This is a genomic window from Burkholderia seminalis DSM 23518 (genome assembly GCF_902832885.1).
GTDB lineage: Bacteria > Pseudomonadota > Gammaproteobacteria > Burkholderiales > Burkholderiaceae > Burkholderia > Burkholderia seminalis.
This window is the reverse complement of sequence record NZ_CADFDK010000007.1, coordinates 224,657-337,655: the sequence shown is the minus strand read 5'-3', so window position 1 is coordinate 337,655 and position 112,999 is coordinate 224,657. Positions and strand designations below refer to the sequence as shown.

The window sequence follows — 112,999 nt, the reverse complement described above, 5'->3', positions numbered from 1 at the left end:
CAGGGCGATCGCGTGACGGGCCTCGATCCGTCCCCTTTGTCTCGTGCAGGCCACATTTCGTCCGGATCCGATAGGCATTTGTGCCGAAGCACGCTACTTTGTCGCTTTACTTGCGATTGCGCCCCATGAACGTCGACTATCTTTTCTACCGGAAGCCTGACAAGCCCGGCCCCTATTCGCTCGACGACCTGGGCGACATCGCGCCGCCGATCGGCCCGGGCGACGTGGTGCGCGCGGGTATCGCGCGCGTGTTCGAGCAGATCGACTGGCAGGAATCGCCGGACGTGCCGGGCGCATGGTTCGGCACCGGCGGTGCGGTGTTCCAGTTCACCGCGGAGCCCGACGGCGGCGTGACGAGCTTCATGGGCTCGCGCCTCGAACGCCGCTCGATGCTGCAGCTCACGCGTGAAATGGGGCTCATCGCGCTCGATCTGCAGCGCGACATCGTTTACGGCTGACCCGCCGCCGGCGCCCGGTCCCGCCGGGGCCGGCCGCGCCCGGCTGCCGGCGGCCTCCGGCGCCCCGCCGGGCTTGGCGCGTGTCCGCCATCGAACTTCAAAGATTGCTATACTTTCGCCCAATTCCGGCTTCCGGCCGGTAATTTGTGCCTGTCTGTGTCGATCGTTCGCATATCTCGCACGCATTTGACACCCTGACCATCCCAGCCGGGCATGGCTTCTTCAATCGCCCCGCGTGGGTGTCTCCGTGGAGCTCGTCTTGGCCGTTTCCCATTCCGTCGTGGACGAACAAGAAACCGACGCCGCTGCCGTCACATCGGGCAGTTCCTTCTATCTGGCGATGCGCATCCTGCCGGCCGTGCAGCGCGACGCGATGTTCCAGGTCTACGCGTTCTGCCGCGCGGTCGACGACATCGCCGACAGCGACCTGCCGCGCGCCGAGCGCAACGCGGGCCTCGACCGCTGGCGCGCGGACATCGACGCGTGCTTCGCGGGCCGCCCGCCGCGCCACCTGGTCGCGCTCGACCGCGAGATCCGCGCGTTCAACCTGCAGCGCGCCGATTTCCACGCGATGATCGACGGGATGGCGATGGATGCGGTCGAGGATATCTGCGCGCCCGACGAGCCGACGCTCGACCTCTTCTGCGATCGCGTGGCGAGCGCCGCCGGCCGGCTGTCGGTGAGGATTTTCGGGATGCCGGAAGCCGAAGGGATCAAGCTGTCGCACCACCTCGGCCGCGCGCTGCAACTGACGAACATCCTGCGCGACATCGACGACGACGCGGCGATCAACCGCTGCTACCTGCCGCGCGAACTGCTCGCGCGCGAAGGCATCGCGATCACCGACCCGGCGACGATCGTGCGCGATCCGGCGCTGCCGCGCGTGTGCGCGACGCTCGTCGAGCGCGCGCTCGAGCACTTCCGCCAGGCCGACGCGGTGATGGATACCTGCCCGCGTGCACAGGTGAAGGCGCCGCGCATCATGTCGGGCGCGTATCGCTGCATTCTCGAAGCCGCGATCGCACGCGGCTTTGCCGCGCCGCGCGCGCCGCTGCGCAAGCCGAAGGCGCGCATGCTGATGATCGCCGCGCGCTACGCGCTGTTCTGAGCCGATCGCGTCGATGCCCAGAACCGTCCACGTGATCGGCGCCGGACTCGCGGGCCTGTCGGCCGCGGTCGAGCTGCAACGCCGCGGGCGGCGCATCGTGCTGCACGACGCGCACGCACACGCAGGCGGCCGCTGCCGTTCGTGGTTCGACGGGACGCTGAACGCGACGCTCGACAGCGGATTGCACACGGTCTTCGCGGGACAGCCCGCGACGCAGCGCTACCTGCGCGCGATCGGCGCGGCCGATCAGCTCGCGGGGCCCGCGCTGCCTGAATGTCCAGTCGTCGACGTCGCATCGCGGCAGCGCTGGACGCTGCGCTTCGGCGACGGGCGCTGGCCGTCGTGGCTGTTCGACGCCGCGTCGCGCGCGCCGGGCACGACGCCGCTCGACTACCTCGCGCTCGCGCCGCTCGCGTTCGCGCGCACGGGCCGCTCGCTCGCCCAGACGATGCGATGCGACGGCGTGCTGTGGGATCGTTGGCTGCGGCCGTATTTCCTCGGTGTGCTGAACGTCGAGCCGCGCCACGCAAGCGCCGAGCTGGCGCGCGCCGCACTGTGCGGCACGTTCGGCGCGGGTGGCCCCGGCAGCCGCCCGCTCGTCGCGCGCCACGGGCTCGGCAGCGCATTCGTCGAACCGGCGCTGCGGATGCTGCAGCACGGCGGCGCGCAGATCCGGCTGAATTCGCGGCTCGACGCATTCGAATTCGGCGCGCACGGCAATGCGGTCGATGCGGTTTCGGTCGGCGGCGAGCGCGTCGATCTCGCGCCGGGCGACGCCGTGGTGCTGGCCGTGCCGCCCGAGGTCGCGCGGCCGCTGGTGCCCGAACTCACCGCGCCCGATACGTTCAGCGCGGTCGTGACCGCGTATTTCGCGGTGGAGTCTCCAGCCGGCCATCCGCTGCAGACGGCCGTCGTGAACGGCATCGTCGATGCGGTGCGCACCGGCGGCGGCCAGCTTGCGGCGACGATCCGCGACGCGGGCCGCTGGCTCGACACGCCGCGCGACACGCTCGCGCGGCGCATCTGGGAAGACGTCGCGCGCGTGACCGGCGCGAACCCGGAAACCATCCCCGCGTGGCAGCTCGTCGTCGAGCCGCGCGCGGGTTTTGCGGCGGTGCCGTCGCAGGAAATGAAACGTCCGGCCGTGCGTACGCGCTGGACCAATCTCGTGCTCGCGGGTGACTGGATTGCCACCGGCCTGCCCGCCACGATCGAGGGCGCGATCCGTTCCGGCCAGCTGGCCGCGGACGTGCTCCAGACGCAATAAACAGAGGGACCAATGAACGATCTCACCGAAATGGCTACCCTGTCCGCCGGCGCGGTGCCGGCCGGCGTCGACGCGGCCGTCGCGCGTGCGACCGACGAGCTGCTGGCCGCACAGCAAGCGGACGGACACTGGGTCTACGAACTCGAAGCCGATTCGACGATTCCCGCCGAATACGTGCTGCTCGTCCACTATCTCGGCGAGACGCCGAACCTCGCGCTCGAGCAGAAGATCGGCAACTATCTGCGCCGGATTCAGCAGGCCGACGGCGGCTGGCCGCTGTTCACCGACGGCGCGCCGAACATCAGCGCGAGCGTGAAGGCGTACTTCGCGCTGAAGGTGATCGGCGACGACGAGAACGCCGAGCACATGCAGCGCGCCCGCAAGGCGATCCACGCGATGGGCGGCGCCGAGATGTCGAACGTGTTCACGCGCATCCAGCTCGCGCTGTACGGTGCGATTCCGTGGCGCGCGGTGCCGATGATGCCGGTCGAGATCATGCTGCTGCCGCAGTGGTTCCCGTTCCACCTGTCGAAGGTGTCGTATTGGGCGCGTACCGTGATCGTGCCGCTGCTCGTGCTGAACGCGAAGCGCCCGATCGCGAAGAACCCGCGCGGCGTGCGCATCGACGAGCTGTTCATCGATCCGCCCGTCAACGCCGGGCTGCTGCCGCGCCAGGGCCACCAAAGCGCCGGCTGGTTCGCGTTCTTCCGTGTGGTCGACCATGCGCTGCGCGCGGTCGACGGCCTGTTCCCGAGCTATACGCGCGAACGCGCGATCCGTCAGGCCGTGTCGTTCGTCGACGAGCGCCTGAACGGCGAGGACGGCCTCGGCGCGATCTATCCGGCGATGGCCAACGCGGTGATGATGTACGACGCGCTCGGCTACGCGGAAGATCATCCGAACCGCGCGCTCGCGCGCAAGTCGGTCGAGAAGCTGCTCGTCGTGCACGAGGACGAGGCGTATTGCCAGCCGTGCCTGTCGCCGGTGTGGGACACGTCGCTCGCCGCGCATGCGCTGCTCGAGACGGGCGATGCGCGCGCGGAAGAAGCCGTGCTGCGCGGCCTCGAATGGCTGCGTCCGCTGCAGATCCTCGACGTGCGCGGCGACTGGATCTCGCGCCGCCCGCACGTGCGGCCCGGCGGCTGGGCGTTCCAGTACGCGAACGCGCACTACCCGGACGTCGACGATACGGCCGTGGTCGTGATGGCGATGGATCGCGCGCAGAAGCTCAAGCAGTCGGACACCTATCGCGATTCGATGGCGCGTGCGCGCGAATGGGTCGTCGGCATGCAGAGCAGCGACGGCGGCTGGGGGGCGTTCGAACCGGAAAACACGCAGTACTACCTGAACAACATCCCGTTCTCCGATCACGGCGCGCTGCTCGATCCGCCGACGGCCGACGTGTCGGGCCGCTGCCTGTCGATGCTGTCGCAGCTCGGCGAGACGCCGCTGAACAGCGAGCCGGCCCGCCGCGCGCTCGACTACATGCTGAAGGAACAGGAACCGGACGGCAGCTGGTACGGCCGCTGGGGGATGAACTACGTGTACGGCACGTGGACGGCCCTGTGCTCGCTGAACGCGGCCGGCCTGACGCCGGACGATCCGCGCATGAAGCGCGGCGCGCAGTGGCTGCTGTCGATCCAGAACAAGGACGGCGGCTGGGGCGAGGACGGCGACAGCTACAAGCTGAACTACCGCGGCTTCGAGCAGGCGCCGAGCACGGCGTCGCAGACGGCCTGGGCGTTGCTCGGCCTGATGGCGGCCGGCGAAGTGAACCACCCGGCCGTTGCGCGCGGGGTCGACTACCTGATCGCGCAGCAGAACGAAGAAGGCCTGTGGGACGAGACGCGCTTCACGGCGACGGGTTTCCCGCGCGTGTTCTACCTGCGCTACCACGGCTATCGCAAGTTCTTCCCGCTGTGGGCGCTCGCGCGCTACCGCAACCTGAAGCGCGACAACGCGACGCGCGTCACGGTCGGGATGTAACGCGTGGGCGTGTCACGACACAACGGCGCATTGCCCGTCATCGCGGTGACGGGGATGGCGTTCGAGGCGCGCATCGCGCGCGGCGACGGCGTCGAGGCCGTGTTTGCCGCGCGGGCCGACCGGCTCGAACGCGCGCTGGCCGACGCGACCGCGCGCGGTTGCGCGGGCATCGTCAGCTTCGGTACGGCCGGCGGGCTCTCGCCCGATCTGGCGCCCGGCGCGCTCGTGATCGCGAACGCGATCGACGGGCCGTTCGGCCGTGTGGAGACCGACGCGGGCTGGAGTACGCGGCTCGTCGCCTCGCTGCACGACACGCCGGTGTGGGCGCGTGTCACGCGCGGCACGATCGCGGCCGTCGGCGCGCCGGTCGTCAGCGAACAGGAGAAGACGTCGCTGCACCACGCGAAGGGCGCACTGGCCGTCGACATGGAGTCGCACATCGCGGCGGCCTTCGCGGCGGCGCGCGGCGTGCCGTTCGCGGTGTGCCGCGCGATCGTCGATCCGGCGTGGCGCACGCTGCCGCGCGCGGCGACGGCCGGCCTGCGCGACGACGGCAGCACGGCGATCCTGCCGATCCTGCGTGAACTGCTGAAGCAGCCGTCGCAGCTCGGCCCGCTGCTGCAGGTCGCCAGCGACGCGCGCGCGGCGCGTACGACGCTGATCCAGGCGCGGCACGCGTTCGAGCGGACGGGCGCGATGCGGATCGTCTGAGCGGCCCGCGCCGCGGCTGTCTCCCCTCCTCCCGGATTCTCCGTTTCGTACGGACAAAAAAAGAGCGCTGCGTGATGCAGCGCTCTTTGTCCTTGCGCGGCCGCCGGTGCGGCGTTACTGCGCGGCCGGACTGCTTGCGGGTGCCGTCGGAGCAGCCGGCACGGTCGCCGCCGGTACCACGGCCGACGCCGCGGCAGGCGCGCTCGCGGGCATCGCATTGTCCGCGCCCGGGTCGTCGTACTGCGGCAACCCCGGCGCAGCCGGCGCGGGGTTCGGCGAGGCGCCCGATGCGCCGCCCGCATCGCCCGGATCCTCGTAGTTCGGCAGCCCCGGCACGGCCGGCGTCGCGGCCGGCACGGCGCCGGCTTCACCCGGCTCGTTGTAGGTCGGCAGCGCGGCCGACGACGACTGGCTGCGGTACGTCAGCGACTTGCGCTGCTGCAGGTATGCGTCGCGCACGAACGAATACGGATCGAGCGCGGCCTGCTTCAGCAGGTCGGTCGCGCCGAGCAGGTCCGAACGCGCGCTGATGAACTGCGCGATGTACATCGGGTTGCGCGCGGCCGGCTCGATGTAGTTCAGCAGGTTGAAGCGCACGTCGACCGCGCGGCCGACGCCGTCGCGGACCGTGCTCGGCCCGAACACGGGCAGCACGAGGTACGGGCCGGACGGCATGCCCCAGCGCGCCATCGTCAACCCGAAATCCTGGTGATGCTTCGGCAGCCCGGCCGGCGTCGCGATGTCGATCAGGCCGGCGACGCCGAACAGCGAGTTCATCGCCACGCGCATCAGATCCTGCGTCGCATCGGTGATGCGCAACTGCAGCAGGTTGTTCGCCATGTTGCCGAGATCGCCGAGGTTCGAGAAGAAGTTGCTGATCGCGGTCCGCACCGGCGTCGGCGTGACCTTCTGGTACCCCTTCGCGATCGGCTGGGCGATGTTCGTGTCGACCGTGTCGTTGAACTTGTACATCGCCCGGTTCATCGGCTCGAGCGGGTCGTCGGGATTGCGGTTCGGTCCCGTCGCGCAGCCGGACAGCATCGCGCTGGCGGCGACGGTCGCCGCAATGATTCGCACCTTATTCATTGATTCCTTGCGATTGGTTCTTGGCACGTTTGACGCGCGGTTTGCCCATCAGGACGGGCTGGAACACCACGGCGCCGATCAGCGTGCAGGTCAGGGCCAGCGCGAGCAGCTTGCCCATGCTCGACGTGCCCGGATGGTGTGACAGCCACAGGCTGCCGAATGCGGTCGCCGTCGTCGCGGCGCTGAACAGCACGGCATGCGTGAGGCTCGAGTGCAGCAACCCCGTCTGCCCCGCGCGCCATGCCATCACGAAATACACCTTGAACGCGACGCCGACGCCGAGCATCAGCGGCAGCGCGATGATGTTCGCGAAGTTGAGCGACATGCCGAGCACGACGCACATCTCGAGCGTCACGATGCCCGACACGAGCAGCGGCACCAGCGTGCGCAGCACGTCGCCGAAACGGCGCAGCGTGATCCACAGCAGGATCGTGATCGAGATGATCGACCACAGCGCCGCGTGCAGGAACGCGTTGATGATCGTGTCGGCCGAATGCAGGATCGAGATCGGCCCGCCGGTCGCGCCCGGTTCCGCGGCCTTCACCGCCTTCGCGAAACGGCGCAGCATCGTGTCGTCGTTCGGATCGACGCCCTTCGGCACCTTCGGCGAGATCTGCACGAGCGCGTGGCCGTCCGGCGCGACCCAGTCGCGCACGAGTTGCGGCGGCAGCGATTCGCGCGTGATGTCCTGCGGCTGCAGCAGCGACGCGAGCTGGTTGAGCGCGATGCGCAGCGTGTCGGCGAACGCGCGCTCGGCGCGGTCGCGCGTCGCGCTGTCGGCCGCCGCGAGCTTCGCGAGCGACGCGGACAGGTGCTGCGCGGCGGCCGCGCCGGGGCCCGGGTGATCTTCGGCCGCGTAGCCGAGCAAGTCCGACACGCGCTTGAGCGCGGCCACGCGCTGCGCATCGGTCGCGGGCGGCGCGGCCGGCTGCGTCAGCGCCGGCAGCAGGTCGCTCGCGGCCGCGGCGATCGCCGCGCGCTTGGCCGGCTGGTCGGCGGGGATGAAGGTCGACAGCGTGGTCGTGCGGCCGACTTCGGGCAGCGTGTCGAGGCGCTTCGCGGCCGCGTCGGCTTCGGCGAGCGACGGCGCGAGCAGCGTGACATCGTTGACCGCGGCTTCCGGCGAATCCTTCAGCGCGAGCAGCGTCGCCATCGATTCGCTGTTCGGATCCTTCAGGTGCAGCGGGTTGAAGTCGAAGTGCAGGAACGCGAGCAGCGGCAGCGCGCCGATCACGACCGCGAGCGTGCCGATCAGGATCGGCTTGCGATGACGATCGAGGTAGTCGTCGACCGGCGCGAGCCACGGGAAGCCCGGCGTCTTCGATTCGCCCGGCGGCGCGAACAGGCGCAGCAGCGCGGGCAGCAGCGTGAGCGTGGTCAGCAGCGCGACGAACATCCCGACGCCCGCGATCAGCCCGAGTTCGGACACGCCGCGATAAGCCGTGGGGATGAACGAGAAGAAGCTCGCGGCGACGGCCGCGGTGGCCAGCGCGAGCGGCATGCCCATCGAGTGCGCGGCGCCGATCAGCGCGTGATCGATGCGCGGATCCCGGAAGCGTTCCTCGCGGTACTTCACGCCGTACTGGATCGAGAAGTCGACGCCGAGGCCGACGAACAGCACCATGAACGCGACCGAGATCATGTTCAGCGAACCGACCATCGCGAGGCCGAGCGCGGCGGTCACGACGAGACCGACGAACAGCGTGACGAGCACCGAGCCGATCATCCGCTTCGAGCGCAGCGCCAGCCACAGGATCACGAGCACGGCGAGCAGCGTGAGCACGCCGTTGAGTGCGGCGCCGTCTTCGACCGACGCGAATTCGTCGTCGGCGAGCGGCTGCTCGCCGGTCAGGCGCACGGCCGCGCCGTAGCGCTTCTCGAGGTCGAGCGAACGGGCCGCGTCGCGGATCACCTGGCTCGTTTCCGCGCCGGCCTTCAGCGCGCCGTAGTTGACCACCGGCTGCACGGTGACGAACGCGCGCGCGGGCAGCCGCGCGGCATCGTTGTCGACCAGCGCGCGCCACGAGAACGCGGCCGGCTTGCCGGCCAGCACGTCGTCGACCGTCGCCGCGCTGCGCGCGAGCAGCTTCGCCATCGCGGGCAGTTTCACCTGGCCCGTCAGCAGCGGCTGGCCGAGCGTGGTGGCCAGTGTGGTGGCGAGCCCGGTCAGGCTCGGGTTCTTCGCGAGTTCGTTGACGAGCGGGCGCGCGCTCGCGAGCTGCGACGTCGTATCGGCGACTTCCTGCGGCGACAGGAACAGCAGGCCGTTGTGCTCGAAGAACGGCCCGCCGCCGGGCTCGGCGACCTGGCCGATGCGGCCGGCGGCCGCGTCCTTCCGCAGTGCTTCGGTCAGCGCATGCGCGGCGGCAGTCGCGAATTCGGGCGCGGGTGCCTCGACGACCGCGAGGATCGTGCCGTTGCGTTGCGGGAACGCCTTGTCGACGGCCTGCCCGAGTGCGGCCCATTGCGGCTCGGCATCGACGAGCTTGCTGATGTCGGTGTTGATCTTGAAATGCTGCGCGACGTAGACGCCGCTGACGGCGGCGATGACGAGCGACAGGACGACGACCCAGACGGGGCGGCGCACCGACCATGCGACGAGTCGGACGATGAGAGATGTCACCATGTGGCGGTGGGGAGCGGCTGGCAAGGGCAAAGTAGCCAAGTATACCGGCGCGGCGTGGCGGCGGTCGTGACGTTGCGGGTTTCGGGGCGGGAAGGAGATTTGCTCGTGGCGGCGAAATCGGTACCGATGACCGGTTCGTTTGTATGGGGATATTTACATAATCGGTGCGGGGCCGCGCGGCCTGTGACAAATGCGGCTGAAAGGTAACAGTCGGTCACCGTGAGGCACCGGGGCGTCGGGCCCGGTATACTTTGCTTCACCGGCCGATGCAAGGAGCCGGTCGTTTTTTCCCATCGAGTGCGATATCCGTATGAAACGTCATCTGTTTGCTTTCTTCGCGGCCGCCGCCGTGTCGGTTTCCGCTTTCGCGCAGAGCGCGCCGGTCGACATCGTCCGCAATGCGGTCGAGGGCACCGTCAATGCGATGAAGGCCGACCCGGCCGCGCGCGGCGGTGACATGGCGAAGGTCTCGCAAGTCGTCGAGCAGCGCTTCCTGCCCGCGACCAACTTCGAGCGCACGACCCGCATCGCGGTCGGCGATGCGTGGAAGCAGGCCACGCCGCAACAGCAGCAGGAGCTGTACAAGCAGTTCCGGCTGCTGATGACGCGCACCTACGCCGCGTCGCTCGCGCAGCTCGGCAGCCAGGACGCGAAGTTCTCGTTCAAGGCCGGCGGCGCGTCGGGCGCCGACGCGCTCGTGCAGTCGACGGTCACGACGCCGGGCGACAGCCAGTCGGTCGGCTACCGTCTCGGCAAGGTCGGCAACGACTGGAAGATCTACGACATCGACATGTCGGGTGCGTGGCTGATCCAGGTGTACCAGGGGCAGTTCAAGAGCCAGCTGTCGTCGGGCGGGATCGACGGGCTCATCGCGTATCTGCAGAAGCACAATTCGCGGACGAACTGACGGCTGATTCAAGGCCGCGGTCCGGATGCATGAAGGGCGCCCTCGGGCGCCCTTTTTTCATGGCTGCGCGTTGACTGTGCGTCATGTGCCGATGCCGAGCATCCGCAGGCAGTCGTCGACCACCGCATCGACGAATGCCGCACGATTCGTTTCCGGTGACGACGCTTCATTCTTGGCCGCGTGTCCGAGAATTAACGTGATTTCCTGCGAGTTACGATGCTCGCCGAGACGATCGCAACGATGACAGACAGCCCACCCCATCCTGCGAAGAATGCATTCGCGATTTCCGGGTTCGTATCGAAAAGACTGCCCCTGCCATGCAGGACGAACGTTCCGTATGCGTAGAGCGCGCCCCAGCAGAACAAGGTCGCGCAGGCTGCGCCGACAAGTGCGCCCGCTACAGCGGCAACGAGTTTCATTTGACGGGAAAGAACAGGATGGTTTTTGAGTGACGGAAATCAGACCAGAAGCCCGCTATGACTATATTCCATGAAATCCGAATGCCTGATGCGAAACCGGTGAGCCTGCGTCCGTTCCAGAGGTCGATATGCCCGCCGCTCAAATTATCTGGCGAATCGCCGTCCTGCAACCAGTAGCCATCGAAAAAGACAATTCCGGTTCGGCCTGCTACTTTGCGTGCCCAATCGGGTCCCGTAATGTTCTCGGGAGGCAGCACGCCGGCGACCGGCCGCAGCTTCAACCATTCGGCGAACTCGTATGCACGAGTCGCGGTCGGTTTACCGTCGATGAGAAGGCGGCCTATCGTCGGTTTGCCCGGCATCGGCCGAACCCGCTTCTGCGAAAACGACTTCATTGCGATGCCGACCTTGTGCAGCGTCACGCTCATCCGGATTGCACACTGGTTCTTGTATTGTCCGTTCGGATCGTCGTACGGATTGCCGTGAGCATAGTTGTTCCAGAGCTCGGAAAACGTCACGGACTTCAACTCGACTGCCTTGTGCGATTCCGGCACGGCGGTTGTCTTCACGGTTGTCCTCGGGTTCGGCACTATGCGTCCCCGCTTGATCGGGCGAGCGCTTCGTCGCCCCAATAGACGACGTATTCATCCTCACTGGCAGTGTGAATGCGCGGCAGATGCCCGCTGTCATCGAGGTGGCCCGAGTGGATGCGTCCGTCCGACGTTTCGATAACGTACGGATAGCCTGTCGACGCACCACTTCCGATGGCGTGAACGGATTCGTCGTAAGCGCCCGCGATGATCGACACGACACCGCCTTTCCGATTTTCGCCGGACGTCACAATGCCTGCCGTTTCCGCCATGTCATCGCACCATGATTCGCCGGCGAGGACCGCGACGATGCGCGGCGGTGTCGGGCAGCCGCATAAGACGACGTCACCATCGGCGGCCGTTTCACCCATGAATTCGAGACGTCGCGGCCCGCCGGCCTTGGCGATCGGCCCGGTGCCTTGGCATGCATCGCAGAATGCGAGACCGCCGATCAACGCAACCTGGCGACCGGGGCTGCCGAACGTGAATGTTGGCCCCGCATAGGCAAGGATGCTTCCCCCGGTCTCCAGCGCGTCGCCGACCACCGCGATACGGCGTTTCATGATTTCGCTCCCCGGTTCCGGTCGCCGACCCGTGTCGGCGATACCGTGTGCCGCGTGACGACGTCACGCGCGGGAGGGCGCGGCTCATGACGATGTCGCCTGCTGCGGCAAGCGAAAGGATTCCATCGACCCGGGGAGCGGTCGATTGGACGAGTATGAAATTGAACGGCGAATCGAGAGGGGATGCGCTTGGGGTACCGACCTACCGCCGCCGATGCTCGACCGCGAACTTGATCAGCTCGGCCTGCCCTTCGATCTCCAGCTTGCGCTTCAGGTTGAGCCGGTGCGTTTCGACCGTGCGCACCGACAGCCCCGTCTGCTGCGCGATCTGCTTGCTCGACAACCCTTGCGCCAGCGCATCGAGGATGTCGCGTTCGCGCGGCGTCAGCCGATCCAGCGGCGACGCGGTCGCGCTCGCGTGGATCATCCGCGCGGCCAGTCCTTCGCTGAAGAACGTCTGTCCGGCCAGCACCGCGCCGATCGCGCGGACGATCTCGCTCGCGGGCGAATCCTTCAGCAGGTAGCCGCTCGCGCCGGCCCGCACGGCTTGCGTCACGTATTCGACGTTGTCGTGCATCGACAGCATCAGCACGCGGATGCCGGGAAACCGATCGTGGAACACGCCCGCGAGCGTGATGCCGTTCATCCCGTTCATGCCGACGTCCATCAGCGCGAGATCGGGTTCGAGCGACGCGGCGAGCGCGAGCGCCTCGTCGGCGTTGCCGGCTTCGCCGACCACCGACAGGTCGGCCGCCTCGAGCCGCATCCGCAGGCCGTCGCGCACGAGCGGATGATCGTCGACGAGCAGCAGTCGGGCGGCGGGCCGGGCGGAGTCGGGGGCGCTCATGCGTGAAAGTCTCCTGTCATGGGGCGTGTCGTCACGCCGCGCAGCGGCACGCGCGCGGCGACGATCGTGTGGCCGACCTGCGACGCGATCGTCAGCGTGCCGCCGAGCGCGTCGAGGCGCTCGCGCATGTTGCGCAGGCCGATGCCGCGGCGCGCGTCGGCCTGCGAGCGTTCGGCGTCGAAGCCGCAGCCGTTGTCGGCGATGGTCAGCGTGACGGCGTGCGCGCCGACGTCGAGCGTGACGGCCGCGCGCGACGCCTGCGCATGATGCACGATGTTGCTCAACGCTTCCTGCGCGATCCGGAACAGCGCGGTGTTGACGGCCTCGGGCAGCGGCTGCGCGCCGCTGTGCGCGACCTGCGTATAGCCGATGTCGATGCCGCTTTCGGCGCCGAGTTCGCGCACGAGTTGTTCGAGCGCGGCCGCGAGGCCGAGATCGTCGAGCATCGACGGCCGCAGCGCATGCGAGATGCGCCGCACTTCGCGCAGCGTGTCGCCGAGCCGACCGACACCCGACGCGAGCGCCTGCTCGGCTTCGGGCACGCGCGCCGTGCCGCGCTCGAAGCGCGCGAGCGCGGATTCGAGCATCAGCTTCGCGGACACCATCATCTGGCTGATCCCGTCGTGCAGCTCGCGCGACAGCCGCGCACGCTCCTGCTCCTGCGATTCGACGATGCGCTGCGCGAGCAGCTTGAGCTTCGCGTCGGTGCTGCGCGACTCGCTGACGTTCAGCACCAGCGCGCATACGGCGATCGCCGCCGCGCCGGTCAGCGCGATCGCGGTGAGCCAGCTCATCGTGCGCTTGATGTTCGCGGATGCCCGCGCGTCGATGCGCTGCAGCGCGGTGTCGACGTCGTCGAGATAGATGCCGGTGCCGACCATCCAGCCCCATCGTTCGAGCGCGACGACGTAGCCGAGCTTCGGCGCGACGCGGCCCGTCGACGGTCGCTGCCATGCGTAGCGCACGTAGCCGCCGCCGCTCGACGCCGCGCCGATCAGCTTCTGGATCGTCAGCGCGCCCTGCGGGTCGCGCATCGACCAGTAGTTGTGGCCGACCCGTTCGGGCTCGCGCGGATGCATCAGCGCATTGCCGTGCAGGTCGTACACGAAGAAATAGCCGTCCGGGCCGAAATCCATTTTCTGCAGCATCGCGAGCGCCTGCGTGCGCAGCAGCGCGTCGTCGCGCGCATTGCGGCCGCTCGCGTCGTAGAGCGGCATGATCGCGCTCGTCGCGAGCTCGACATAGTGCTTCAGCTCGACTTCCTTGCTCGACAGGTACGCGGCCTGGATCGTCGCGTGCTGCGTGCGCGCGAGCGACGTCGCCTGCTGGCGCACGCCGAAGCCGATGCCGGCGATCGCGAGCAGGAACGGCACGACGGCCAGAAGGAAGATCTTTGCCTTGAGTCTCATGGTGGTGCGAAGCGGCCGCGAACCGGCGCGGGCCGGCCGGGCGCGTCAGCCGCGCGGCGGCGCGGCGGCGGATCGAGCCGACATTGTCGGCGATTTTGCGCGCGGGCGGCGCCGCCGCCGGGCACCCGGGCGTTCAGGCCCGCCGCGATTCGAAATGGTCCGGCGGCGCGGCCGTCTGCACGACGATGCGATTGCGCCCGGTTTCCTTCGCGCGATACAGCGCGTCGTCGGCGAGCTTCAGCGCGGCCTGTATGTCGTCGTCGCGTTCGGGGTAGCTCGTCGTCACGCCGATGCTCACGGTCAGGCGGCCGGCCGTGCCGGCGTCATGCCGGATGCCGAGATCGAGGATGCCCGTGCGGATCGCCTCGGCGATCGTCACCGCGCCGTCCGTGTCGATGTCGGGCAGGACGACGACGAACTCCTCGCCGCCGTAGCGCGCCGCATAGTCGGCCGGGCGGCGCAGGCAGCCGGCGATGCAGTGGCCGACCGCGGCGAGCGCGTCGTCGCCGGCCTGGTGGCCCTGCGTGTCGTTGTAGCGCTTGAAGTAATCGACGTCGATGAACAGCAGCGACAGCGCGTGCTGCTCGCGCGCGGCGCGGCGCCATTCGCGCGCGAGCGTGACGTCGAGCATCCGGCGGTTGTCGAGGCCCGTGAGGCCGTCGGTGCGCGCGAGCGCCTGCAGTTCGGTTTCCGCGCGGTGGCGCTTGCGCAACTGCACGTCGAGCAGCAGCGACAGGCCGACGAAGCCGATCGCGAGCACGGCCATCGCGGAGCCGATCGGAATCGCGCGGTCGTACCACGCGGCGTAGGTGTCCGCCTCCGAGCGCGCGACCATGATGATGAGCGGCAGGTGCTCGAGGTGCCGGAACACGTACAGGCGCCGCACGCCGTCGATCGTCGCGGTGTCGGCGAAGCTGCCTTCGTTGGCCGTCATGAAGCGCCGGAACGTGCTGGCATGGCTGATGTCGCGGCCGACGATCTTGGGGTCGTACGGCTCGCGCGCGACCATCTTGCCGTCCGTGTTGATCAGCGCGATCGAGCCGCGATCGCCGAGCGACAGGCGCGAGAACAGGTTCTGGAAATATTCGAGCCGGATCGACATCACGGCGACGCCGCCGAACGACCCGTCGGGCTTCGCGATCCGCCGGCTGAGGGCGATGCTCGGGGAGCCGCCGCGCAGCCGGGAGTGATACGGCGGGCTGACGTACAGGCCGACGTCGGGATGGTCGCGGTGCACGGCGAAATACGGCTCGTTGGCGAAATTGGCCTTGCGCGGCACATCGCTCTTGCCGTCGACCGCGATGTCGCCCTTCGCGTCGAGCACGTAGATGCCGCCGAGGTACTTGGCGGTCGTCGCGCGGTCGAACAGCACCTGGCGGCGCAGCGGCATCGGCAGCTTGACGACTTCGGGGTCGGTCGCGCCTTCGACGACGGCCTGCAGCGACAGCGAATAGATCTCGATGTTGCGCTCGATGTCCCACGACGCCATCAGCGCCAGGTTCTGCTGCATCGCAATGGAACGGTCGCGCGCGTCGATGCGGCCTTCGTACAGCACGATGCCGCACAGGAGCAGCAGGAGCAGCGCGATCAGCAGCCCGGTATAGAAAATCAGGTGCGGCAGCAGGAACCTGCGCAGATGAGCGGCGACACGGCGCGTCGGGCCGGATTCGCTGGGCATTGCGTAGTCGGTTTCTGCCATGGTCCGTGTGGATCGATGGGCATCGCCGCCTGGCGGCGGGCCGATGCGATTGTTCGTATGACGTGTCGGCGGCGATCCGGTGCGCGGCCCTTCCGGCGCCTTCCCGCCGTTCGGCGGAGAAAGTTGACACCGATTATCGGCAATCGCGGCCGGATTAACCGGTAAATCATCGATTCACCGGTGGCATCTGCCGCGATTCGACGATCCGGCGAATCGGGTGGCGTGGATTCAACGGAGTATAACGCGCGCGTTCGTGTGCGCGGAAAATGTTGCGACCCGTTGATCCGGATCAAATTATAGTGAATTCACGGACTTGCAAATATCGGGCAGAGCGTTGCGGTACAAGGCTTTGCGGTATGCAAAAGGGTGCCGCGCCGCGTATGGCCGGCGATTCCACTGGTTTAACGGCGGGCGTCCGAGATACTTGAATGCACGTGGTATGTACCGATTATCGGTTTCAGCGGACGATTGCAGTGGCCGTGTCAACGCGAATATGAAAACGGGCGGCCGCGAGGGCCGCCCGTTTGGTCAGGCCGGCATGCGGACCGGCCCGCATGCGCAGGTTTAGGCGCCGTGCTGTTGCGCCTTGAACGCGAGGCGGAACTGGTGCAGCAGCGGCTCGGTGTAACCGCTCGGTTGCGACGTGCCCTGCAGCGCGAGCGCGCACGCGGCCTTGAATGCGGTCGACTGGTCGTAGCCGGGCGCCATCGGGCGATAGTTCGGGTCGCCGGCGTTCTGCTGGTCGACGACGCGCGCCATCCGCTTGAACACGTCGAGCACGAAGGCCTCGGTGATCACGCCGTGGCGCAGCCAGTTGGCGATGTGCTGGCTCGAGATGCGCAGCGTTGCACGGTCTTCCATCAGGCCGACGTCGTGGATGTCGGGCACCTTCGAGCAGCCGACGCCCTGTTCGACCCAGCGCACGACGTAGCCGAGGATGCCCTGCGCGTTGTTCTCGACCTCGCTCAGGATCTCGGCCTCGCTCCACGCGGCGCGCTCGACGACCGGCACGGTCAGCAGCCCTTCGAGCAGCGTGTCGCGTTCGCTCGCGTACGGCGTCTTCTCGAGTTCCTGCTGGACGGCCTGCACGTCGACGAGGTGGTAGTGCAGCGCGTGCAGCGTCGCGGCGGTCGGCGACGGCACCCAGGCGGTGTTCGCGCCGGCGCGCGGATGCGCGATCTTCTGCTCGAGCATCGCGTGCATCAGGTCCGGCATCGCCCACATGCCCTTGCCGATCTGCGCGCGGCCGCGCAGGCCGGCCGACAGGCCCGCGAGCACGTTGTTGCGCTCGTACGACTGGATCCACGCGGACGACTTCATGTCGCCCTTGCGGATCATCGGGCCCGCTTCCATCGCGGTGTGCATCTCGTCGCCGGTGCGGTCGAGGAAGCCGGTGTTGATGAACGCGACACGCGCGGCCGCCGCGGCGATACACGCGGCGAGGTTCACGCTGGTGCGGCGCTCCTCGTCCATGATGCCCATCTTCAGCGTGTTGCGCGGCAGGCCGTACAGATCCTCGATGCGCGCGAACAGCGTATCGGCGAACGCGACTTCGACCGGGCCGTGCATCTTCGGCTTCACGATGTAGATCGAACCCGTGCGCGAATTGCGCTTCGCCTTCAGGTCGTGCAGCGCGCACAGCGTCGTGACGACGCCGTCGAGGATGCCTTCGGGGATCTCGTTGCCGTCGCGGTCGAGCACCGCGCCGTTGGTCATCAGGTGGCCGACGTTGCGCACGAACAGCAGCGAGCGGCCGTGCAGCGACAGCGTGCCGCCGTCGGGCGTGGTGTACTCGCGGTCGGCGTTCAGGCGGCGCGTGAAGTGCTTGCCGCCCTTCGCGACCTCCTCGGCCAGCGTGCCCTGCATCAGGCCGAGCCAGTTGCGGTAGAGCTGGACCTTGTCGTCGGCGTCGACCGCCGCGACCGAATCCTCGCAGTCGATGATCGTGCTGACCGCCGCTTCGAGCACGATGTCCTTCACGTTCGCGAGATCGGCGCGGCCGATCGGCGTCGACGCGTCGATCTGGATCTCGAGGTGCAGGCCGTTGTGCTTCAGCAGGATCGCGGACGGCGCGTCGGCCGTGCCCTGGTAGCCGACGAACTGCGCCGGCTGCGCGAGCGATACGTTGCCTTTCGCGGTTTCGACGGCGAGCTGGCCGTCCTGCACGCGATAGCGCAGCGCGTCGCGGTGCGAGCCGCTCGCGAGCGGCGCCGCGTTGTCGAGCACGTTGCGCGCATAGTCGATCACGCGCTGGCCGCGCGTGGGGTTGTAGGCCGCGGTGCGTTCGGCGCCGCCGTCTTCGGGCAGCGCGTCGGTGCCGTACAGCGCGTCGTACAGGCTGCCCCAGCGGGCGTTCGCGGCGTTCAGCGCGTAGCGCGCGTTCGACAGCGGCACGACGAGCTGCGGGCCGGCCTGCGTGGCGATCTCGCTGTCGACGTTCGCGGTGGCTGCCGCGACGTTCGACGGGACCGGCACGAGGTAGCCGATTTGTTCGAGGAAGGCACGGTACGCGGCGTGGTCGCGTACGGGGCCCGGGTGGGCACGGTGCCACGCGTCGAGTTCCTGCTGCAGGCGGTCGCGTTCCGCGAGCAGTTCGCGGTTGCGCGGCGCGAGGTCGTGCACCAGGGCCGAGAAACCGCTCCAGAACGCGGCCTTGTCGATGCCGGTGCCCGGCAGCGCTTCGTTTTCAATGAACTGGCTCAGCGCTGGCGCGACTTGCAGTCCTGCTTGGTCGATCATCGTTAATCCTCCCGGGGAAAAATGCGCGCGCGGCTTGGCTGGTTATTCCGCGACGCTCTGTGTGCCGGCACGGGCGATCTGCGCGTCCTGCTCCGACTTTACGCCAGACACGCCGATCGCGCCCGCAATCCGGCCGCCGACCGTGACCGGCACGCCGCCTTCGAGCAACCCGCTCAGCGGCGCGCTGAGAAACGCGGTGCGGCCACCGTTGATCATATCCTCATACGCCTTCGTCTCGCGACGGCCGAGCGCCGCCGCGCGCGCCTTGTCCTGCGCGATGTCGCTGCTGGCCGGCGACGCGCCGTCCAGCCGCGCGAACGCGAGCAGGTGGCCGCCGTCGTCGACGACGGCGATCGACACGGCCCAGCCGTGGCGTTCCGCTTCCGCGCGGGCGGCGGCGAGCATGCGGTCGGCATCGGCCAGTTCGAGTTCGGGTTTCGTCTGCATGGTGGCATTCCTCCGGAATCCGGTCAGTTGACGAGCCGGTTGTCGACGAGCTCGATCCAGTGGCGTACGGGCGTGCGACCCGCGCCGTTCAGGTGAGTCTGGCAGCCGACGTTGGCCGTGACAATCAGGTCCGGCCGCGCGGCTTCGAGCGCATCGAGCTTGTTGTCGCGCAGCGTCGTCGCGAGCTCGGGCTGCGTCAGCGAATACGTGCCGGCCGAGCCGCAGCACAGATGGCCGTCGGCGACATTCGTCAGATCGAAGCCGAGCCGCGTCAGGACGCTTTCGACCGCGCCGCCGAGGCGCTGAGCGTGCTGCAGCGTGCACGGGCAGTGGACCGCGATGCGGCGCGGCGTCCCATCGGCCAGCGCGTCGAGCGGCTCGGCCGCGATCACTTCGGCGAGATCGCGCGCGAGCGTGCTGACGCGCCGCGCCTTCTCCGCATAGACGGGGTCGGAGCGCAACAGGTCGCCGTATTCCTTGACGAACGCGCCGCAGCCGCTCGCCGTCAGCACGATCGCTTCCGCGCCGGCTTCGATCGCCGGCCACCACGCATCGATATTGCGGCGTGCGCGGACCAGGCCCGCCTCCTGCGCGTTCAGGTGATATTCGGTCGCGCCGCAGCAGCCGGCCTCGCGCGCCGGCGTGACGCTGATGCCGAGCCGGTCGAGCACGCGCGCGGCGGCCGCGTTGGTGTTCGGCGACAGCGACGGCTGCACGCAGCCTTCGAGCATCAGCACGCGCCGGGCGTGACGCGCGGCGGGGCGCGCGGCCGCCGCGGGGACGGCGGCCGGGATCTTGTCCCGCAGCGTGCCGGGCAGCAGCGGGCGCAGCGCGCGACCGGCCTTCAGCAGCGCGGCGAACGTCGCCGGACGCGGCACGACGTGACGCAGCCCCGCGCGCAGCCATCGTTCGCGCGCGGGCCGCGGCGCGCGCTTCTCGGCTTCCGCGCGGCCGATGTCGAGCAGCGTGTGGTAGCGCACGCCGGACGGGCAGGTGGTCTCGCAGTTGCGGCACGTCAGGCAGCGGTCGAGATGCCGTTGCGTGCGCTCGCCGCACGGCTCGCCTTCGAGCAGCTGCTTGATCAGGTAGATGCGGCCGCGCGGCCCGTCGAGCTCGTTGCCGAGCACCTGGTAGGTCGGGCAGGTCGCATTGCAGAAGCCGCAGTGCACGCAGGCGCGCAGGATCGCTTCCGCTTCGTCGGCCCGGGCGAGGGCCTTGCTTGCTTCGCTGAGATTGGTTTGCATCGGCGGGTCGGGGTCGGGTTCGCGTCAGAAGTCGGCGTAGAGCCGGCCGGGGTTGAAAATCGCGTACGGGTCGAGCTGCGCCTTGAGCTGCCGGTGGACGCGCAGCAGCGCGGGCGGCAGCGGCTGGAACGGCGCGTGTGCGGCGCCCGCCGTGAAGCAGGTCGCGTGGCCGCCCCATTGCGCGGCGAGCCGCTGCACGTCGGCCGGCGCGGCGTCGCTCTTCAGCCAGCGCTGCGCGCCGCCCCAGTCGACGAGCTGCGCGCCCGGTAACGCGTCGAGCGGCGCGGCAGCCGGCACCGACACGCGCCACAGCGGGCGCGGATCGTCGAAGAACGGCAGCGCAAGGTCGCGCAACCGTGCCCAGAACGCGTCCCCGGCGTCGTCCATCGGATCGCCGCCGATCGTGTCGCGCGCGGCCTTGACCGAGCCGTCGCCACCCTCGATGCGCACGCGCAGCACGCCGTCCGCGTGGCACGCGCCCGCGAGCGGCAGCCCCGCGCGCCGCCATGCGGCGACGCGCTGAACGGCTTCGCCGGCCGCGAGCGTCAACGCGAGATCGCCGGTCGCGCGCGGTTTCGGCAGCACCTTCAGCGACACCTCGGTCACGACGCCGAGACAGCCGAAGCTGCCCGCGAGCAGCCGCGACACGTCGTAGCCCGCGACGTTCTTCATCACTTCGCCGCCGAACCGCAGGTGCTTCGCGTGGCCGGTGATCACGCGGCAGCCGAGCACGAAGTCGCGTACCGCGCCGGCCCACGGGCGGCGCGGTCCCGACAGCGCCGCCGCGAACATCCCGCCGACCGTCGCCGCGCCGCCGAACGACGGCGGCTCGCACGGCAGCATCTGGCCGGCCGTGTCGAGCATTGCTTCGAGATCGGCGAGCGGCGTGCCCGCGCGCGCGGTGACGACGAGCTCGGTCGGGTCGTACGAGACGACGCCGCGATGCATGCGCACGTCGAGCGTGCGGCCTTCGACGGGGCGGCCGAGGCACGCCTTCGTGCCGGCGCCGCGGATGTGCAGCGGCTGGCGATCGTGGATCGCCGCGTCGACCTGCGCGACGAGCGCCGCGCTGTCGTCGATCGATTCGATGTCGCGTCGCATCAGAAGCGCTCCAGTTCGGGAAACGGCAGCTGGCCGTGATGGACGTGCATCGCGCCGAATTCGGCACAGCGGTGCAGCGTCGGGATGTTCTTGCCGGGATTGAGCAGCCCCTGCGGGTCGAACGCGGCCTTCACCGCGTGGAAGAACGTGATTTCGTCGGCGTTGAACTGCACGCACATCTGGTTGATCTTCTCGCGCCCGACGCCGTGCTCGCCGGTGATGCTGCCGCCCGCCGCGACGCACAGCTCGAGGATCCTGCCGCCGAGCGCTTCCGCGCGATCGAGCTCGCCGGGCCGGTTCGCATCGAACAGGATCAGCGGGTGCATGTTGCCGTCACCCGCGTGGAACACGTTCGCGACCGGCAGCCCGTATTCGGCCGACAGCGCGGCGATCCCTTCGAGCACGCGCGGCAGCTCGCGACGCGGGATCGTGCCGTCCATGCAGTAGTAGTCGGGCGACATGCGGCCGACCGCGGGAAACGCGTTCTTGCGGCCGGCCCAGAAGCGCTGGCGCTCGGCCTCGTCGCGCGCGACGCGGATCTCGGTGGCGCCCGCGTCGCGCAGCAGCGCGGCGACGCGCTCGGCATCCTCGTCGACGTCGCTCGCCGCGCCGTCGAGTTCGCACAGCAGGATCGCCTGCGCATCGACCGGGTAGCCCGCATGGATGAAATCCTCGGCCGCGCGGATCGCGAGGTTGTCCATCATCTCGAGGCCGCCGGGAATCACGCCCGCGCCGATGATTCGCGCGACCGCGACGCCGGCCTCGGCGACGTCGTCGAAGCTCGCCATCAGCACCTTCACGCTCGGCGGCTTCGGCAGCAGCTTCACGGTCACTTCGGTGACGATGCCGAGCATGCCTTCGGAGCCGGTGAACAGCGCGAGCAGGTCGAAGCCGGGCGCGTCGAGTGCATCGGCGCCGAGCGTGAGCGTGTCGCCGTCGATCGTCAGGATCTCGACCTTCAGGATGTTGTGCACCGTGAGCCCGTATTTCAGGCAGTGCACGCCGCCCGCGTTTTCGGCGACGTTGCCGCCGATCGAGCATGCGATTTGCGACGACGGATCGGGCGCGTAGTAAAGGCCATGCGGCGCGGCCGCCTGCGAGATCGCGAGATTGTGCACGCCGGGCTGCACGCGTGCAATGCCGGCATCGGGGTCGATGTCGAGAATCCGGTTGAACTTCGCCATCACCAGCAGGAGGCCTTTTTCGAGCGGCATCGCGCCGCCCGACAGCCCCGTGCCCGCGCCGCGCGCGACGACCGGCACGCCGTGCGCGGCCGCGACGCGCAGCACCGCGCGCACCTGGTCGACCGTGTCGGGCAGCACGACCGCGAGCGGTACCGTGCGGTACGCGGCGAGGCCGTCGCATTCGAACGGCTTGAGCGCCTCGCGTTCGTGCAGCACGTCGAGGCCGGGCGCCGCCGCATGCAGCGCGGCGACGAGCGTGTCACGGTCGACGGTCGCCAGCGCGCCGTCGATCCGTTCGTCGTAGATGAAACTCATCGGTCTGTCTCCACCATGCAGGCGGCCGCGCGATGCGCGGCACGCCGGAAGGAAGGGATTCTTGGCGGGCCGCGCGGGTGTGTCCAGATGTCTTCAAGGTGGTCGTACCAGTTTTTCGATCGAGCCTTTTGAGATAGTCGTGGCGGGCCAGGAAAAACCAGTAGGAACAAGGCTTTGTGAGAAAATCGGCGATATCCGTCCAAAGTGGTCATACCAGTATGGGAATGCAGGATCGAGAAGGGCCGGCGCGGCGCGTGGCCGATGTCGTCGCCGAGCGGATCGAACAGCTGATCGTCGACGGCGTGCTGAAGGCCGGGCAGGCGTTGCCGTCCGAACGGCGGCTGACCGAGAAGCTCGGCGTGTCGCGTACGGCCGTGCGCGAAGGGATGAAGCTGCTGCACGCGCGCGGGATCATCGACACGGCGCACGGCAAGGGCTCGTTCGTTGCGAGCCTGACCCCGCAGCGCGAGGTCACGCCGATGATGCATCTGCTCGGCTCGCAGCCGCGCACGCTGTACGACCTGTTCGAGGTGCGCGGGATGCTCGAGGCCGAGGCCGCGCGGCTTGCGGCGCTGCGCGGCACGCCGGCCGATTTCATCCTGATCCGGCGCCGCTACGAGGAAATGACGGCGGCCGACGCGCAGGATCTCGACCCCGCCGCGCGCGCGAAGCTCGATCACGCGTTCCATCTCGCGATCTGCGAGGCGTCGCACAACCCCGTGCTCGTCAATACGCTGCAGTCGCTGACCGACCTGCTGCTCAGTTCGGTGTTCGCGTCGGTGAACAACCTCTATCACCGCGAGCCGTTGAAGAAGCAGATCGACCGCCAGCATGCGCGGCTCTACAACGCGGTTACCGGGCGGTTGCCCGACCAGGCACGCAAGGCCGCGAGCGAACATATCCGCCAGTGCGTCGAGTATCTGCGCGAGATCGAGCAGGAGGAACAGCGGCTCGTACGTTCGACGTTGCGGCTCGAAGGGTGGACTTGAGCAAGCGCTGGTGCGTTCGGGCGATGACGTCGATCAAGTGACGTGCGTTGACGACGCGGGTTGACACGCCAATGCATCATGATGTGACGTATCCGGCGAACAGCGCGCGCTGATTGGCACATTCGTGCAATACGCGCCGTGTACCGTCGAGCGTGTTACGCCATCGATCCCGACAGGAGGATGCTGCATGTCGATGCCGACGCATGGCGGCGGCCCTGATACCCACGCCGGCCCGAATCCGCAAGATGACCGCACGGCGTTGCTGGCGACGCTCGACGAACTGCTGGAGGCCGAGCGCGCGAGCGCACGTGTGGCTTCCGAAACGGCAGCCGAGGTAACCGGCGATCCGGAGCTGCATCGGCTGATCGCGCGCATTCGCCAGGACGACGCGCACGGGTGCAGCGTGCTCGTCGACGCGATCCGGTCGCTCGATGCCGTACCGACGCGCGCGACGGGCGCGTTCCACGAGCAGGCGATGGCGATCGACGATCTGGCGCAGCGGCTGGCGTTCCTGAACCGCGGCCAGCGCTGGGTCGTGCGCAAGCTGCAGACGTTGCTGCCGACGCTTGCCGATCGGGACATGCATCACGCGCTGTCGTTGATGCTGGTCGCGCACGAGAAGAATATCGGGGCGGTGGCGGTGTGGCTGCGCGGTGCGGCGCACGGGGCGCAACCCGCGCCGTAACCGCTAGAATTGCGGTTTTAGCCCGGAATACGTCCATGTCTTTTGCCTCGCTTGGCCTGATCGAGCCGCTGCTGCGTAACCTGCAGGGCCTCAATTACCAGACACCTACGCCGGTGCAGGCCAAGGCGATTCCTGCGGTGCTGAACGGAAAGGACGTCATGGCCGCGGCACAAACCGGCACCGGCAAGACGGCAGGGTTTGCGCTGCCGCTGTTGCAACGGCTCGTGCAACACGGCCCGGCGGTATCCAGCAACCGCGCGCGCGTGCTGGTGCTGGTGCCTACGCGCGAACTGGCCGAACAGGTGCTGCAAAGCTTCGTCGAGTACGGCAAGGGCCTCGATCTGCGTTTCCTGGCCGCCTACGGCGGCGTGAGCATCAACCCGCAGATGATGAAGTTGCGCAAGGGCGTGGACGTGCTCGTTGCCACGCCGGGCCGCCTGCTCGACCTCAATCGCCAGAACGCGGTGCAGTTCGATCAGGTGCAGACGCTGGTGCTGGATGAAGCCGATCGCATGCTGGATCTCGGCTTTGCGCGCGAGCTCAATGCCGTCTTCGCCGCGTTGCCGACGCGGCGCCAGACACTGCTGTTCTCCGCCACGTTTACCGACGATATCCGCGCGATGGCGGCGGGCATCCTGCGCAATCCGGTCGATATCAGCGTCAGCCCGCCCAACGTCACGGCCAGCAAGATCAAGCAGTGGGTGGTGACGGTCGACAAGCGGAACAAGCCCGATCTGTTCATGCACCTGGTGGCCGAGAACAACTGGGAGCACGCGCTGGTATTCGTCAAGACCCGCAATGGCGTCGACTATCTGGCGGCCATGCTGGATGAAGCCGGCTATGCGGTCGACACCATCCACGGCGACAAGCCGCAACCCGCGCGCCTGCGGGCGCTGGAGCGCTTCAAGGCACGCGAAGTGCAGATGCTGGTCGCCACCGATGTGGCGGCGCGCGGGCTGGATATCGACGATCTGCCGCTGGTGATCAACGTCGATCTGCCGATCGTCGCGCAGGACTACGTGCACCGCATCGGCCGGACCGGCCGCGCGGGTGCCAGCGGGGTGGCCGTGTCGCTCGTGTGTGCCGATGAAGCGCCGCAACTGGCCGCGATCGAAGCGTTGATCCGGCAAACGCTGCGGCGCGAGGAAGAGCCGGGTTTCGAAGCCGAACACCGCGTGCCGGAGACGAGCGCGACGGGGCAGATCATCAAGAAACCTAAAAAACCGAAGAAGCCCAAGGTGCAGCACGCCGCGCCGGTTGCCAAGCCGGCGCCCGGCAAGAAGCCGCGATCGCCGGGCGGCGAAGGGCAGCGCAAGCCTGCGGCGCAGCATGCGAAGCCGGCCGACGGCGGGCCGGACTACACCATCGGCAGTCCGTTCAGCGTGAAAAAGCCGCGCGGCAAACCTGGCGGCAAGCCAGCGGGCAAGCCTGCCGGCGGCCGGGGCAAACCGTCCAGGTAATCCGGATCGGTCCTTTCAAAGTCGGTCAGCCGATCCGGCTGCATCCGGCAACTGCGGCCTGTTCGGCGTGCGTCGACGTTTGCTGAAACAGGTCGTGCGTACGTCGCGCGCGGACGGGCGTAGCCATGGCCGACGGCCACGATCAACCGTCAGGCGGTGGACGTGCTTGAAACCCGTCGTTGCATGCGTGCCATGACGCGCGTTGCTCGACCCGTTGTCCAGGCCGTCACTTCGGCCATCGCCAGGTCGGATCGCTCAGATGTTCGGCGAAGTAATCGGACAGCGCCGCGACCTTCGCCGGTCGCGCGCGCGCCGACGGCGTCACGAAGTAAAGACCGCCCTTCGTCAGCGACCAGTCGGTGAGGATCGCTTCGAGACGCCCGTCGGCCAGATATTCGCCGGCGATGAACTCGGGCAGTTCGGCAATCGCCAGGCCCTCGAGCAGCGTGGGCAGCAGCGCATCGGCGTTCGTCACGCGCAGCGGGCCCGCCGGCATCACCGGTTCCTCCTCGCCCGCGTCGTTCGTGAAGCGCCACACGGCGCTGCGTGCACGGTACGCGTACGAGAGACACGGACGGTTCGCCAGTTCGCGCGGATGCGCGGGCCGCCCTTCGCGCCGCAGATACTCCGGCGACGCCACCACGTATTGCGTGACCGCGCACAGCCGCCGGGCGACCAGCGACGAATCCGGCAGCGCGGCGATACGCAGGGCGGCGTCGAACCCGTCGCCGACCAGATCGACCGACGCGTCCGACAGATGCAGGTCGATCGACACCTCCGGGTATGCGCGAAAGAAGCCGGGCAGCAACGGCGCGACCCAGCGCAGCCCGTACGACATCGGCACGGCCAGCCGCACCAGCCCGCGCGGCTGTACCGACATTTCGCGCGCCGAGCTTTCCGCCTCCTCGGCCTGGCGATAGATCTCGCCGGCTTTCTCGCTGATCGTCCGGCCGAACTCGGTGAGCGAGAGCTGACGCGACGTGCGATTGAACAGCCGCGCGCCCAGCCGGTCCTCCAGGCGGGCCACGCCGCGCGAGACCGTGGCGACCGACACGCCGGTCGCGCGCGCCGCGGCTGCGAACGATCCGTGCTCGGCCACCTTCGCGAACATCGCGAGCCCTTCGAAATCGGGAAGTTGAGCCATGTCCTTGTCTTTTCATTTATGCAACGTTTGATTGCAATCAATTCTATTTCGAAAAGATAAGGCCGTCGATATTCTCCTCACATCGCAGCAAGCCGCTGCGACGCAAACATCACCGACTCATCGAAAGGAGCACTACCATGGCACGCAAACTCGACAACAAGATCGCACTCGTCACCGGCGCAACCAGCGGCATCGGCCTCGCCACCGCGCAACGCTTCGCGGCGGAAGGCGCGCACGTCTATCTCACGGGCCGCCGACAGGCGGAACTCGATGCCGCCGTGAAAGGCATTCGCGAAGCCGGCGGCAACGCGACCGGCGTCCGTTCGGATTCCACCCGGCTCGATGAACTCGACGCGCTGTATGCGCAAATCAAGGAAGAACAGGGCCGCCTCGACGTGCTGTTCGTGAACGCCGGCGGCGGCTCGATGCTGCCGCTTGGCAACATCACCGAAGCGCACTACGACGACACCTTCGACCGCAACGTGAAGGGCGTGCTGTTCACGGTGCAAAAAGCGCTGCCGCTGCTTGCCGAGGGCGGATCGGTGATTCTCACCGGCTCGACGGCCGGTAGCGCGGGCACTGCCGCGTTCAGCGTGTACTCGGCTTCGAAGGCGGCGGTGCGGGCGTTTGCGCGCAGCTGGATTCTCGACCTCAAGGACCGCCGTGTGCGCGTGAACACGATCAGCCCGGGCGCGACCCGTACGCCGGGCCTGCTGGATCTTGCCGGCGACGACGCCGCGCAGCGCCAGGGGCTGGCCGATTATCTGGCTGCGCAGATCCCGATGGGGCGGCTCGGCGAGCCCGGCGAGATCGCGAGCGCGGCGCTGTTCCTGGCCTCGGACGACGCGAGCTTCGTGAACGGCATCGAACTGTTCGTCGATGGCGGTCAGCAGCAGATCTGAGCGTTGCCGGGGCGCCCGGGGTGTGGGGGGCGCGGTCTTCGACGATCGCGATCCGCACCCGGCGTACCCGAATCGAGCTTCATCATGATCGAACATCGGCCTTTTCTTGCGCTGGGCGTGCTGCGGCGCGGCGGTGTCGACGCCCGCCGGCATTTCCGCGAGGGCGTCGACCCTGCGCTGCCCGGCCCGCTCTACGGATGGGACGACGTCGAATTCGCGCCGCACTCGGGCCTCGGCATGCAGGTTCACCGCGACGTCGAGATCGTCACATGGGTGCGTTCGGGCGCCATCACGCACGAGGACGACGCGGGCAATCGCGTGCGTCTGGTCGCCGATTCCGTCCATGTGACGAGTGCCGGCGCGGCGTTTCATCACGCCGAGCGCAACGAGGAAAACGTACCCGCGCGGCAGTTCCGAATCTGGCTGCGTCCGCGCACACCGGCCGGCACCGCGCGCTGCGCGACGCGCGTCTGTTCGCCCGGATGTCGCGACGGCCGATTCGTGACGGTGGCGAGCGGCGATCCAGACGATGTTCGCGCCGGCGCGCTGCCCCTTCACGCCGACGCACGTGTGCGTATCGCGATGCTGCGCGAAGGCACGACGATGCAGCACGGGTTGCCGCTACCGGGCGCCGCCTATCTGGTTGCGGATCACGGGCGGCTGGACGTCGGGCCGATCAGGCTGGCGCAACGCGACGGCATCGCCGTTCGCGATGAAACGTGGCTCGCGTTGCGGGCGCGAGACGACACGGAGGTCGTGATCGTCGAGCGCCTGCGCCAGGGCAGGCGCGCCGACAGGTGACATCGAGCGGCATCGCCTTCCAATCCGCACGGCATGAAAAAAGCCCGCCGAAGCGGGCAACCTCACGATGCGGAGGGGGAGATGCGAAAAACGCTTGCGGCGCGCGTTCAGCCTTTCGTCGCGCCGAACGTGAGCCCCGCGACGAAATGCTTCTGCATCGCGAAGAACATCGCGACCGACGGCAGCGCGGCGAGAATCGACCCGGCCGACACGAGATTCCACGACGTCGTCCATTGCCCCTTCAGCGCCGCGACGCCGGCGGTGATCGGCGCGGCCTCGTCGCCCTGCGTGAGACACAGCGCCCAGAAGTAGTCGTTCCACACGAACGTAAACACGAGAATCGCCAGCGCGGCCAGCGCCGGCCGGATCAGCGGCAGCACGATGCGCCAGAACACCGTCCATTCGCCCGCGCCTTCGATGCGCGCCGCCTCGATCAGCTCGAACGGCAACTGCTTGATGAAGTTGCGCAGGAACAGCGTGCAGAACCCGGTCTGGAACGCGACGTGAAACAGGATCAGCGCTTCGACCGTATTGAACACGCCGAGCCTCAGCGACAGGTCGCGCACCGGAATCATCAGCACCTGCACCGGCACGAAGTTGCCGGCGACGAACGTGCCGAACAGCGCGGTATTGCCGCGGAACCGGTAGGTCGCGAGCGCGAAGCCGGCCATCGCCGCGAGCGCGATCGAGCCGATCACGGACGGCACCGTGATCTGCACGCTGTTCCAGAAGTAATGCAGCATCGGCGACGTCGTCAGCGCGTCGCGGTAGTTCTCGACCATCGCGAAGTGGCGCGGCCAGCCCCAGTAGTGGCCTTCGACGAGTTCTTCGGTCGAGCGCACCGACGTGACGAACACGGCGATCATCGGCATCAGCCAGATCAGCAGCGCGACGGGCAGCGACAGCTTGTACAGCCGGCGCGAGACGGGCTTCCATTGGGCAACGGGCGTCGGAAACATGATGAAGCCTCTCCGGTGGGTCACTGCTCGTTGCGCAGCATGCGGCGCAACTGGAACACGATGTAGACGAGCATGATCGCGAACAGCACGGCGGCGATCGACGCGGAATAGCCCAGCCGGTAATACTTGATCGCCTGGTCGTACATGTAATACGCGAGCACGGTCGAACTCTCGAACGGGCCGCCGCTCGTCATCACCGAGATCAGGTCGAAGCTGCGCAGCGCGCCGATCACCGTGACGACGATCGCCATGAAAGTGGTCGGCCGCAACTGCGGCAGCACGACGTGCCACAGCAGCGCGAAGCCGCGCGCGCCTTCCATCCGCGCGGCCTCGATCTGTTCCGGGTTGACCGACGTGAGGCCGGTCAGGTACAGGATCATGCAGTACGCCGTCTGCGGCCACAGCGCGGCGAACACGACGCCGAGCGTCGCGTAGCGTGCGTCGCCGAGTACCGGGATGCCGTGCCCGACGATCAACGCGAGCAGCCCGAAGGTCGGATCGTAGAACCACGAGAAGATCAGGCCGACGACCACGCCGGACAGCACGAACGGCGCGAAGAACAGCGATTTCACGAGGCGGATGCCGCCGACCGCCTGGTTCAGGTACAGCGCGAGCGCGAGGCCGAGCGGCGGCGCGAGCATGAAGAGCGCGAGCCAGATCACGTTGTTGCGCAGCGCCGTGTAGAAGGTCGGCGCCTGCAGCAGTTCGGCATAGTTCGCGAGACCGACGAACGTGCGCTCGGTCATCCCGTCCCAGTTGTACAGGCTCAGCCACAGCGTCGACAGGATCGGCCAGATCACATAGACGGCCACCATCGCGCAGGCCGGCGCGAGAAACAGCCACGCGGCGCGCCGTTGCCGCCGCACGGCGGGCGACGGGCGGCGCGCGGGCAACGCGGCGGCGGATGTCCCGCGCGGCGGCGGCGCGGTGCCGGCGCGCGGGGGGGGGGGGGGGGGGGGGGGGGACGTGATCGGACTGGACACGGCAAGCCTCCTGAACGGACAGGGCGGCGCGCGGCCGCCGGTTGGGTCACGCGGTCACTTCTTGTAGATCCGCTTGCGGGTCTGTTCGAGTTGCGCGAGCACCGTATCGAGCTGCGCGGGATTCGCGAGGAACTGCTGCATGCCTTTCATCCCTTCGTCGGCCATTTCCTTCGTCATGTCGCGATCGTAGAACTGCGCGACGCCGCCCTTCGTGTCGGCGAGAATCCGGAACCCGATGCGCGAGACCGGATCGGCCGGCTCGGGCGACTTGCTGTTGGCCGACAGCGAGCCGAGCCCTTCCGCGAGCTTCGCGCCCATCTCGGGCGTTTCGACGAATGCGAGGAACGTGCGCGCATCGGCCTTGTTCTTCGCCTTGGTCGGGATGTGCAGCGATTCGACCGGGCCGTCCTCGGCGGTCGGCACCTTCGGGTCGATGATCGGGAAGCGGTAGTAGCCCATTTCCGGTTTCACGTTCGGCGGAAAGCCCGCCGCGATGAAGGTGCCCATCAGCATCATCGCGGCCTTGCCCTGGAACAGGAACGGCTGCGCGCCGTCGAGATCGTAGGACAGCGCGTTGTCGATGAAGTAGCCGGCGTCGATCAGCGACTTCCACGTCGTGTAGACCTTCTTCACGCGCGGGTCGGTGTACGGCACGTCGCCGGCCATCAGTTGCTGGTGGAACGCGTTGCCGTTCAGGCGCAGGTCGAGATAGTCGAACCAGCCGGCAAGCGTCCACGCGTCGCGGCCGCCGATCGCGACCGGCGTGATGCCGGCCGCCTTCAGCTTCTTGCACGCGTCGAGAAACTGGTCCCACGTCTTCGGCTCGTCGGCGATGCCGACCTTGCGGAACAGGTCCTTGCGGTAGAACAGCCCCCACGAGTAGTAGACGGTGGGCGCCGCATACTGCTTGCCGTTGTACGACGAGGCATCGCGCGTCGACGCGTACATCGCGCCCCAGCCGTTCTTGGTCCAGTCGCCGCTCAGGTCCTCGAACAGCCCGCGCTTCGCGTAGTACGCCATCCGCTCGCCCGCGTGCCAGTTCACGACGTCCGGCGCGACGGTCGTCAGCCACGCGGGGAGTTGCACCTTGTACGCTTCCTCGTCGACGAAGGTCGCCTTCACGTCGATGTCGGGATGCGCCTTGTGGAACGCGTCGAGCGTCGATTGCCAGACCGCGCGCTGGCTCGCGCCCTTGAACGCGATATTGATGGTCAGCGTGCCGGCATCGGCGGGCGCCGTCGTGCCGAGCGATGCGAACGCGACGGTGGCGGCCGCGGCGAGCCGGGCGGCGGCGCGAAGGGGGCGATGTGTCATGCGTGTCTCCATTCCAGTGTGTCGTCTTGTGCGTGACCGGCGCGTCGCGGCGCCGGTGGCGGGGGGCTACGAACGGCTTCGATACACGGCCACGTCTTGCGGCTCGACTTGCGCGGCGCCGAGCACGAACGCCGACGGCGGCACCGCATCGATCGTGTGCGGCGCGTTGCCGTAGTTGAAAACGTAGGTCAGGCCGCCGCGCCGGCTCACCCGCACGCCGTCGCCGAGCGGCGTCGGCGCGAGGCCCGCGTCGGTCGCGACGTCGGCGAACAGCTTCGCGGTGGTCGCGGCGTCGAACAGCGCGGCCCAGTAGTGCAGCGCGCCATGCGACACGCAGGCCGGATGACCGTCGGCGAAACGCGCATGCACGACGCTGCGCGTTTCGTCGTGGAGCTCGACGAAGTCGCGCCAGTGGCGCGCGTCGCCCGCGAGCGGCGAGCCGTCGCGCAACGTGCCGTCGATCCGCTCGGTCACGTTCGGCCGCAGCGATTCGACGCGCCACACGCGCACCGGCAGGATCGACGCGAGCGGGCCGGGCGGCAGCGTCGGCGGAATCTGCAGGTCGACGGTCTTCGAACCCGTACGCGGCCCGAATACCGCATGCGCGCCCGAGGCGGCGAGCCGTGCCGCGAAATCGTCCGGCACGACGGGCAGCGGCGGCACGACGACGAGGCGATAGCCGTCGAGCGGCGCGTGCGGCGACACAATGTCGACGTCGAGGCCGAGCGAGCGCAGCGCCGAGTAGTAGTCGAACGCGACGCGCGGGTAGTGGAAATCGGCGCCTTGCGGCTGCACTTCGAACAGCCACTTCGCTTCATAGTCGAACATGAGCGCGACCGGGGCGCGCACCGTGCCGTTCGCGTCGGCATCGGCGCCGGCATCGAGCACGGTGGCGATTTCGCGTGCGACGCGCTGCGCCTCGCGGCCGCCTTCGTCGAGCCGGTTGTCCGGCGTATTGAGGCCCGCATGCATCTGCTCCTGCGCGAACGGCGCCTGCCGCCAGCGGAAGTAGGACACGCAGCCGGCGCCATGCGCGAACGCTTCCCAGCTCCACAGGCGCACCATGCCCGGCAGCGGCGCGGGGTTCCACTGGGCCCAGTTCACGGGCCCCGGCTGCTGTTCCATCACCCAGAACGGCAGCTTCGACATCCCGCGATACAGATCGTGATTGAACGACGCGAAATCCGGATGGCCGGTGCGCAGCCAGCGCGCCTTCACGTCGGGCGCGAACCAGAGCTCCTCCAGCGCGCCGAGCGGGTAGCTGTCCCACGTCGCGATGTCGAGGTCGCGCGCCACCTCGTAGTGATCGAACTCGGTGAACAGCTGCATGAAGTTGTGCGCGACCGGCCGGCCCGGCGAATGCGCGCGGATCACGTCGACCTGCATCCGGTGATAGCGCGCGACTTCGTCGGATGCGAAGCGCCGGTAATCGAGACGATGCGACGGATGGGCTTCGGTCACGGTGCCGACGGGCGCGTCGATTTCGTCGAAATGGCGATACTCCATGCTCCAGAACACGGTGCCCCATGCGCGGTTCAGCGCGTCGATCGTGCCGTAGCGCGCCTTCAGCCACGCACGGAAGCGCACGAGCGCGGCCGGCGAGTAGCTGACGACGGTCTGGTGGCAGCCGAGTTCGTTGTCGGTTTGCCAGTGGCGCACGGCGGGATGGCGGCCGTAGCGTTCGGCGACGGCCGTGCAGATCTGCCGCGACGCTTCCAGATAGGTCGGCGACGAGAAGTCGTAGTGGCGGCGCGAGCCGAACGCGCGCGGCCGGCCGTCGGCACCGATCGCTAGGATGTCGGGATGGCGGTCGACCAGCCATTTCGGCGGCGTCGCGGTCGGCGTGCACATCACGATCTCGAGGCCGGCCGCGCCGAGCACGTCGACCGCGCGGTCGAGCCAGCCCCAGTCGTATTCGCCCGGCGACGGCTCGATGCGGCTCCACGCGAATTCGGCGATCCGCACCTGCTCGATGCCGAGCGCTTTCATCCGGCGGGCGTCATCGGCCCACATCGATTCCGGCCAGTGTTCCGGGTAGTAGCAGGCTCCGAGGCGCATGCCGATCCTTATGCGTAGTGGTGGACGTGGACGTCGGCGCACGCGGGCACCGCGCGGCCGTCTTCGGTGAAGAGATGGCAGGCCGCGGCCGGCGCATGCAGGTGCACGCGCTCGCCGGCGCGCACTTGCGCGTCGCCGGGCACCTTCGCGATCAGCGGTGCGCCGCCGGGCCCGTCGAGGTGCACGTAGGTCTGTTCGCCGAGGCGTTCGACGAGCGCGACGTCGCGCGCGAGCGTCGTGGCGTCGAGCGCGGCGCCGAGCGTCAGGTGTTCGGGGCGAATGCCGAGCGTCACGGCGGCGCCGGCGCCAAGTGCCGAGCCGTCGCGCGGCAGCGCGAAGGTCTCGCCGGACGGCACGAGCGTGACGGTCGTGCGATGCGCGTCGCACGCGGTCACGACGGCCGGCAGGAAGTTCATGCGCGGCGACCCGATGAAACCCGCGACGAAGCGGCTGGCCGGATGGTGGTAGAGGTCGAGCGGCGCGCCGACCTGCGCGATGCTGCCGTGCTGCGCGGTATCCGCGCCGGCGTGCAGCAGCACGATCTTGTCGGCGAGCGTCATCGCTTCGGTCTGGTCGTGCGTCACGTAGACGACGCTCGCGCGTTCGAACTGCCGGTGCAGCCGCGCGATCTCGATGCGGGTCTGGCCGCGCAGCGCCGCGTCGAGATTCGACAGCGGTTCGTCGAACAGGAACACGCCGGGCTCGCGCACGATCGCGCGGCCGATCGCGACGCGCTGCCGCTGACCGCCGGACAGCGCCTTCGGCTTGCGGTCGAGCAGCGTGTCGAGCTGCAGGATGCGCGCGGCGTCGCGCACCTTGCGGTCGATCTCGACTTTCGGCACCCGTGCGAGCTTCAGCCCGAACGCCATGTTCTCGTACACCGTCATGTGCGGAAACAGCGCGTAGCTCTGGAACACCATCGCTACGCCGCGCTCGGCGGCCGGCACGTCGTCGACGCGGCGGCCGTCGATCGACAGTTCGCCCGCGCTCAGGTCCTCGAGCCCGGCGATCATGCGGAGCAGCGTCGACTTGCCGCAACCGGACGGCCCGAGGAACACGCAGAACTCGTGCGCACCGATCTCCAGATCGACGTCGCGTATCACCGGCGCGTGATCGCCGTAGGCTTTCTGCACGCGCCGCATCGAGATGCTCGCCATTGTCTCCGCTCCATGTTTTAATGCGCCGTACTGCATGATTAAGCGCTTAATCATCGCGATCAAAAAAAGAGGCGATGCGATCGCGTCCGAGTCGCGCCCGTCGGGCGGCGGCAAGGTGTGCGGCGATAGTGCGCCGCTTCGGTGAGCGAAGCAAATATTGGATCGACGTCTCATATAGTGAGCAAACGATGGCAACCCTGGATGAAGTGGCGCGTCGCGCCGGCGTGACGGCCGCGACGGTGTCGAACGTGCTGCGCGGCCGCGGCCGGGTGGGCGAGGCGACGCGGGCGCGCGTGCTGGAAGCCGTCGAGGCGCTCGGGTACCGGCCGCATCTCGCCGCGCGGGCGCTGGCGGAAGGGCGCGCGCCGACGGTCGCGCTGATGGTGTCGAGCATCGCGAACCCGTTCTACCCGGAATTCGCGCTGGCGGTCGAACGGGCGGTGCGCCGCAACGGGCAGTTCCTGATCGTCTGCAATACGAATGAGGATCCGTTGCAGGGGCGCGCGTATCTCGACCAGATCGCCGGCACGATCTCGGAAGGGATTCTCGTGACCAACGCGAACCTGCACCTGCCGGATCTGCTCGACGTCGCGCGGCGCGGCGTGCCGGTCGTGCTGTGCCTGTGGGAGCGGCCCGAGGCGCCGCCCGACGGCCTGCCGTGCGTGGCGATCGATTTCCGCGAGGCGGGACGGATCGCGACACGGCATCTGCTCGAACTCGGCCACCGGCGGATTGGCGTGATCGTCGGCGGGTCGGCAAGCGGCGTGCAGGCGGCGCGCTACGACGGGTTCGTCGACGTGATGCGCGAGGCCGGGCTCGACGCGTCGGTCGTCGCGGCCGAGCCCGATTCGATCGAAGGCGGCGTGCGCGCGGCGGGGCGGCTGCTCGATGCGCATCCGAGCCTGACCGCGCTGGTGGCCACCAACGACCTGCCGGCGATCGGCGCGATGCATGCGGCGGCCGACCGTGGCAGGCGCGTGCCCGACGATCTGTCGATCGTCGGGATGACCGACATTCATCTGGCCAGCGACACGCGCCCGACGCTGACGACCGTCGCGATCCCGACTGCCGAGGCGGCCGGCCTCGCGGTCGAACTGCTCAATACATTGCGCGAGGCGGGCGGATGGAGCGGCGAGGCGCCGCGCATGCGTGTCGCGTCGTTGCCGAAACTGAGGGTGCGCGGCACGACCGGGCAGGCGCCGCGCGCGGCATAGCGCGCGGCGAACCGGCGCGCACCGGTCTCAAGCGCCTTCGACGAGCCGCATCACGATGCGTCTCGCCGACTCGAGATGCGCGACCGTCGTCGAGCGTGCCGCCCGCGCATCGCGTGCGCGGCACGCCTGCAGAATCGCTTCGTGCTCGACCTGGAACGACGGCGTATCGGCGAGCAGCGTCGTCTGCAGGCGCTCGTAACGTTCGACCTGGCTGCGCAGTTCGGCAATCGACTTCAGCTGCCGCGCATTGCCGCAACCCGCATACAGCAACGCGTGGAATTCGCGATTCAGTTCGCCCTGCCGGCGCGGCACGCTCGCGTCGCCGAGCAGGCGATGCACGAGTTCGGCGCGCGCGAGTGTCTCGTCGTCCAGACGTTTCACGCTCCGGTAGATCGCGTCGCCTTCGAGCAGCACGCGAAGGTCGTAGATGTCCTGCACGTCGGACACACTCAGCATCCGCACGACGGCGCCGCGATTCCTGAAGATATCCAGCAATCCTTCGCGTTCCAGCCGCTGGATCGCCTCGCGCATCGGAATCCGGCTGATGCCGAACCGTTCGGCGAGATCGCGCTCGACCAGCCGTTCGCCGGCCGAAAGCTCGCCGTTGATGATCATGTCGCGCAGCGACGCTGCGACCGCGTCCGCCGTGGAGTCGAGTTTGGCTTCCATGCCTGCGTGTTTCGTCAATTTGGAATAATGGTATACCAAATGGCCATCCAGTGCCACAATGGCGGCCAGGCAGGCGGATGCTGTAAAACGGCATCCGACACGATCGAGGCAACCGACATCAATGGAGAGCGAGATGGCAGCAGGCGAGCACAAATATCGCGTCGCGGTGGAGTGGACGGGCAATCGCGGCACCGGCACGTCGGGGTATCGCGAGTACGGGCGCGATCACGTGATCCGGGCGGGCTCGAAGCCGGATATTCCCGGTTCGTCGGATCCGGCGTTCCGCGGCGACGCGTCGCGCTGGAACCCCGAAGACCTGCTGCTCGCGTCGGCATCGGCGTGCCACAAGCTCTGGTATCTGCATCTGTGTTCCGAGGCCGGCATTCGCGTGCTGGCCTATGCCGACAACGCCGAAGGCACGATGCTCGACGGCGCCGGGGAAGGCCGTTTCACCGAAATCGTGCTGCGCCCGCACGTGACCATCCGGGCCGGCGACGATCGTGAACTGGCCGGGCATCTGCATCACGATGCGCATGCGAAGTGCTATATCGCTAACTCGGTCAATTTCCCGATCCGCTGCGAACCGGCGATCGAGTTCGCCGCGGCGTAGGGGACCCCCGCCGCATCGTCACGGCGCGACGCCGTACACGTCCCGCGCAGCCGCGCGAATCGCGTCGGCCATCACCGCGACGGCCGGCGAATGGAGCCGGTCGGTGCGCGTGATGATCCCGAAATCGTCCATCCGGCAATCCATTTCCAGCGGCAGCACCGTGACGATCCCGTGCCGCGCGTAGTAGTGCGCGACGTCCTCGGCCAGCACCGCGATCATGTCGCTCTGTTCGAGCAACTGCGTGATGAACAGCAGCGCCGCCGTCTCGACGAGGTTCGCGGGCGGCGCAAGGCTCGCGCGCTGGAACACGAGCTCGAAGCGGTGGCGCAGCACGCTGCCGGCCGGCGGCACGACCCACGCGGCGCGCTGCACGTCGGCGAGCGACAGCGGCGCGTGCGCGAGCAGCGGGTGGCCGGGCCGCACGACGGCGGCCACCGACTCGCCGGTCAGCGGCTCGTAGCGCAGGCGCAGCTTGTCGTGTTCGGCGGAGAGCCGGCCGAGCACGATGTCGATCTTTTCCTGCGCGAGATGTTCGAGCAGCACGTTGCTGGTGTCGATCTCGACCGACACGTGCAGGCCCGCATGCGTGCCCTTCACCGCGGCGACGGCCGGCGGCACGAGCCGCAGCCCGGGCGACGTGATCGCGCCGACCGCCACGTGGCCGAGATGGCCGGCCTTCAGCGCGGCCAGCTCCTCGTGCGCCTGGTCGAGGCTGCCGAGCGCCGCGCGCGCATGGCGGATCAGCGCGTCGCCGTAGAGCGTCGGCCGCATCCCGCGCGGCAGCCGCTCGAACAGCACCGCGCCGATCGATTCCTCGAGTTCGCGCAGCAGCTTCGACGCGGCCGGCTGCGTCATGTTCAGCGCGGCCGCCGCGCGATGAATGCTGCCTTCGTCGGCGAGCGCGACGACCAGCAGGAGCTGGCGCGTCTTCAGGCGGCCGCGGTTTCCCCACGGACTGGCTTCGGGCATCGTACGGGTTTATATCGATATTGGAATCGATATCGTAATCGCCAAAAACGTCATTAGCCAGTTATCAAAATTCTGCCTAGACTGCGCCGGTATCCCGTCACCACAGGACTGACGATGTCGGCAACAAAACCCAGGCTGCGCTCCGCGCAATGGTTCGGCACGAACGACAAGAACGGCTTCATGTACCGGAGCTGGATGAAGAACCAGGGCATTCCCGATCACGAGTTCGACGGCCGGCCGATCATCGGCATCTGCAACACGTGGTCCGAACTGACGCCGTGCAACGCGCACTTCCGCAAGCTCGCCGAGCACGTGAAGCGCGGGATCTCCGAGGCGGGCGGCTTCCCGGTCGAGTTCCCGGTGTTCTCGAACGGCGAATCGAACCTGCGGCCGTCGGCGATGCTCACGCGCAACCTCGCGTCGATGGACGTCGAGGAGGCGATCCGCGGCAACCCGATCGACGCGGTCGTGCTGCTCGCCGGCTGCGACAAGACGACGCCCGCGCTGCTGATGGGCGCGGCGAGCTGCGACGTGCCGGCGATCGTCGTGTCGGGTGGCCCGATGCTGAACGGCAAGCTGGAAGGCAAGAACATCGGGTCGGGCACGGCCGTATGGCAGCTGCACGAAGCGCTGAAGGCCGGCGAGATCGACCTCCATCACTTCCTGTCGGCCGAAGCCGGCATGTCGCGCTCGGCCGGCACCTGCAACACGATGGGCACCGCGTCGACGATGGCGTGCATGGCCGAGGCGCTCGGCGTCGCGCTGCCGCACAACGCGGCGATTCCGGCCGTCGATTCGCGTCGCTACGTGCTCGCGCACATGTCGGGCATCCGCATTGTCGAGATGGCGCTCGAAGGGCTCGTGCTGTCGAAGGTGCTGACGCGCGCGGCGTTCGAGAACGCGATTCGCGCGAACGCGGCGATCGGCGGCTCGACCAATGCGGTGATCCACCTGAAGGCGATCGCGGGCCGCATCGGCGTGCCGCTCGAACTGGAAGACTGGATGCGCATCGGCCGCGACACGCCGACGATCGTCGACCTGATGCCGTCGGGGCGCTTCCTGATGGAGGAGTTCTATTACGCGGGCGGCCTGCCGGCCGTGCTGCGCCGCCTCGGCGAAGGCGGGCTGCTGCCGCATCCGGACGCGCTGACGGTGAACGGCAAGTCGCTGTGGGACAACGTGCGCGAAGCGCCGAACTATGACGACGAAGTGATCCGCCCGCTCGACCGGCCGCTGATCGAGGACGGCGGCATCCGCATCCTGCGCGGCAACCTCGCGCCGCGCGGCGCGGTGCTGAAACCGTCGGCGGCGAGCCCCGAACTGCTCAAGCATCGCGGCCGCGCGGTGGTGTTCGAGAACCTCGACCACTACAAGGCGACGATCAACGACGAAGCGCTCGACATCGATGCGAGCTCGGTGATGGTGCTGAAGAACTGCGGGCCGCGCGGTTATCCGGGCATGGCCGAGGTCGGCAACATGGGACTGCCGCCGAAGCTGCTGCGCCAGGGTGTGAAGGACATGGTGCGGATTTCCGATGCGCGGATGAGCGGCACCGCATACGGTACGGTCGTGCTGCACGTCGCGCCGGAAGCGGCCGCCGGCGGACCGCTCGCGGCGGTGCGCAACGGCGACTGGATCGAGCTCGACTGCGAGGCCGGCACGCTGCATCTCGACATTCCGGACGACGAACTGCAGCGCCGCCTGTCGGATGTCGATCCGACCGCCGCGCCGGGCGTGGCCGGCCAGCTCGGCAAGGGCGGTTATGCGCGACTGTATATCGATCACGTGCTGCAGGCCGACGAGGGGTGCGACCTCGACTTCCTGGTCGGCACGCGCGGTGCGGACGTGCCGAGCCATTCGCATTGAGCGGCAGGCGGCGCGACGTGCGCCGCCGGTTGCGGACCTTCCCGGTCCGCGCTTCGTGAAACCGTGAACGCAAGACGGCCGGTCGCTACCAGGGCCGGCGCAGGACGCGAAACATGACATCGAGCAGCACGCCGCGTTACCGCGGCATCTTCCCCGTCGTCCCGACGACGTTTACCGATACCGGCGAGCTCGACCTCGCGAGCCAGAAGCGTGCGGTCGACTTCATGATCGATGCCGGCTCCGACGGGCTGTGCATCCTCGCGAACTTCTCCGAGCAGTTCGCGATCACCGACGACGAACGCGACGTGCTCACGCGCACGATCCTCGAACACGTCGCGGGCCGCGTGCCGGTGATCGTCACGACGTCGCACTACAGCACGCAGGTGTGCGCGGCACGCAGCCTGCGCGCGCGGCAGCTCGGCGCGGCGATGGTGATGACGATGCCGCCGTATCACGGCGCGACGTTCCGCGTGCCGGAAGCGCAGATCTTCGACTTCTATGCGCGCGTGTCCGACGCGATCTCGATCCCGATCATGATCCAGGACGCGCCCGCGAGCGGCACCGCGCTGTCCGCGCCGTTCCTCGCGCGGATGGCGCGCGAGATCGAGCAGGTCGCGTACTTCAAGATCGAGACGCCGGGCGCGGCGAACAAGCTGCGCGAGCTGATCCGGCTCGGCGGCGACGCGGTCGAAGGGCCGTGGGACGGCGAGGAGGCGATCACGCTGCTGGCCGATCTTCACGCGGGCGCGACCGGCGCGATGACGGGCGGCGGCTTTCCGGACGGCATCCGGCCGATCCTCGAAGCCTTCCGCGAAGGGCGGCACGACGACGCGTTCGCGCATTACCAGACATGGCTGCCGCTGATCAATCACGAGAACCGCCAGTCCGGGATCCTCACCGCGAAGGCGCTGATGCGCGAAGGCGGCGTGATCGCGTGCGAGCGGCCGCGGCATCCGATGCCGGAACTGCACCCGGACACGCGCGCGGAACTGCTCGCGATCGCGCGGCGGCTCGATCCGCTCGTGCTGCGCTGGGCGCACTGAGCGATTCGCGAAGGAGACACGCACGATGAGTGATCGGATTTCGCTGGGCGTCGTCGGGATCGGCAAGATCGCGCGCGACCAGCATCTGCCGGCGATTGCCGCCGAACCGGGCTTTGCGTTGACCGCATGCGCGAGCCGCCACGCGGAAGTCGCGGGCGTCCGCAACTATCAGGACCTGCGCGCGCTGCTGGCCGCCGAGCGCGAGCTCGACGCCGTGTCGCTGTGCGCGCCGCCCCAGGTGCGCTACGCACAGGCCCGCGCCGCGCTCGAAGCCGGCAAGCACGTGATGCTCGAGAAACCGCCGGGCGCGACGCTCGGCGAAGTGGCCGCGCTGGACGCGCTCGCGCGCGAACGCGGCCTCACGCTGTTCGCGACCTGGCATTCGCGCTGCGCGAGCGCGGTCGAGCCCGCGCGCGCATGGCTCGCGACGCGCACGATCCGCGCGGTGCAGGTGCGCTGGAAGGAGGACGTGCGGCGCTGGCATCCGGGGCAGCAGTGGATCTGGGAGCCGGGCGGCCTCGGCGTGTTCGATCCCGGCATCAACGCGCTGTCGATCGTCACGCGGATCCTGCCGCGCGAGCTCGTGCTGCGCGAGGCGACGCTGTTCGTGCCGAGCGACGTGCAGACGCCGATCGCGGCCGACCTCGACTGCGCGGATACCGACGGCGTGCCGGTACGCGCGGAATTCGACTGGCGGCACGGCCCCGTCGAGCAATGGGAGATCGCGGTCGACACGGCCGACGGCGTGCTCGCGATCAGCCGCGGCGGCGCGCAATTGTCGATCGCGGGCGAGCCGGTCGAGATCGGGCCGGAACGCGAGTATCCGGCGCTGTATGCGCACTTCCATGCATTGATCGCGCGCGGCGAAAGCGACGTCGACGTGCGGCCGCTGCGGCTCGTCGCCGACGCCTTCCTGTTCGGCCGGCGCGTGCAGACCGACGCGTTCGGCCGCTGAACCCGCGCGCGTCGGCACGACGCGCGTCCGACGAATCTTTACGGCACACATCACGGCACCCGCCGATACCAAGGAGACATCCCATGAACCGCACGACTCACACGATTCGCCGACATACCCTGCGCGCGCTCCTCGCCGCGCTCTGCATCGCGCCGCTCGGCATGCAGGGCGCCGCGCGCGCCGACGCGCCGCTGAAGATCGGTTTCCTCGTGAAGATGCCCGAGCAGGCGTGGTTCATCAACGAGCAGAACGCGGCGTCCGCGCTCGGCCAGAAGGAGAACTTCTCGGTCGTGAAGATCGGCACGCCGGACGGCGAGAAGGTGCTGGCCGCGATCGACAACCTCGGCTCGCAAGGCGCGCAGGGCTTCGTGATCTGCGCGCCGGACGTGCGTCTCGGGCCGGCGATCGCGTCCCGCGCGAAGCGCTACAACATGAAGTTCGTGACGGTCGACGACCAGCTCGTCGATTCGAGCGGCAAGCCGCTGCCGAACGTGCCGCACCTCGGGATGTCGGCGACCAAGATCGGCAACCAGGTCGGCCAGGCGATCGCCGACGAGATGAAGCGGCGCGGCTGGAAGCCCGAGGAAGTCGGCGCGCTGCGGATCACCAACTACGAGCTGCCGACCGCGAAGCTGCGCACCGACGGCGCGACGCAGGCGCTGCTCGCGAACGGCTTCCGCAAGGAGAACATCTTCGACGCGCCGCAGAAGACGACCGACGACGAAGGCGGCTTCAGCGCGGCGGCGCCGGTGCTCGCACGCCATCCGAACGTGAAGAAATGGGTCGTCTACGCGCTGAACGAGGAAACCGTGCTCGGCGCGGTGCGCGCGACCGAGCAGCTGCACATCCCGGCGGCCGACGTGATCGGCGTCGGCATCAACGGCGCGGGCGAGGCGTTCGCCGAATTCCAGAAGAAGGAGCCGACCGGTTTCTACGGGACGATCGCGGTCAGCTCGACCAACCACGGCAAGGACAGCACGCAGAACCTCGTCGACTGGATCCGCAACGGCAAGACGCCGCCGGCCGACACGCAGACGAGCGGCAAGCTGATGACGCGTGCGAACTGGCAGGCCGTGCGCGCCGAACTCGGTATCTGAGCGGGCGAGGCGAGAACGCGATGACGACGCAGACGATGACGGCCGTGCCCGGCCACGACGCCGAAGCGGGCACGCCGCCGGACGGCCCGCTGCTCGCGCTCGACGGCATCACCGTGACGTTCCCGGGCGTACGCGCGCTCGATGCGGTGTCGCTGTCGGTGCGCGCGGGCGAAGTGCACGGGCTGATGGGCGAGAACGGCGCGGGCAAGTCGACGCTGCTGAAGGTGCTGTCCGGCGTGAACCAGCCGCAGGCCGGCACGCTGACGCTGAACGGCACCGTCCAGCGCTTCGCGTCGACGCGCGCGGCGCTCGAGGCCGGCATCGCGATCATCTACCAGGAGCTGCATCTGGTGCCCGAGCTGACGGTCGCGGAGAACCTGATGCTCGGCCAATTGCCGAGCCGGCTCGGCGTGGTCGACGAGCGCACGCTCGCCGCGCGCGCTCGATGCGCTGGAGCGGCTCGGCGAGCGCATCGACCCGGGCATTCCGGTGAAGTATCTGTCGATCGGTCAGCGGCAGATGATCGAGATCGGCAAGGCGCTGATGCGCGATGCGCGCGTGATCGCGTTCGACGAGCCGACGAGTTCGCTGTCCGCGCGCGAAACCACGCAACTGTTCCGGATCATCCGCGCGCTGCGCGCGGAAGGGCGCGCGATCATCTACGTCACGCACCGGATGGAAGAGGTATACGAGCTGTGCGACCGCGTGACCGTGTTTCGCGACGGCCGCCGCATCGACACGTTCGATTCCGTCGCCGATCTCGACCGCGACCGGCTGATCGGCTGCATGGTCGGCCGCGCGATCGAGGACGTCTACGGCTATCGCCCGCGCACGGCCGGCGACGTGCTGATCGAGGCGAAAGGGCTGGCGGGGCCTGGCCTGGCGGAACCCGTGTCGTTTACCGCGCGGCGCGGCGAGATCGTCGGCTTCTTCGGGCTCGTCGGCGCGGGCCGCTCGGAGCTGATGAAGCTGCTGTACGGCGCGGTGCGCCCGAGCGCGGGGCACGTCGAGCTGAACGGGAAACGCGTCGCATTCGGGAGCCCGCGCGACGCGGTGCGCGCCGGCATCGCGCTGTGCCCGGAAGACCGCAAGCAGGAAGGCATCGTCGCGATCGCGTCGGTGGCCGACAACCTGAACATCAGCGCGCGCCGCCATTTCAGCCCGGCACGCGTGCTGCTCGACGGGCGGCGCGAGCGCGAGCTTGCACAAAGCTACATCGAGCGGCTCGCGATCAAGACCCGCGACGGCGACACGCCGATCGGCGCGCTGTCGGGCGGCAACCAGCAGAAGGTCGTGCTCGCGCGCTGGCTGGCCGAGCGCATCGACGTGTTCCTGATGGACGAGCCGACGCGCGGCATCGACGTCGGCGCGCGCGCGGAAATCTACAACCTGTTCTACGAACTCGCGGAAGCGGGCCGCACGGTGATCCTCGTGTCGAGCGATCTGGCCGAGGTGATCGGCGTGTCGGACCGCATCGTCGTGATGAAGGAAGGACGGATCGCGGGCGAGGTCGCGAAGGCGCATGCGACGCCCGACACGCTGATCAAGCTCGCGCTGCCGCGCTAGCGGCGAGCAGTCAACCGGAAAGCAACCGATATGAGCCAGGCAATGCAACCCCAACGCACTTCCCCGTCCCCCGATGCCGCCGCCGTGCCCGCACGCGCGCGCGGCGGCGTGTGGCAACTGATCAACCGCTCCGGCATCGTGATGGTGTTTCTCGTGCTGTTCGCGGTGCTGTCGTTGACCGTGCCGGACTTTCTCACGCCGCGCAACATCCAGGGCCTCCTGCTGTCGGTCACGCTGATCGGTTCGATCGCGGTGACGATGATGTTCGTGCTCGCGCTCGGCGAGGTCGACCTGTCGGTCGCGTCGATCGTCGCGTTTTCCGGCGTCGTCGCGTCGACGCTGATCACCGCGACGCACAGCGTCGTGCTCGGTATCGCGGCCGGCGTGCTCGCGGGCGGCGCGGTCGGGCTCGTGAACGGCGTGCTGATCGCGCGCTACAGGATCAATTCGCTGATCGTCACGCTCGCGATGATGGAAGTCGTGCGCGGGCTCGCGTTCATCACGTCGAACGGCGACGCGGTGATGATCTCCGAGGAGCGCTTCTTCGATCTCGGCGGCGGGTCGTTCCTCGGCATCTCGTATCCGATCTGGAGCAACATCGTCGGTTTCGTCGTGTTCGGCTTCCTGCTGCGCAAGACGGTGTTCGGCAAGAACGTGCTGGCCGTCGGCGGCAACGGCGAGGCCGCGCTGCTCGCGGGGCTGCCGGTGATGCGCATCAAGATCACGGTGTTCGTGCTGCAGGGGCTCGTGACCGGCTTCGCCGGCGTGATGCTCGCGTCGCGCATGAGCCTCGGCGACCCGAAGACGTCGGTCGGCCTCGAACTCGGCGTGATTTCCGCGTGCGTGCTCGGCGGCGTGTCGCTGACGGGCGGCGTCGCGACGATCTCCGGCGTGCTGGTCGGCGTGCTGATCATGGGCGCGGTGCAGGATGCGATGAGCCTGCTGAACGTGCCGACCTTTTACCAATATCTGATACGCGGCGGAATTCTGTTGCTCGCGGTGCTGTTCGACCAGTATCGTCGCAACCAGCGGCGCGCGATGAAGATCTGACCGGCAGCGCGGCCGCCCGCGAACGCGACGGTCATTCGCGACAGATATCGGGAGACGGCATGCAACAGACTCATCCGGCCGCGCACGCGACGCTGCTGGCAGACACCCGCAACACGCTCGGCGAAGGCGCGACGTGGTGCGACAAGGCCCGCGCGCTGTACTGGGTGGACATCGAGGGCGCGCAACTGTGGCGCTGCCGCGCGGACGGCACCGACCTCACGCCGTGGGCGATGCCCGAGCGGCTCGCGTGCTTCGCGCTGACCGACGATCCGGACGTGCTGCTCGTCGGGCTCGCCACGCATCTCGCGTTCTTCGACCTGCGCAGCGGCGCGTTCACGCGGATCGTCGACGTCGAGCCCGATCTGCCGACGCGCCTGAACGACGGGCGCTGCGATCCGTCCGGCGCGTTCGTGTTCGGGATGAAGGACGAAGGCGCCGAGCCGCCGCGCGCGGTCGGCGGGTTCTACCGGCTCAATGCGGACCTCACGCTCGAACGGCTCGCGTTGCCGCCGGCCGCGATCGCGAACAGCATCGCGTTTTCGCCGGACGGCTCGACGATGTACTTCTGCGATTCGCTGGTGCGCGAGATTTTCGCGTGCGATTACCGTGCGGGCGGCGACGTTGCGAACGTGCGGCCGTTCGCGCGGCTGACCGATGCGGACGGCGACCCGGACGGCTCGACGACCGATCGCGACGGCGGGCTGTGGAACGCGCAGTGGGGCGGCCGGCGGGTGGTGCGCTACGGGCCGGACGGGATCGAGACCGATCGCGTCGACGTGCCGACCGCGCAGCCGAGCTGCGTCGCCATCGACGGTGAAGGCCGGTTGTACGTGACGAGCGCACGCGTCGGGCTCGGCGACGATGCGCTGGCGAACGATGCCGCCGCCGGCGGCGTGTTCGTCGCCCGGACCGGCTACGCGGGGCTGCCGACCGCGCGGTTCTTGGGCAAGCCCGCGAACTGAGCGCGCCGGTGCGGCGGGTGCGGGCGGCGGCGCGGTCGGTCGGGCCGCCACGCGCTGCCGGCCGCCGTCACGGCCGGACGGGTCACGACTGCCGCGCGGCCTGCAGCCCCAGCAACGCGACCGCGTTGTCTTTCAAAATCAGCGAATGCACGTCGGGCCGGAAGCCGGCGCCCTGAAAATCCTCGAGCCAGCGGTCCGGCCGGATCAGCGGAAAGTCGGACGCGAACAGCACCTTGTGCCTGAGCAGCGTGTTCGCGTATTTCACCAGCTCGGGCGAGAAGTACTTCGGCGACCATCCCGACAGGTCGATGTAGACGTTCGGCTTGTGCAGCGCGATCGACAGCGCCTGCTCCTGCCATGGCCATGAAGGGTGCGCGATCACGATCTTCATGTCCGGGAAGTCGACCGCGACGTCGTCGAGGTGAATCGGTTCGGAATACTTCAGACGCAGCCCGCCGCCGCCGTGCATCCCCGATCCCATCCCCGAATGCCCGCTGTGGAATACGGCCGGCAATCCGTATTCCGCGATCACCTCGTAGATCGGGTAGGCGAGCCTGTCGTTCGGGAAGCATCCCTGCATCGTCGGGTGGAACTTGAAGCCCTTCACGCCGTGCTCGTCGATCAGGCGGCGCGCCTCGCGCGCGCCGAAGCGGCCCTTGTGCGGGTCGATGCTCGCGAACGCGATCATCACGTCGGCGTTGTCCCGCGCGAATTGCGCGATTTCCTCGTTCGGAATGCGCCGCCGGCCGATGTTCGTCTCGCAGTCGACGGTGAACATCACGAAGCCGATCCGGCGCTCGCGGTAATACGCGATCGTCTCCGGAATGGTCGGCCGACGGCCCTGCTTCAGCACGGTGCCGAAGTACTTGTCGGCCGCGTCGTCGAATGCCTTCGCGAACAGGTCCGGCGGCTGGCAGCACGACACCTCGGCATGCACGTGCGTGTCGATGGCGATCAGGTTGTCGATGTCCAAGCGTGTCTCCTCATGTCGTGATTCGTCGGCCGGCACGGCGCGAAATCGGCTGTCCGGGCCCGTTTAGGGGTTTGTCCGGAGCCGCTTCCATTCTACTTTACATATCAGGTTACCTGATAGTAAATTGGTCGCGAGTCGCACAGGGCGGCATCGTCATTGGAGAACGAAAATGGGTTACGAAGGGCGCTGGAAAACGGTGAAGGTCGAGGTCGAGGGCGGGATCGCATGGGTGACGCTGAACCGTCCGGACAAGCGCAACGCGATGAGCCCGACGCTGAACGCGGAGATGATCGACGTGCTGGAGGCGATCGAACTCGATGCCGAGGCGCAGGTGCTCGTGCTGACCGGCGAGGGCGACGCCTGGACGGCCGGGATGGACCTGAAGGAATATTTCCGCGAAGTCGACGCGGGCCCGGAAATCCTGCAGGAAAAGATTCGCCGCGACGCGAGCCGCTGGCAGTGGCAATTGCTGCGCATGTATGCGAAGCCGACGATCGCGATGGTCAACGGCTGGTGCTTCGGCGGCGGCTTCTCGCCGCTCGTCGCGTGCGACCTCGCGATCGCGGCCGACGAAGCGGTGTTCGGCCTGTCGGAAATCAACTGGGGCATCCCGCCGGGCAACCTCGTCAGCAAGGCGATGGCCGACACCGTGGGCCATCGCCAGGCGCTCTACTACATCATGACCGGCGACACCTTCACCGGCCCGCAGGCCGCGCAGATGGGGCTCGTCAACAAAAGCGTGCCGCGCGCGCAGCTGCGCGACGAGGTGCGCGCGCTGGCCGCGAAGCTGCTCGACAAGAATCCGGTCGTGATCCGTAACGCGAAGCACGGCTTCAAGCGTTGCCGCGAGCTGACCTGGGAGCAGAACGAAGACTACCTGTACGCGAAGCTCGACCAGGCGAACTACCGCGATCCGGAAGGCGGGCGCGAGCAGGGCCTCAAGCAGTTCCTCGACGACAAGAGCATCAAGCCGGGCCTGCAGGCGTACAAGCGCTGACGCGCGCCGCCGCACGCAACCGGATCCGAGTGGAGACACGGAAATGCACGAAGTGAGTTTGTTGATCGACGGCGTGTCGCGCGGCGCGTCGGACGGCGGGACCTTCGACCGGATCGATCCGGCGACGGGACAGGTGGCGTCGCGCGCCGCCGCGGCGACGCTTGCCGACGCGGACGCCGCGGTCGCGGCAGCGGCGCGCGCATTCCCCGCATGGGCCGCGCTCGCGCCGACCGAGCGCCGTCGGCGGCTGCTCGCGGCGGCCGACCGGATGGACGCGCGCGCGGGCGAATTCATCGAAACCGGCCGCGCGGAAACCGGTGCGATGGCGAACTGGTACGGCTTCAACGTGATGCTCGCGGCGAACATGCTGCGCGAGGCGGCCGCGATGACCACGCAGATCGACGGCGCGGTGATCCCGTCGGACGTGCCCGGCAGCCTCGCGATGGCCGTGCGCCAGCCGTGCGGTGTCGTGCTCGGGATCGCGCCGTGGAATGCGCCGGTGATTCTCGCGACCCGTGCGCTCGCGATGCCGCTCGCCTGCGGCAACACGGTGGTGCTGAAGGCGTCGGAGGGGTGTCCGGGCGTGCACCGACTGATCGGCAGCGTGCTGCACGACGCAGGGCTCGGCGACGGCGTGGTCAACGTGATCACGCATGCGCCGCGGGACGCGCCGGCGATCGTCGAGCGGCTGATCGCGAACCCGGCGGTGCGCCGCGTGAACTTCACCGGTTCGACACGCGTCGGCCGCATCGTCGCGACGCTCGCCGCGCAGCACCTGAAGCCGGCGCTGCTTGAACTCGGCGGCAAGGCGCCGGTGCTCGTGCTCGACGACGCCGATCTCGACGCGGCGGTCGAGGCGGTCGCCTTCGGCGCGTTCTTCAACCAGGGGCAGATCTGCATGTCGACCGAGCGCGTGATCGTCGATCGCAAGGTTGCCGATGCGTTCGTCGAACGGCTCGTCGCGAAGGCACGCACGCTGAAGGCCGGCAACCCGGCCGCGCCGGGCGTCGTGCTGGGCACGCTCGAAAGCGCGGCCGCCGCGCGGCGGATCGCGGCGATGGTGGACGACGCGCGCGCGCACGGCGCCGCGCTGCCGCTCGGCTGTGAAGTCGACGGCGCGGTGATGCAGCCGACGATCGTCGACGGTGTCACGCGCGACATGCAGCTGTATGCGGACGAATCGTTCGGGCCGGTGGTGATCGTGCAGCGCGTCGACGGCGACGCCGCCGCGCTCGCGGCCGCGAACGACAGCGAGTACGGGCTGTCGGCGGCGGTGTTCAGCCGCGATATCGCGCGCGCGATGCAGGTCGCGAAGCAGATCGAATCGGGCATCTGCCACATCAACGGGCCGACGGTGCACGACGAGGCGCAGATGCCGTTCGGCGGCGTGAAGGCAAGCGGCTACGGCCGGTTCGGCAGCAAGGCGTCGATCGCCGAGTTTACCGACCTGCGCTGGATCACGGTCCAGACCACGCCGCGTCACTACCCGATCTGAGCAGTTCCGGGCGCCGCGGCGCCCCCGTTAAGACAACGACACAATGAAGTCTCCGCCCGGCGCGCGTACGCGCGCGGGGCGGAACCGACCGGAGACAGAACTTGGATGCGGATCCGACCCAACTGCGCGACGCGGCTGCCGCACAGCGCGTTCCCGCCGGCTATCGCCCCGTGGCGATCGGCACGGCACCGCCGGAGATCGTGCAACGCGACGGCTGCTGGACCTTGCGCGCGACGACCCCGCTCGGCGCGTACCCGCACCGGCTGACCGACCGGCTCGCGAGCGGCGCGCGCGCGCATCCGGACCGCTGGCTGGTCGCGCGGCGCGGGCCCGACGGTACGTGGATCGGCATCACGTATGCGCAGATGCTCGAGCGCGCCCGCGCGATCGGCCAGGCGCTGCTCGATCGCGGGCTGTCGGCCGAGCGGCCCGTCGCGATCCTGTCGGGCAACGACCTCGAACATCTGCAACTCGCGTTCGGCGCGATGTGGGCCGGCATTCCGCATGCGCCGCTGTCGCCCGCGTATTCGCTCGTGTCGAGCGATTACGGCAAGCTGCGCCACGCGCTCGCCGTGCTCACGCCGGGGCTGGTCTTCGCGTCGGACGGCGCGGCGTTTCGTGCCGCGCTCGACGCAGCGGTGCCGCCTGATGTCGAGCGCGTGGTCGTGTCGGCACCCGACGGGATGGACGGCGTCACGCGTTTCTCGTCGCTGCTCGACACGACACCGGGCAGCGTCGATGCCGCGCACGGTGCGATCACCGGCGACACGATCGCGAAATTCCTGTTCACGTCGGGGTCGACACGGCTGCCCAAGGCGGTGCCGACCACGCACCGGATGCTGTGCAGCAACCAGCAGATGCTGCTCGAGACGTTTCCGCAGTTCGGTCTGGAGCCGCCGGTACTGGTCGACTGGCTGCCGTGGAATCACACGTTCGGCGGCAGCCATAACGTCGGCATCGCGCTGTACAACGGCGGCACGCTGTACATCGACGACGGCAAGCCGGTCGCCGGCAAGTTCGGCGAGACGCTGCGCAACCTGCGCGACATCGCGCCCACCGTGTATTTCAACGTGCCGAAGGGCTGGGAAGAGCTGACCGCGGCGCTCGAGACGGATGCCGCGCTGCGCGAAACCTTCTTTTCGCGCGTGAAGATGTATTTCTTCGCGGGCGCCGGACTGTCGCAGGCCGCGTGGGACCGGCTCGAGCGCGTGACGCTCGCGCACTGCGGCGAGCGCATCCGGATCATGGCGGGCCTCGGGATGACCGAGGCCGCGCCATCGTGCATGTTCACCACCGGGCCGATGTCGGGAGCCGGCTACATCGGCCTGCCCGCGCCCGGCTGCGACGCGAAGCTGGTGCCGGTCGACGGCAAGCTCGAGGCGCGCTTTCGCGGGCCGAACGTGATGGCCGGTTATTGGCGCGCGAGCGGCGACGACGCGCGCGAGGTATTCGACGAGGAGGGCTACTACCGCAGCGGCGATGCCGTGCGTTTCGTCGATCCCGCGCGACCGGAGATCGGCCTGATGTTCGACGGGCGCATCGCGGAGGATTTCAAACTGTCGTCCGGCACCTTCGTGAGCGTCGGGCCCATGCGCGCGCGGATCGTATCGAACGGCGCGCCGTACGTGCAGGACGCGGTCGTCACGGGGATGAACCGCGACGACGTCGGCGTGATGATCTTCCCGCGCATCGACGATTGCCGTCGCCTGGCCGGCGCGGCACCGGATGCCGATGTGCGCACCGTCCTGCAGGCGCCCGCGGTGCGAGCGTTCTTCGCGGACCTGCTCGAGCGCCTGAACCGCGACGCGACCGGCAGCGCGACGTTCGTCACGCGGCTGTGCGTGCTCGATACGCCGCCTTCGCTCGATCTCGGCGAAGTCACCGACAAGGGCTCGATCAACCAGCGTGCGGTGCTCATGCACCGTGCGGCGGTGGTCGACGGGATGTACGAGCCGGGCGCGGCCGACGCGGGCGTGATCGTCGCCGGCACGGCGTACCGGGCATGAGGTGCGCGCGATGAGCAACGCGTATTGCGCGCCGTTGCGCGACATGCTGTTCGTGATCGGCGAATGGCTCGATGCGCCGGCGCTGTGGCGCCGCGTGCCCGACTGGGCGGAGCTCGACCTGTCGACCGCCGGGCAGGTGCTCGACGAAGCCGCCCGCTTCGTGGTCGAACGCATCGCGCCGCTCGATTCGACCGGCGATCTCGAGGGCTGCCGGTTCGACGGTACCGGAGTGACGATGCCGGCGGGCTTTCGCGATGCGTACCGCGACTACGTCGACGCCGGCTGGCCGACGCTGGCGCTCGACGCCGATTGCGGCGGCCAGGGGCTGCCGCATCTGCTCGACGTCGCGCTGCAGGAGATGCTCGCGGGGGCGAACCATGCGTGGCTGATGTCGCCGGGGCTCACGCACGGCGCGGTGGCGTGCCTGCGCGCGCACGGCGGCGAGCGCCTGAAGCGCGACGTGCTGCCGAGGATCGCGAGCGGCGAGTGGCTGACGACGATGTGCATCACCGAGCCGCAGGCGGGCAGCGATCTCGGCCTGCTGCGCACGCAGGCAGTGCCGGACCCGGCCGCCGACGGCTACCGGATCAGCGGCAGCAAGCTGTTCATCACCGGCGGCGAGCACGATCTGACCGACAACATCGTGCACCTCGTGCTCGCGCGGCTGCCCGATGCGCCGGCGGGAACGAAGGGGCTGTCGCTGTTTGTCGTGCCGAAGTGGCTCGACGCGCCGGGCGGCCGCGTGCGCAACGGCGTCTGGTGCGACGGCGTCGAGAAGAAGATGGGGCTGAAGGCCAGCCCGACCTGCACGATGCGTTTCGACGCGGCCGCGGGCTGGCTCGTCGGCGAGCCGCATCGCGGGCTCGCATCGATGTTCGTGATGATGAACGCGGCGCGCCTGCAGGTCGCCATGCAGGGTGTCGGGCATGCGCAGAGCGCATGGCAGGCCGCGTCGGCCTATGCGCGCGAGCGCGTGCAGGGCAGGGCGGCGCCGATCGCGCAACACGCCGCGATCCGCCGCATCCTGCTCGATGCGCAGGCGATCGTCGAAGGCGAGCGCGCGATCGGCTACTGGATCGCGCACTGGCTCGACGTCGCCGCGCACGATCCGCAGCCGCCGGCGCGGCTCGCGGCGTCGCGGCTGGCATCGTTGCTCACGCCGGTTGCCAAGGCGTTCTTCACCGCGAACGGCTTCGCGGCCGCGTCGAACGCGCTGCAGGTATTCGGCGGCTACGGTTACGTTCACGAATACGGGATCGAACAGACGGTGCGCGATTGCCGCGTGTCGATGCTGTACGAAGGGACCAACGAGATCCAGGCGATCGATCTGCTGGTGCGCAAGGTGCTGGGGGATCGCGGCGAGGCGCTGCACGCGCTGCTCGAGTTGATTCGCACGGAAGCCGCGCAGGGCGTCCAGGCGGCAGCGGACGAGCGGGCGAGGGGCGCCGCGGCGCGCGTCGCCACGCTGTGCGCGGAGCTCGAGCGCGTGACGGCCGGCGTGATCCGCGCGAGCGAGCACGATCCGGATCTGCCCTACCGGGTCGCGGACGACTATCTCGCGCTGGTCGGCTGGCTGCTGCTCGCGTTCGCGTGGGCGCGCACGCTGCGCATCGTCGGCGATTCGCCGGGAGACGATTCGTTCCGTGCCGGCAAGCGCGCGGTCGGCACCTACTTCTTCGACTATCCGCTCGCGGCGTTCGCACACCGGCTCGCGCTGGTGGACGCGGGCTGCCGCGCGGCGTTGCCGGTTGCCGCGGCATAAGGTTTGTCCGAGCCGGGCGTGGATGGCCCGGGGCGGCTCGCCGGCCGGCACGAGCCGCCGTGCGGGCCGATATACGGGCCGATAGACGGACCGCGTGAGGTAAGATGGCCCGCGATCCTCCTTCCGACACGTTCATGAGTTCGACACCCGTCAAACCGGCCGGCACGAAACGCACGGCCCGCGCCAGCGAAGCCAGGCCGCGCATGCGTTCGCAGCAGCGGCTTACCTACCTGATCGGCAATCTCGACCGGCTGCTGCGCCGCCAGATGAGCGATGCGCTCGCGCCGCTCGGTGTGACGCTCGCGCAGTACACGGCGCTGTCGGTGCTCGAGGCGCGCGGCGCGCTGTCCAATGCGCAACTCGCGGTGCGCTCGTTCATCACGCCGCAATCCGCGAACGAAGTGATGGTTGCGATGGCCGCCCGCGGCTTCGTGACGCGCGAGGCCGATCCCAGCCATGGCCGCGTGATCCTGCTGCGTCTGACCGACGAGGGCTCGGCAATCCTGCGCGACTGCGAGCGGGTGCTGCGGCCGCTCGAGCGCCGGATGCTCGGGGACGACGTGAACGCCGACGACGTCGAGCAGGTTCACCGCACGCTCGAGCTGTTCGTGCGCAACCTGCGCGACTGAGCACGCCGCCGCGTCTTTCGTTCCGGTTTCTCCGGCCGCGCCGGGCCACGCCGCGGCGTGGCCCGGGTTGCGAACGGGTTGCGGGTTAACACCGCGCTCGCGACACTTGAAATATCAGGTTACCTGTTATTAAATCATCCCGTCCCTCGACGGGATTTTCTTTCGGGTTATTAATCAGGCTACCTGATAAAGTAACGAGACCCGATCACGATAAAGCAAGGACACCGCGCATGCGTTCCGCGTATGCCGCGCGAGTCACGGTTAGGAGACGACATGGATACTTCCGTTGCCGCAAGGCCGGCCGTCGCGACGACGCTCGGCCTGTGTTTCGCGATCGCATTGCTCGAGGGGCTCGACCTGCAGTCGGTCGGCGTCGCGGCACCGCGCATGGCCCACGAATTCGGGCTCTCGGTTTCACAGATGGGACTCGCGTTCAGCGCGGGCACGTTTGGCCTGCTGCCGGGCGCGATGCTCGGCGGCTGGCTGGCCGACCGGATCGGCCGCAAGCACGTGCTGATCGCGTCGGTCTGCCTGTTCGGGCTGCTGTCGATCGCGACCGCGCAGGTGTCGAGCTTCGCGATGCTGGTCGCCGTTCGCGCGCTGACCGGCCTCGGCCTCGGCGGCGCGATGCCGAACCTCATTGCATTGTCGTCGGAAGCGGTCGACGCACGCTCGCGCAGCAGCGCGGTGGCCGTGATGTATTGCGGGATTCCGTTCGGCGGCGTGATCGCGTCGCTGATCGGCGTGCTGCTCGCAGGCGACACCGAATGGCGGCACATTTTCTATGTCGGAGGCGTCGGCCCGCTGCTGCTCGCGCCGCTGCTGCTCGCCCTGCTGCCCGAATCGCGTGCGTTCCTCGACGTCAGCGCATCGGGCGCGGCGCGCCCCAGCGTCGGACAGACGCTGTTCGGCGGCTCGCGCACCGGCACGACGCTGGCGTTGTGGCTCAGCTACTTCTGCACGCTGATCGTGCTGTATTTCCTGCTGAACTGGTTGCCGTCGCTGATGGCCGCGAAGGGGCTCGCGCGCAGCCAGGCCGGGATCGTGCAGATCTTCTTCAACATCGGCAGCGGCCTCGGCGTGCTCGGCATCGGCATGTCGATGGACCGCTTGCGTCCGTCGCGCGTGGTCGGCGGCATGTACGCGGGGATCGTGCTGTCGCTTGCCGCGCTGGCGATCGCGCCCGGACTCCTGTGGCTGTCCGCCGCCGCGTTCGCGGCCGGGATGTTCGTCGTCGGCGGCCAGTCGGTGCTGTATGCGCTGGCCGCGATCTATTACCCCACCGCGATGCGTGGCACCGGCGTCGGCTCCGCCGTTGCCGTTGGCCGCCTCGGCTCGGTGGTCGGGCCGCTCGCCGCCGCCGAGCTGCTCGCAATGGGCCGCAGCGCGCCCGTCGTGATCGGCGCGAGCATCCCTGTCACGCTCGTCGCGGCCGTCGCCGCGCTGCTGCTGATCCGCCGCCCGCAGGCGGACGACTGAGGTTTCGCTTTTTTCGATACGCGCCGTCAGAGCGCGCCATTCAACATGGTCTGGAGACGCAACGATATGAAGACGAAGACAAGGAACGGCCTGCTGGCCGCCGGCGCATGCTGCGCGCTCGCCGCAACCGGCGCACACGCGCAGTCGAGCGTGACGCTGTACGGGATCATCGACACGGGCGTGGAGTTCGTGTCGCACGCGAACGCGGCCGGCGATCACGTGGTGCGCATGCCGGGCGTGACGGGCGAGCTGCCGTCGCGCTGGGGGCTGCGCGGCACGGAGGATCTCGGCGGCGGTTATCAGGCGGTGTTCACGCTCGAAAGCGGCTTCAACGTGCGCGGCGGCGATCTCGGCCAGGGCGGCCGGCTGTTCGGCCGGCAGGCGTTCGTCGGGCTGAAGGGCGGCTTCGGCACGCTCGCGTTCGGCCGCCAGTACACGATGACCTACCTCGCGCTGCAGGGCGCGGACATCATCGGCCCCGACATCTACGGGCTCGGCTCGTTCGACGCCTACGTGCCGAACGGCCGCGCCGACAACGCGGTGACCTACCTCGGCACCTATCGAGGCGTGACGCTCGGCGCCGCGTATTCGTTCGGCCGCGACGGCGCGGGCACCGGCAACTCGCCGGGGCAGGGGACGTGCGCCGGGCAGGTGCCGGGCGATGCCACCCAGTGCCGCAACTGGTCGGTGATGCTCAAGTACGACAGCGCGTATTTCGGCGCGGCAGCGTCGTACGAGGAACAGCGCGGCGGCACCGGCGCGGCCGCCAACTTCTTCGACGGCATCGCCCCCGTCGCCTTCACCAGCAGCGGCGGCAAGGATGCCCGCACGCACGTGAGCGCGTACGCGCAGGCCGCCGGCGCGCGGATCGGCGCGGGCTGGATCGGGCGGCGCGTGTCGACCGGTTCGCCGGCCGCGCCCGGCGCGCATTCGGACCTGTTCTTCGTCGGCGCGTCGTATGCGGTGAAGCCCGATTTCGTCGTCGACGGCGAAGGCTACCGGATCGTCAACACCGCGCACGACACGCGCGCGACGATGGCGACGCTGCGCGCGACCTATCTGCTGACCAAGCGCACGGCCGTCTATGCGCAATCGTCGTATCTGTGGAACAGCGCGCACGCACGCTACGCGGTCAGCGGCGGCGGGCCCGGCACGACGCCGGGCGAAGGGATGGGGCAGCTCGGCGCGATGGTCGGCGTGCGGCACATGTTCTGATCCGGCAGCCAGACAAACGGGAGATATCTTGAACAGGAAATCTGCATTCCTCTGCATCGCGCCGCTCTCCGCGGCGGCCATGCTCGCCGGTTGCGGTGGCGACGACTCGGTCAGTTCCACGCCGACCCACCTGAGCGCCGCGACGCCGGCCGCGATGGCGCAGACCTGCGACGCGCTTGCCGCGAAGCTCGCGTATGCGAACACGTCGTTCACGTCGGTGACGACCGCGGCCGCCGGCGCGCTGACGGTGGCCGGCAAGCCGATCGCCGAGCACTGCGTGATCGAAGGGAAGATGAACGAGCGCGTGAGCGCGGTGGACGGCAAGACCTATGCGATCGGCTTCGAGATGCGCTTGCCGAAAGCGTGGAACGGCCGCTTCTTCTACCAGGCGAACGGCGGGCTCGACGGCAACGTCGTGACAGCGACCGGCGAGATCGGCGGCGGCGGGCCCCTGACCGACGCGCTGAACCAGGGTTTCGCGGTGATCAGCTCGGATTCCGGGCACAGCGCCGCGCAGAACCCGCTGTTCGGCCTCGATCCGCAGGCGCGGATCGACTACGGCTACGGCGCGGTCGATGCGCTCACGCCGATGGCGAAGCAGGTGATCCGGCTCGCGTACGGCAAGGCGCCCGATCGCAGCTATTTCGGCGGCTGCTCGAACGGCGGCCGTCACGCGATGGTCACCGCCGTGCGCAACCCGGCCGACTACGACGGCATCATCGCGGGCGATCCGGGTTTCCATCTGCCGAAGGCGGCGATCGGCGAGATGTACGGCGCGCAGCAGTTCGCGAAGATCGCGTCGGCGACCGGCGCGAACGGGCTGCCGGATATCCGCAGCGGCTTCAACGATGCGGAGCGGCAGTTCGTTGGCGCGAAGATCCTCGAGAAATGCGATGCGCTCGACGGCGCGGCCGACGGGATGGTGCAGGACGTCGCCGCGTGCCAGGCGCATTTCAGCGTCGAGGCCGATATCCCGACCTGCGCGAACGGCACCCGCACGGGCGCCTGCCTCACGCCCGCGCAGAAGACCGCGCTGGAGAACGTGTTCACGGGGGCGCGCAACAGCGCGGGCACGGCGCTCTACGCGAGCTTTCCGTACGATCCGGGCGTGGCCGGCGGCGGCTGGGCCGCGTGGAAGCAGTCGAATTCGGTCTCGCTCGATCCGGCCGCGATGGCGTTCACGTTCATGACGCCGCCGAAAACCGCCGCGGCGCTCGCGAACCTGCCTGGTTTCGCGCTCGGCTTCGACATGGACAACGATGCACCGGCGATCTTCGCGACGAACGGCGTGTACACGCAATCTTCATGGTCGTTCATGACGCCGCCCGACGAGACGAACCTGTCCGCGCTGAAGGCGCGCCGCGCGAAGCTGCTCGTCTATCACGGCACGGGCGACCCGGTGTTCTCGTTCAACGATACGCGCGACTGGTATGCGAAGGTCGCGCAGGCGAACGGCGGCGATGCGTCGGATTTCGCGCGGTTCTATCCGGTGCCGGGGATGAACCACTGTTCGGGCGGGCCGGCGGCCGACCAGTTCGACATGCTGACGCCGCTCGTCGCGTGGGTCGAGCAGGGCCAGGCGCCTGCCGCGATCGTGGCCGCCGCGCGCGACACGACCAACGCGGTGCCGAATGCGGACGTGCCTGCCTCGTGGGGCGCGGGACGCACGCGGCCGTTGTGCCCGTATCCGCAGGTCGCGCGCTACAACGGCTCGGGCGACGTGAATTCGGCGGCGAGCTTCAGTTGTCGTTGACGTAGCCGTCGACGGGAAGCGGCCGGCGCGGGCAGTCTCGCGCCGGCCGTTTCATTTTTGCCGGCAGGCGCGTACTTACTCGCCGAGATCGAGCGGCACGTCGAGCCCGACCTTCACGCGGCTCATGCTCACCAGCGTCTTGAACCGCTTCACGTTGTTGTTCGCGAAGAACAGCTCGCGCGTGAGCGCGTTGTACTGATCCATGTTGCGCACCGCGAGGATCAGCACGAAATCCCATTCCCCCGTCACGTAGTAGCACTGCTGGATCTGCGGGCAGCGCTCGAACGCGCGCTTCATCGCATCGAGCTGATCGATCTGCTCGCTCTCGACCTCGACGTTCACGACGATCGTCAGCGGATGGTCGACCTTGTCCGGCGCGATCACGGCCGTATAGCGCTCGATCACGCCGTCTTCCGCGAGGCGCTTCAGCCGCCGGTTCACGGCGGCGGTCGACAGGTTGACGCGCGCGCCGAGCTCGGCCTGCGGCGTGTGCGCGTCGCGCTGCAGCTCCGCCAGCAGCTTGCGGTCGAACGCATCGAGTGGGGTCGTCATGATCGCGCGTGAGCCCTCGAAAGAATGAGAAATTTTTGCGTTGAAGCCGTCGATTTGGCGATTTTATTGACCGGTCCGCGCAATATTATTTTTCGAACCGACGGCGAGCGCAACTGGCGCTCGCCCGATCCGACCCACCCGACGGACCGCCCGCGCGGTCCTGCCCCCGGAGCCTTTCGCCATGCTGATCGCCAACCCGCGCGCGTCGCGCACCGCCTATCCGAACGCGCTGCGTCGCGTGATGAACATCGCATCGGCCGACGAAAGCGGCGCATGGCTGTCGCACTGGCCGCTCGTCGGCAACGCGCGCACGCCGCTGCGCGCGCTGCCCGATCTTGCCGCGCGGCTCGGCGTCGCGAGCGTCCGCGTGAAGGACGAGTCGTGCCGCTCGCCGCTCGGCAGCTTCAAGGCGCTCGGCGCGCCGATCGCGCTGGTGCGGCTCGTGAAGCGGCTGCGGCGCACGCGGGATCTCGAGCCACGCGGGCTCGTCACCGGCGCGTACGCGGCGGAGCTGGCCGACCTGACGGTGATCAGCGCGACCGACGGCAACCACGGCCGGGCGCTGGCCGCCGCCGCGCGCGCGATCGGCTGCGGCTGCGTGATCGTGCTGCACGCGAACGTCGACGCCGAGCGCGAACGCGCGATCGCGGCGTACGGCGCGCGGATCGTGCGCATCGCGGGGAACTACGACGAATCGGTCGTCTGCGCGGCGCAGCTCGCGCAGGCGAACGGCTGGCATGTCGTGTCGGACACGTCGTACGACGGCTACGAAGCGATTCCGCGCGACGTGATGCAGGGTTACGGCGTGATCGCCGCCGAAGCGGCCGCGCAGGCGGCGCAGGACGACGGGCGACCGTTCACGCACGTGTTCCTGCAGGGCGGCGTGGGCGGCCTCGCCGCGGGCGTCGCGAGTTATCTCTGGGAACGCGACGGCGTGCGGCGGCCGCGCTTCGTCGTCGTCGAGCCGCGCCAGGCCGATTGCCTGTACCAGAGCGCGTTGGCCGGCCGTGCGACGAAGGCGACCGGCAGCGTCGATTCGGTGATGGCCGGGCTCGCGTGCGGCGAGGCGTCGCCGCTTGCATGGGATTTCCTCGAGAGGTGCATCGACCACTTCATGCTGATCGACGACGACGACGCGGTGCAGGCGATGCGCGGCCTTGCGGCCGGCAGCGCCCGCGACGTGCCGGTCGTCGCCGGCGAATCGGGCGCGGCCGGCGTGGCTGGCCTGACGGCACTGATGCGCGACCCGGCGCTCGCGCGGCAGGCCGGGCTCGACGCGAACGCGCATGTGCTGGCGATCAATACGGAAGGCGCGACGGCGCCGTCCGTTTACCGGCACTGCGTCGGCGAGACGGCCGACGCGGTGCGCGCGCGGCAGCGCGACTGGCTGGACCGCGTGGCGGTGGCGGCCTGAACGACATGACGACCGACGAGGCGAACGCAATGGAAACAATCGAGGAAAGCACGCTGCAGGCGCGACTGAAGACCTGGCGCCGCCATCTGCACCAGTATCCTGAAACGGGTTTCGAGGAAGTGAACACGTCGGACTACGTCGCGCGCATCCTGACGACGCTCGGGCTCGACGTGCATCGCGGGATCGGCGGCACCGGGCTCGTCGCGAACCTGACGGCCGGCACCGGCAAGCGCGCGATCGGCATCCGCGCGGACATGGACGCGCTGAACATCGCCGAGCACGCGCCGGGCCGCGAACATGCATCGCGCACGCCGGGCAAGATGCATGCGTGCGGGCACGACGGCCACATGTCGATGGTGCTCGGCGCCGCGCAACTGCTGGCCGAGCGCAAGGATTTCGACGGCACCGTGCGTTTCGTTTTCCAGCCGGCGGAAGAGCACGGCCGCGGCGCGAAGGCGATGATGGCCGACGGATTGTTCGAGCGTTTTCCGGTCGACGCGATCTTCGGCGCGCACAACATGCCCGGCATGCGCGCGGGCACGTTCTCGACGCGCGCGGGCGGCATCATGGCGAGCGAGGACAATTTCGTGATCCGGATCGACGGGCGCGGCACGCATGCGGCGCGGCCGCACATGGGCATCGATCCGATCGTGATCGGCGCGCAGGTCGTGCTCGCGCTGCAGACGATCGTGTCGCGCAATCTCGACCCGGGCCAGCAGGCGGTGATTTCGTGCACGGAGTTCATCACCGACGGGCTGCGCAACGTGCTGCCGTCAACCGTGACGATCAAGGGCGACACGCGCAGCTATTCGCGGGACGTGCAGGCGCTGCTCGAAACGCGGATGCGCGAGATCAGCGAAGGAATCTGCCGCACGCATGGCGCGACCTGCACGTTCGAGTACACGCACGAGTTCGCGCCGACGGTGAATTCGCCGGAGTGGGTCGACACGGCCGTGCAGGCCGCCGCGCAGGTCGCGGGCGCTGCCGCGGTGAATGCGGACGTGCAGCCGATGATGATCTCGGAGGATTTCGGCGCGTTCCTGCAGGCGGTGCCCGGCAATTTCGTGTTCATCGGCAACGGTGAAGCGGGTGGCCTCGGCGGCGTGCCGCTGCACAACGCGACGTACGACTTCAACGACGCGATCCTGCCGGTGGGCGCGCGGTATTTCGCGGAAGTGGCGCGGCGGGCGTTGCGGGCCGCGTAGCGCGTGCTGCGGGACGGTACGCGCTCGCGCGAGCACCGTCCCGCGCGTCGTCACGTCACACCAGTTCGCCGAGGCACGCGTCGAACTGCGCGACGAGCCGGTCGACATCGTCGGCCGTCGTCTGCGGACACACGAGCATCATGTTGTGGAACGGCGTGATCAGCACGCCGCGATTCAGCAGGTACAGGTGCACGATGTGCTCGAGTTCGCTGTCGAGTTGCGCGCCGGCCAGCGTGCCGTTGCGCGGCGGCGCGGACGCGAACTGGAATTCGGTGCGCGCGCCGATGCGCGTCACGCACCACGGCAGCCGGTGTTTCGCGATCGCCTGCTCGAGCCCCGTCGCCAGCCGCGCGGCGAGTTCGAACATGTGTGCATACGCGGCGTCGGTCGCGACGTCGGCCAGCGTCGCGCGCATCGCATGCATCGCGAGCATGTTCGCGGTAAGCGTCGTGCCGATGCCCGAATGGCCGGGCGGCGCGTTCAGCTTGGCCTGCTTCGCGCGTTCCGCGAATTCGGCGCTGAAGCCGTATACCGCGCACGGCACGCCGCCCGCGATGGGCTTGCCGACCACCAGCATGTCCGGTTCGAGAGCATGCGCGACCGCATAGCCGCCGGGGCCGCTGCTGATCGTGTGCGTCTCGTCGATCACGAGCAGCGTGCCGTAGCGGCGCGTCAGTTCGCGCGCGGCCGCCCAGAAGCCCGGGTCGGGCAGCACCATCCCGATGTTCGTCATCGCGGGCTCGGCCAGCACGCACGCGACGTCGCCATCCTTCAATGCGGCTTCGAGCGCGGCCAGGTCGTTGAATTCGACGACGCGCGTGTTGGCGAGCAGGTCGTAGGATTGCCCGAGCAGGCTGTCGCGCTGAACCGGGCGGCCGTCGACGAGATCGACGAATACGTCGTCGACCGTGCCGTGATAGCAGCCGTTGAACACGACGATCGTGTTGCGGCCGGTGGCCGCGCGTGCCCAGCGCAGCACGAAGCGGTTCGCGTCGCTCGCGCTCAGCGCGAATTGCCAGACCGGCAGCTTGAAGCGGCGCGCGAGTTCGCGCGACACCCATGCGGCGTCTTCGCTCGGCAGCATCGTCGTATAACCGCGCGTGGCCTGTTCGACGAGCGCGCGGGCGACCGGTTCGGGCGCGTGGCCGAACATCGCGCCCGTATCGCCGAGGCAGAAATCGACATAGCGATGGCCGTCGACGTCGGTGAACGTCGCACCGCGCGCCTCCTTCACATACAGCGAGAACGGTGTCGACCAGTCTTGCATCCAGTGCAACGGCACGCCGAACAGCAGGTGCTCGGACGCTTCCGCGGACAGCGCGCGGGAGACCGGCATGGCTTCGGTGAACGCTTGGCGCTCGCGATCGAACAAGGCGCGGGCGCGGATGAGGTCGACTCCGTGGCGGGAAGGCAAAGGCAGCTCCTGGGCTGTGAACAAGGAGAAACGATAGCGCGGGCGGCAGGGGGCTGAACAGGGGCGGAATTCCCGAGGCGTGATGGCGGGGGAACGCCCGGGCGCGTCCTGTTCGATTTCAAGATGGCGCGAGTGAATCGAAGCTATGCCGGATACTGACCGGCGCGCGAATTGGCGCGGGAGGCGATCGAATCCGACGAGGATTTTTAGCTGAAGTTTTTGCGCATAAAGGTACGACAACGTATCTTTAGAGGCGGTCTGTCAGAAGTGAGTGTGCGCACACATTCATAGCATCGACCCAATGAGAGTGCAGTCGAAGACAAGAATCTGCCTTGATATGATCCTGCCTGGACGGTGTGATGCGGTACGACGACGTATGAATTGACGCCGAACGGCGGGACCCACCACGCTTCCAGGCGATCGTCGCGCAGGGGCCGGGTCGCGTCCGACTGCAACGGCACGCCGCCCACGCCTGCCGTGCGGCCGATCCCCGGCGCGACGACGGGCAACTGCGACTTCGGCACGCCCGTCGCAACGCGCACGCCGACAGTCACATCGCCGGGGCCGGTCCAAACGTTCAACGTGAGCGCGATGACGCCGACGAACGTGACGATCACCGACAAGCGGCGATGCCATGAGGCGAGGGAGGAAGGGCATTCGCGTGCGGCGTGGTCGGCCGATGCACGCGAACGCAACGGCAAATACGGAAGCGGACGAACGTGAACGCGTTACGCGAGCGTCTTGATCATGTAGTGCTCGTCGTAGAACCGGCCGTCGACGAACATCGAGCGCGGCTCCGTGCCGAACCGCACGAACCCTTGCGACGCATACAGCCGCTCCGCGTTGCCGTTGACCTCGTTTACGCACAGCATCAGCTGCTTGCACTGCCACGCCTGCGCGGCATGCTCGGTCGCGCTTTCGAGCAGCGCCTGCGCGATGCCGCGGCCGCGATACGCGGGCTCGACGAACACGCCCCAGATCGTCGCCTTGTGCGCGATCTTCGCGCGTGCATCGCGGCGCACGCCGGTGATGCCGACGAGCGTCTCGCCGTCGAACGCGCCGAACACCGCGCGCTCGTGGTTCGGCGTGAGGCGCGTCGCGAATTCGTCGACTGGCACCTGCGATTCCTCGTCGAGCGTGGGCAGGAAGGACGTGGGCGCGGTATCGACCGCACGCAGGCGAACGGTCTGGAAACGGGCGGCGTCGGCCGCATCGAGCAGGCGGGTCGTGATCGTCATCGGCGGGATTCCGGTTGAGGGGCGTGCATGCCGGCGCGGGCTGCCGTAGCCGCGGGATGCATCGTCCTCATCCTAATGGGAATTCGGATGTCGCGTGGCGCCGTTCGGCGCATTGCGCATTTCGGCGGCGCCGGAGCGTTGCGGGCCGTGCGCGCATGGCGGGTCACGCGGCCGTGCCGGCGTGACGGAAGGGACGACGTGCGCGCGATCAGATCACGCGCACGCAACGGGCATCAATCAATACCGCGACAGCTGATTGCCGTTGATCTGCACGCGGTCGCCCGGACGCAGGTTGCCGGGCGACTGCACGTCGAACGAGCGCATCGAGCCGTCGCTGACCTGCACGTCGATCCGGTAGCTGCTCGGGCCCTGCGCGGCACCCATCTGCTGACCGATCTGGTTGCCCGCCACCGCGCCGCCGAGCGCGCCGATGACGGTCGCTGCATCGCGGCCGTGACCGCGGCCGACCTGGTTGCCGAGCACGCCGCCAATGAGCGCGCCGACGACGGTACCGGCCACGCCCGACGGGCCGACCGAGCCGTTGACCGGCTGGATGTTCGCGACGGTGCCGTATTGCGCGCCGTACGGGTTCGCGTATTGCTGTTGCGGGTTGCCGTACTGGTCATACGGCTGCGAGCCGTATTGCGACGGGTTGCCGTATTGATCGTACGGCTGCGGCGCCGGGTTCGGATACGCCGGTTGCTGCTGCACGTAGCCCGGCTGCGAATACGCGGGCTGCGCGTAGCCGGGCGTCGCGTATTGCTGCTGCTGCGGATAGCCCGGCTGCGCGCCGTAGTAGCCGGGTGCGACGCAGGCGGTCAGGGGAAGCGCCGCCACGGCGACGAGCGAGGCGAACAGAACGGTCTTCGTGGAGGGCATGCGCATCATGATGTTTCCTGCATCGGCAACGTGTCCGCCGATGGATTCCCGTCATGGGTGGCGAACTCGGCGTGAGTATAAGGAATGGCCGGATGCGCGTCCGGTGCGGCCGGGTAACAACGTGTAAAGTCTGTTGCCGCGTAAATCGCTGCGCCGGCGCGGCGTTCGAGCCAGGCCCGACAACGGCGCGAAGCGGCTTCCAGTCATCCGCGTGCCAGTGATGCGGCCCGCTTGTTTCATGCGGCGTGTCGGCCCTCCGTTGCGATCGAACCCCTGCGTCACGCGAGACCCGGCGGGCGTGTGCGGCACACATCGCGAAATCGAATGCGCGGCATCGCGACATTTAATTGGCCGCGGGCGGCAGCGTCCGATATCGTGGCCGGATTCCCTGCCAGTGGTCGCGCCGCGCCGGCTGCGGTTCCTTCCCCTATCCGCGCCGGCGGCGCGCCGCGACCGCCCCACCTTCCAGGCCATGACCGAACGATTCTTCATCAACGCCGTCGATGCCGGCGGCCAGCCCGTCAACCTCGTCGTCCGCGACGGCCGCTTCACGGCGATCGGCGCCGATTGCGCAGCCGCGCCCGGCGCGGAGACCATCGACCTCGACGGCCGCGTCGTGCTGCCCGGCTTCGTCGACGGCCACATCCACCTCGACAAGAGCTTCGTCGGCGCTCGCTGGGTGCCGCACGAATCGGTCGGTTCGCTGCGCGAGCGGCTCGCGGTCGAGAAGCGCCAGCTTGCCGCCGCACCGCCGATCGTCGAGCGCGCGAACGCGCTGATCGCGCAGGCCGCCGCATTCGGCACGATCGCGATGCGCAGCCACGTCGACGTCGATGCGACGACGGGCCTGTCGAACCTGCAGGCCGTGATGGCCGCGCGCGAGCAATGGCGCGGGATCGTCGACATCGAACTGGTCGCGTTTCCGCAGGCCGGCGTCGTGACGTGCCCGGGCACGGCCGCGATGCTCGACGCGGCCGTGCGCGAAGGCGCGGACGTCGTGGGCGGGATCGATCCGACGACGCTCGACGGCGACGCGGACGGCCAGCTCGACATCGTGTTCGGCATCGCGGAGAAACGCGGCGCGAAGATCGACATCCACCTGCACGAGCCGGGCGAGATCGGCATCGCGCAACTGCTGCGGATCGCGGCGCGCACGCGTGCGGCCGGGCTCGGCGGGCGCGTGAACGTGAGCCATGCGTACGCGCTCGGCCAGGTGAGCGATGACGATGTCCGGCGCACCGCGGCGGCGCTGGCCGAAGCGGGCGTATCGATCCTGACGAATGCGCCGGGCGATTGCGCGTTTCCGCCGGTGCGGTTGTTGCGCGACGCGGGCGTGCACGTGTTCGCGGGCAACGACAACATTCGCGACGCGTGGTGGCCGTACGGCAACGGCGACATGCTGCAGCGCGCGATGATGGTCGGCTACCGGTCGGGTTTCTACACCGACGAAGCGCTCGGCATCGCGCTCGACATGGCGACGTACGCCGGCGCGCGCGTGATCGGCAACGCGCACTACGGCATCGCGGTGGGCTGCGATGCGAGTTTCGTCGCGGTGCGCGCGCCGAACGCGGCGGCGGCCGTCGCCGGCGTGCCGGCCGAACGCTGGGTGTTCCGCCGCGGCGAAAGTGATACGGGGGCGCCGTTCGCGCCGTCGCTGCGCTTCACGCGCTGACCCACCGGCCGGCGGCACGGCATGCGCCGTGCCGGCCTTGCACTGACCGACTTCACCGGAATCGACATGACGAACCTGCTGATCCGCAACGTCCGCACGAGCGCCGACACCGCACTCGACATCCTGATCGAAGGCGACCGCATCGCGCGTGTCGGCCCGTCGCTCGACGCGCCCGCCGGCTGCGCGATCGAGGACGGCGCGGGCGCGCTCGCGCTGCCCGGCCTCGTCGAAGGCCACGCGCACCTCGACAAGACGCACTGGGGGATGCCGTGGTATCGCAACCAGGTCGGGCCGCGTCTCGTCGACCGCATCGAGAACGAACGCCACTATCGCGCGACGAGCGGCCACGACGCGGGCGCCGCGTCGCTCGCGCTGGCACGAGCCTTCCTCGCGGCCGGCACGACGCGCATCCGCACGCACGTCGACGTCGATACCGAAGCGGGCCTGCGCCACCTGCACGGCGTGCTCGCGACGCGCGAGACGCTGCGCGGGCAAGTCGACATCCAGATCGTCGCGTTTCCGCAGTCGGGCGTACTCAAGCGGCCGGGCACCGATGCGCTGCTGTCCGATGCGCTCGGCGCCGGCGCGGACCTGCTCGGCGGACTCGATCCGTGCGCGATCGAAGGCGATCCGGTCGAGGCGGTGGACGTGCTGTTCGCGATCGCGGAGCGTCACGGCCGCGGGCTCGATATCCATCTGCACGAGCGCGGGTCGATGGGCGCGTATTCGCTCGACCTGATCCTGCAGCGCACGGCCGCGCTCGGCATGCAGGGGAAGGTCACGATCAGTCATGGTTTCTGCCTGGGCGATCTCGCCGAGCGCGAGCGCGATGCATTGCTCGCGCGAATGGCCGCGCTCGGGGTGGCGATCGTCACGACCGCGCCGGCGGCGGTGCCGGTGCCGCCGGTCGCCGCGTGCCGGGCGGCGGGCGTGATCGTGATCGGCGGCAACGACGGCATACGCGACACGTGGACGCCGTACGGTTCGCCCGACATGCTCGAACGCGCGATGCTGATCGGCATGCGCAACGATTTCCGCCGCGACGATGCGCTCGAAGTCGCGCTCGACTGCGTGACGCACGGTGCGGCGCACGGCTGCGGTTTCGCGGATTACGGGCTGCAGCCGGGCAGCCGTGCGGACGTCGTGCTCGTCGACGCGCTGACGTTCGCCGAGGCCGTCGTCGCGCGGCCGGTGCGGCGTCTCGTCGTATCGTCGGGGGCGATCGTCGCGCGCAACGGCGCACTCGTCTGAGCACGGCGTCGCGCCGGTATGATCGGGTTTTCAGCCGGATTTCCGGGGAGACGACGATGCGACGCACGACAGCGGCACGGGCCGCACGATGGACGGCGGCGGCCTTGTTCGCCGTGACGGCCGCGCACGCGGTGGCGGCCGATCCGGCCGATGCGCGGCAGGAAGCCAACCGGCGGACGGTGCTCGCGTTCTACGAGAAAGGCCTCAACGAAAAGGATGCGGACGCCGCGCTCGCGTATGTCGGCGATCGCTACGTGCAGCACAACCCGAACGCGGCCGACGGCCGCGACGGTTTCCGCAAGTTCGTCGCCTTTCTGCGCGACACCTATCCGCAGTCGCACAGCGAGATCAAGCGTTCGTTCGTCGACGGCGACTACGTGATCCTGCACGTGCACGCGGTGCGCGAACCCGGCACGCGCGGCAGCGCGATCATGGACATCTTCCGGCTCGAGCACGGCAAGATCGTCGAGCACTGGGACGTGAACCAGCCGGTGCCCGAGCAGGCCGCGAACGGCAACACGATGTTCTGACATGCACGGGGCAGTGCGCCCCGTGCGTGGCGCCCGGATGAAATCCGCGCGGCTTATCGCCCCTCGAGTTCCAGCATCGCCGCGAGCGCTTTCGTCAGCTCGCTGACCATCGGGTCGGCCGTCGGCCGGTGCAGGATCGCGATATCCATGTTCTCGATCGGCGCGAAGCCCTGCTTCGCGGTCAGCACGACGTGCTCGTCGGTCACCACGCGCGCGGGCAGCACGCTGATGCCGAGCCCGTCCGCGACGGCCGCCTGGATGCCGCTCAGGCTCGACGTCGTGAAGCTGATGCGCCAGCGGCGCCCGCGCTCCTCGATCGCCTTGATCATGTCGTCGCGATAGAGCCCGCGCGGCGGAAACACGACGATCGGCACCGGGTCGAGATCGATCGACGGATGCTTCGCGCTGTCGATCCAGCGCAGCTTCTCGGGCCAGCGCACGACGGCCTCGCGGCTGTCGCGCCGCTGCTTGATCAGCACGAGATCGAGTTCGCCGCGATCGTACGCGGCGCAGATGTCGCGGCTCAGCCCGCACGTCACTTCGAGCTTGACCTGCGGATGCTCGCGCTTGAATGCCGCGAGCGCGTGCGTCGTGCGGCCCGCCGCGAAATCGTCGGGCACGCCGAGCCGGATCGTCAGCGCGACCGTGGCGCCCGACAACGCTTCCAGCATTTCGTCGTTCAACGCAAGCATGCGCCGCGCATAGCTGAGCACCGTCACGCCCGCATCGGTCGGCCGGACATCGCGCGTGCCGCGATCGAGCAGGCGGTGGCCGGCGATTTCCTCGAGCCGGCGCACCTTCTGGCTGACCGTCGACTGCGTCGAATGCAGGCGCGCGGAAGCCGTCGTGAAGCTGCCGCAGTCGGCGACCATCACGAGCGCGCGCAGCAGGTCGAGGTCGAACAGGGGTCTATTCATTTTTGCACTTTTGCGGATTCGAGCATTGCATTTCCACATGCATGCGACGACTTTTAACATGCGCGGACGGCGCGGGCAATCGCGGTTTGGCCGGACTTGGGGCGGCGCGTTTCGCGGGCTTTTGAGGCGCCTGACGACATCCTGCGGATGACGCTCGCGCCCGGCGCCGACCTGCGCGGCACGCACCGGTATCGCGACACCGCATTGAATCCGGCGGCCGAACGCGGTCATGTCGAGACGGTGCGCAGGCTGATCGATGCGGGCGCGGCCGGGGTTAGCGGCGGCGCGATTTGGGCTCGGGCGTGCCGCCGGGGAGTTTTCGCAGGAAGGCGTCGGCGAGTTCAACACAAGAGTCGAACGACGGCGTGTAGCCGAATGTCCGGATGTCGTCGAACCGCGGTCGTACGAACGTGCGAGGCTCGTTGAGCAAACGCAGAAACGTGTCGCGATGCCGAACGGGAAACGCAGCGGTTTCGATCAAGCTTGCCGGCTCCCGCTCGATGACCAGGCACAAGTCGAACAAGTCCCGCGCGGTCGGACGATCGCCGCGGAAGTCCACTGCGGTATGGGGCGCGTGACCGGCAGGTTCGATGAAACATCGGGCAACCTATCGCCACGGCTACCGGTATAGACCGCTATCTCTTGCGTTTCGTCGCGGACGGGTGTCGCGCACGGGAGCACCTGAATTCCGCATAGAAATGCGTTGAATCGAAGGCTCCCCTGCCTCCCTGGTCCTCATCTCCAGTCGGTCCATCGCGCTCCCTTGTTTCCCCTGCTTGCACTCGAAATTTAGGCGGTCTAGACTGCATCCCAGTCTCATCGAAGCCCCGCCTTTCGCGCACCGCGCCGGCTCTCCGGCGCGGCGCCTCCACCGGACGCCGGCGTCGCCCGCCGCGTCGAGACCTGCAAGGACCCGCCATGAACTGCACTGCAACGCTCCTCGTTACCGCGCTGGCATTCGCGCCGCTCGTGTCGTTCGCCCAGGACACGTCGACGATCCGCTGGGGCATCGACCCCACGTATCCGCCGTTCGAGGCGAAGCAGCCCGACGGCTCGCTCGCCGGTTTCGACATCGACCTGCGCAATGCGATCTGCGAGCAGCTGCATGCGAAGTGCGTGTGGGTCGAGCAGGGCTTCGACGGGATGATTCCGGCGCTGCGCGCGCGCAAGTTCGACGTGATCATGTCGGCGATGACGGCCACCGACGAGCGGCTCAAGCAGATCGACTTCTCGAACAAGCTGTATGCGTCGCCGGGTGCGCTCGTCGCGCCGGTCGGCTCGAAGCTGCTGCCGACCGCCGCGTCGCTCGCGGGCAAGCGCATCGGGATCGACCAGGGCACGACCCAGGAGGCGTACGCGAAGGCCGAATGGGCGACCCGGGGCGTGACGATCGTCTCTTACCAGAATCAGGACCAGGTGTACCAGGATCTCGTCAACGGCCGCCTCGACGCGACCTTCCAGGACAAGACGCAAGCCGGCTACTCGTTCCTGAAGACGCCGCGCGGCAAGGGCTACGCGTTCGCCGGCCCCGACGTGACCGACGCACGGATCACCGGCTACGGCGTCGCGATGGGCGTGCGCAAGGGCGACGCGGACATGAAGAAGCGGCTGAACGACGCGATCGTCGCGATCCGCGCGAACGGCACATACCGGAAGATCGCCGCGAAATATTTCGACTTCGACATCTACGGCGCGAAGCAGCAGCTGACTTCGGCGCCGTGACCCGGTGATTCATTCAATGGACAGGCACACCATGACGAGTATCCAGGATCGAGTCGCGCAAGCCGTGACGCCCGAACTGATTGCCGCGTTCCGCGAGGAAGGCGCGGTCTGCATCAAGGGCATCTTTTCGCCCGACGAAGTGGCCGCGCTGCGGGCCGGCATCGACGTGAATCTTGCCCGGCCGAGCGCGCGCGCGAAAGTCGCGAGCCGGCCCGACGATCCCGGCTGGTTCTTCGAGGATTTCTGCAACTGGCAGCACAACGACGCGTATCGCGACTTCATCGTGCGCTCGCCGGCGCCGTCGGTCGCCGCCGCGCTGATGGGAACCGGGCGCGTGCGACTGCATCACGACCACCTGCTCGTGAAGGAGCCCGGCACGCGGCAGCGCACGCCGTGGCACCAGGACCAGCCGTACTACAACATCGAAGGCGACGACAACGTCAGCATGTGGATTCCGGTCGATCCGGTGCCGCTCGAATCGACGCTGGAATTCGTCGCGGGCTCGCATCGCGGGCCGTGGCTGATGCCGCGCACGTTCATGGACAAGGAAGCGAAGTGGTTCCCGGAAGGCACCCTGGCCGACCTGCCCGATATCGAAGCCGACCGCGCGGCGTTCCCGATCCGCCGCTGGGCGCTCGAGCCCGGCGACATGGTGTGCTTCCGGATGCTCACGCTGCATGCGTCGGGCGGCACGCGGAACCGCCGGCGCGCGTTCTCGATCCGCTTCGTCGGCGACGATATCCGTCACGCGCCGCGCCGCTGGAAAACGTCGCCCGACTTCCCCGGGCTCGCGGAGCAGCTGGCCGACGGCGCACCGCTCGACCATCCGCTGTTTCCGGTCGTGTGGTCGCGCGGCGCGGGGCAGGTCGGCGCGATCTGACCGGCGCGGCGAACGAACGCGGCGGCCGTTTCGTCATGAAACGGCCGCCGTGTCCATTGGCGCGTACGGGGAAAGATCAGGTCGGGTGGCGCCCGGCGCCCGGCTTGAAGCGCGAGCCGAGCCGGTAGCGGTTGCCCGGATGCAGGAAATGCACGAACGTGACGGGCAGCCCGTCGGTCCACGTGCGGCGCGTGAGCGTGAGGCACGGCTCGTCGGCGCGCATGTCGAGCAGCCGCGCCTGCTCGACGGTCGGCAGCGACGCGTCGACGACGTGCTCGATTTCCAGTTCGTAGTGCGACACGTTGTTGTACAGGTATTCGGACGGCGGCTCGGTCTGGAAATCCTGGTCGATGAAGCCGGGCGCCGCGGCCGGGTTCACGTAGCGGTCCTCGAGCTGGATCGGGCGGCCGTTTTCCTCGTGCACGCACACCACATGAAAGACCGGCGTATTGACCGGCAGCCCGAACGCGGCCGCCACGTCGAACGACGCCGGCTCGCTCGCCCGGCTCAGCACGCGACAGCGATATTCGTGGCCGCGCGCGCGGATTTCGTCGCGGATGTGCGCGATCATCAGCAGGTTCGACTGCGGCTTCACCTCGGCGACGAAGGTGCCGACGCCCGCGATGCGCTTCAGCACGCCTTCCTCGGTCAGCTCGCGCAGCGCGCGGTTGACCGTCATGCGCGCGACGCCGAACTGCGCGGCGAGATCGAGCTCGGACGGGATGCGGTCGCCCGGGCGCCAGTCGCCGGACTCGACGTTCTGGCGAACGAGCGTCTTGATCTGCTGGAACGGTGCGGCGGCCTTCGTGACCATCAAGGAGGTTTCCGTGGGTGAAATACCAGCGGGATTCTATCGTCTTTGCCCGGTGGCGCTCCGGACGCGGCCTCGCGGGCGGCCGCTGATCCGACGACTCCTTTCCGTCCGTCGACAGGGGGGCGATGTCGATTACAGGTTCCGCACGTCGGCCGTCGGCTCGGCGCCGAACGCATCGCTCAGCGCATAGCCGATCAGCTGGCGTGCGGCGGCCTCGGGCGTCGCGAGCGCGCCGCTCGATTTCAATTCGTCGAACTTCTCGCGCATCGGGAAGTTGTCTTCGCTGGTCGAGCGGATCGTCGCCTGCATGCCCGTGTCGACGACGCCCGGCGCTACGCTGCAGATCCGCAGCGCGCCGTTCGTGTCGAGCGCGACCGCGCGTGCATGGTGATCGAGCGCGGCCTTGGTCGCGCAGTAAACGCTCCAGCCCGCGTATGCGTTGCGGGCCGCGCCGCTCGACAGGTGCAGGATCCGGCATTCGGTCGCGGCCGAAGCCGCTTGCGCGAGCGCGGCCGACAGCATCAGCGGCGCCGCGACGTTCAGGCCGACCGCACGCGCGACGATCGCCGGATCCTGCGTGGCGAGCGGGCCGATCGGATCGACGATGCCTGCGTTGTTGAACAGCAGCACGAGCGACGCGCCGTCGACGAAGCGGCGCAGCGTGTCGCCGGCGAGCCAGGCTGCGACGGCCGTGGTGTCGGACAGGTCGATCTCGACTTCGGAGAAGCGGTCGCCGGCTTGCGACGCGAGCGACGGATGGCGGCTGCGCGACACACCGAGCACGGCGACGCCTTCCAGCAGCAGTTGTTCGGCGAGCGACGCGCCGAGGCCGCGCGTGTGTCCGGTGACGATGGCGCGCACGTGCGGCGCGGAAGAGGATGCAGTCATGGCAGTGAACCGGTGAAGGCGTGAACGGTGTTGACGGGCGGCGTGCATGCGCGGCGGCAGCACGATAAGGACGGGCGACGCGTGGCATCGGCGGGCGAAGACGATCGTGTGCGGCGCCACGGATACCGGGGTGAACGCATATCGTAGCGCCGGCATGTGTATCGCGCAAATGCCGGTGCGTGCGCGCAAGCGTTGCCGCGCGGTATCGGGCGCGCCGACAGGCTGGACGACAGCCCGCTGCGGCAAGTGCGCGCGCCGGCGCAGCGCGCGCCGCCGGGCCGTGCGTCGCGAGCTATCATATGGCTCGCCCGTGCGCGATGCCGGACGGGCCGCGATCGTTTCCCTTCACCTGCTGCACGCTGCGACGCCACTCATGAACACCACGCCGGATACGCCCACGCCACGCGCCCTTCGCGAACTCACGCCCCTCGAGGCCCGCATTCTCGGCGTGCTCGTCGAGAAACAGCACACGGTGCCGGATACGTACCCGCTGTCGCTGAACGCGCTGACCGCGGGCTGCAACCAGAAAACCGCGCGCGCGCCGGTGATGAACGTCAGCGAGGACGAGGTCACGACCGCGCTCGACGGGCTGAAGCACCTGAGCCTCGTGATGGAGGGCAGCAGCAGCCGCGTGCCGCGTTTCGAACACAACATGAACCGCGTGCTGGGCATCCCGAGCCAGGCGATCGCGCTGCTGACGATCCTGCTGCTCCGCGGCCCGCAGACGGCCGCCGAGCTGCGCCTGAACAGCGCGCGCCTGCACGGCTTCGCGGATATCTCGTCGGTCGAGGCGTTCCTCGACGAACTCGCGGCGCGCGCGCCGGCGCTCGTCGTCCGGCTGCCGCGCGCACCGGGCGCGCGCGAGAACCGCTGGATGCACCTGATGTGCGGCGAGGTGAACGTGGCCGATTTCGCCAGCGCGGAGGCCGGCGGCGCGGATTCGGTGCCGCCTTCCGAGTTCGAGGCGCTGAAGGCCGAGCAGAAGCGACTCGCGGATGAAGTGGCGCGACTGAATGCGCTGGTTCAGCGGATGGCGAGCGAACTCGGCATCGACGTCGACGCGCCGGGCGACGCCGGCTGACCGACAGCCTGCAACGCGCTCCTCGCTACCAGCGGCGCCCCGATTTCGCCGAAGCGTCGATATCCGGCGCCCACGCGAAATCGGTTTTCCTGCCCGTGCGCGCGTTTGTGTAGGGGATCGAATAGACCATCGCACCCTGGCTCATCATTTCGTATTCGCCGTCGATCGTGCCGTCGACCATTCCCCACCACGTCGTCGTGTATTGATACGACCGGTCGGCTGCCAGCATTTCCGCGTCCCGGTGCTTGAACGGCAACGGAATGGCCGTGTTCGATTTCGCATGACGGACGATGCCACCTGACCATTTCGCGACGTCGTCGTGGTACATGCGCGGTTCGACGCGCACGGGTTGGCCGCCGGCTGTCCGGAAGCACGGCACTTTCGTGCTCACTTCGGCCGAGGCGGGCAATGCGATGCAAAGCATCAGCAGCGCGAGCGCTTTCTTCATGAGCGTATGTGAACGACGATGCGCCATTTCAACCCACGCTGATCCGCGTCGCACCTGCATCGACGAGCCGGAACAGCAGATCCTCGACGGCCGTCTCGGGCGCCGAGCCGAGATCCGCATTGACGCGCCACCCGTGTTCCGCGCGAACCGGTTCCGACAGGTAATGCACGATGCCGTGCAGCCCGTCTTCGGCCGGATCGTTCTCGTCGTCGACATCGAACCACGCGAGGAACCACGTCTTGAACGCATCGGCCGCCGCGCTTTCGTCGAGACCGTCGGCCTCGATCACGACCCAGTCCCATACGAACGGGCGGACTGACACGGCTGCCGTTTCGAGGTCGAACTCGAACGGGTCGAAATCGAGTTGCGTGGTCGAATCGATCATCACGGGCCGGCCGGCCGCTTCGCCTTCGGCCGCGATGGTGTCGGCGCGGCACGGCAGCGCGAGCGGCCCTTCAGTGGCGAGCGTGCCGTCGGCCTTCCGGTAGGCCGGCTCGACGATCACCGACGGTCGCGTGGCCGCTTTCGCGAGCAGGTCGGCGTAGGGTTGGCGGATGGCACTGAGCAGTTCGGATACGGTCATCGTGGCGAGTCCGTGGGGCGGGGAGCGAACGGTTGCAGAGCAGGCGGTGGACGGCGCGGACCGCCTCCTGCGACGGGCCGCTTCGTTACCGGACAGCGCCGATCGTACGGTACCCCGGCAAAACGCGAACAGTCGGCCGAACGGCCGGTGCGCATGCGTCGGCCGGCGAGGGTTTTAGACGTTTACCTTCAAACAATCGAAAACGCGCGTCGAACGCGTTCGCGTTGTGCTTCAATGAATCCGGTTTGTACTCCTACTAAAACGACAGGTTCAGAACAGGCCGGATCATTCACTCACAGGAGACAGTCGATGGCACGGAAACGGTTTTGATGCGGCAGGCACGATGGTCTGCAATACCGCCGAACTTCCTTCGATGAAAGCAGGTTATCCCAGAGGCCCCCACCCATGTCCTCCAGACGACTCATGACCGTCGCGGCCACCGTGTGCGCCGCGCTGGCCATCGCCGCACCGTCGGCCGGCGCCGCCGCGCCGACCGTGTCCGATCCGTTCTACACGTACACCGGCACCACGCCGCTGGCGTCGATTCCGCCGGGCACGGTGCTCAAGACGCGCAGCGTCACCTATCACGTGGCCGGCATTCCGACCGCCGTGACCGCGCAGCAGTTGCTGTACCGCACCAACAACGCGCGGAACCAGCCCGTCGTCAACGTGACGTCGGTGATTCGCAGCCAGGTCAGCAACGGCCACGCCATTTCGTACCAGTCGGCCTACGATTCGCTGAACCCGTACGACGAGCCGTCGCAGGTGATCGCCGGCGACCGCGACGTGACCAAGGTCATCAACGTCGGCACGCTGCTCTACAGCGCGGAATCGATCCCGCTGTCGACGCTGCTGCTGCTCGGCTACAACATCATCGTGCCCGATACGGAAGGCCAGACGGCAGACTTCGCGGCCGGCCCCGAATACGGGATGACGACGCTCGATTCGATCCGTGCGGCGCTCAATACGCCGTCGACCGGCCTGAATCCGTCGAGCAAGGTCGCGATGATCGGTTATTCCGGCGGCGCGATCGCGACGAACTGGGCCGCGCAGCTCGCGCCGAGCTATGCGCCCGACGTCAACAAGCAGCTCGTCGGCGCGGCGGAAGGCGGCGTGCTGGTCGATCCCGCGCACAACCTGCGTTACGTCGACGGCAGCATCGTGTGGGGCGGCGTCGCGGCGGCGGCGCTCGCCGGGCTGGTGCGCGGCTACGACTTCGACCTGACGCCGTATCTCAGCGATACCGGCGTGGCCGTGTTCAAGGACATCCAGAACCAGTCGCTCGCGTACATCCTGCCGAAGTACACGGGGCTGCGCTGGGGCACGCTGTTCAAGCCGCAATACGCGAACGACATCAACAGCATCCCGGCGTACGTGACGTATGCGAACAAGGTGAATGCGGGGCTGGCCGCGTCGCCGACGATCCCGATGTTCATCGGCCAGGGCACGGCCGGGGCGCTCGACGGCACCTTCAGCAGCCAGGTGGGCGACGGCGTGATGCTCGCGTACGACGTGCGCGCGCTGGCGCAGAAGTTCTGCGCCAGCGGCACGCGGGTCACGTACACCGAGTATCCGCTCGAGCATGCGGGCGCGATCGTGCCGTGGGTGGCCGGGATGCTGCCCTGGCTCTACGACCGCTTCAACGGGAAAGCCGCGCCGAGCAATTGCTGGCTGACGTCGCTGCTGCCGAGCAACTCGCTGGCGCCCGAGACGTTGCATTAGGCGCGACGGCGTACGACTGGATGCATGGCCGGGCGATCTTTTTCGGGTCGCCCTTTTTTACGATGTTTCGACGTCGGTCGCGTGACCGGTGTGACGACTGTCCGCCTTCCCCTGCCGTCCCCCGCTGCCGCCTTCTCCGGGTGCCATAATCGAGCCTGCCCATCATTCCAGACGTCCCCCGGAGAATCACCATGCAGAACCTCGACAATCCTTCCCACGATCGCGAGGTAGGCAGCGCCGACGCGACGCAGGACACCACGCGCATCGACGACGTCCGCATCGGCGCCGTGCGCCCGCTGATTTCGCCGGCGCTGCTGCTGGACGAGCTGCCGGTGCCGGCCGGCACGCAGACGCTCGTCGAGGACACGCGCCGCGCGATCGGCGACATCCTGCACGGCCGCGACGACCGGCTGCTGCTCGTCGTCGGCCCGTGCTCGATCCACGATCACGACCAGGCGCTCGACTACGCGCGCCGCCTGAAAGCCGCCGCCGACGCGCTGAAGGACGACCTGCTGATCACGATGCGCGTCTACTTCGAGAAACCGCGCACGACGGTCGGCTGGAAGGGCTACATCAACGACCCGCGCCTGGACGGCAGCTTCCGCATCAACGAAGGGCTGCGCGCCGCGCGGCAGCTGCTGCTCGACATCAATGCGCTCGGCCTGCCGGCGTCGACCGAATTCCTCGACCTGCTGAGCCCGCAATACATCGCCGACCTGATCGCGTGGGGGGCGATCGGCGCGCGCACGACCGAGAGCCAGAGCCATCGGCAGCTCGCGTCGGGCCTGAGCTGCCCGATCGGCTTCAAGAACGGCACCGACGGCGGCGTGCAGGTCGCGTCGGATGCGATCGTCGCGGCCGCCGCGAGCCATGCGTTCATGGGGATGACGAAGATGGGGATGGCCGCGATCTTCGAGACGCGCGGCAACGACGACGCGCACGTGATCCTGCGCGGCGGCAAGACCGGCCCGAACTACGACGCCGAGCATGTCGAGGCATGCTGCGCGGTGCTGCGCAAGGCCGGGCTGCGCGAGCAGGTGATGGTCGACTGCTCGCACGCGAACTCGAACAAGTCGCACGACCGGCAGGTCGACGTCGCGCAGGATCTCGCGCGGCAACTGTCGCAGGGCGAACATCGGATCGTCGGCGTGATGGTCGAGAGCCACCTCGAAGCCGGGCGCCAGGACCTGAAGCCGGGCGTGCCGCTGAAGTACGGCGTGTCGATCACCGATGCCTGCCTGAGCTGGGCGCAGACGGAGCCGGTGCTCGACGTGCTGGCCGATGCCGTGCGGCACCGGCGCACCTATTCGCGGAATGCGTGACGCCGCGTGGCGCCGCGGCGCCGGCCGCGCCGTTCGAGGCGCCGCGAAGATCGGGGGACCATCCGTGAGGTTGTCCTGATCGACGGGCATCGATGCCATTTTTCCGCGCCGCCCGCCCGGTCTGTCCGCACGATCATTGATCCTGATCCGGCTCGTCCGGCGTGTCACGTTGCACCCTGGGCGCACGATCCGCCGAATGCCGCTACCATGAAGCCGTGTCGCACGCTGCGGCCCGGCTGCGCCGGTCCGTCACGTACACATGGCGTGGCGGTGCGGCCGGCCGCCACGCGACCGACGAAGCGCGGGGCGCTCACCGATCAGCCGTTGCGCCCGCGCCGCTTCGTCCCCGGAATCAACAACAACCGAACCGGAGTGCAACGCATATGAAGTTTTACAAGACCCTCATCGCAGCAACCGTCCTCGCGTCGAGCGTCGGCGCGCACGCGCAGATCGCGGGCGCGCAGCCGATCAGCGTCACCGTCGAGCAGTCGCAGGCGCTGCTCGAAGGCTGGAGCGTGAAGAAGAGCGTGCTCGGCAAGACCGTGTACAACGACGAGAACCAGAAAGTCGGCAAGGTGCGCGACCTGATCGTCGCGCCGGACGGCTCGGTGTCGGCCGCGATCGTGTCGGCCGGCGGCTTCCTCGGCGTGGCCGCGCACGACGTCGCGGTGCCGATCGCGTCGCTCGACGTGCGCAACGGCAACATCTACCTGCCGGGCGCGACGAAGGAAGCGCTGAAGGCCACGCCGGCGTTCCAGTACGCGAAGGTGCCGTCGCCGCCGAAGCCGAAGAAGCTCGACGAAAAGCACTGACCTGCGTTACCGGCGCGGGGCCCGCTGCGCGATGCGGCGGGCCCCGCGTTTTCATTTTCGCTCAGCGCTGCGATGTCTCGTCCGGCGGCGCAAGCGCCACGACATGACTGATCCCTTCGTGCGCCATCTTCGTATACGGGCTGAAGCGCTCCGTATTGCGCACGAGCTCCGCCGCCACTGCGCGTTCGACACCCGGCAGCCGCACGCGAATGTTCGCGTTCAGCATGAACAGCCCGTCCACCGGATCGCGACAGAAGTCGATCGATGCGGACACCGATGCCCCGGCGATCGACACGCCGGCCCGTGCAGCCAGCAGGCTCAGCGCGCCGTGAAAGCACGCCGCATAGCTCGCGGCGAACAGTTGCTCCGGGTTCGGGCCGTCGCCGGGCCCGCCGAGCGCGGGCGGCAGGCGCAGCTCGACATCCAGGCGCCCGTCGTCGGAACGCGCGACGCCGGAGGCGCGGCCGTGCTCCGCCGTCCCGCCCGTGACGGTCACCGTCGTCGAGTACAGCGTTTGCGGTTCCCGACCGCGATACCGGTCGAGCAGCGAGAGGGGCGGCGGGCGCAGCGGCGTCATGGTGTGCGATCCGGCGGCGGCGTTCAGCGCGCGAGCGCGTTCTGCCGGAACCACGTGTCGAAGGTCGTCGCGCCGAGGCGCGCACCGGGCGCCGGCACGAGCGTGTCGTCCTGCAGCACCGCGCCGAAGTAGTCGGCGTCCGCATCCCGCGTCACCGTGCGCGCGTCGTGCGTGGCCGACAGAAAACGCTCGACCAGATCGGCGATCCGCACGCGCTCGGGGCCGCCGATTTCGGCGATGCCGTTGCGCGGCGCGTCGAGCGCGAAGTCGGTCACGGCGGCCGCGACGTCGTCGGAGGCGATCGGCTGGAAGTGCGCGGTGGTCAACCGGACCGTGTCGCCTTGCGCGCCGGCCTGAGCGATCGCCCCGACGAATTCGAAGAACTGCGTCGAACGCACGATCGTGTACGGCACGCCTGCCGCGCGGATCAGGTCTTCCTGGATGATCTTGCCGCGGAAATACGCGCTCTGCTGCAGTCGGTCGGTGCCGACCACCGACAACGCGACGTGATGACGCACGCCGGCCGCGCGCTCCGCGGCGAACAGGTTGCGCCCCGACGCCTCGAAGAACGCCTTCACGGCCGCTTCCTCGAATGACGGCGAATTCGCGAGATCGACGACGACCTCCGCGCCGGCGAGCGCGGCGTCCAGTCCCGCACCCGTGATCGTATCGACGCCCGTCGACGGCGCTGCCGCCACCGCGTCGTGGCCGCGTGCGATCAGGTTCCTGACGACCTTGCTGCCGATGAGGCCGGTACCACCAATCACGACGATTTGCACGATTGCTCTCCTTGAACGGGCGCGCGACATGCACGCCGCTTGAATGTGCCGAAACCGGCGCCCAGCGCGTTCGCGCGACGGGGCCTGGACCTTGCCGAGCGGTGCACCGCCGTATCGGCATGCCGGTCGAACAGCCCGCATCGTAGGCATGCGCCGCGCGATCCGCCAGCGTCCCGCAAGCCCTCATCATGTTGCCGCGAATGCATCAATCGATCGTCTCCAGCGGCGCGATCGTCGTCATCGTCGTCGGGCACTGCAGGTCGCGCGCACGCGTCTGCTCGATCATGTAGTCGATGAACGCGCGGATGCGCGTGGGCAGGTGCTTGCGGCTCAGGTAACAGAGATAGTGGCCGCCGTCGTCCGGCGCATGCTGACCGAGACAGCTCACCAGCCGGCCGTCGGCGAGCAGGTCGCACACCTGGTACGCGGGCAGTTGCGCGATGCCGAGCCCGTCGAGCGCCGCGCGCACGACGAGATCGATGTCGTTGAACGTGTGATGCGCGGCGAGCTGGCGCTGCTGCGTCACCCCGTCGATCCTGAATTCCCATTCCGTCACGCGGCCCGACGCGGTGCACAGGTTGATGCAGCGATGCCGCGCGAGTTCGTCGACGTGGCGCGGCAAGCCGTGCCGGTGCGCATACGACGGCGACGCGCAGACGATCATCTGCATCGGAATCAGCCGGCGCGCGACGATCGCGCTGTCCTCCATGCGACCGTCGCGAAACGCGACGTCGATGCGGTCGGCGGAGAAATCGGCCGGCCGGTCGTTCAACAGCAGGTCGAGCGTGATGTCCGGATAGCGTGCATGGAAATCGCGCAGCAGCGGGGCGATGACCTTGCGGCCGAAGCCTGGCGTCGAGCCGATGCGCAGGTGCCCGCTCGGCGGTCCGCTGCGCAGCTCGCGCATGTCCTCGAGCGCCTGCGCCAGATGCTCGATGCCGGGCCGGCAGTTTTCGTAGAAGAGCTCGCCTTCGCGCGTCAGCGACATGCTGCGCGTGGTGCGCTGGAACAGGCGTGCGTCGAGCCGGTCCTCGAGCCGTTGCACGTGACGGCTGACCGACGAGCGGCCGACGCCGAGGCGATCGGCGGCGCGCGCGAAGCTGCCCTCGGTGACGACGGCCAGGAACGTGACCACGCCGGCATAGCAGGTCGAGAAGCTGCGCGCGAATGGATCGTCGGCGTCGGGGCGGCGGATGGAGGTATCGGGCATGGAGGCGCTGGAATCGTGGTGTCCGTATGCGACTAGACGTTTCAGCGCTGCCGCCTGTGACACCGCCCGCCGCATTTTTTTCAAAAAGGTCGCGGCGGCGTGCGGGCCGGCTATTTTTCCGGCACGAGCACGGGCGCGCCCTTGTCCTTCAACAGCAGCACGATGAACTTCGCGGGTCGGGTCCGGCTCGCGTTGCGTCCGACCGTGTGCAGGTCGTCCGGACCCTCGTAGAAGATCTGGCCCGGTTTCAGCGTGACGGGCTCGCCGCCCTTCACCTGCATCACGATCGACCCCTCGACGACATAGACGAACGCGTCGGCGTGGTGGCGGTGAACGGGGTCGACCGCGCCGGGCGGGTACTCGACCGAGATCATCTGCGCTTCCTTGCCCGGGTAAGCGTCGAGCGGCTTCGTCATCAGCGGCGTGACGATGGCCGAGGGCGCCGCGCGAACGGCGCCGGTCGCGTGGGCCGCGACGACGAGCGCGGACGCGATCACGTGTTTCATGCGAATCATGGTGGTGGCTTCCGGTGGGCCGCCGGCTGACGGCCGGCAGCGAGAGAGGGGGGCGGCCGTCAGGCGAGGTTGGCCTTGTCGAGCCCGAACGCCTTGTCGGACGAGCCCGGCACGGTCCGGAACGCGACGTTCGCGCGATTCCAGCCGTTGATCGCCATCACTTCGAACGTCAGGTCCGACAATTCCTTCTCGGAGAGCTGGCCGCGCACGCGGTCGTAGACATCGTCCGGCACGCCGTGCGCGGGCAGCGTCGTCAGCACTTCGGTCCATGCGAGCGCGGCCCGCTCGCGCGGCGAGAACAGCGTCGATTCGCGCCAGGTCGCCAGATGATGCAGGCGCAGTTCGCGCTCGCCGTGGATGCGCGCTTCCTTCACGTGCATGTCGAGGCAAAAGGCGCAGCCGTTGATCTGGGACGCCCGGACGGACACGAGATCCCGGATCGATTCCTCGATCGCGCTGCTGCGCAGCAGGTTGCTGAGTTCGAGGAGTTTCCGGAACAACTCGGGGGACTGTTGAATGTAGTCGAGACGCTGCGTCATGATTTCTCCTGGCGACGAAGAGGCTGGCCCGCATGGCGCGGGTGTCGTGGGCGGCAGGGCGCCGCGCGAAATCATCTTAGGGGTGTGCATCCGTGCGCGGTAGCCACGCACGGGGACGCATCGTGTTGCGCGCGCTGCACCAATCCGCGCTCGACGGCGGGCGCGGTCGGCGCGGGGGCGCGATGCGCGCGTCAGCCGGCGGCGCAGGCGGCCGCGATGCGGGCGAGCTTCTCGGGATTGCGCTGCACGAGAAGCCGGACGATGCGCGTGCCGTCGGTCTCGAACGACATCGCCGCTTCGAGCTGCCCGTCGATGAAACGCAGCATTGCCCACTGGCCGTTCAGCACGACCGGCCGCATCTCGACACCGCTGCCGGAGCGCAACCACGTCGCATAGAACAGTTGAGCGATCCGCCGGCCGCCGACCATCGGTTTCGGGAAGCTCTGGACGTGGCCGCCGCCGTCGCCGATCAGCATCGCGTCCTCGGCGAGCAGCGCCTGGATCGACGGGAAATCGCCGTGCGCGAGCGCATGCGTGAACGTCTGCAGCAATCGGCGATGCGTTTCGTGCGGCACCGTGCGCCGCGGCTGGAGATCGTCGCGCAGCCGCGCCCGGGCCCGGCTGACGAGCTGCCGGCACGCGGCTTCGGACTTGCCGATCGCGTCGGCGACCCGGTCGTAGTCGAACTCGAAGATTTCGTGCAGCAGGAACGCCGCGCGCGCTTCCGGCGTCAGCCGTTCGAGCAGCAGGAGGTACGCGACCGACACGTCGTTCGCGCGCTCCGTCATTTCCTCGGGCGTTGCAGGCGATTCGCCGAGCTCCGGTTCCGGCAGCCAGATGCCCGCATAGTGCTCGCGCCGGAGCTTCGCCGCGCGCAGGCGGTCGATCGACGTGCGCGTCGTGACCGCGACGAGCCAGGCCTCGGGGTTCTCGATGCTGCCGCGCGCCGCGTCGTGCCAGCGCAGCCACACGTCCTGCACGATGTCCTCGGCATCCGCGACGGAGCCGAGCATCCGGTACGCGATCTTCTGCAGGCGCGGGCGCAGCGCGTGGAAGGCTTGTGCGTCGTCGGTCATCACAGCCACACCCCGCTGAACCCGAACGTGACGGGCCCGCTCAGGAACACGCTGCCGGCGCCGTCCCATTGAACGGCGACGTCGCCGCCGTCGCACGTCACCCGCACGGTATCGTCGAGCAGCCCGCGCCGGATGCCGTTGACCGCCGCGCCGCACGAACACGAGCCGGACCCGAGCGGCACGCCGCCGCCGCGCTCCCAGATGCGAAGACGAATGTGCGTGCGATCGATGACCTGTACGGCGTGCACGTTGGTTTTCCGCGGAAACAGCGGATGCGTTTCGATGGCCGGACCGAGCGCTTCGAGGTCGACCGCATCGACGTCGTCGACGAAGAACGTGCAGTGCGGATTGCCCATGCTGCACGCGGCCGGCGCGCCGGGCAACGGCAGCGCGAGCGTATCGACGGCTTCGGCGACGGGCACGTCCCGCCAGCCGACGCGCGGCACGCCCATCTCGACCTTGATCGACCCGTGCGCGTCGTACGCACACTGCAGGGGCCCGCGATTCGTGCGCAGCACGATCGACGCCGCGCCGGTTTCCCGCATCAGCTGCCACGCGACGCCGCGTGTCGCGCTGCCGCAGGTATCGAGCGTCGAGCCGTCGGGATTCCAGAACGCGACCTGTGCGGCCGCGTCGTCGCAGTCCGTCACCACCGCGAGCTGGTTGAAGCCGATGCCGCTGTGCCGGTCGCCCATGCGCCGCACGAGGTCGCGATCGAGGCGGGGCACGCGATCCCGATCCTGACCGCGCAGGTCGACGATGACGAAGTCATCGCCGTTTGCGTTCATCTTCTGAAATCGGATCGGCATGGCGGTTCCGGAATGGAGACAGGCGAACACTGTACGTGGCTCGCCGTCCACGATCAATCGCATGCCAGCCGATCGCCACGCAACCGGCATCTACGTAATTCTACGTAGTCGCGCGTACGTAGTTATCCGCTTGTAAGCCGCCCCCGTCGCGCGGAATACTACGGCCCATCGTCGCGGCCTTTGCGAGGCCGCGGCACGACGCATCGACGTCACGTGTGCGCGGCCCCTGCGCCGCACGCCATCTAAAACCACATTGGAGACCAGGAGACGCCATGAATCGGGCTTCCAGTACCCTGCTCTGGATCGCGGTCGCGCTGCTCGGCGCGTTCTCGTTCGGCACCATCGCACTCGCACACGGCGAGCGCGTGAGTGCCCTCTGGATCGTGATCGCCGCTGTCTGCGTGTATCTGATCGCGTATCGCTTCTACAGTCGTTTCATCGCCAGCAAGGTCATGCAGCTCGACGGGCTGCGGATGACGCCGGCGGTCAAGTACAACGACGGCCTCGACTACGTGCCGACCAACAAGTACGTGCTGTTCGGCCATCACTTCGCCGCGATCGCCGGCGCCGGGCCGCTGGTCGGCCCCGTGCTCGCCGCGCAGATGGGCTACACGCCCGGCATGCTGTGGATCCTGGCCGGCGTCGTGTTCGCCGGCGCGGTGCAGGACTTCATCGTGCTGTTCATCTCGACGCGCCGCGACGGCCGTTCGCTCGGCGATCTCGTCAAGATGGAACTCGGCACGGTGCCCGGCGTGATCGCGCTGTTCGGCGCGTTCCTGATCATGGTGATCATCCTCGCGGTGCTCGCGCTGATCGTCGTGAAGGCGCTGACCAACTCGCCGTGGGGTACGTTCACCGTCGCCGCGACGATTCCGATCGCGCTGTTCATGGGCATCTATACGCGCTACATTCGCCCGGGCCGCATCGGCGAAGTGTCGGTCATCGGCTTCATCGGGCTGATGGCGGCGATCGCGTTCGGCCAGAACGTGGCCGCGTCGCCGACCTTCGCCGCATGGTTCACGTTCACCGGCACGCAGCTCACGTGGATCCTGATCGGCTACGGCTTCGTCGCGTCGGTGCTGCCGGTGTGGCTGCTGCTCGCGCCGCGCGACTACCTGTCGACGTTCCTGAAGATCGGCACGATCCTCGGCCTCGCGATCGGCATCCTGGTCGTCGCACCGGAACTGAAGATGCCCGCGCTGACGAAGTTCGTCGACGGCACGGGCCCGGTGTGGTCGGGCAACCTGTTCCCGTTCCTGTTCATCACGATCGCGTGCGGCGCGGTGTCGGGTTTCCACGCGCTGATCTCGTCGGGCACGACGCCGAAGCTGATCGACAACGAAACCAACGCGCGCTTCATCGGTTACGGCGCGATGCTGATGGAATCGTTCGTCGCGATCATGGCGCTGGTCGCGGCCTGCGTGATCGAGCCGGGCATCTACTTCGCGATGAACGCACCGGCCGCCGTGCTCGGCTCGACGCCGGAAGCGGTGGCGAACACCGTCACGCAATGGGGCTTCGTGCTGACGCCCGACATGCTGACGCAGACCGCGAAGGCCGTCGGCGAAACGACGATCATCGCGCGCGCGGGCGGCGCGCCGACGCTGGCCGTCGGCATGGCGCACATCCTGCACCAGGTGATCGGCGGCGAAGCGATGATGGCGTTCTGGTATCACTTCGCGATCCTGTTCGAAGCGCTGTTCATCCTGACGGCCGTCGACGCCGGCACGCGGGCGGGCCGCTTCATGCTGCAGGACCTGCTCGGCACGTTCCACCCGGCGCTCAAGCGCACCGAGTCGCTGCCCGCGAACCTCGTCGCCACCGCGCTGTGCGTGGCCGCGTGGGGCTACTTCCTGTACCAGGGCGTGGTCGATCCGCTCGGCGGCATCAACACGCTGTGGCCGCTGTTCGGCATCTCGAACCAGATGCTCGCCGCGATCGCGCTGGTGCTCGGCACCGTCGTGCTGTTCAAGATGAAGCGCGAACGTTATGCGTGGGTGACGGTCGTGCCGACCGCGTGGCTGCTGATCTGCACGCTGACGGCCGGCTGGCAGAAGATTTTCGACGCGAACCCGAAGGTCAGCTTCCTCGCGCACGCCGCGAAGCTGCAGGCCGCGGTGGATGAAGGCAAGGTGCTCGCACCGGCCAAGTCGATCGCGCAGATGAAGCGGATCATCTTCAACGACTACATCGATGCGGCGCTGGCCGGGCTGTTCATCTTCGTCGTCGTGAGCATCGCGGTGTACGGCGTGATCGCCGTGCTGCGCGCGCGCCGCGAGTCGAAGCCGACCGTGCGCGAGACGCCGTACGAAGCGATGCCGGCCGCGCAGGCGCTCGGCAGCGGACGTTAAGGGGAGGCCGCGATGTTCAGCGATCTTGGCAGCGACCTGCGCAGCGCGGGGCGTTACCTCGGGCAGGCGTTGCGGCTGATGGTCGGCCTGCCCGACTACGACACCTACGTCGCGCACATGCGCGACACCCATCCGGACCGCGAGCCGATGACGTACGAGGAATTTTTCCGCGAACGCCAGAACGCGCGGTACGGGTCGGGCGCCGGGAAGTGTTGCTGAGCCGGACTGTCCAGGCGGTTCGACGATCGAAACGGAAGCGCCGCGATGGCAGTCGCGGCGCTTTTTTCTTGGGCGGCCGGCGACGCACGTCGCGTGACGGCCGCTTCGCCGTTTGCCCGTGCGCAGCACGGCAAAATCCGGCCGCCGGTATCATAGGGGTCCCTCTTTTCCCCGATGGACCGCAGGAGAACACGTCGTGCATGTCGGTGAGCGTTTCAACAGCATTTCCCATCTCGTCGGCGCGGTGCTGTCGGTGGCCGGTCTCGTGGCGCTCGTGACGATGGGCGCGCTCGAAGGCGATCCGTACAAGGTGGTGAGCTTCAGCGTGTACGGCGCGATGTTGTTCCTGCTCTACGCGATCTCGACGCTGTATCACAGCGTGCGCAATCCGCGCCTGAAGGCGATCCTGCAGAAATGCGACCATTCGGCGATTTACCTGCTGATCGCCGGCAGCTACACGCCGTTCACGCTGGTGACGCTGCGCGGCCCGTGGGGCTGGTCGCTGTTCGGCGTGAGCTGGGGGCTCGCCGTGTTCGGCATCGTGCAGGAGCTGACGCTCGGGCGCCGCACGCGCATGCTGTCGATGATCCTGTACGTGCTGATGGGCTGGCTTGCGCTCGTCGCGGTGCGTCCGCTGATTCATGCGCTGCCGCCGGTCGGCACCGCCTGGCTCGTGGCCGGCGGCGTGATCTACAGCGCGGGGATCTACTTCTTCATCAACGACGAACGCATCCGCCACGGGCACGGTATCTGGCACCTTTTCGTGCTGGCCGGCAGCCTGTGCCAGTTCGTCAGTGTCGCGATGTATGTCGCGTGAGCGCGTTGTCTGCCGCGGAATGCGCTAGCGTCGCGTGGCGGCCGCCTGCAGGTGCGCGGCCGCTTCGCCGGTTGCCGGTGTCGGCCGCGTCGCGAACCGCCACGATACCGCGGCAAGCGCCGACAGCGCGATCGCCATGACCAGCGCCACCCGCATCGCGACCGAAAACGGCTGCAGCGTCTCGATGCATGCACCGAAGATCGCCACGCCGAGCGCCGATCCGCTCTGCCGCGCCGCGTTCAGTGCCGCCGCCGCGACGCCGGCGCGGTGCCGGTCGATCGTCCCGAGCGCCGGTGACGTCGCGGCCGGCGAGATGAATCCCGAGGCGAAGCCGATCGCGAGCATCGGCGCGACCGCGAGCCACGCCGGTGTCGTCGCGCCGATGCCCGTCATGCCGAGCGCGCCTGCCGCATACAGCCCGAACGCCGAGCACATCGGCCCGCGCGTCCCGAAGCGCGCGACGATCCGCCCGGAACACAACCCGCCGAGCGCGACCATCGCGGTCATCGGCAGGAACGCGAGCCCCGTGTCGAGCGGGCTCGCGCCGCGAACCTGCCGATAGAACAGGCTGAGCACGAACAGCAGGCCGTAGAACACGAACGCCGACGTCATCGACACGAACGTCGATCCCGCGAACAGCCGGTTGCGGAAGAACGCCAGCGGCAGCATCGGTTCGCGGCGCCGCGCTTCGATCGCGACAAAGGCGATCCATGCGGCGACGCTCGTCGCGGCACCGCCGACGATCGGTGCCGAGCGCCAGCCGAGCGACGGGCCTTCGATCAGCGTGCCGATCAGCGCGGCGATCGCGACGGCGGCGGCGGCCTGGCCGGCCCAGTCGAACTGTCGCGACGCGTCGGCGGCGGCGCGCACGACCGTGCGGCCGAGCCAGATGCCGGCGAGCCCGAACGGCAGGTTCACGAAGAACAGGCTGCGCCATCCGAACAGGTCGACCAGCAGCCCGCCGATCAGCGGGCCCGACGCCATCGCGATGCCGCCGCAGCCCATCCACAGGCTGATCGCCGACGCGCGCGCGGCCGGTGCGGGGAAGGCGCGGTTGATCAGCGCGAGCGAACAGGGCACCAGCATCGCGCTGCCGACGCCTTGCAGCGCACGCGCGACGGCAAGTGCCGGAAGGGTCGGCGCGATGCCGCACAGCGCCGACGCGGCGACGAACACCGCGAGCCCCCCGACATGGACGGTGCGATCGCCGAGCCGGTCGCCGAGCGTGCCGCCCGTCAGCAGCAGGCTCGCGAACGCGAGCGTGTAAGCGTTCACTATCCATTGCAGGCCGGCCACGCGGCCGCCGAAGGTGTGCGCGATGTCGGTGAGCGCGACGTTGACGATCGACGCGTCGAGCAGCACGAGCGTGTAGCTCACGCAGGTCGCGGCGAGCACGCGGCGGGCCGCGGCCCGGTCCGGCACGGCGGCCGTCATGCGCGCTCGGGCGCCGGCGTGGCGGCCCGCAGCGCACTGAATCCGACCCATCCCCAGTACACGCGATGATGCGCGATCCGGCCGTCGCGCAGATCCATGACTTCGACGAGATCGACCTGATCGCCGTCCGGCGTGGCGCGCGGATACTCCCAGACGAGCTGGCGGCCGTTCGAGAAGAACAACCCGGTCCGGTACCAGCGTCCGAGCGGGCTGCCCGGATTTTGCAGGCCGGCCGCGAAGAATGCCCCGATCGCGGCCTTGCCGTGCAGCACGCCCGAGCCGTGCGCGGGCAGCGTGACGACGACGAGCGGCGTTTCGAGCACCGCGTCGTCGGCATACAGCGCCATCAGCGCGTCGAGGTCGCGCGCGACGACGGCCGCGTGCCAGTCTTCATGGATGCGCCGGGCATCGGCGTCGGTGTCTGCGGGTGTCATGGCGGGTGTCCGGAAGCGTCGTGAGCGGAAACCCACTGTATGGGCGCACCGCCGCGGGACGTTTCACGTCGACCCGAAACGTGGATGCAGCCTCGGGAAGGCTGCGCCGCGGGCCGCCGTTACCCGGTGAGCGCGTCCAGATTCAGCCCATACGACTTGCCGAGCCACACCGCGCAATCGCGATGGTCGCGCAGGTCGTCGCCGGTATTCGGGTGCAGGAAGATGTCGAGCGCGCCGTGGTTCAGCACGAGCCACGGCACGATCTCGTCGAAGCGCGCGGCATCGAACGCGATCTGGTACGACCAGGCCGGATGCGGACCGACGAGGCGCTCGTGAAAGCGGCCGAGCTCGATGACCGCGCCGAACCGTTCGTCGACGACCTGGCGAAACGCCCAGGCCGCGTCGCGGCTGGCCGCATCGAAATAGACGTGCGCGTGCCAACTGTCGATGGCGGTGGTGTCGAGGGCAGCCATGGAAGGGCTCGATGAAAATGGGAAGGTATGAGAGACCGTGCGAAACGAAGCGAATGGCCGATGCGTGATTATCGCGCGTCCTTGCCGGGCACGTCGTGTGGCGATCCGGCGATTCGGCGCCGATGGCTTGTCCTGTGTCAGAAGAACCGTTGGTCCGATGCAATCGTTTCCGCGCTATCCGCATGCGCGATATCACGCCGGGACCCTTGCCGGCAGGTGCGCACGCCGCGAGCGCGCCGGCAACACGTCATTTCGGAAACTGAAAAAGCGGCGGGCGTGCCGCCTGCGATCGGGCGCAAAAGCGCGATCAGGTCGTTGAATGAAATAGAGAAATTCCCGTGCGAAGCGATTCGCGAATGGCGCGCGCGCACACCGGATTCCGAAGCCGAAAATATCCATTGCGGAATCGGCTATTCAAGCGGCATGCGGCACGACATACGATGGTTTCAACGCATCGACGATCACGATCGATGCGGGGACAACCATCTGGAGGCCACTATGCGATCCCTCGTTCCCGTTGCGGTTCTTTCCTGCGCACTCGTTGCGCTGCCCGCCGTCAGCTTTGCGCAGTCGGCCGGCCCCGACTGGTCGTCGTATGCCGCGCAGTCGACCTGGTCGGCGGCGCGTGCCGAAACCGACGCGCAACTGATGCAGATGACGCGCGCCGGCTATCGTGCGACGTCGGTCGGCAACCAGAACTATCCGCTTGCGATGCAGCGTGCGCTCGCACGCGTTCACAATCCGGTGCCTGACCGGTCGCGCGAGGAGCGGGCCGCGATGGAAGCGCGCGCCGCGCGCGACGCCCAGAGCGGTCATCCGGTGAAGGCGTTCTTCGTGAAGACCGCGTTCTACCTGAAGGGCGAGAACACCTTCTGATGCGGGAGACGATCATGGGATGCCCGATCCGCTCGACCGGCGTCGCGCGTGCGGCGTTGCCGCGCGTTGAAGTGCCCGCAAGCGGGCACGAAGCATGAAGGCCGCACGCAAAAACCGTCGTCGCGTGCCGTTGACGCGCGAGTGGCTGCTGCCGCTGCCTCCCGCGCATGTACGCGACATCTCGCTGAAATGCCACATGGCGCTCGTCGCGTTGCGTGGCGGGCACGGCAACGAGGCGCTGCTGACGCGGTTGCGCACGAGCGTCTACCTGGTGTTCCTCGCGCTCGACGATACGCGGTACGCGGAAGCGGACATCGACCTGTGCGTCGACGCGGAGCGGGCGCTCGAAGCGAGTGTGGCGCGCGCGGCGCAAAGCGGCGCATGGACGCTGCACGATGACGAATGCGCGGTGCTCGAGCGCGTGCTCGCCGCGCACGACACCTGCGTCGCGACGCTCGCGCGGCATCGGCTGGCCGAACTGTGGCGTGATGTCTGCACGTTCGCGTCGTGCGGCCAGCCGGCGCTCGTTGCGAGCGCGGCGGAGAAGATGCGCGCCCACGTGCCCGACTCGCTGGCCGCGTAGCATCGTGCAGCGGTTTCGCAGGGAGGATGGAGGAGACAGGGCCGGCCGAGCCGGCACGGCGACGGCGTAACGCGGCCCAAAACAAAAGCGCCACGGAGCGAATCCGTGGCGCTATATGTTTATCACCTGCGCGGAGGCACCGCCTCCGCGTGGCGCAACGCGTTTAGGCGGCCGTTGCCGGCTTCGCCGGCTTCTGCAGCTTGCCCTTGCCGGCGCGCTGGATTTCCTCGAGCTTGATCTCGACGTGGCGCGAGAACACGTACTCGGCCGGACGCTGCTTCGCGATCGAGATGTCCGGAGCGAACGGGCCGTCGGTCCGGATGCCCTTGCGGCTCACCTTCAGCGCCTTCAGCGGGTTCGAGATCGTGTCCATCACGGCCGTTGCCTCGAAGCCGCAGTGGACCATGCAGTCCGCGCACTTCTCGTAGTTGCCGACGCCGTAGTTGTCCCACTCCGTGGTTTCCATCAGTTCCTTGAAGGTCTTCACGTAACCTTCGCCGACCAGGTAGCACGGCTTCTGCCAGCCGAACACCGTACGCGCCGGGTTGCCCCACGGCGTGCACTTGTACGTCTGGTTGCCGGCCAGGAAGTCGAGGAACAGCGACGACTGGCTGAACGACCAGCGCTTGCCGCCTTCGCCGCGCTTCAGGATTTCGCGGAACAGGTTCTTCGTCTTGTCGCGGTTCAGGAAGTGCTGCTGATCCGGCGCGCGCTCGTACGCGTAACCCGGCGACACCGTGATGCCGTCGACGCCGATCGGGCCCAGCGTGTCGAAGAACTTCGCGACGCGCTCCGGCACCGCATCGTTGAACAGCGTGCAGTTGATGTTCACGCGGAAGCCGCGGCGCTTCGCTTCCTTGATTGCCGCGACGGCCTTGTCGTACACGCCTTCCTGCGACACCGAGTGATCGTGCGCTTCCTTGTCGCCGTCGAGGTGGACCGACCAGACGAAGTACGGGCTCGGCGCGTAGTCGTCCATCTTCTTTTCCATCAGCAGCGCGTTCGTGCACAGGTACACGAATTTCTTGCGCTTCATGATGCCCTTGACGATTTCCGGCATCTCCTTGTGGAGCAGCGGTTCGCCGCCGGCGATCGACACGACGGGCGCGCCGCACTCGTCGACGGCCTGCAGGCATTCCTCGACGGACAGGCGCTGGTTCAGGATCGGATCCGGATAATCGATCTTGCCGCAGCCGTTGCACGCGAGGTTGCAGCGGAACAGCGGCTCGAGCATCAGCGCGAGCGGATAGCGTTTGTTGCCGGACAGGTGCTGGCGCACGATGTACGCGCCGACACGGACTTGCTGGAGCAGCGGAATAGACAAGGGATGTCCTCCTTAAACTTCGCGGGCGACGGCTTGCGTGAGCTTCGCCGGCAGCTTGAATTCGACTTTTTCCTCACGGCCCGCCATCGTCGCGACATCGACGGGCCCCAGCGCGCGCAGCGCGCCGATTACATCCTCGACCATCTCTTCGGGCGCCGACGCGCCGGCCGTCAGGCCGACCGTCTGCACACCCGCGAACCATTCGGCCTTCACTTCCGAGCCGTCGGCGACGAGATAGCTCGGCACACCGCTTTCGGTGCCGATCTCGCGCAGGCGGTTCGAGTTCGAGCTGTTCGTCGCACCGACGACGAGCAGCACGTCAACCTGTTCGCTCAGCTCCCGCACGGCGGCCTGGCGATTTTGCGTGGCGTAGCAGATGTCGCGCGTGTCCGGGCCGACGATGTCGGTGAACCGGCGCTGCAGCGCCTCGATGATGCCGCGCGTATCGTCGACCGACAGCGTGGTCTGCGTGATGTACGCAACCGGCGTGTCGACGGGCAGCGTCAGCGTATCGACTTCGGCTTCGCTCTGCACGAGGATCACCTCGGCCGGAATCTGGCCGATCGTGCCCTCGACCTCCGGATGGCCCGCGTGGCCGATCAGGATCAGCCGGCGGCCCGCCGCGACGTACTGGCGGCCCTGCACGTGCACCTTCGTGACGAGCGGGCAGGTCGCGTCGAGCACGTCGAGCCCGCGCGTTTCCGCGTCGCGCTCGACCGTCTGGGCGACACCGTGCGCGCTGAAGATCGCGACAGCGCCGTGCGGCACCTCGTCGAGTTCCTCAACGAATCGTGCCCCTTTATTACGCAGATTTTCTACGACGTGCCGGTTATGCACGATTTCATGACGCACATAAACCGGCGCACCGTGCTGTTGCAGCGCGCGATCGACGATTTCGATCGCGCGGACAACCCCCGCACAAAAGCCGCGGGGCTGGGCAAGGATGACTCGCATAGGTGAGCGAACTCCGACGACAGACGCCGGGGTTCGAGGAGCTGGCACTCGCTCGCTCGCCCCGGCTTGATGTTATGAAGGCAGGAACGAACCGGCCGGCCAGGCCCCGGAACCCCGAATTAATCGCGCATTTTAACCCTATCGCGCCGTCCGTGCTTTGGTGCTGTATCGGCGCTGTTGCAATTGCGGGAGAGCCGCGTCGGCGCTGGCGCGCGCGGAACCCGGTAAACTGCGCGGTTTCGCGGGCGGCCGCTCCGGCTGCCCGGCGTCGCGCTCATTTCAAGGCCATTCGATGACCGTCGATTCTCACGCATATTGCCCGTCCGCCCATGCGGTGTCGGGTGTTTTGATCCTGACCCCCATTGATATCGGGCATGCCGGCGCCCGGCAGGAGGCGTGCCGATGATGCTGGCGATCGCTTTCCTGGTGTCCGGCCTGTCGCTCGTGATCTGGATCGTGCTGCTCGTCGCGCGCGGCGGCTTCTGGCGCGCGGTGCCCGCGCGGCCGCTGCCGCCCGAGGCGCGGGGCGCCGCGGCCGAGGCCGGCTGGCCGGCCGTCGTCGCGGTCGTGCCGGCGCGCAACGAAGCCGACGTGATCGCTCGCGCGGCGACTTCGCTGCTCGAGCAGGACTATCCGGGCGACTTTCATCTGATCATTGTCGACGACCACAGCGACGACGGCACCGCCGACGCGGCGCGCGCGGCGGCGCTCGCGATCAACCGCGCCGACCGGCTGACGGTGCTGGCCGCGAAGCCGCTGCCGGCCGGCTGGTCGGGCAAGGTGTGGGCACAGTCGCAGGGGATCGCCGCGGTGCAGACGCTCGGCCTGCCGGCCGACTACCTGCTGCTGACGGATGCCGACATCGGCCATCCGCCCGACGCCGTCGCGCAACTGGTCACGCGCGCACAGGCCGAGCAGCGCGATCTCGTGTCGCTGATGGTGCGGCTGCGCTGCGATTCGTTCTGGGAAAAGGCGCTGATTCCGGCGTTCGTGTTCTTCTTCGCGAAGCTGTACCCGTTCTCGTGGATCAACAACCCGCGCAACCGGACGGCCGGCGCCGCCGGCGGCTGCATGCTCGTGAAGCGCACGGCGCTGGAGGAAGCGGGCGGCATCGAGTCGATCCGCGGCGCGCTGATCGACGATTGCAGCCTCGCCGCGCAGATCAAGCACCGCGGCAGCGGCCGCCATCCGATCCGTCTCGACCTGGCCGATCGCAGCGTGTCGCTGCGCCCGTACGACAGCTGGCGCGACATCTGGAACATGATCGCGCGCACCGCGTTCACGCAGCTGCACTATTCGCCGCTGCTGCTGGCCGGCACGCTGCTCGGGATGACGATCATCTATCTCGTGCCGCCCGCCGCGGCGCTCGCGTACGGCGCGCGGGCGTGGCCGGCCTGGCTCGCGTGGGCGTCGATGTGCGCCGCGTATGCGCCGATGCTGCGCTACTACCGGCGCTCGCCGCTGTGGGCGCCCGCGCTGCCGCTCGTCGCGCTGTTCTACGTGGGCGCGACGTTCGCGTCCGCGTGGCGCTACTGGCGCGGCAAGGGCGGCCAGTGGAAGGCGCGCGTGCAGGCGCCGGTGGAGCGCTGAGGATCGGCCGGGAGGCGCGCCTCCCGGCAGCCGGAAAACGAACAGCCCGATCGGTGAACCGGTCGGGCTGTTGCGTTTTGGGGCGGGCGGCGGCTTACCGCTGCGTCAGCATCATGTACATCTGGACCACGACGTCCGGCGAGAACGTGAACGGCACCCAGCCGTAGCCCGTGTGACGGGCGACCAGCAGGCGGTCGCCATTCGACTGCTTCTGCACCGCCATCATCGGGTTCTTCGTCGTCACGAAACGCCAGCCGGCCGGGATCCCGGCCGGCGGCTCGGGCTGCATCGACGCGCGCGCATGCGCGAGTTCCTCGATCAGCTGGCCCAGTTGCTCCGGATGCAGCGTGATCGACTGGCCGTTGATGGTCAGCGTCAGTTCGTTCTGGGACGGGCGCGCGACGTGCAGCGTCGCCTTGTCGGCCGGTGCGGCGGCCGTGTCGGTTTCAGCGGCGGATGCGGCTTGGGCCGCCGGGACGATCGCGGTGTCGGCCGCCGTCGCGCCGGCAACGTCGGCCGTTTCGGCCTCGACCGGTGCCGCTGCGCTCACGATCGGTTCCGCCGGCGTCGGTTCGACGACCTCGGCCGCCACGGCCGGGGCGGCCACCGCGTTCGTCGCGGCTTCCTTGACGACGGCCTCGACCAGCGCCTCCGCGTCGGCGATGGCCTTCGCGTGGTGCTGCGCGGCCGCTTCGGCTTGCGCGATCGCTTCGGTATGGCGCTGCGTGACGGCCTCGGCCGCGGCGGTCGCGTCGGCATGACGCTGCGCGGCCGCTTCGGCTTGCGCGATCGCTTCGGTGTGGCGCTGCGTGACGGCTTCGGCCTCGGCGGCCGCATCGGCATGACGCTGCGCGGTGGCTTCGGCTTCGGCGATCGCCTGCGTGTGACGTTGCGCGAGCGCTTCGGCTTCGGCGATCGCGGCCGTGTGGCGCCGTGCAGCCGCTTCGGCTTCGGCAGTCGCTTGCGCGTGACGTTTCGCGGCGGCTTCGGCTTCGGCGGTCGCGGCCGCATGACGCTGCGCGGCCGCCTCGGCTTCGGTTGCCGCGGCGTGATGGCGTTGCGCGGCGGCCTCGGCTTCGGCGATCGCGGCCGCGTGGCGCTGCGATGCGGCTTCGGCGTCCGCGTGACGCTGCGCGAGCGCTTCGGTCAGCGCGGTGGCTTCCGCATGGCGCTGCACGGCCGCTTCGGCCTGCGCGGCGGCATCGGTATGACGTTGGGCGGCGGCTTCGGCGGCAGCGGTTGCGTTGGCGTGGCGCTGCTGCGCGGCTTCGGCGTCGGCGGCAGCGGCCGTGTGGCGCTGCGCGGCGGCCTGCGCTTCGGTTTCCGCGGCGGCGTGACGCTCGGCCGCGGCCCGGGCTTCCGCCGCGGCGGCGCGCGCGAAGGCTTCCGCGCTGCGGGCCGCCTGCTGCGCGGCGTGGTGATCGTGGAGGAGCTGATCGACGCCCGTGGCGAGCGAAGCGATCTGATCGTTCAGGTTCATGCGTGTCTTCTCTGCGTAAGACCCGCGATTTTAACCGCTGCGCGGATGTCGGTCCGCGCGGGTCGTGTAACAAAGTGCGCAAGGCGGCGCGCCGCGCGCCGCTTTGTGTTACTTCAGGTAGCCCGCCGAGCCGAACCAGTCGAGCGCGTCGCGCAGCCCTTCGCGGTACGGACGCGCACGGTAGCCGAGCTCGCGCTCGGCCTTCGCGGACGTGAAATACATCTTGTTCTTCGACATCCGCAGCCCGTCCACGGTGACGAACGGCTCCTTCTTCGTGAACTTCGCGACCGCTTCGGCGCCGACCGCGAGCGGGTACAGCGGCCAGCGCGGCAGCGCGATCGTCGGCGCCTTGCGGCCCGTCATCTGCGCGATGTCGGCGAGCATCTGCTGCAGCGGCAGGTTCTCGCCGCCGAGGATGTAGCGCTCGCCGATCCGGCCGCGCTCGAGCGCGAGGAAGTGGCCGTGCGCGACGTCGTCGACGTGCACCAGGTTCAGCCCCGTATCGACGAACGCGGGAATCTTGCCGAGCGCGGCCTCGACGATGATGCGGCCGGTCGGCGTCGGCTTCACGTCGCGCGGGCCGATCGGTGTCGACGGGTTGACGATCACGGCCGGCAGCCCTTCGTCGGCGATCATCCGCTCGACCGCGCGCTCCGCGCGCACCTTGCTGCGCTTGTACACGCCGATCGCCTGCTCGGCCGTGAGCGGCCGGTTCTCGTCGGACGGATCGCCGGCGCTCGTCACCTTCAGCGTCGCGACGCTGCTCGTGTAGACGATCCGCTCGACGCCCTCCGCGCGGGCCGCGCGCATCGTCGCGACCGCCCCCTCGAGGTTCGCGCGTTCGATTTCGTCGGGATCGGGCGCCCACAGCCGGTAGTCGGCCGCGACGTGCAGCAGGTAGCGCACGCCGCGCAGCGCGGCGCGCATCGACGCCTCGTCGCGCATGTCGCCGGTGACGATCTCGGCATCGAGATCCGCGACGTTCGTGCGCGGGCTGGTCGGGCGCACGAGCACGCGCACCGCATAGCCTTTCTGCTGCGCGATGCGCGCGACGGCCGAGCCGACGAAGCCGGACGCGCCGGTGACGAGAACGAGATCGCGGGAGGTATCAGTCATGCGTTTCCTTCAGGGCCGCGCGCGGGCGGCGCGGCGGTTGAGCATCGGCGAGATTGTACGTGGTCGGCGCACGCGGCGACGCCTGGCCGGCGCGTGTGCGAAGCGGCCGGCGCGACTACAATGCCGGGCTTGAATGCAACGGGAGGGCGACGCGATGAGCCGCAATGAACTGGACGAACGGATCGAAACCTACTACGTGCGGGTGCGCGGCGTCGTGCAGGGCGTCGGCTTCCGTCATGCGACGGTGCGCGAGGCGCATGCGCTGAAACTGCGCGGCTGGGTCGCGAATCTCGAGGACGGCAGCGTCGAGGCGATGATCCAGGGCCCCGGCGCGCAGATCGACCGGATGCTCGCGTGGCTGCGTCATGGGCCGCCGGCCGCGCGCGTCACCGAAGTGACGTTCGAGGAGCGCCGGACCGAGCGGCGCTTCGAGCGTTTCCAGCAGCAGTAAGCGGCGCTGAACGACCATGACGGGGTATCCGGAAGCCGGTCGCGGCCTCATGTTGTCGGTGACGGCGTCGACGCTGTTCGCGCTGATGTCGGTTTACGCAAAACTGCTCGCGCCGCTCACGGGGCTCGACATCTTCGCGTGGCGCGTCCTGTGGACCGCGCCGGGCGCGCTCGCGCTGATCGCGCTGCGCGGCCGCTGGCCGGCGCTCGTCGGTCTCGTGCGCCGCACCGCGCGCGACTGGCGCCTGCTGCTCGCGCTGCCGGCGAGCGCGGCGCTGCTCGGCGTGCAGCTGTGGCTGTTCCTGTGGGCGCCGCTGCACGGCCGCATGCTCGAGGTGTCGCTCGGTTATTTCCTGCTGCCGCTGACGATGGTGATCGTCGGCCGTTTCTACTATCACGAGCGGCTCGACCCGCTGCAATGGGCGGCGGTCGCGTGCGCCGCGCTCGGCGTCGCGCACGAAGTGTGGGCGACACGCGCGTTCGCGTGGCCGACGCTTGTCGTCGCGCTCGGTTATCCGCCGTATTTCGTGCTGCGCCGGCGGATCAACGCCGATTCGCTGGCCGCGTTCGCGGTCGAGATCGTGCTGCTGTGCCCGATCGCGTTCGTGATGGTCGCGACGAGCGCGACGCGGGTCGACGGCCATCCGGTGCTGTGGGCCGCGCTGCTGCCGGGGCTCGGCGTGCTCAGCACGCTCGCGCTCGCCAGCTACCTGAAGGCGAGCCGGATGCTGCCGATGGCGCTGTTCGGGATCCTCGGCTACGTCGAACCCGTGCTGCTCGTCGCGGTGTCGCTGCTGCTGCTCGGCGAGACGCTGAGCGTCGCGAAGCTCGCCACCTACGGGCCGATCTGGGCCGCCGTCGCGCTCACCGCATGGCACAGCGCGATGCTGATGCGGCGCCTGCCCGCACGCGGATGAGCGCCGGTCGCGATGGCGCGGCCGCGCGGAACGTGCATCGCACCGCGCTTCCCGCCGCGATCGAACGGCGGCGATCCGGTGGCCGAACGAGGCGATGCTGACCGCAAGCTGGCGTCGCGCTGACGTGAATCTGGCGACGCCGACCGCCGCGCTCCGTCAGGCTCGCGCGTGTAATCGAACAGAAGATTCGGTTGCACTTTGTTACTTAGGGTCTTCCCCGAACGGCCATTAGACTGACCTGACCGACTACCCTTCGTATGCAGCTTTTCGATGAACGGTCATCTCCGTGCCTGGCCAGCCGGGTTGGTGCGATGCGGGCATACGCGTATCGCCGCTGACCGCGCTCGCCAGCTTCTTCCCGATCCCTTCCCCGGTGCCCGTCGCACCGCCGTCGTGCCGGTGCGCTCATGTCGTTGAGCCCGTCGCCGTCCGCCACGGTCCTGCCGCCGCGCGGCGGCCGCCTGATCGAAATCGACTTCTTCCGCGGGCTCGTGCTGTTGATGATCGTCGTCGATCACATCGGCGCGAGCGTGCTGTCGCGCGTGACGCTGCATGCGTTCGCGCTGTGCGATGCAGCCGAGGTGTTCGTGTTTCTCGGCGGTTTCGCGACCGCGAGCGCGTACGGCGCGATCGCCGAGCGGCACGGCGCACGCGCCGCGCAGCAGCGGTTCGTGCGGCGTGCGATGCAGATCTACCGCGCGTTTCTCGCGACGTCGACGCTGATGCTGGTCGTGTCGGCCGTGCTCGACCATTACGGAATCGATGCGCCGAACCTCGCGCTCGACGACGTCAGCGTGATGCTCGCGTCGCCGCTCACGGGCGCCGCCGAGTTGCTGACGTTCCAGCGCCAGCCATATCTGGCGTCGGTGCTGCCGATGTACGTGCTGTTCGCGCTCGCGTCGCCGGTGATCGTGCCGTTCGCGCGTCGCCATCCGTGGCTGCTCGTTGCGTTCAGCGTCGTGTCATGGGGCGCGGCGGGCTGGCTCGGCCCCGAGCTGCTGGATACCGACGGCTTCCGCTGGAGCTTCAACCCGTTCGCGTGGCAGCTGATGTTCGTCGCCGGCGTGCTGGCGCGCTGCCAGCCGTTCTACCGGCGCATCGCGCTGGGGCGCTGGGGCGCGGCGGCGACCGGGCTCGCATGCGCGGTCGTGCTCGGTTGCGCGAGCTACAAGCTGTTCTCGGGCTTGCCGTTGCCGGAAGGCGTGTTCAAGCGCGACCTGGCGCTGCCGCGCGTCGTGAGCTTCGCGGCCGTCGCATGGCTGATGGCCGATTGCGTGCGCTTCGGCTGGATCGCGCGGATCGCGCAGGGCGTGCGACCTGTCGTGGCGGTCGGCCAGCGCGGGCTGATCTGCTTCGTGGCGGGCGCGGCGATCTCGCTCGTCCTCGATTCGCTGCTGCATCCGGTCGTGGGCGGCGCCGACCTGCGGCATGTCGGCGTGGGCCTCGTGGCCGACGCGTGCGCGCTCGGGCTGATGATGGCCGTGGCCGGTTCGGGGACGTGGATCGCGCGGTGGCGCGGCGCGGCTGCGTGAGCGGCGCGGAAGGCGGCGCGTGCCGCCCGCGGCGTCAGTGAGGTGAGCCGATACGGGAGCGGGGCACGGCGGTTGCGTCGTCGGATTCGGCGTCGTCGCGTTCGTCCGGTGCCGGATCGTCGCGCTCGGCGAGCATCGCGTCGGCTTCGGCTGCGGCCCGGGCGGCGCGTATCGCGGTGCAGCGCTGCGCGTGCCGGATGTCCGACAGTATCCTCAAGAGCCGAGTCGTCTTGTTTTTCATGATCTTCTCCCGCCAGTGCGCATCGCGACGGAGCGGATGCGCCGTTGCAACCAGTGTAGGACGTGCTGGCCGCGCTGGCGGGAGAATATGGCGTGCGGGCCGCACGCCGAGGGATAGTACTTACCGGGCCGGGGCGACGCCCTGCGCCTGCAGCGCTTCCTCGCGGCGCTCTTCCGCACAGCGCTGGTGCTGGCGCGACAGGCGGTTCATCAGCGGCAGCAGCAGCAGCGCGAGCACCATGCCGATCGCGGCGAGCCAGCCGAGCTTCTCGAACAGCGACAGGTAGAGCGGCAGCGATTCGGTGGCCGGCAGTTCGTGCGACGGCATCTGCGCGAAGTTCGCGACGACGCTGCCCAGATACTGCGACACGCCCGTCGCGACGAAATACGCACCCATCATGAAGCCGCTCATGCGCGCCGGCACGTAGCGGGCGATCATCGCGAGGCCGAGGCCGCTCACCAGCAGTTCGCCGAGCGAGTACAGGCCGTAACCCCACACCATGAACCACGACGACACGCGGCCGTCCACGGCATAGCGGCCGCTGATCGTGAACACCAGGTAGCCCGCGGCCACCGCGCCGAAGCCGAGCGCGTACTTCGCGGCGACCGGCAGGTCGCGGCCGCCCTTCGCGACGGCGTTGTAGACCCACACGAGCAGCGGGCTCAGCAGCATGATCCAGATCGGGTTCAGCGCCTGGAACTGCGCGGCGCTCCACGTGAACAGCGTCGTGCCGAACACGATGAAGCGCGGATCGACGTTGCGCAGCGCGAACAGCGTCAGCGACGTCGACATCTGCACGTAGAAGATGAAGAACAGGATCACCTGGCCGATCAGCACGAGCGCCGCGATCAGGCCCGCGCGCTCCGAGCGCTCCGACTTCGCGATCATGTACGCGAAGATCGCGAGGATCGCGAACGCGGCCGTCCATACGCTGGCCACGGCGAGCTGCTTGTGCTGCAGCACGTACAGCGTGACCAGCGCGAGCGCGACGCCGCCGGCCGCGACCGCGCCGAGGCGCTTCCAGCGGATCGGTTCGTCGTCCGGCTGCGAGCCGACGTGCGCGAGCGTGCGATGCATCAGCATGAAGTTGAGGATCGCGAGCAGCATGCCGCCGCAGCAGACCGCGAACGCGGTGTGCCAGCCCCAGTGATCCTTGATCCACGGTGTCGCGAGCATCGACACCGTCGAGCCGATGTTGACCGCCATGTAGTAGATCGTGAACGCGCTGTCGATGCGCGCGTCGTCGCCTTCGTAGATGCGGCGCACGAGGTTCGCCGCGTTGGCCTTGAACAGGCCGTTGCCGACGACGATCACGCCGAGCGACGCGTACATGTACGTCAACTGGTCGTTCGGCACCGAAAGCATCAGGTAGCCGGCACACAGCACGGACGCGCCGACGATCATCGTGCGGCGGGCGCCGAGCACCTTGTCGCCGATCCAGCCGCCGATCGACGGCGCGGCATAGACGAGTGCGGTGAACGCACCCCAGGTCAGGTTCGCATGGCTGTCGGTGAAACCGAGCCGGTCGACCATGAAGAGGACCAGGAGCGCGGCCATGCCGTAGTAGCCGAAGCGCTCCCACATTTCGATGAGGAAGACCGTCGTGAACGATCGGGTTTGTGAAACAGGTGAATGCATCATCAATCTCGGTTGAAACGGACGGCACGGATCACGCGTCGTCTTGGGGTCGAACTGGCGCCGGAGCACTGAGGCCGGGTAGGCTTGCGTCGGCGATGGAGCAGTCGGGCGGTTAGCCCGGGCCGGGGTCGGACTCCGCCCGACAAGGCGGTGCGCGGCCCCGACCGGCGCGCGAATGGTAACGTTTGCCGGTCCGGTGCGTCGGGTCCGTGCCACTTAGGGAAACTCCCGATATGGCAACAGCTTTCAGGAACATTCGTCTCATCATGTATTTGTAAGCTTGACGCCCGTTCTCCGCAAATTCCCGGAGAGCCGCTTGCAGCTTGCCTGTGAAGCCCGCGAGTCTGGCAAGATAGCGCGTCGTTTCGTTCGCTTCGGGCCCTGTTTAGTGCACCGGGCTCAACGCCGAAGGCGTGTACGAACCCGAAGATTAAGCTATCTCCAATTAACTTAGTTACTTTCCATCAAACATTTTTTGACGACCACTTTTCGGCCTGCTATGGTTCCCCCCACTGAAAACTCGCGATCGGCAGACGCTGTCGCACTGGGCAGCAAGATTCGCGCGTTGCGCCAACGTCTGAAGCGCACGCTCGACGACACCGCTTCCGCCGCGGGGATTTCGAAGCCGTTTCTGTCTCAAGTCGAGCGCGGGCTCGCGTCGCCGTCACTGACGTCGCTGGCCGGTATTGCCCACGCGCTCGGTGTGACGGTGCAGTACTTCGTGGATACGCCGAGCGAGGAACGCTCGGTCTGCCGAGGCGATCAGTTGCGCTTCTTCGGGTTTGCCGATTCGGCGAACCTGTTCGCGCGGCTGACGAACGTGTCCGAAGGGCGCCAGCTGGAGGCGATCCTCGTGAGGATGCCGCCGGGGCAGAAGCGGTCGGAGGTGACGACACATGCAGGAGAGGAGTTCCTGTATGTGATTGAAGGGGAAGTGTCGCTGACGCTGGAAGGCAAGACGTTCGTCCTGCAGGCCGGCGACAGCTCGCACTATCAGTCGACGGTGCCGCATAGCTGGGTCAACACCGCGAAAATCGAGTCGGTGGTGGTCTGGGTCGGTACACCGAGGCTGTTCTAACGCACAGGTATTCCTTCGTTTCCAAGACGGAATGCCTGTCGAAAGAAACGTAAGGAATACTAAAATGCTACACGAGAATCACGGGCCTCCTCAATCGCTGCGCCCGTCAGCGTCTCACGCGTAATCCGCGGCATCCGTCGCGCGACGCGCACCGAACCAACCTTCTCAAGACTGCCACGATGAAATCCTTGCATGCCATGTCGGCCGTGCTGGCCGCGCTCGCCCTGACGACGCCTGTTGCCCACGCCGTTACCGTCCCGTCGAACGTCGCGCTCGCTCCTCAACAGGACCTGACGCGGCAGGTGCCCGCCGAAGTCGAGTCGCTCGATCCCGCGCACATCGAGTCGTGGACCGGCAACACGATCGGCCTCGACCTGTTCGAGGGGCTGGCCCGCATCGATGCAGCCGGCCAGGTCGTGCCGGGTGTCGCGCTGTCGTGGGAACGCAAGACGCCGACGACGTGGATCTTCAAGCTTCGCCATGACGCGAAGTGGAGCAACGGCCAGCCGGTGACGGCCGCCGATTTCGTCTATTCGTGGCAGCGCCTCGTCGATCCGAAGACGGGCTCGAAGTACACGATCCTCGTCGAGTTCGTGAAGAACTCGAAGGACATCATCGCGGGCAAGGCCGCGCCGTCGACACTCGGCGTGCGCGCCGTCGATCCGTATACGCTGGAAGTGACGACCGACGTGCCCGTCGCGTTCTTCCCCGAACTGACCGCGATGGTGCCGCTCGCGCCGGTGAACAAGGACACGGTGACGAAGCTCGGCGACGCATGGACGCGCCCGGGCAATATCGTCAGCAACGGCGCATACCAGCTCGTCGACTGGCAGCCGAACAACCGCATCGTGATCTCGAAGGACGCGAAGTACTGGAACGCGCCGAAGGTCGTGATCAACAAGGTCACGTACCTGCCGATCGAGAGCGACGAGACGGCGATGCGCATGTACCAGGCCGGCCAGATCGACTACAGCTACTCGATCCCGTCGGGGATCTTCCAGCAGGTCAGCAAGCAGTTCGGCGGCGAACTGCGCCAGGGCCTGCAGCTCGCGACCTACTACTACTATCTGAACAACAGCGATCCGGTGCTGAAGGACAAGCGCGTGCGCCAGGCGCTGTCGATGGTGCTCGATCGCGACGTGCTGACGCAGAGGCTCACGCAGGCCGGCGAGAAGCCGATGTACGGCCTGATGCCGAACGGCACGAAGGGCGTGCAGCCGTTCACGCCGGACTGGGCGTCGTGGCCGATGGCCAAGCGCGTCGAGACCGCGAAGAACCTGCTGAAGCAGGCCGGCTATTCGGACGCAAAGCCGCTGTCGTTCACGCTGACGTACAACACCAACGACCTGCACAAGAAGGTCGCGCTGTTCGCCGCGTCCGAATGGCGCACCAAGCTCGGCATCAACACGAAGCTCGAGAACGTCGAGTTCAAGGTGCTGATGAAGGAGCGTCACGACGGCAAGGTGCAGATCGCGCGTGACGGCTGGTTCGCCGACTACAACGACGCGATGACGTTCTTCGACCTGCTGCGCTGCGGCAGCGCGCAGAACACCGTCGGCTACTGCAACAAGCAGGCCGACGCGCTCGTCGACGAAGGCAACCAGAAGCTCGACGACAAGGCGCGCGCCGCGCTGCTCACGCAGGCGCACGACCTCGCGCTGAACGACACGCCGATGGTGCCGCTGTTCCAGTACTCGGCCGATCGTCTCGTGAAGCCCTACGTGGGCGGCTATTCGCTGAAGAACGTGATCGACATGCGTGCTTCGCAGGACATGTACCTGATCAAGCACTGAGCGGAGCGATCATGCTGGCCTACGCATTGAGGCGCACGTTGTGGGCGGTGCCGACGATCCTCGCGGTCGTCACCGTCTGCTACCTGCTGCTGCACTTCACGCCCGGCGGTCCGTTCGATACGGAAAAGCAGTTGTCCGCCGCGACGCTCGCGAACCTGAACGCGAAGTATCACCTCGACCAGCCGCTGTGGAAGCAGTACCTGATGTACCTCGATTCGCTGCTGCACGGCGATCTCGGTCCGTCGTTCCGCTACGTCGACTGGTCGGTGAACGACCTCGTGAGGAAGGCGCTGCCCGTGAGCCTCGGCGTGGGCGGCGTGTCGATCCCGATCTCGATCGGGCTGGGCGTGCTGCTCGGCACCGTCGCGGCGGTGCGCCGCGACAGCTTCATCGACCGCATCGTGATGCTGATCGGCAACGTCGGCAACGTCGTGCCGCCGTTCGTGCTCGGCCCCGTGCTCGTGTGGATCTTCGCGATCCTGCTGAAGACGTCGGCCGGCAACGGCTGGCTGCCGGCCGGCGGCTGGGGCGACGGCGGCTGGCAGTACCGGCTGCTGCCGATCGTGCTGCTGACCTTCATCAACATGTCGCTGCTCGCGCGCGTGATGCGCGGCTCGATGATCGAGACGCTGTCGAGCAACTACATCCGTACCGCGCGTGCCAAGGGCCTGCCGGGCTCGACGATCGTGCTGCGCCATGCGCTCAAGCCCGCGCTGATGCCGGTCGTGTCGCTGTTCGGCACGGTCTGCATCTCGTCGATCACGGCGGCCGTCGTCACGGAATCGGTGTTCGCGCTGCCGGGCCTCGGCCAGCTCGTCGTGAACGGCGCCATCAACCGCGACTACACGCTGGTGCTCGGCCTCGTCGTCCTGACCACCGTCTGCGCGGTGCTGTTCAACCTGCTGGTCGACCTCGCGTATGCGTGGCTCGATCCGCGCATCCGTTATTGAGCGAGGCACCGCGATGACTCCGACTACTCCCGTCGTCGGTCTGCCCGTGCAGACCGATTCGCCGCCGCGTTCGCGCTCGCCGCTCGCGCTCGCGATGGCGCGTTTCCTTCACAACCGCGCAGCCGTGTTCAGCCTCGTGCTGCTCGCGCTGATCACGCTCGCCTGCTTCGTCGGCCCGTGGCTGCTCGCGGCCGATCCCGCCGCGAGCGACTGGGGCGCGATCAGCCTGCCGCCGACCTGGGCGAACCAGCACTGGTTCGGCACCGACGAGCTCGGCCGCGACCTGCTGGTGCGCACGCTGATCGGCGGCCGCGTGTCGATCGAGGTCGGCGTGCTCGGCACGCTCGTGTCGGGCCTGTTCGGCGTCGCGTGGGGCGCGACCGCGGGCTTCGCGGGCGGCCGCGTCGACTCCGTCATGATGCGCGTCGTCGACATGATGTACGCGATCCCGTACCTGCTGATCGCGATCCTGATGATGACCCTGTTCGGCCGCTCGTTCATGCTGGTCGTGCTGACCATCAGCGCGTTCTCGTGGATCGACATGGCGCGCGTCGTGCGCGGCCAGACGCTGTCGCTGCGCAACCGCGAGTTCGTCGACGCGGCGCGCGCGATCGGCGTGACGCCGGCCACGATCGTGCGGCGCCACGTCGTGCCGAACCTGCTCGGCGTGGTCGTCGTGTACGCGACGGTCTCGGTGCCGGGCATCGTGCTGACCGAGTCGGTGCTGTCGTTCCTCGGCCTCGGCGTGCAGGAACCGATGACGAGCTGGGGCGTGCTGATCCAGGACGGCGCGCAGAAACTGGAATCGATGCCGTGGCTGCTGCTCGCCCCGGCCGTCATGCTGTGCGTGACGCTTTATTGCGTGAATTTCGTCGGCGATGGCCTGCGGGATGCGCTTGACCCGAAGGATCGTTGAGATGGCCGCATTGCTCGAAGTAGACAATCTCGGCGTGCGCTTCACGCGCAAGGATGCCCCGCCGATCGACGCCGTCAGCGGCGTGTCGTTCTCGCTCGAAGCCGGCAAGACGCTCGGCATCGTCGGCGAGTCGGGCTCGGGCAAGAGCCAGACCGTGATGGCGCTGCTCGGCCTGCTGGCCGGCAACGGCACGACGACCGGCGTCGCGCGCTACCGCGGCGACAACCTGCTCGACATGGACACGCGCGCGCTGAACGCGGTGCGCGGCGACCGGATCGCGATGATCTTCCAGGATCCGATGACGTCGCTCAATCCGTTCCTGACGATCGAGCGGCAGATGACCGAGACGCTGCAGCTGCACCGCAAGCTGTCGCGCAAGGAAGCCACGAAGCGCGCGATCGAGGCGCTCGAATCGGTGCGCATTCCCGACGCGGCGCGACGCATCCGCATGTATCCGCACGAGTTCTCGGGCGGCATGCGGCAGCGCGTGATGATCGCGATGGCGCTGCTGTCCGAGCCGGAAATCCTGATCGCCGACGAGCCGACCACCGCGCTCGACGTGACCGTGCAGGCACAGATCATCGACCTGCTGCGCGAGCTGAACCGCGAACGCGGCACCGCGATCGTGCTGATCACGCACGACATGGGCGTGGTCGCCGGCCTCGCCGACGACGTGATGGTCATGTACTCGGGCCGCACCGTCGAATACGCGCCGGCCGAATCGATCTTCGCGGCGCCGTCGCATCCGTACACGATCGGCCTGCTCAATGCGCTGCCGCGCCTGACCGACGCGGACGATGCGCCGCTCGTCGCGATTCCCGGCAATCCGCCGATGCCCGGCACCGCGCCGGCCGGCTGCGCGTTCGCGAAGCGCTGCACGTATGCGGAAGAGCGCTGCGGCGCGGCGCGCCCCGCGCTCGAAACCTATGGCGCCGCGGGTGCGGTGCGCGCATGCCACCGCCCGGTGGCCGATCTGACGGGAGGTCTGCGATGAGCGTCAATGAACGCCGCGATGCCGGCGCGACGGACGACACGCTGCTGTCCGTCGACAATCTGAAGGTGCATTTCCGCGTGCCGCTCGGCGGCTATCCGTGGTCGCCGAAGGGCACGCTGCGCGCGGTCGACGGCGTGTCGTTCGACGTGAAGCGCGGCGAGACGGTCGGGCTCGTCGGCGAATCGGGCTGCGGGAAGTCGACGCTTGCGCGTGCGCTGATCGGCCTCGTGCCGATGACGGCCGGTACGGTGAAGTGGCGCGGCGAAGCCGTCACGCCCGATCACCTGCGCGGCTCCACGATGCGGCGCGAAGTGCAGATGATCTTCCAGGATCCGCTCGCGTCGCTCGATCCGCGCATGACGATCGAACAGGTCGTCGCCGAGCCGCTCGTCACGCACCAGGCCGGCCTCGGCCGTGCCGAGGTGCGCCGCCGCGTGGTCACGATGCTCGAACGCGTCGGCCTGAACGCGCATCACCTGCTGCGTTATCCGCATGAATTCTCCGGCGGGCAATGCCAGCGCGTCGGCATCGCGCGCGCGCTGATCGGCGCGCCGAAGCTCGTGATCTGCGACGAGCCCGTGTCGGCGCTCGACGTGTCGATCCAGGCGCAGATCGTGAACCTGCTTCGCGACCTGCAACGCGAACTGTCGTTGTCCTATCTGTTCGTTGCACACGATCTCGCCGTGGTGAAGGCGATCAGCCAGCGTGTGCTCGTGATGTATCTCGGCCGCGTGATGGAGTTCGGCACGCGGCATGACGTGTACGGCGTGCCGCAGCACCCGTACACGAAGGCGCTGCTCGATGCGGCGCCGACGCCGGAGCCGGCGCGCGAGCGTGCTCGCCGTCCGATGCTGCTGGCGGGCGAGATGCCCTCGCCGCTCAACCCGCCGTCCGGCTGCGCGTTCCGCACGCGCTGCCCGGTCGCGATCGACGCATGCGCGCGGGACGTGCCGCTGCCGGAAGTTCGGCAGGGGTCGGCGGCGCGTGTCGCGTGCATCCGCGCGGGCGTGGCGTGAAGTGAAGTAACTCGGCAAATAAAACCAGGCAGGTCAACAGGGGCAGTGGCGGCGCGAATGATCTTCGCGTCGCGGGTACAGGCGCGTCCTTAACCGGGCGTGCCGGGGGGCCGGGAGCGGATCGCGACCGGCGTGGACGGATATCAACACAAGACGAGAATGACGATGAAAAAACAGAAGACGATCGGGACGGCATCGAAGATGCTGCTCGCATGGGGACTGCCGGCACTCGCAGGCGTCTCGCTGACGGGCGTTGCGCACGCCGACGACGCGGCGCCCGCGCCGCTGACGGTCGCGCAGGCCGCGCCGGCCGCCGGTACGGCCGCGACCGTTGCGCAGGCATCGACCCCGAACGCCATCATCAACGCCGAAGCGAACCAGGCCGTCACGCCGCCGGACGAGCCGTCGGCGCAGTCGAAGTCGAATGGCTTCATTGCCGACAGCCATCTCGACTTCCTGTTCCGCAACTATTCGGACGTGCTCGACAGCAAGGGCGGACCGCATCGCCACGCGTGGGTCCAGGGCGCGATGGCGAACTTCGAGTCGGGCTACACGACGGGCCTGATCGGCATCGGCTTCGACGCATCGCTGTATGCGGCGCTGAAGCTCGACGGCGGCCAGGGCGCCGGCAGCATGGTGCACATCGCGAAGGGCGGCGGCGGCGGCAACCAGCTGGCGTGGGCGTACCCCGGCATCTACGACATCAAGGCGCGGATCTCGAACACGGTGGTCAAGTACGGTCTGCAGGCCGTCGACAACCCGTTCATGGAGCAGCACGACAACCGTGCGCTGCCGCCGACGTTCCTCGGTGCGACGATCGTCAGCAATGAATTCAAGAACGTGATGCTCGAGGCCGGCAGCTTCACGAAGACCAACGCGCGCGGCCACACGACGCTCACGAACCTGACGACGCAGTACGGTGGCACGCGTATCAATCGCCTGTCGTATGTCGGCGGCACGTGGGACTACTCGCCGAACGGCGAAGTCGCGCTGTATGCGAACCAGGCCGACGACGTGTGGCACCAGTACTACGCGTCGGTGAAGCACAGCATCGGCAGCCCGCAGACGATCAAGTGGACCGGCTTCGGCAACGTCTACTCGACGCACGACACGGGCGATGCGCTGCAGGGCAAGATCGACAACAACGCATACAGCCTGTCGGTGGCGGCGCAGCACGGCCCGCACGAGCTGCTGCTCGGCTTCCAGCAGGTGCTCGGCGACCAGTTCTTCGACTACCTGAACGAAACGAACGGCATCTTCCTGACCAACTCGATGGACGTCGACTACAACGCGCCGCACGAAAAGTCGCTGCAGCTGCGTTACACGTTCTACGGCAAGGAAGCGGGCCTGCCGGGCTTCAAGGCGATGGTCTGGGGCGTGACGGGCTGGGGTGCGGACGGCAGCGCGGGCGCGGCCAACGACCCGAGCAAGTCGAGCATCTACTGGAGCAACGGCGCGCCGGTGCAGGGCCGTCACCACGAGTTCGGCTTCATCCCGTCGTACACG

At 68.4% G+C, this 112,999-nt stretch carries 100 protein-coding genes and 4 pseudogenes (1 of these 104 only partly in view); 57 read left to right on the top strand and 47 right to left on the bottom strand.

Annotated features, from left to right (window positions below):
* Positions 1 to 125: 125 nt before the first annotated feature.
* From HWX00_RS23125 to HWX00_RS23105, 5 genes are all read left to right on the top strand, one after another.
* The gene (locus HWX00_RS23125; RefSeq protein WP_034187561.1) at positions 126 to 458 is read left to right on the top strand and encodes a hypothetical protein; all 333 of its coding nucleotides are present in this window, start codon (positions 126 to 128) and stop codon (positions 456 to 458) included.
* A gap of 259 nt (positions 459 to 717) precedes the next feature.
* Positions 718 to 1,566: a presqualene diphosphate synthase HpnD gene (gene hpnD / locus HWX00_RS23120; RefSeq protein WP_034187562.1), complete on the top strand. Its 849-nt coding sequence runs from the start codon at positions 718 to 720 to the stop codon at positions 1,564 to 1,566.
* Between the two features lie 13 nt (positions 1,567 to 1,579).
* The gene (gene hpnE / locus HWX00_RS23115; RefSeq protein WP_059559269.1) at positions 1,580 to 2,833 is read left to right on the top strand and encodes a hydroxysqualene dehydroxylase HpnE; all 1,254 of its coding nucleotides are present in this window, start codon (positions 1,580 to 1,582) and stop codon (positions 2,831 to 2,833) included.
* Between the two features lie 12 nt (positions 2,834 to 2,845).
* Positions 2,846 to 4,819 carry a squalene--hopene cyclase gene (gene shc / locus HWX00_RS23110; RefSeq protein ID WP_175028854.1) on the top strand — a complete coding sequence of 658 codons (1,974 nt, stop codon included), beginning with the start codon at positions 2,846 to 2,848 and terminating at the stop codon, positions 4,817 to 4,819.
* Positions 4,820 to 4,873: 54 nt separating this feature from the next.
* The gene (locus HWX00_RS23105; RefSeq protein WP_051700964.1) at positions 4,874 to 5,530 is read left to right on the top strand and encodes a phosphorylase; all 657 of its coding nucleotides are present in this window, start codon (positions 4,874 to 4,876) and stop codon (positions 5,528 to 5,530) included.
* Between the two features lie 114 nt (positions 5,531 to 5,644).
* On the opposite strand, the gene HWX00_RS23100 is transcribed toward HWX00_RS23105, so the two are convergent.
* Both HWX00_RS23100 and hpnN read right to left on the bottom strand, forming a co-directional pair.
* Positions 5,645 to 6,616, bottom strand: coding sequence for an MlaA family lipoprotein (locus HWX00_RS23100; RefSeq protein WP_175028855.1), 972 nt, complete (start codon positions 6,614 to 6,616; stop codon positions 5,645 to 5,647).
* Positions 6,609 to 9,242 (bottom strand): hopanoid transporter HpnN, encoded by a 2,634-nt coding sequence (hpnN, locus tag HWX00_RS23095; protein ID WP_034187566.1) that lies wholly within the window; start codon positions 9,240 to 9,242, stop codon positions 6,609 to 6,611. The genes HWX00_RS23100 and hpnN overlap by 8 nt, the downstream gene beginning before the upstream one ends.
* A 310-nt stretch (positions 9,243 to 9,552) precedes the next feature.
* On the opposite strand from hpnN, the gene HWX00_RS23090 reads away from it, so the two are divergent.
* A complete protein-coding gene (locus HWX00_RS23090) occupies positions 9,553 to 10,149 on the top strand; it encodes an MlaC/ttg2D family ABC transporter substrate-binding protein (RefSeq protein ID WP_175028856.1) in 597 nt (198 codons plus the stop codon).
* A 415-nt stretch (positions 10,150 to 10,564) separates the two neighbouring features.
* Here HWX00_RS23090 and HWX00_RS23085 read toward each other — a convergent pair whose 3' ends face one another.
* From HWX00_RS23085 to glcD, 10 genes are all read right to left on the bottom strand, one after another.
* Positions 10,565 to 11,158: a type VI secretion system amidase effector protein Tae4 gene (locus HWX00_RS23085; RefSeq protein WP_034187568.1), complete on the bottom strand. Its 594-nt coding sequence runs from the start codon at positions 11,156 to 11,158 to the stop codon at positions 10,565 to 10,567.
* A complete protein-coding gene (locus HWX00_RS23080; RefSeq protein ID WP_059559258.1) occupies positions 11,158 to 11,721 on the bottom strand; it encodes a PAAR domain-containing protein in 564 nt (187 codons plus the stop codon). Before HWX00_RS23080 ends, HWX00_RS23085 begins: the two co-directional genes overlap by 1 nt.
* 202 nt (positions 11,722 to 11,923) lie before the next feature.
* On the bottom strand, positions 11,924 to 12,568 hold the full coding sequence (locus HWX00_RS23075) for a response regulator (RefSeq protein WP_049028717.1): 645 nt from the start codon (positions 12,566 to 12,568) through the stop codon (positions 11,924 to 11,926).
* Positions 12,565 to 13,977 (bottom strand): cache domain-containing protein, encoded by a 1,413-nt coding sequence (locus HWX00_RS23070; protein WP_175028857.1) that lies wholly within the window; start codon positions 13,975 to 13,977, stop codon positions 12,565 to 12,567. The genes HWX00_RS23075 and HWX00_RS23070 overlap by 4 nt, the downstream gene beginning before the upstream one ends.
* Before the next feature lie 133 nt (positions 13,978 to 14,110).
* The gene (locus tag HWX00_RS23065; RefSeq protein WP_034187571.1) at positions 14,111 to 15,676 is read right to left on the bottom strand and encodes a sensor domain-containing diguanylate cyclase; all 1,566 of its coding nucleotides are present in this window, start codon (positions 15,674 to 15,676) and stop codon (positions 14,111 to 14,113) included.
* Positions 15,677 to 16,240: 564 nt separating this feature from the next.
* A complete protein-coding gene (locus HWX00_RS23060) occupies positions 16,241 to 18,415 on the bottom strand; it encodes a malate synthase G (protein WP_034187572.1) in 2,175 nt (724 codons plus the stop codon).
* Between the two features lie 42 nt (positions 18,416 to 18,457).
* Positions 18,458 to 18,862, bottom strand: coding sequence for a GlcG/HbpS family heme-binding protein (locus tag HWX00_RS23055; RefSeq protein WP_059559247.1), 405 nt, complete (start codon positions 18,860 to 18,862; stop codon positions 18,458 to 18,460).
* A gap of 23 nt (positions 18,863 to 18,885) precedes the next feature.
* The gene (gene glcF / locus HWX00_RS23050) at positions 18,886 to 20,106 is read right to left on the bottom strand and encodes a glycolate oxidase subunit GlcF (protein ID WP_034187574.1); all 1,221 of its coding nucleotides are present in this window, start codon (positions 20,104 to 20,106) and stop codon (positions 18,886 to 18,888) included.
* Positions 20,107 to 20,130: 24 nt separating this feature from the next.
* Positions 20,131 to 21,207: a glycolate oxidase subunit GlcE gene (glcE, locus tag HWX00_RS23045; RefSeq protein WP_034187575.1), complete on the bottom strand. Its 1,077-nt coding sequence runs from the start codon at positions 21,205 to 21,207 to the stop codon at positions 20,131 to 20,133.
* Positions 21,207 to 22,706, bottom strand: a complete 1,500-nt coding sequence (gene glcD / locus HWX00_RS23040; protein ID WP_175029344.1) for a glycolate oxidase subunit GlcD — start codon at positions 22,704 to 22,706, stop codon at positions 21,207 to 21,209. Before glcD ends, glcE begins: the two co-directional genes overlap by 1 nt.
* 218 nt (positions 22,707 to 22,924) lie before the next feature.
* Between glcD and glcC the strand changes: the two genes are divergently transcribed.
* The 3 genes and pseudogenes from glcC to HWX00_RS23025 all read left to right on the top strand — a co-directional run bounded on the left by glcC (position 22,925) and on the right by HWX00_RS23025 (position 25,840).
* Complete coding sequence (glcC, locus tag HWX00_RS23035; RefSeq protein WP_049030349.1) at positions 22,925 to 23,695, top strand: transcriptional regulator GlcC; 771 nt, start codon at positions 22,925 to 22,927, stop codon at positions 23,693 to 23,695.
* Positions 23,696 to 23,942: 247 nt separating this feature from the next.
* A pseudogene (locus HWX00_RS23030) lies at positions 23,943 to 24,380 on the top strand (DUF6306 domain-containing protein); the annotation flags it as partial.
* Positions 24,381 to 24,415: 35 nt separating this feature from the next.
* Positions 24,416 to 25,840: a DEAD/DEAH box helicase gene (locus HWX00_RS23025; protein WP_049030346.1), complete on the top strand. Its 1,425-nt coding sequence runs from the start codon at positions 24,416 to 24,418 to the stop codon at positions 25,838 to 25,840.
* Positions 25,841 to 26,066: 226 nt separating this feature from the next.
* On the opposite strand, the gene HWX00_RS23020 is transcribed toward HWX00_RS23025, so the two are convergent.
* Positions 26,067 to 26,984, bottom strand: a complete 918-nt coding sequence (locus tag HWX00_RS23020; protein WP_059559239.1) for a LysR family transcriptional regulator — start codon at positions 26,982 to 26,984, stop codon at positions 26,067 to 26,069.
* A gap of 137 nt (positions 26,985 to 27,121) precedes the next feature.
* On the opposite strand from HWX00_RS23020, the gene HWX00_RS23015 reads away from it, so the two are divergent.
* Entirely contained in the window at positions 27,122 to 27,886 is a 765-nt protein-coding gene (locus tag HWX00_RS23015) for an SDR family NAD(P)-dependent oxidoreductase (RefSeq protein WP_124670765.1), read from the top strand.
* 84 nt (positions 27,887 to 27,970) lie between these two features.
* Positions 27,971 to 28,687 (top strand): pirin family protein, encoded by a 717-nt coding sequence (locus HWX00_RS23010; protein ID WP_034187582.1) that lies wholly within the window; start codon positions 27,971 to 27,973, stop codon positions 28,685 to 28,687.
* Between the two features lie 107 nt (positions 28,688 to 28,794).
* Here the strand turns inward: HWX00_RS23010 and HWX00_RS23005 are convergent, their stop codons facing one another.
* From HWX00_RS23005 to HWX00_RS22985, 5 genes are all read right to left on the bottom strand, one after another.
* The gene (locus HWX00_RS23005) at positions 28,795 to 29,646 is read right to left on the bottom strand and encodes a carbohydrate ABC transporter permease (protein WP_124608473.1); all 852 of its coding nucleotides are present in this window, start codon (positions 29,644 to 29,646) and stop codon (positions 28,795 to 28,797) included.
* A gap of 20 nt (positions 29,647 to 29,666) precedes the next feature.
* On the bottom strand, positions 29,667 to 30,629 hold the full coding sequence (locus HWX00_RS23000) for a carbohydrate ABC transporter permease (protein WP_175868146.1): 963 nt from the start codon (positions 30,627 to 30,629) through the stop codon (positions 29,667 to 29,669).
* 54 nt (positions 30,630 to 30,683) lie between these two features.
* On the bottom strand, positions 30,684 to 31,943 hold the full coding sequence (locus HWX00_RS22995) for an ABC transporter substrate-binding protein (protein WP_059559230.1): 1,260 nt from the start codon (positions 31,941 to 31,943) through the stop codon (positions 30,684 to 30,686).
* Between the two features lie 66 nt (positions 31,944 to 32,009).
* Positions 32,010 to 34,001, bottom strand: a complete 1,992-nt coding sequence (locus tag HWX00_RS22990; RefSeq protein ID WP_175027379.1) for a beta-galactosidase — start codon at positions 33,999 to 34,001, stop codon at positions 32,010 to 32,012.
* Positions 34,002 to 34,009: 8 nt separating this feature from the next.
* Entirely contained in the window at positions 34,010 to 35,158 is a 1,149-nt protein-coding gene (locus HWX00_RS22985) for an ABC transporter ATP-binding protein (protein WP_175027380.1), read from the bottom strand.
* A gap of 188 nt (positions 35,159 to 35,346) precedes the next feature.
* Here HWX00_RS22985 and HWX00_RS22980 point away from each other — a divergent pair, with 188 nt between their 5' ends.
* Positions 35,347 to 36,372, top strand: coding sequence for a LacI family DNA-binding transcriptional regulator (locus HWX00_RS22980; RefSeq protein WP_175027381.1), 1,026 nt, complete (start codon positions 35,347 to 35,349; stop codon positions 36,370 to 36,372).
* Positions 36,373 to 36,399: 27 nt separating this feature from the next.
* Here the strand turns inward: HWX00_RS22980 and HWX00_RS22975 are convergent, their stop codons facing one another.
* Positions 36,400 to 37,041, bottom strand: coding sequence for a GntR family transcriptional regulator (locus tag HWX00_RS22975; protein ID WP_175027382.1), 642 nt, complete (start codon positions 37,039 to 37,041; stop codon positions 36,400 to 36,402).
* Positions 37,042 to 37,174: 133 nt separating this feature from the next.
* Between HWX00_RS22975 and HWX00_RS22970 the strand changes: the two genes are divergently transcribed.
* A complete protein-coding gene (locus tag HWX00_RS22970) occupies positions 37,175 to 37,651 on the top strand; it encodes an OsmC family protein (RefSeq protein WP_175027383.1) in 477 nt (158 codons plus the stop codon).
* An 18-nt stretch (positions 37,652 to 37,669) separates the two neighbouring features.
* On the opposite strand, the gene HWX00_RS22965 is transcribed toward HWX00_RS22970, so the two are convergent.
* Positions 37,670 to 38,620 carry a LysR family transcriptional regulator gene (locus tag HWX00_RS22965; protein WP_059559216.1) on the bottom strand — a complete coding sequence of 317 codons (951 nt, stop codon included), beginning with the start codon at positions 38,618 to 38,620 and terminating at the stop codon, positions 37,670 to 37,672.
* Between the two features lie 114 nt (positions 38,621 to 38,734).
* Here HWX00_RS22965 and HWX00_RS22960 point away from each other — a divergent pair, with 114 nt between their 5' ends.
* The 7 genes and pseudogenes from HWX00_RS22960 to HWX00_RS22930 all read left to right on the top strand — a co-directional run bounded on the left by HWX00_RS22960 (position 38,735) and on the right by HWX00_RS22930 (position 47,159).
* Entirely contained in the window at positions 38,735 to 40,486 is a 1,752-nt protein-coding gene (locus HWX00_RS22960; RefSeq protein WP_034187592.1) for an IlvD/Edd family dehydratase, read from the top strand.
* Between the two features lie 113 nt (positions 40,487 to 40,599).
* Positions 40,600 to 41,529 (top strand): dihydrodipicolinate synthase family protein, encoded by a 930-nt coding sequence (locus HWX00_RS22955; protein WP_034187593.1) that lies wholly within the window; start codon positions 40,600 to 40,602, stop codon positions 41,527 to 41,529.
* A 25-nt stretch (positions 41,530 to 41,554) separates the two neighbouring features.
* Entirely contained in the window at positions 41,555 to 42,484 is a 930-nt protein-coding gene (locus HWX00_RS22950) for a Gfo/Idh/MocA family protein (protein ID WP_034187594.1), read from the top strand.
* Positions 42,485 to 42,567: 83 nt separating this feature from the next.
* Positions 42,568 to 43,581 (top strand): arabinose ABC transporter substrate-binding protein, encoded by a 1,014-nt coding sequence (locus HWX00_RS22945; RefSeq protein ID WP_034187595.1) that lies wholly within the window; start codon positions 42,568 to 42,570, stop codon positions 43,579 to 43,581.
* A gap of 20 nt (positions 43,582 to 43,601) precedes the next feature.
* Positions 43,602 to 45,147, top strand: a pseudogene (araG, locus tag HWX00_RS22940) (L-arabinose ABC transporter ATP-binding protein AraG).
* A 30-nt stretch (positions 45,148 to 45,177) separates the two neighbouring features.
* On the top strand, positions 45,178 to 46,197 hold the full coding sequence (araH, locus tag HWX00_RS22935) for an L-arabinose ABC transporter permease AraH (RefSeq protein WP_034187597.1): 1,020 nt from the start codon (positions 45,178 to 45,180) through the stop codon (positions 46,195 to 46,197).
* Between the two features lie 59 nt (positions 46,198 to 46,256).
* Positions 46,257 to 47,159 carry an SMP-30/gluconolactonase/LRE family protein gene (locus HWX00_RS22930; RefSeq protein WP_069705654.1) on the top strand — a complete coding sequence of 301 codons (903 nt, stop codon included), beginning with the start codon at positions 46,257 to 46,259 and terminating at the stop codon, positions 47,157 to 47,159.
* An 82-nt stretch (positions 47,160 to 47,241) separates the two neighbouring features.
* Here HWX00_RS22930 and HWX00_RS22925 read toward each other — a convergent pair whose 3' ends face one another.
* Entirely contained in the window at positions 47,242 to 48,132 is an 891-nt protein-coding gene (locus HWX00_RS22925) for an amidohydrolase family protein (protein ID WP_049033264.1), read from the bottom strand.
* A 169-nt stretch (positions 48,133 to 48,301) separates the two neighbouring features.
* On the opposite strand from HWX00_RS22925, the gene HWX00_RS22920 reads away from it, so the two are divergent.
* The 8 genes from HWX00_RS22920 (at position 48,302) to HWX00_RS22885 (ending at position 59,468) form a co-directional block, all read left to right on the top strand.
* On the top strand, positions 48,302 to 49,129 hold the full coding sequence (locus tag HWX00_RS22920; protein WP_021163522.1) for a p-hydroxycinnamoyl CoA hydratase/lyase: 828 nt from the start codon (positions 48,302 to 48,304) through the stop codon (positions 49,127 to 49,129).
* Between the two features lie 43 nt (positions 49,130 to 49,172).
* Positions 49,173 to 50,624: an aldehyde dehydrogenase gene (locus HWX00_RS22915; protein ID WP_175027384.1), complete on the top strand. Its 1,452-nt coding sequence runs from the start codon at positions 49,173 to 49,175 to the stop codon at positions 50,622 to 50,624.
* Between the two features lie 101 nt (positions 50,625 to 50,725).
* On the top strand, positions 50,726 to 52,630 hold the full coding sequence (locus HWX00_RS22910; protein WP_059559209.1) for a feruloyl-CoA synthase: 1,905 nt from the start codon (positions 50,726 to 50,728) through the stop codon (positions 52,628 to 52,630).
* A 10-nt stretch (positions 52,631 to 52,640) separates the two neighbouring features.
* A complete protein-coding gene (locus tag HWX00_RS22905; RefSeq protein ID WP_175027385.1) occupies positions 52,641 to 54,392 on the top strand; it encodes an acyl-CoA dehydrogenase in 1,752 nt (583 codons plus the stop codon).
* Between the two features lie 134 nt (positions 54,393 to 54,526).
* Positions 54,527 to 55,021 (top strand): MarR family winged helix-turn-helix transcriptional regulator, encoded by a 495-nt coding sequence (locus HWX00_RS22900; protein WP_034187602.1) that lies wholly within the window; start codon positions 54,527 to 54,529, stop codon positions 55,019 to 55,021.
* Between the two features lie 273 nt (positions 55,022 to 55,294).
* Positions 55,295 to 56,500, top strand: a complete 1,206-nt coding sequence (gene mhpT, locus HWX00_RS22895) for a 3-(3-hydroxy-phenyl)propionate transporter MhpT (RefSeq protein WP_069246021.1) — start codon at positions 55,295 to 55,297, stop codon at positions 56,498 to 56,500.
* Positions 56,501 to 56,566: 66 nt separating this feature from the next.
* Complete coding sequence (locus tag HWX00_RS22890; RefSeq protein ID WP_034187604.1) at positions 56,567 to 57,715, top strand: porin; 1,149 nt, start codon at positions 56,567 to 56,569, stop codon at positions 57,713 to 57,715.
* A gap of 28 nt (positions 57,716 to 57,743) precedes the next feature.
* The gene (locus HWX00_RS22885) at positions 57,744 to 59,468 is read left to right on the top strand and encodes a tannase/feruloyl esterase family alpha/beta hydrolase (RefSeq protein ID WP_049033783.1); all 1,725 of its coding nucleotides are present in this window, start codon (positions 57,744 to 57,746) and stop codon (positions 59,466 to 59,468) included.
* Between the two features lie 75 nt (positions 59,469 to 59,543).
* Here the strand turns inward: HWX00_RS22885 and HWX00_RS22880 are convergent, their stop codons facing one another.
* Positions 59,544 to 60,020, bottom strand: a complete 477-nt coding sequence (locus HWX00_RS22880) for an Lrp/AsnC family transcriptional regulator (RefSeq protein ID WP_059559204.1) — start codon at positions 60,018 to 60,020, stop codon at positions 59,544 to 59,546.
* Between the two features lie 181 nt (positions 60,021 to 60,201).
* On the opposite strand from HWX00_RS22880, the gene HWX00_RS22875 reads away from it, so the two are divergent.
* Positions 60,202 to 61,434: a diaminopropionate ammonia-lyase gene (locus HWX00_RS22875; protein ID WP_175027386.1), complete on the top strand. Its 1,233-nt coding sequence runs from the start codon at positions 60,202 to 60,204 to the stop codon at positions 61,432 to 61,434.
* Between the two features lie 29 nt (positions 61,435 to 61,463).
* Positions 61,464 to 62,639: a M20 aminoacylase family protein gene (locus HWX00_RS22870; RefSeq protein WP_175027387.1), complete on the top strand. Its 1,176-nt coding sequence runs from the start codon at positions 61,464 to 61,466 to the stop codon at positions 62,637 to 62,639.
* A gap of 55 nt (positions 62,640 to 62,694) precedes the next feature.
* Here the strand turns inward: HWX00_RS22870 and HWX00_RS22865 are convergent, their stop codons facing one another.
* A complete protein-coding gene (locus tag HWX00_RS22865) occupies positions 62,695 to 64,053 on the bottom strand; it encodes an aspartate aminotransferase family protein (protein ID WP_034187607.1) in 1,359 nt (452 codons plus the stop codon).
* Positions 64,054 to 64,463: 410 nt separating this feature from the next.
* Here HWX00_RS22865 and HWX00_RS36940 point away from each other — a divergent pair.
* Positions 64,464 to 64,680 (top strand): annotated as a pseudogene (locus tag HWX00_RS36940) (endopolygalacturonase); the annotation flags it as partial.
* A 101-nt stretch (positions 64,681 to 64,781) separates the two neighbouring features.
* On the opposite strand, the gene HWX00_RS22855 reads toward HWX00_RS36940, so the two are convergent.
* Both HWX00_RS22855 and HWX00_RS22850 read right to left on the bottom strand, forming a co-directional pair.
* Positions 64,782 to 65,291, bottom strand: coding sequence for a GNAT family N-acetyltransferase (locus tag HWX00_RS22855; protein WP_034187608.1), 510 nt, complete (start codon positions 65,289 to 65,291; stop codon positions 64,782 to 64,784).
* 237 nt (positions 65,292 to 65,528) lie between these two features.
* On the bottom strand, positions 65,529 to 66,179 hold the full coding sequence (locus HWX00_RS22850) for an outer membrane lipoprotein (protein ID WP_049031241.1): 651 nt from the start codon (positions 66,177 to 66,179) through the stop codon (positions 65,529 to 65,531).
* A gap of 463 nt (positions 66,180 to 66,642) precedes the next feature.
* Here HWX00_RS22850 and HWX00_RS22845 point away from each other — a divergent pair, with 463 nt between their 5' ends.
* The 3 genes from HWX00_RS22845 to HWX00_RS22835 all read left to right on the top strand — a co-directional run bounded on the left by HWX00_RS22845 (position 66,643) and on the right by HWX00_RS22835 (position 69,623).
* Positions 66,643 to 67,842, top strand: coding sequence for an amidohydrolase family protein (locus HWX00_RS22845; protein WP_124670751.1), 1,200 nt, complete (start codon positions 66,643 to 66,645; stop codon positions 67,840 to 67,842).
* Between the two features lie 66 nt (positions 67,843 to 67,908).
* Positions 67,909 to 69,093 carry an amidohydrolase family protein gene (locus tag HWX00_RS22840; RefSeq protein ID WP_175027389.1) on the top strand — a complete coding sequence of 395 codons (1,185 nt, stop codon included), beginning with the start codon at positions 67,909 to 67,911 and terminating at the stop codon, positions 69,091 to 69,093.
* Between the two features lie 56 nt (positions 69,094 to 69,149).
* Positions 69,150 to 69,623, top strand: coding sequence for a nuclear transport factor 2 family protein (locus tag HWX00_RS22835; protein ID WP_069705662.1), 474 nt, complete (start codon positions 69,150 to 69,152; stop codon positions 69,621 to 69,623).
* A 53-nt stretch (positions 69,624 to 69,676) separates the two neighbouring features.
* On the opposite strand, the gene HWX00_RS22830 is transcribed toward HWX00_RS22835, so the two are convergent.
* Positions 69,677 to 70,540 carry a LysR family transcriptional regulator gene (locus HWX00_RS22830; protein ID WP_059559191.1) on the bottom strand — a complete coding sequence of 288 codons (864 nt, stop codon included), beginning with the start codon at positions 70,538 to 70,540 and terminating at the stop codon, positions 69,677 to 69,679.
* 135 nt (positions 70,541 to 70,675) lie between these two features.
* Between HWX00_RS22830 and HWX00_RS36935 the strand changes: the two are divergent.
* A pseudogene (locus HWX00_RS36935) lies at positions 70,676 to 70,810 on the top strand (ankyrin repeat domain-containing protein); the annotation flags it as partial.
* 4 nt (positions 70,811 to 70,814) lie between these two features.
* On the opposite strand, the gene HWX00_RS22825 reads toward HWX00_RS36935, so the two are convergent.
* Positions 70,815 to 71,099 (bottom strand): hypothetical protein, encoded by a 285-nt coding sequence (locus tag HWX00_RS22825; protein WP_175027390.1) that lies wholly within the window; start codon positions 71,097 to 71,099, stop codon positions 70,815 to 70,817.
* Positions 71,100 to 71,458: 359 nt separating this feature from the next.
* On the opposite strand from HWX00_RS22825, the gene HWX00_RS22820 reads away from it, so the two are divergent.
* Positions 71,459 to 72,262, top strand: coding sequence for an ABC transporter substrate-binding protein (locus HWX00_RS22820; RefSeq protein WP_175027391.1), 804 nt, complete (start codon positions 71,459 to 71,461; stop codon positions 72,260 to 72,262).
* A 31-nt stretch (positions 72,263 to 72,293) separates the two neighbouring features.
* Positions 72,294 to 73,142, top strand: a complete 849-nt coding sequence (locus HWX00_RS22815; protein WP_175027392.1) for a phytanoyl-CoA dioxygenase family protein — start codon at positions 72,294 to 72,296, stop codon at positions 73,140 to 73,142.
* 76 nt (positions 73,143 to 73,218) lie between these two features.
* Here HWX00_RS22815 and hutC read toward each other — a convergent pair whose 3' ends face one another.
* Together hutC and HWX00_RS22805 are read right to left on the bottom strand one after the other, a co-directional pair.
* A complete protein-coding gene (hutC, locus tag HWX00_RS22810; RefSeq protein WP_034187615.1) occupies positions 73,219 to 73,956 on the bottom strand; it encodes a histidine utilization repressor in 738 nt (245 codons plus the stop codon).
* Between the two features lie 132 nt (positions 73,957 to 74,088).
* Positions 74,089 to 74,844 carry an SDR family oxidoreductase gene (locus HWX00_RS22805; RefSeq protein WP_175027393.1) on the bottom strand — a complete coding sequence of 252 codons (756 nt, stop codon included), beginning with the start codon at positions 74,842 to 74,844 and terminating at the stop codon, positions 74,089 to 74,091.
* A gap of 373 nt (positions 74,845 to 75,217) precedes the next feature.
* Here HWX00_RS22805 and HWX00_RS22800 point away from each other — a divergent pair, with 373 nt between their 5' ends.
* Positions 75,218 to 75,925, top strand: a complete 708-nt coding sequence (locus tag HWX00_RS22800; protein ID WP_034187617.1) for a YceH family protein — start codon at positions 75,218 to 75,220, stop codon at positions 75,923 to 75,925.
* 25 nt (positions 75,926 to 75,950) lie between these two features.
* Here HWX00_RS22800 and HWX00_RS22795 read toward each other — a convergent pair whose 3' ends face one another.
* Both HWX00_RS22795 and HWX00_RS22790 read right to left on the bottom strand, forming a co-directional pair.
* Positions 75,951 to 76,373: a hypothetical protein gene (locus HWX00_RS22795; RefSeq protein ID WP_049036790.1), complete on the bottom strand. Its 423-nt coding sequence runs from the start codon at positions 76,371 to 76,373 to the stop codon at positions 75,951 to 75,953.
* A 28-nt stretch (positions 76,374 to 76,401) separates the two neighbouring features.
* Entirely contained in the window at positions 76,402 to 76,956 is a 555-nt protein-coding gene (locus HWX00_RS22790; RefSeq protein ID WP_175027394.1) for a hypothetical protein, read from the bottom strand.
* Positions 76,957 to 77,361: 405 nt separating this feature from the next.
* Here HWX00_RS22790 and HWX00_RS22785 point away from each other — a divergent pair, with 405 nt between their 5' ends.
* The 3 genes from HWX00_RS22785 (at position 77,362) to HWX00_RS22775 (ending at position 80,812) form a co-directional block, all read left to right on the top strand.
* Positions 77,362 to 78,678 carry a lipase family protein gene (locus HWX00_RS22785; RefSeq protein WP_175027395.1) on the top strand — a complete coding sequence of 439 codons (1,317 nt, stop codon included), beginning with the start codon at positions 77,362 to 77,364 and terminating at the stop codon, positions 78,676 to 78,678.
* Positions 78,679 to 78,869: 191 nt separating this feature from the next.
* A complete protein-coding gene (locus HWX00_RS22780) occupies positions 78,870 to 80,000 on the top strand; it encodes a 3-deoxy-7-phosphoheptulonate synthase (protein WP_059559179.1) in 1,131 nt (376 codons plus the stop codon).
* Positions 80,001 to 80,383: 383 nt separating this feature from the next.
* Positions 80,384 to 80,812 carry a PRC-barrel domain-containing protein gene (locus tag HWX00_RS22775; RefSeq protein ID WP_034187621.1) on the top strand — a complete coding sequence of 143 codons (429 nt, stop codon included), beginning with the start codon at positions 80,384 to 80,386 and terminating at the stop codon, positions 80,810 to 80,812.
* A 61-nt stretch (positions 80,813 to 80,873) separates the two neighbouring features.
* On the opposite strand, the gene HWX00_RS22770 is transcribed toward HWX00_RS22775, so the two are convergent.
* From HWX00_RS22770 to dapF, 7 genes are all read right to left on the bottom strand, one after another.
* Positions 80,874 to 81,389 (bottom strand): Ohr family peroxiredoxin, encoded by a 516-nt coding sequence (locus tag HWX00_RS22770; protein ID WP_049034434.1) that lies wholly within the window; start codon positions 81,387 to 81,389, stop codon positions 80,874 to 80,876.
* Positions 81,390 to 81,412: 23 nt separating this feature from the next.
* Positions 81,413 to 82,168, bottom strand: a complete 756-nt coding sequence (locus tag HWX00_RS22765) for an SDR family oxidoreductase (protein WP_175027396.1) — start codon at positions 82,166 to 82,168, stop codon at positions 81,413 to 81,415.
* A gap of 205 nt (positions 82,169 to 82,373) precedes the next feature.
* Entirely contained in the window at positions 82,374 to 83,378 is a 1,005-nt protein-coding gene (locus HWX00_RS22760; protein ID WP_049034435.1) for a LysR family transcriptional regulator, read from the bottom strand.
* A gap of 110 nt (positions 83,379 to 83,488) precedes the next feature.
* Positions 83,489 to 83,893 (bottom strand): cupin domain-containing protein, encoded by a 405-nt coding sequence (locus tag HWX00_RS22755; protein WP_175027397.1) that lies wholly within the window; start codon positions 83,891 to 83,893, stop codon positions 83,489 to 83,491.
* 59 nt (positions 83,894 to 83,952) lie between these two features.
* Positions 83,953 to 84,432 (bottom strand): carboxymuconolactone decarboxylase family protein, encoded by a 480-nt coding sequence (locus HWX00_RS22750; protein WP_059559175.1) that lies wholly within the window; start codon positions 84,430 to 84,432, stop codon positions 83,953 to 83,955.
* Between the two features lie 191 nt (positions 84,433 to 84,623).
* Positions 84,624 to 85,508, bottom strand: coding sequence for an RNA polymerase sigma-70 factor (locus HWX00_RS22745; protein ID WP_175027398.1), 885 nt, complete (start codon positions 85,506 to 85,508; stop codon positions 84,624 to 84,626).
* Positions 85,508 to 86,317 (bottom strand): diaminopimelate epimerase, encoded by an 810-nt coding sequence (dapF, locus tag HWX00_RS22740; RefSeq protein WP_175027399.1) that lies wholly within the window; start codon positions 86,315 to 86,317, stop codon positions 85,508 to 85,510. The genes HWX00_RS22745 and dapF overlap by 1 nt, the downstream gene beginning before the upstream one ends.
* Before the next feature lie 272 nt (positions 86,318 to 86,589).
* On the opposite strand from dapF, the gene HWX00_RS22735 reads away from it, so the two are divergent.
* The 3 genes from HWX00_RS22735 (at position 86,590) to trhA (ending at position 89,704) form a co-directional block, all read left to right on the top strand.
* Complete coding sequence (locus HWX00_RS22735; RefSeq protein WP_034187628.1) at positions 86,590 to 88,668, top strand: carbon starvation CstA family protein; 2,079 nt, start codon at positions 86,590 to 86,592, stop codon at positions 88,666 to 88,668.
* A gap of 12 nt (positions 88,669 to 88,680) precedes the next feature.
* Positions 88,681 to 88,887 (top strand): YbdD/YjiX family protein, encoded by a 207-nt coding sequence (locus HWX00_RS22730; RefSeq protein WP_006766647.1) that lies wholly within the window; start codon positions 88,681 to 88,683, stop codon positions 88,885 to 88,887.
* Between the two features lie 196 nt (positions 88,888 to 89,083).
* On the top strand, positions 89,084 to 89,704 hold the full coding sequence (gene trhA, locus HWX00_RS22725) for a PAQR family membrane homeostasis protein TrhA (RefSeq protein WP_034187629.1): 621 nt from the start codon (positions 89,084 to 89,086) through the stop codon (positions 89,702 to 89,704).
* A 24-nt stretch (positions 89,705 to 89,728) separates the two neighbouring features.
* On the opposite strand, the gene HWX00_RS22720 is transcribed toward trhA, so the two are convergent.
* The 3 genes from HWX00_RS22720 to HWX00_RS22710 all read right to left on the bottom strand — a co-directional run bounded on the left by HWX00_RS22720 (position 89,729) and on the right by HWX00_RS22710 (position 92,045).
* On the bottom strand, positions 89,729 to 91,138 hold the full coding sequence (locus HWX00_RS22720; protein WP_175027400.1) for an MFS transporter: 1,410 nt from the start codon (positions 91,136 to 91,138) through the stop codon (positions 89,729 to 89,731).
* Complete coding sequence (locus tag HWX00_RS22715; RefSeq protein ID WP_175027401.1) at positions 91,135 to 91,572, bottom strand: nuclear transport factor 2 family protein; 438 nt, start codon at positions 91,570 to 91,572, stop codon at positions 91,135 to 91,137. The genes HWX00_RS22720 and HWX00_RS22715 overlap by 4 nt, the downstream gene beginning before the upstream one ends.
* A gap of 119 nt (positions 91,573 to 91,691) precedes the next feature.
* Positions 91,692 to 92,045 (bottom strand): DOPA 4,5-dioxygenase family protein, encoded by a 354-nt coding sequence (locus HWX00_RS22710; RefSeq protein WP_034187631.1) that lies wholly within the window; start codon positions 92,043 to 92,045, stop codon positions 91,692 to 91,694.
* Positions 92,046 to 92,543: 498 nt separating this feature from the next.
* Here HWX00_RS22710 and HWX00_RS37320 point away from each other — a divergent pair, with 498 nt between their 5' ends.
* Both HWX00_RS37320 and HWX00_RS22700 read left to right on the top strand, forming a co-directional pair.
* Positions 92,544 to 92,921 carry a hypothetical protein gene (locus HWX00_RS37320; RefSeq protein WP_034187632.1) on the top strand — a complete coding sequence of 126 codons (378 nt, stop codon included), beginning with the start codon at positions 92,544 to 92,546 and terminating at the stop codon, positions 92,919 to 92,921.
* Between the two features lie 94 nt (positions 92,922 to 93,015).
* On the top strand, positions 93,016 to 93,504 hold the full coding sequence (locus HWX00_RS22700) for a hypothetical protein (protein ID WP_175027402.1): 489 nt from the start codon (positions 93,016 to 93,018) through the stop codon (positions 93,502 to 93,504).
* Positions 93,505 to 93,667: 163 nt separating this feature from the next.
* On the opposite strand, the gene hpnH is transcribed toward HWX00_RS22700, so the two are convergent.
* Together hpnH and ispH are read right to left on the bottom strand one after the other, a co-directional pair.
* The gene (gene hpnH / locus HWX00_RS22695) at positions 93,668 to 94,828 is read right to left on the bottom strand and encodes an adenosyl-hopene transferase HpnH (RefSeq protein WP_034187634.1); all 1,161 of its coding nucleotides are present in this window, start codon (positions 94,826 to 94,828) and stop codon (positions 93,668 to 93,670) included.
* Between the two features lie 12 nt (positions 94,829 to 94,840).
* Positions 94,841 to 95,782, bottom strand: coding sequence for a 4-hydroxy-3-methylbut-2-enyl diphosphate reductase (gene ispH, locus HWX00_RS22690; protein ID WP_034187635.1), 942 nt, complete (start codon positions 95,780 to 95,782; stop codon positions 94,841 to 94,843).
* Between the two features lie 402 nt (positions 95,783 to 96,184).
* On the opposite strand from ispH, the gene HWX00_RS22685 reads away from it, so the two are divergent.
* Entirely contained in the window at positions 96,185 to 97,372 is a 1,188-nt protein-coding gene (locus HWX00_RS22685) for a glycosyltransferase (RefSeq protein WP_034187636.1), read from the top strand.
* A gap of 94 nt (positions 97,373 to 97,466) precedes the next feature.
* Here HWX00_RS22685 and HWX00_RS22680 read toward each other — a convergent pair whose 3' ends face one another.
* Entirely contained in the window at positions 97,467 to 98,852 is a 1,386-nt protein-coding gene (locus tag HWX00_RS22680; RefSeq protein ID WP_175027403.1) for a phage tail protein, read from the bottom strand.
* Between the two features lie 108 nt (positions 98,853 to 98,960).
* Positions 98,961 to 99,968: a hopanoid-associated sugar epimerase gene (gene hpnA, locus HWX00_RS22675; protein WP_034187638.1), complete on the bottom strand. Its 1,008-nt coding sequence runs from the start codon at positions 99,966 to 99,968 to the stop codon at positions 98,961 to 98,963.
* A 154-nt stretch (positions 99,969 to 100,122) separates the two neighbouring features.
* On the opposite strand from hpnA, the gene HWX00_RS22670 reads away from it, so the two are divergent.
* The 3 genes from HWX00_RS22670 to HWX00_RS22660 all read left to right on the top strand — a co-directional run bounded on the left by HWX00_RS22670 (position 100,123) and on the right by HWX00_RS22660 (position 102,867).
* Positions 100,123 to 100,419 carry an acylphosphatase gene (locus HWX00_RS22670; RefSeq protein WP_034187849.1) on the top strand — a complete coding sequence of 99 codons (297 nt, stop codon included), beginning with the start codon at positions 100,123 to 100,125 and terminating at the stop codon, positions 100,417 to 100,419.
* A 16-nt stretch (positions 100,420 to 100,435) separates the two neighbouring features.
* Complete coding sequence (rarD, locus tag HWX00_RS22665; protein WP_049036058.1) at positions 100,436 to 101,335, top strand: EamA family transporter RarD; 900 nt, start codon at positions 100,436 to 100,438, stop codon at positions 101,333 to 101,335.
* Positions 101,336 to 101,742: 407 nt separating this feature from the next.
* Positions 101,743 to 102,867: an OpgC domain-containing protein gene (locus HWX00_RS22660; RefSeq protein ID WP_034187640.1), complete on the top strand. Its 1,125-nt coding sequence runs from the start codon at positions 101,743 to 101,745 to the stop codon at positions 102,865 to 102,867.
* Between the two features lie 34 nt (positions 102,868 to 102,901).
* Here HWX00_RS22660 and HWX00_RS22655 read toward each other — a convergent pair whose 3' ends face one another.
* Both HWX00_RS22655 and HWX00_RS22650 read right to left on the bottom strand, forming a co-directional pair.
* Complete coding sequence (locus tag HWX00_RS22655) at positions 102,902 to 103,108, bottom strand: hypothetical protein (RefSeq protein WP_175027404.1); 207 nt, start codon at positions 103,106 to 103,108, stop codon at positions 102,902 to 102,904.
* Positions 103,109 to 103,228: 120 nt separating this feature from the next.
* Entirely contained in the window at positions 103,229 to 104,749 is a 1,521-nt protein-coding gene (locus HWX00_RS22650; RefSeq protein WP_034187642.1) for a peptide MFS transporter, read from the bottom strand.
* A 496-nt stretch (positions 104,750 to 105,245) separates the two neighbouring features.
* Between HWX00_RS22650 and HWX00_RS22645 the strand changes: the two genes are divergently transcribed.
* The 7 genes from HWX00_RS22645 to HWX00_RS22615 all read left to right on the top strand — a co-directional run.
* A complete protein-coding gene (locus HWX00_RS22645; protein ID WP_034187643.1) occupies positions 105,246 to 105,824 on the top strand; it encodes a cupin domain-containing protein in 579 nt (192 codons plus the stop codon).
* A gap of 179 nt (positions 105,825 to 106,003) precedes the next feature.
* The gene (locus HWX00_RS22640) at positions 106,004 to 107,617 is read left to right on the top strand and encodes a peptide ABC transporter substrate-binding protein (protein ID WP_034187644.1); all 1,614 of its coding nucleotides are present in this window, start codon (positions 106,004 to 106,006) and stop codon (positions 107,615 to 107,617) included.
* A gap of 11 nt (positions 107,618 to 107,628) precedes the next feature.
* Complete coding sequence (locus tag HWX00_RS22635; protein ID WP_034187645.1) at positions 107,629 to 108,567, top strand: ABC transporter permease subunit; 939 nt, start codon at positions 107,629 to 107,631, stop codon at positions 108,565 to 108,567.
* 13 nt (positions 108,568 to 108,580) lie between these two features.
* Positions 108,581 to 109,483: an ABC transporter permease gene (locus tag HWX00_RS22630; RefSeq protein ID WP_034187646.1), complete on the top strand. Its 903-nt coding sequence runs from the start codon at positions 108,581 to 108,583 to the stop codon at positions 109,481 to 109,483.
* Position 109,484: 1 nt separating this feature from the next.
* On the top strand, positions 109,485 to 110,477 hold the full coding sequence (locus tag HWX00_RS22625) for an ABC transporter ATP-binding protein (RefSeq protein ID WP_034187647.1): 993 nt from the start codon (positions 109,485 to 109,487) through the stop codon (positions 110,475 to 110,477).
* On the top strand, positions 110,474 to 111,493 hold the full coding sequence (locus HWX00_RS22620; protein WP_034187648.1) for an ABC transporter ATP-binding protein: 1,020 nt from the start codon (positions 110,474 to 110,476) through the stop codon (positions 111,491 to 111,493). Before HWX00_RS22625 ends, HWX00_RS22620 begins: the two co-directional genes overlap by 4 nt.
* 165 nt (positions 111,494 to 111,658) lie before the next feature.
* On the top strand, positions 111,659 to 112,999 hold the 5' portion of the coding sequence (locus tag HWX00_RS22615; protein WP_049029118.1) for an OprD family outer membrane porin. 132 nt of this gene lie beyond the right edge of the window; 1,341 of the gene's 1,473 nt are visible here — the first part of the coding sequence; the start codon lies at positions 111,659 to 111,661; its stop codon lies beyond the right edge, outside the window.

What these genes read in the sequence shown, in the direction of transcription:
- HWX00_RS23125 (WP_034187561.1), top strand. Translation starts at nt 126, where the DNA reads ATGAACGTCGACTATCTTTTCTACCGGAAGCCTGACAAGCCCGGCCCC.
- hpnE (WP_059559269.1), top strand. Translation starts at nt 1,580, where the DNA reads ATGCCCAGAACCGTCCACGTGATCGGCGCCGGACTCGCGGGCCTGTCG.
- shc (WP_175028854.1), top strand. Translation starts at nt 2,846, where the DNA reads ATGAACGATCTCACCGAAATGGCTACCCTGTCCGCCGGCGCGGTGCCG.
- HWX00_RS23105 (WP_051700964.1), top strand. Translation starts at nt 4,874, where the DNA reads ATGGCGTTCGAGGCGCGCATCGCGCGCGGCGACGGCGTCGAGGCCGTG.
- HWX00_RS23100 (WP_175028855.1), bottom strand. Translation starts at nt 6,616, where the DNA reads ATGAATAAGGTGCGAATCATTGCGGCGACCGTCGCCGCCAGCGCGATG.
- hpnN (WP_034187566.1), bottom strand. Translation starts at nt 9,242, where the DNA reads ATGGTGACATCTCTCATCGTCCGACTCGTCGCATGGTCGGTGCGCCGC.
- HWX00_RS23090 (WP_175028856.1), top strand. Translation starts at nt 9,553, where the DNA reads ATGAAACGTCATCTGTTTGCTTTCTTCGCGGCCGCCGCCGTGTCGGTT.
- HWX00_RS23080 (WP_059559258.1), bottom strand. Translation starts at nt 11,721, where the DNA reads ATGAAACGCCGTATCGCGGTGGTCGGCGACGCGCTGGAGACCGGGGGA.
- HWX00_RS23075 (WP_049028717.1), bottom strand. Translation starts at nt 12,568, where the DNA reads ATGAGCGCCCCCGACTCCGCCCGGCCCGCCGCCCGACTGCTGCTCGTC.
- HWX00_RS23070 (WP_175028857.1), bottom strand. Translation starts at nt 13,977, where the DNA reads ATGAGACTCAAGGCAAAGATCTTCCTTCTGGCCGTCGTGCCGTTCCTG.
- HWX00_RS23065 (WP_034187571.1), bottom strand. Translation starts at nt 15,676, where the DNA reads ATGGCAGAAACCGACTACGCAATGCCCAGCGAATCCGGCCCGACGCGC.
- HWX00_RS23060 (WP_034187572.1), bottom strand. Translation starts at nt 18,415, where the DNA reads ATGATCGACCAAGCAGGACTGCAAGTCGCGCCAGCGCTGAGCCAGTTC.
- HWX00_RS23055 (WP_059559247.1), bottom strand. Translation starts at nt 18,862, where the DNA reads ATGCAGACGAAACCCGAACTCGAACTGGCCGATGCCGACCGCATGCTC.
- glcF (WP_034187574.1), bottom strand. Translation starts at nt 20,106, where the DNA reads ATGCAAACCAATCTCAGCGAAGCAAGCAAGGCCCTCGCCCGGGCCGAC.
- glcE (WP_034187575.1), bottom strand. Translation starts at nt 21,207, where the DNA reads ATGCGACGCGACATCGAATCGATCGACGACAGCGCGGCGCTCGTCGCG.
- glcD (WP_175029344.1), bottom strand. Translation starts at nt 22,706, where the DNA reads ATGAGTTTCATCTACGACGAACGGATCGACGGCGCGCTGGCGACCGTC.
- glcC (WP_049030349.1), top strand. Translation starts at nt 22,925, where the DNA reads ATGGGAATGCAGGATCGAGAAGGGCCGGCGCGGCGCGTGGCCGATGTC.
- HWX00_RS23025 (WP_049030346.1), top strand. Translation starts at nt 24,416, where the DNA reads ATGTCTTTTGCCTCGCTTGGCCTGATCGAGCCGCTGCTGCGTAACCTG.
- HWX00_RS23020 (WP_059559239.1), bottom strand. Translation starts at nt 26,984, where the DNA reads ATGGCTCAACTTCCCGATTTCGAAGGGCTCGCGATGTTCGCGAAGGTG.
- HWX00_RS23015 (WP_124670765.1), top strand. Translation starts at nt 27,122, where the DNA reads ATGGCACGCAAACTCGACAACAAGATCGCACTCGTCACCGGCGCAACC.
- HWX00_RS23010 (WP_034187582.1), top strand. Translation starts at nt 27,971, where the DNA reads ATGATCGAACATCGGCCTTTTCTTGCGCTGGGCGTGCTGCGGCGCGGC.
- HWX00_RS23005 (WP_124608473.1), bottom strand. Translation starts at nt 29,646, where the DNA reads ATGTTTCCGACGCCCGTTGCCCAATGGAAGCCCGTCTCGCGCCGGCTG.
- HWX00_RS22995 (WP_059559230.1), bottom strand. Translation starts at nt 31,943, where the DNA reads ATGACACATCGCCCCCTTCGCGCCGCCGCCCGGCTCGCCGCGGCCGCC.
- HWX00_RS22990 (WP_175027379.1), bottom strand. Translation starts at nt 34,001, where the DNA reads ATGCGCCTCGGAGCCTGCTACTACCCGGAACACTGGCCGGAATCGATG.
- HWX00_RS22985 (WP_175027380.1), bottom strand. Translation starts at nt 35,158, where the DNA reads ATGGCGAGCATCTCGATGCGGCGCGTGCAGAAAGCCTACGGCGATCAC.
- HWX00_RS22980 (WP_175027381.1), top strand. Translation starts at nt 35,347, where the DNA reads ATGGCAACCCTGGATGAAGTGGCGCGTCGCGCCGGCGTGACGGCCGCG.
- HWX00_RS22975 (WP_175027382.1), bottom strand. Translation starts at nt 37,041, where the DNA reads ATGGAAGCCAAACTCGACTCCACGGCGGACGCGGTCGCAGCGTCGCTG.
- HWX00_RS22970 (WP_175027383.1), top strand. Translation starts at nt 37,175, where the DNA reads ATGGCAGCAGGCGAGCACAAATATCGCGTCGCGGTGGAGTGGACGGGC.
- HWX00_RS22965 (WP_059559216.1), bottom strand. Translation starts at nt 38,620, where the DNA reads ATGCCCGAAGCCAGTCCGTGGGGAAACCGCGGCCGCCTGAAGACGCGC.
- HWX00_RS22960 (WP_034187592.1), top strand. Translation starts at nt 38,735, where the DNA reads ATGTCGGCAACAAAACCCAGGCTGCGCTCCGCGCAATGGTTCGGCACG.
- HWX00_RS22955 (WP_034187593.1), top strand. Translation starts at nt 40,600, where the DNA reads ATGACATCGAGCAGCACGCCGCGTTACCGCGGCATCTTCCCCGTCGTC.
- HWX00_RS22950 (WP_034187594.1), top strand. Translation starts at nt 41,555, where the DNA reads ATGAGTGATCGGATTTCGCTGGGCGTCGTCGGGATCGGCAAGATCGCG.
- HWX00_RS22945 (WP_034187595.1), top strand. Translation starts at nt 42,568, where the DNA reads ATGAACCGCACGACTCACACGATTCGCCGACATACCCTGCGCGCGCTC.
- araH (WP_034187597.1), top strand. Translation starts at nt 45,178, where the DNA reads ATGAGCCAGGCAATGCAACCCCAACGCACTTCCCCGTCCCCCGATGCC.
- HWX00_RS22930 (WP_069705654.1), top strand. Translation starts at nt 46,257, where the DNA reads ATGCAACAGACTCATCCGGCCGCGCACGCGACGCTGCTGGCAGACACC.
- HWX00_RS22920 (WP_021163522.1), top strand. Translation starts at nt 48,302, where the DNA reads ATGGGTTACGAAGGGCGCTGGAAAACGGTGAAGGTCGAGGTCGAGGGC.
- HWX00_RS22915 (WP_175027384.1), top strand. Translation starts at nt 49,173, where the DNA reads ATGCACGAAGTGAGTTTGTTGATCGACGGCGTGTCGCGCGGCGCGTCG.
- HWX00_RS22905 (WP_175027385.1), top strand. Translation starts at nt 52,641, where the DNA reads ATGAGCAACGCGTATTGCGCGCCGTTGCGCGACATGCTGTTCGTGATC.
- HWX00_RS22900 (WP_034187602.1), top strand. Translation starts at nt 54,527, where the DNA reads ATGAGTTCGACACCCGTCAAACCGGCCGGCACGAAACGCACGGCCCGC.
- mhpT (WP_069246021.1), top strand. Translation starts at nt 55,295, where the DNA reads ATGGATACTTCCGTTGCCGCAAGGCCGGCCGTCGCGACGACGCTCGGC.
- HWX00_RS22890 (WP_034187604.1), top strand. Translation starts at nt 56,567, where the DNA reads ATGAAGACGAAGACAAGGAACGGCCTGCTGGCCGCCGGCGCATGCTGC.
- HWX00_RS22880 (WP_059559204.1), bottom strand. Translation starts at nt 60,020, where the DNA reads ATGACGACCCCACTCGATGCGTTCGACCGCAAGCTGCTGGCGGAGCTG.
- HWX00_RS22875 (WP_175027386.1), top strand. Translation starts at nt 60,202, where the DNA reads ATGCTGATCGCCAACCCGCGCGCGTCGCGCACCGCCTATCCGAACGCG.
- HWX00_RS22870 (WP_175027387.1), top strand. Translation starts at nt 61,464, where the DNA reads ATGGAAACAATCGAGGAAAGCACGCTGCAGGCGCGACTGAAGACCTGG.
- HWX00_RS22855 (WP_034187608.1), bottom strand. Translation starts at nt 65,291, where the DNA reads ATGACGATCACGACCCGCCTGCTCGATGCGGCCGACGCCGCCCGTTTC.
- HWX00_RS22850 (WP_049031241.1), bottom strand. Translation starts at nt 66,179, where the DNA reads ATGATGCGCATGCCCTCCACGAAGACCGTTCTGTTCGCCTCGCTCGTC.
- HWX00_RS22845 (WP_124670751.1), top strand. Translation starts at nt 66,643, where the DNA reads ATGACCGAACGATTCTTCATCAACGCCGTCGATGCCGGCGGCCAGCCC.
- HWX00_RS22840 (WP_175027389.1), top strand. Translation starts at nt 67,909, where the DNA reads ATGACGAACCTGCTGATCCGCAACGTCCGCACGAGCGCCGACACCGCA.
- HWX00_RS22835 (WP_069705662.1), top strand. Translation starts at nt 69,150, where the DNA reads ATGCGACGCACGACAGCGGCACGGGCCGCACGATGGACGGCGGCGGCC.
- HWX00_RS22830 (WP_059559191.1), bottom strand. Translation starts at nt 70,540, where the DNA reads ATGAATAGACCCCTGTTCGACCTCGACCTGCTGCGCGCGCTCGTGATG.
- HWX00_RS22820 (WP_175027391.1), top strand. Translation starts at nt 71,459, where the DNA reads ATGAACTGCACTGCAACGCTCCTCGTTACCGCGCTGGCATTCGCGCCG.
- HWX00_RS22815 (WP_175027392.1), top strand. Translation starts at nt 72,294, where the DNA reads ATGACGAGTATCCAGGATCGAGTCGCGCAAGCCGTGACGCCCGAACTG.
- hutC (WP_034187615.1), bottom strand. Translation starts at nt 73,956, where the DNA reads ATGGTCACGAAGGCCGCCGCACCGTTCCAGCAGATCAAGACGCTCGTT.
- HWX00_RS22805 (WP_175027393.1), bottom strand. Translation starts at nt 74,844, where the DNA reads ATGACTGCATCCTCTTCCGCGCCGCACGTGCGCGCCATCGTCACCGGA.
- HWX00_RS22800 (WP_034187617.1), top strand. Translation starts at nt 75,218, where the DNA reads ATGAACACCACGCCGGATACGCCCACGCCACGCGCCCTTCGCGAACTC.
- HWX00_RS22795 (WP_049036790.1), bottom strand. Translation starts at nt 76,373, where the DNA reads ATGAAGAAAGCGCTCGCGCTGCTGATGCTTTGCATCGCATTGCCCGCC.
- HWX00_RS22790 (WP_175027394.1), bottom strand. Translation starts at nt 76,956, where the DNA reads ATGACCGTATCCGAACTGCTCAGTGCCATCCGCCAACCCTACGCCGAC.
- HWX00_RS22785 (WP_175027395.1), top strand. Translation starts at nt 77,362, where the DNA reads ATGTCCTCCAGACGACTCATGACCGTCGCGGCCACCGTGTGCGCCGCG.
- HWX00_RS22780 (WP_059559179.1), top strand. Translation starts at nt 78,870, where the DNA reads ATGCAGAACCTCGACAATCCTTCCCACGATCGCGAGGTAGGCAGCGCC.
- HWX00_RS22775 (WP_034187621.1), top strand. Translation starts at nt 80,384, where the DNA reads ATGAAGTTTTACAAGACCCTCATCGCAGCAACCGTCCTCGCGTCGAGC.
- HWX00_RS22770 (WP_049034434.1), bottom strand. Translation starts at nt 81,389, where the DNA reads ATGACGCCGCTGCGCCCGCCGCCCCTCTCGCTGCTCGACCGGTATCGC.
- HWX00_RS22760 (WP_049034435.1), bottom strand. Translation starts at nt 83,378, where the DNA reads ATGCCCGATACCTCCATCCGCCGCCCCGACGCCGACGATCCATTCGCG.
- HWX00_RS22755 (WP_175027397.1), bottom strand. Translation starts at nt 83,893, where the DNA reads ATGATTCGCATGAAACACGTGATCGCGTCCGCGCTCGTCGTCGCGGCC.
- HWX00_RS22750 (WP_059559175.1), bottom strand. Translation starts at nt 84,432, where the DNA reads ATGACGCAGCGTCTCGACTACATTCAACAGTCCCCCGAGTTGTTCCGG.
- HWX00_RS22745 (WP_175027398.1), bottom strand. Translation starts at nt 85,508, where the DNA reads ATGACCGACGACGCACAAGCCTTCCACGCGCTGCGCCCGCGCCTGCAG.
- dapF (WP_175027399.1), bottom strand. Translation starts at nt 86,317, where the DNA reads ATGCCGATCCGATTTCAGAAGATGAACGCAAACGGCGATGACTTCGTC.
- HWX00_RS22735 (WP_034187628.1), top strand. Translation starts at nt 86,590, where the DNA reads ATGAATCGGGCTTCCAGTACCCTGCTCTGGATCGCGGTCGCGCTGCTC.
- HWX00_RS22730 (WP_006766647.1), top strand. Translation starts at nt 88,681, where the DNA reads ATGTTCAGCGATCTTGGCAGCGACCTGCGCAGCGCGGGGCGTTACCTC.
- HWX00_RS22720 (WP_175027400.1), bottom strand. Translation starts at nt 91,138, where the DNA reads ATGACGGCCGCCGTGCCGGACCGGGCCGCGGCCCGCCGCGTGCTCGCC.
- HWX00_RS22715 (WP_175027401.1), bottom strand. Translation starts at nt 91,572, where the DNA reads ATGACACCCGCAGACACCGACGCCGATGCCCGGCGCATCCATGAAGAC.
- HWX00_RS22710 (WP_034187631.1), bottom strand. Translation starts at nt 92,045, where the DNA reads ATGGCTGCCCTCGACACCACCGCCATCGACAGTTGGCACGCGCACGTC.
- HWX00_RS37320 (WP_034187632.1), top strand. Translation starts at nt 92,544, where the DNA reads ATGCGATCCCTCGTTCCCGTTGCGGTTCTTTCCTGCGCACTCGTTGCG.
- HWX00_RS22700 (WP_175027402.1), top strand. Translation starts at nt 93,016, where the DNA reads ATGAAGGCCGCACGCAAAAACCGTCGTCGCGTGCCGTTGACGCGCGAG.
- ispH (WP_034187635.1), bottom strand. Translation starts at nt 95,782, where the DNA reads ATGCGAGTCATCCTTGCCCAGCCCCGCGGCTTTTGTGCGGGGGTTGTC.
- HWX00_RS22685 (WP_034187636.1), top strand. Translation starts at nt 96,185, where the DNA reads ATGATGCTGGCGATCGCTTTCCTGGTGTCCGGCCTGTCGCTCGTGATC.
- HWX00_RS22680 (WP_175027403.1), bottom strand. Translation starts at nt 98,852, where the DNA reads ATGAACCTGAACGATCAGATCGCTTCGCTCGCCACGGGCGTCGATCAG.
- hpnA (WP_034187638.1), bottom strand. Translation starts at nt 99,968, where the DNA reads ATGACTGATACCTCCCGCGATCTCGTTCTCGTCACCGGCGCGTCCGGC.
- HWX00_RS22670 (WP_034187849.1), top strand. Translation starts at nt 100,123, where the DNA reads ATGAGCCGCAATGAACTGGACGAACGGATCGAAACCTACTACGTGCGG.
- rarD (WP_049036058.1), top strand. Translation starts at nt 100,436, where the DNA reads ATGACGGGGTATCCGGAAGCCGGTCGCGGCCTCATGTTGTCGGTGACG.
- HWX00_RS22660 (WP_034187640.1), top strand. Translation starts at nt 101,743, where the DNA reads ATGTCGTTGAGCCCGTCGCCGTCCGCCACGGTCCTGCCGCCGCGCGGC.
- HWX00_RS22655 (WP_175027404.1), bottom strand. Translation starts at nt 103,108, where the DNA reads ATGAAAAACAAGACGACTCGGCTCTTGAGGATACTGTCGGACATCCGG.
- HWX00_RS22650 (WP_034187642.1), bottom strand. Translation starts at nt 104,749, where the DNA reads ATGATGCATTCACCTGTTTCACAAACCCGATCGTTCACGACGGTCTTC.
- HWX00_RS22645 (WP_034187643.1), top strand. Translation starts at nt 105,246, where the DNA reads ATGGTTCCCCCCACTGAAAACTCGCGATCGGCAGACGCTGTCGCACTG.
- HWX00_RS22640 (WP_034187644.1), top strand. Translation starts at nt 106,004, where the DNA reads ATGAAATCCTTGCATGCCATGTCGGCCGTGCTGGCCGCGCTCGCCCTG.
- HWX00_RS22635 (WP_034187645.1), top strand. Translation starts at nt 107,629, where the DNA reads ATGCTGGCCTACGCATTGAGGCGCACGTTGTGGGCGGTGCCGACGATC.
- HWX00_RS22630 (WP_034187646.1), top strand. Translation starts at nt 108,581, where the DNA reads ATGACTCCGACTACTCCCGTCGTCGGTCTGCCCGTGCAGACCGATTCG.
- HWX00_RS22625 (WP_034187647.1), top strand. Translation starts at nt 109,485, where the DNA reads ATGGCCGCATTGCTCGAAGTAGACAATCTCGGCGTGCGCTTCACGCGC.
- HWX00_RS22620 (WP_034187648.1), top strand. Translation starts at nt 110,474, where the DNA reads ATGAGCGTCAATGAACGCCGCGATGCCGGCGCGACGGACGACACGCTG.